Below are 115,343 nucleotides of genomic sequence, written 5' to 3' on the forward strand. Positions count from 1 at the left end.
TTCTACATTCGATATCACTTACCAAAATGATAAAGGGGAAAAAGTAGATTTGAAACACTGGTATGCCACTCCCGGCTTCTTCAAAGTATATGGACTGAATATCCTGGAAGGAGCTTTGCCGATGCTCAAGGACAGCGAAAGAAGGGAAAGCATAATTGCAGTAAACCGTGCTGCATTAAAAGCTCTGCACTATAGCAGCCTTGAAGGGGCAGTGGTGATAGAAGATAGTGAGCAAAGGGGAGATGCCAATGCCCAAAAGACACCTATCGTTGCAGTAATAGAAGACTATTACAGCGGGCACCTTACTGCCGGACAACAACCTACAATATTCCGCATAGGCAATAGCTGGGGCGGTGACCATTTTCAGATAGCCTACACTCCGGGACGTTTGAACGATTTGCTTGAGTATCTTCGTAAATTAGAACTTCAATTGTACGGTACCGAAAGTTTTGAATATTCTCTACTGGAAGATGATGTAAAAGCGATTTATAAAGAAGACAGACAAGTAGCAACTGTATATTCTATTTTCTCCGGCATTGCCATCGTCATTTCCTGTCTCGGATTGTTTGGCATTTCTTTGTTTGATATCCGCCAGCGTTACCGGGAGATTGCTATCCGCAAAGTAAACGGAGCACAATTACGAAATCTATATCCATTGCTTTTCCGTAAATATATGATAGTGTTGAGTATCGCATTTCTATTGGCTATCCCGCTTGCATGTTATATAATTTACGAATACACAAAAGATTTTGTAGTTAAAGCTCCCATTTCTGTCGGGATATTTGTCAGCGGATTGATAGTCGTTATCCTTATCTCAATCGGTACATTATTGTGGCAAGTATATAGGGCAGCCAATATCAATCCGGCTGAAATAATAAAAAGCGAATAATCGTATTAAATAAAAATAACCCATGAAAACACTGAAATATGCCTGGCGTTTCCTGATACGCTCCAAATCATATACCATTATCAACCTGCTGGGATTGGCATTCAGCCTGGCTTGCTGCATCATCCTGCTCCGATATATCCATCGGGAACTGACGGTAGATACGCATTGCATTGACCGGGAACAGGTATATGGTGTGAAGTTAGAATTAGATGGTAACAGTTATTTGGGAGCTGTTATAAACAATAGTGATACTGCGGTTATAGACCAACGCTATATCAGCCGGTACAGCCGCATCATTCCATTGGAGAAGGATTACGTCTCCATTGAGTCAAATCGCTATCAGGCACGTATTCTTGTGACGGATAATGTGTTCTTTCAGCTATTCCGGTATCCGTTGGTGCAAGGTAACATCGCACTACGCTCTCCGCAATCGGCTCTGATTATGGAAACATTCGCCCGTAAACTGTTTGGCAAGGAGAATCCGGTAGGCAAGGTAATCCGCTGCTCCAATGGCAAAGATGTTACCATAGAAGGCGTATTGGGCGATCCGGAGAACAAGACTTTCATGCAATTCGACATTGTTCTGTCCGCTGCTTTATCCGATAATTGGGAACGCATGGGCATGGAATTATACTCGTTTATGCCAGGTACTGATATAGAAAGGTTGAATAAGGCAGCCAGTGTCTCCCGTTATGTTAGGCCACAGGAAACGGGAGATACCCGTATGTATCGTTTTTCATTTGTTCCGGTGAAGCAATTCTATTGGGAGAACTCTATTGCCAATGAAAATAAGCAAATGTTCTTTACCGGCACATATTCCCATTTAGCAATTATGGCAGGACTTTGTCTGCTGATATTGCTTACGGGCATTCTCAATTTTGTTAATATCTACCTGGTTGCCATGCTCAGGAGGGGAAAGGAGTATGGGGTGAAGAAGGTATTCGGTGCAAGGGGGAAAGAATTGTTTATTCAGATATGGACCGAGAGTACACTGCTGATATCGGCAGCATTGCTGGTGGCTTGGCTAATTATAGAAGTAAGTACCGTTCCGGTGGAACATCTGCTCAATTATAATTTCAACTACACAGCATTCGATTGGAAAGTGTCGCTGGCTGTTTTCTTGCTGTTGCCATTGCTTACATCTATTTATCCCTTCGTGAAGTATAATTACGCTTCTCCTATCCTTTCTATCCGTTCCATCAATACGGGGAATAAATCTGTCCGTTCACGTCTCTTGTTTTTAGGAGTACAATATCTGCTAACCTTTCTGTTAGTGGTGCTTTCGTTCTATTTCAATGAGCAACTGAGGCTTTTACTTAATACCGACCCCGGATTCCGCACCAAGGACATCATTATTACCAATTTGGTCTATGAATCCCAAGATCTTAATTACTCCGAGGAAAGAGCAAGGCAACGCCAGGAGCGCGTCGAGGCACTGGATAATGAACTGGCTACCTGCCCCTATATAGAAGATTGGGAAGCCAGCTATGCTGATATACTGAAAGGCGATTATAGCAGTAGCTTCCTGAATGACCGGGGTAAGAAAGCGACCCTGAACGTTCGTTTTGCAACTCCTCATTTCTTCAACATCTATAACATCAAGATGGTGGAAGGAAGCTTGCCCGACTTAAAAGATGCCGGCTTCTTAGGAGTCGTTGTTGCCAATCGCGCTGCACTTAAAGCATTGAATTACACTTCCTGCCAGGGAGCCGGTATAACAGAAGAAAATTCATATATTATAAGAGACCGTAAAAATCCACTCCAACCCATTGTAGCAGTAGTAGACGATTATTACGGCGGACATTTATCGCAAGGCCAAAAGCCGACCATCTTCTTTGTGAGCAGCCAGATGAGTGGGGATGTATATCAGATAGCTTGTGTACCCGGCAAAAAGAAAGAAGTGGTTGATTTCTTGCGGAAAGCGGAACTGAAAATATATGGCAGCGAAGACTTCGAATACAGTTTCTTGGAAGATAGTGTGAAAGAGATTTATGCAAAGGATCGCCAGATAGCAACTATCTATTCTGTCTTTGCCTGCATTGCTATTATCATTGCCTGCCTCGGACTGTTTGGCATTTCGCTATTCGACATCCGCCAACGTTACCGTGAGATAGCTATCCGTAAAGTAAACGGTGCACTGCTGAAAGACCTTTATCCGCTGCTTTTCCGTAAATATATCGCAGTACTGAGTATCGCATTTTTATTGGCTATCCCGCTTGCTTACTATATTATCCATGAATATACGAAAGACTTTATAGTAAAAACCCCTGTTTCTGCCGGTATATTTATCATCGGATTGGTAGTCGTTGTACTTATTTCATTGGGTACACTCTGCTGGCAGGTGTATAGAGCGGCAAAGGTCAATCCGGCGGAAATAATGAAAACCGAATAAAAACAATACTAATAATGAAGCTCATACAATTATCCATACGGACATTATGCCGATTCAAGGTGTACACTGCAATCAATATCATCGGATTGGCACTAAGTCTGGCATGCGTCATTGTTATCTCCCGTTATGTGAAGCAAGAAATCGGTGTGGATTGTTACAGTCCGGCTAAAGACCGGATTGGAGTATTAGTGCAGGAAACTAAGGATGACGTTGGCAGAGCAGCCGTCATCGGAGGTCATTTTGAGGATGTAGATATAGAAGCTATGTCTACCTTTATGTGGATAAACAAAGATTATATCGTTGCAGAAAAAGAGCAGATTGATGTGGAAACCATCGTAGCGGACAGCTTATTTCTAAGAGCAACCGACCTGCCGATGAAATACGGTAAAGCGGAATCATGGGCTTCTCATCCACAAACCACTTTTATCACGGAAGAATTAAGTGAAAGGCTGTTCGGTACTGTCAACCCCATAGGAAAAACAATCCGGTATTCTACCGGAGACCCGCTTATCATAACCGGAGTTATCAGTAAAGAAGGAGGGAAACGCTCTTTTCATTTCGACATACTTGTACCCGAAACCTTGCAAGAAAATTGGGATTTCCACTTTCCTATGAACATTGCAATGATCCGTCCGGGGGCTACATTTACAGCAATAAACAAACGCCACGCTGCATTTCAACAATCTCCCCAAAGCCCCATTGAAGTCAGATATCAATTACTACCTATGCGTGAAGTCTATTTTCATCCGGCTATTGACACCTGGCAGGATATGCTACGAAAAGGAAATCAAACTCATTTGAATTTACTGATACTGGTTGCTGCATTAATTCTAATCGTAGGCATCTTTAATTTCATGAGCCTCTATACCGTTGTTTTATTGAGACGTGGAAAAGAGTTCGGGCTCAAGAAGATTTTTGGCAATAACTCCAAACAGTTATTTACTCAATTGTATACCGAAAATTTCAGCCTGACACTCTTTTCGCTGTTCATAGCCTGGTTCTTAGTTGAGATATCAGCCAAACCACTCAATCATTATCTCGAACTGACCCAACAATCAGGCATCAGATTTGATGTTGGGATCACAGTAGTTATCTTATGCCTATTGCCATTACTCGCTTCCATCTACCCGTACCTGAAATACAGATATAGTATCCCCATACATTCTTTGCAGAAAATACATACGGGAGGAAAATCTATAATTATCAGGAACTTATATTTAAGTATTCAGTACATTGTGACTTTCATTTTGATAGTTGTTTCTCTATTTTTCGCAAAGCAACTGTACGAAATGACGCATACTAAGCTGGGGTATAATACAGATTCTATCATCAAAGTAAATTTTGAGCGTTACGAACGTAAGCAGCCTACTACCGAAGAAGAATATCTGAAACAGAGAGATTTGCGTCAATCTTCCGAAGACCGTATTCGTACTTCTATGGATGCATCGCCCTTATTCACTGCGTGGAATTTCTCCCTGTCTCCCTATGAATATTTCACAGAGAGGTCGGTGGAGTTCCGCATCCCCGGTGCTTCGAACTTCCAGTCATTATGCTGTATTCCAATTACTGACAAAGAAATCAGATTCCACGGCTTTCTTTTAATTGAAGGGCGGTTATGGAATGCGGACATTGATCATGAAGGAGATGCCAAACTCATTCTCAACAGAAAGGCGATGCAACTATATGGATTCAAAAACATAGCCGATGCTCAGTTGGAGCCTCAAACTCCTTTATGGCCGCGGAAGGATTTATCTGCGTATCAGATTATCGGCGTTGTCGAAGACTTCTATTGCGGACATTTATCCAAACCAATACTTCCGATGGCCTTTACGTATGGAAATACATATCTTCCACAGGTTCCTTTGCAAGCAAAGGTTGCTCCGGGACATCAAGCAGAAGCTATTGCTTTCTTAGAGAAACTGCATCGTGAAACTGCCGAAGGGGCTTTCAATTACACCTTTGCTAAGGATGAAGTCAAAAACCTCTATAAAGCAGACAGGCAAACGGCCATCGTATATTCTTTCTTTGCGCTAATGGCCATTTTAATTTCTTCCATCGGTTTATTCGGACTATCACTGTTTGATATCCAACAACGTTACCGGGAAATAGCTTTGCGGAAAGTGAACGGAGCTACCATAAAAGAAATATTGCCTTTATTACTAAAGAAATATGCTATCATTTTGACCATGTCGTTTACGGTAGCGATTCCTCTCTCTTATTGGGGAATAACAGTTTATCTGGAAAATTATGCATATAAGGCGAATATCAGTGGATGGCTGTTTGCAATAGCAGCAATCATTGTATCACTGATATCCGGTCTTACTCTATACTTTCAAGTAAAGAAGGCGGCTCAAATCAATCCAGCAATAATAATGAAAACCGAATAACCCAAAACAAGTACAAAATGATACAGCATTATTTGAAAATAGCATTTAGAAATCTGCTGAAATACAAGATGCAGACGCTTATAAGTATTGTCGGCTTGGCTATAGGCTTTACCTGTTTCGCCCTTGCTACACTATGGATACATTATGAAATGACGTATGATAACTATCATGAAGGAGCAGAACAACTATATCTGCTGTATAAAAAGAGTACAGTCAATTACAACGGATACGACACAAAAGCTCCCAATACACTGCAAGCATTGAGGACAGATTTTCCAGAAGTCGAAGCAGTATGTAACATTGATTTGTGGGAAAATCAAGAAATGGAAGTAAAGGGAAATACTCCGTTGGTAGCCAGAGCATTATTGGCTGACTCTACTTTCATGGAGATGTTTGACATTAAAATATTAGCAGGAACAAAAGACTTTTTATACTCGGAAGACAAGATTGCCGTTACTGAAGAAACAGCCAAACGCTTGTTCGGCACAACGGACGATGTAGTAGGAAAGGAGTTAAAAGCATTCAGCAACGTAACAATATGTGCCGTAATCAAAGGATTGCCTCATAGCAACTTGACATTTGACTTTTGGAGAGGGGAGGATAACTCTCAACGAAATACCATCATATTCCGGCTACGCAAAGGAACTGACCTGCAAAATTTCCGTCAGAAACTGGACAACTACAATCAATTATTAGATGGAAAGGAAAATTATATATTCAAAGAATTGCAAATAATGCCGTTATCCAAGTATCATTATTCTGATGTGAACAAAAACAAGTCGATAAAATTCACCTATCTGATTTTATTCTCCATCATTGGATTGCTGGTGATACTTGCCTCTCTATTCAACTATATATCATTGTTTGTGGTACGGATGCGCATGCGTTATCGGGAAATAGAACTGCGACAGGTATGTGGTTCAACCAAAGGAAACCTATTCTTGATGTTTGCGATAGAATATGTATGGATGATATTGCTTGCTGGTCTGTTAGGAATGACTCTGACAGAATTGCTGCTTCCTGTTTTCAGAAAAATATCTGGGGTTACCGGTGATGTTTATATGGAGATGTTTCTTTATCTTCTTGGAATACTTATCGTCTCCTTATTTTTACTATTACCTTTTGTCATGCAACACGTAAAACAGCACACCACCCAAAACTTGCAATTTCGCAAGTTCAGTGTCTTGTTTCAGGTTGGAATCAGCATTCTCTTTATTTTTATTACGAGTGTAATGATGAAACAAATATACTTCCTGACTCATACTGAACTGGGATGGGAAAGAAAAAATATAGCCGTATTACGTATTATCAAAATGGAAAACAGTGAAGAAGATTTTTCCTGCTATACAGCAGTTGCCGATAAACTGTCACAGATGCCATGTGTCAATGATGTTCTGGATAACCATGCAGGACTATTGTTCGGACAGTATCGAGGACGCAAAATAGACAATTGGGACGGAAAGCGATTGGATGACGCAGATATATCTATTGAATTGTTTTACGAAAGTGGAATCTTTACGCGGTTTTATAATCTTAAATTAGTAGCAGGTAAAATGATGACTCCGAAAGATGCTAATTATGCTGTCATAAACGAAACTGCAGCCAAAATGATGAATATGCATTCTCCGTTAGGAAAACATATAAACATAGGAAAAAAGCAACTCGAAATTATCGGAGTTTTGAAAGACTTCCATGTGACTGCCCCTACAGTACCTATATCTCCCATCTTATTGATAGGAGAAAATGGATTCGGCTTTAAAGCTTTAGGAGAAAAGAGCGGAATGATCATGCATTCCGGTTTGTTTCTAATAAAATACAAAGAAGGTCATTGGGAAGACTTGAAGTCTCAAATAGAATCGATGGCGAAAGAAGTGTCTATTCTGAGATATCAACTGGATAAAACAGAAGATGTTTATAAAGAATATTTGCATTCAGAAAGTCTTTTACTAAAACTTCTGAGTATGGTTTCCGGTGTTTGCATTCTGATCTCCGCACTCGGTATATTCTCGTTCGTCACACTTAGTTGCGAGCAACGACGTAAAGAAATTGCTGTACGAAAAGTGAACGGAGCAACGATAAAAGATATTCTTGTTATGTTTGTGAAAGAATATCTGCTACTGCTAATTATTGCAGCCGCAATAGCTTTCCCCATAGGCTATGTCTTGATGAAGCAGTGGTTGCAGAATTACGTTGAACAAACAAGTATGGATGCTTGGATTTATCTGGCTATCTCCGTAGGCATTGCTTTCGTCATTGCCATCTGTATAGGGTGGCGTGTATGGCAGGCGGCACGACAGAATCCGGCAGAAGTGATAAAAAGCGAATAGAGTAAAGTGTATTTTCGCACGATACTCGTGCGGAATAGCACAGTTTTATGAATATAGCCAAGAAGGCTTTTAATTGATTATAAGATCATTAGCACTTTGGTATGATATTTGATTTCATTCTCTACAAAAAGATAAGATATGATATGCCACTATTTTAAAATAGCATTTAGAAACTTGCTCAAATACAAGACACAGAGCATTATCTCTATCATTGGCTTGGCAATAGGCTTTACTTGCTTTGCCTTTGCTACACTATGGATACATTATGAGATGACATACGACAAAAGCTATAAAGACGCCGAAAGATTGTATCTTCTTTATACCCCTTCGGTTTATATGTCAAGTGGTTTCAGTACTCAACTTAGCTATACCATTTCTGAAATACTGAAACAAGATTATCCAGAAGTAGAAGAGAGTTGCGCTTTCTTTTATTGGCACGGTTATGAGCTAAAGTCCGAAGAGAAAACGAAGAACGTAACCTTGATGGAAATGGACTCTTCTTTTATCAGTATGTTTCAAGCCAATCTTTTGAATGGCAATATGGATTTTATGCATGATAATAAGCAGATAGCGTTAACAGAGAAGACTGCTTTAAACTTATTCGGCACAACTGGCGTGTTAGGAAAAGAAGTAAAATTGGATGACCAACCAAAAACTGTTTGCGCCGTTTTAAAAGGACTTGACCACAGTAGCCTGAACTTTGACGTATGTGGTTTTGGTGCTGATTTTCAAAACTATAAAAAGATAGATGGATATCTATTATTCCATACAGTCATCAAATTACAGAAAGGAGTGATGCCGGAAGCTTTCCAACAGAAATTGACTAATGCTACCGGACCTCAATCGGCTCGCCTACGCGATCTTCGCTTGATGCCGCTTTCTGAATATCACCGTTCGGAAATCAACGTGGACAGAGATATTAAATTCTACTATCTGATACTCTTCTCCATAGCAGGTGGGTTGGTTATCCTCTGTTCATTGTTCAATTATCTTTCACTTTTCATCACCCGTTTGCGCTTACGCAGTCGCGAATTGGGAATTAGGAAGACATGCGGTGCATCAGCAATAGGATTATGGGGAATGTTAGCATCCGAATATCTGCTGATGATCGTTTCTTCCGGTTTAGTAGGATTCAGTATGATTGAACTACTGTTACCCGCATTCCGCAGAATATCGGGTATAGAAGGAAACATTTATAGCGAATCATTCCTCTATCTACTTGGACTTGCATTACTATCACTGTTATTACTGATACCTTTCATTGGACGATATTCCGGCAAAAACAACAACTGTTATCAACAAAAGCCATTTTTGATACGCAAGTGCGGCATTCTGCTTCAATTATTCATCGGCATACTTTTCATCTTCTGTGTGAGTATACTGATGAAGCAAATCTATTATCTGACCGATACAGACTTAGGCTGGGAGCGGAAAAACAGGGCTTCTTTTCGCTTGTTTTATCCGAGAGATAACCGAAGTGCGGTGGCGGACAAGATTGCCAGAATGCCTTATGTAGAGAAAGTCTTGAAAGAACGAATTGGTCTGATGCCCGCCACGGTTGTTATGAGCTATGGTATTGTTGACTGGCCTGATAAGCCCGACTCTATAAGATCTTTGGACTTTATGGTGTATGAAGGAGACAAGGAATTGGCAAACTTCTATCAATTAAAACTTTTGGAAGGAGATATGTTGGAACCGGGTGACACAGCGCAAGTATTGCTAAACGAAACCGCTGCTAAAATACTCGGCTTGCGTCATCCCGTTGGACAACAGATTGCAAATGCAGACGACAAAGGACGTCACATATTAACAATCAAAGGGGTCTTGAAGGACTATAAGCTCGCTCCTCCCACGATGCCAACAAAACCATCTTTGTTTATCCAGCGGCAAAAAGACAGACAGAGCCTTTGGATGCCGCTAATTAAGTACCAAAATGGAAAATGGAACGAACTGAAACAAAGCGTTGATACTCTATTTGCACGTGAGTTTCCCGATGTAAAGTATGAACTCGTAAAGGTACAAGAAGTTTACGATGAATATTTGCAGTCGGAGTATCTGTTACTCAAATTACTGAGCTTTGTATCTATAGTTTGCATTCTAATCTCTGCTTTTGGTGTCTTTTCACTCGTCACTCTTAGTTGCGAGCAACGACGCAAGGAAATTGCAATACGCAAAGTAAACGGAGCACAGATAGGAGATATCTTATCAATGTTTGCCAGGGAATATATATACATACTGATTATTGCATCCGTTATAGCTTTTCCCATAGGCTATGTTCTGATGAAGCAATGGTTACAGAGCTATGTCGAACAAACAAGTATCGATGCCTGGATTTATCTTACTATCTTCGCAGGCATTGCTTTCATCATTGCCATCTGTATAGGATGGCGTGTATGGCAGGCGGCACGACAGAATCCGGCAGAAGTAATAAAGAACGAATAAAACATTAAAACCATGATAGCACATTATATAAAGGTAGCAACAAGGAACTTGTTAAAGTATAAAGTTCAGTCAATAATCAGTATTTTGGGATTGGCGGTAGGCTTTGTATGTTTTGCACTGTCACTCTACTGGATACATTACGAAACGACTTATGACAATTTCCGTCAGGATGTAGACCGTATCTATATGATACGTACAAATGATGAATATGCGGAAGGGCAAATTTCACCCCGAGTTCCTTATTCACTTGCCACCTACCTGACGGAGCATTTTCCCGAGATAGAAATTGCTGCGCCTTTTCATATTAGTTCCTCTGAACGCATTAGTGTAAACGGCATATACCAGGATGTCGCATTTTCATCAGCAGACAGTGCATGGATGCAATTGATGAATATTCGGATTATAAAAGGTAGCCGCAACTTTATGCTACCCAAAGATAATTCAGAGGTTGCTATTACCGAGAAAGCAGCCAAAGAATGGTTTGGTACAGAAGACCCGCTGGGAAAAGAAGTGGAGACGTGGAGCCGCAAAAAGAAAATCGGAGCCATTGTTCGAGCCGAAGATACACATACCAACTTCCCATTTAAGTTAATCGGTAATCCCGAATTGGGAAGAACCTGGTGGTATATCACTTGGAACATGCTGATAAAAGTAAAGCCTGGCACTAATCCCAAAGAACTTGAAGCAAAAATAACGGCCAATATGCCACATGAACTGCAACAAGTAACCGATACACGAAAAACCGGAATAAAACGGATCTACCTTACACCACTCTCTGAGTTACATTACGCCCAAGACTTTCGGAAGGATAAAGAAGCAGCTATTACCTTCAATTATATAGTTTACTTCTCTGTTGCAGCTATTTTGATTATTGTGTGCGCACTCATCAATTACCTTACTTTGTTTATCAATCGCATGAGAGTTCGCCAACGCGAAATGGCTTTACGGATGATTCACGGAGCTAACGTTCGTTCTCTCATATCATTATTGACTATTGAGTTTTTGCTCCTATTGGTATGTGCCATCTTTACGGGATTCTTCATTATAGAACTTTGCCTACCTCAGTTCATCGAACTGACAGGAATAGATGCTCCGAAGTCGGCATTATATGGCGAAACATTTCTGTTTGTCCTACTGATTTCTATCATTATATTAGCTGCTATCATCGGATTGCTATATTTTCTATATCACCGCTCTTTACACCGTTCGTTACGCCACGATGCAGGACGGCGTACCGGTTCGCTACTGCGCAAGGGAAGCATCGTATTACAACTTTTTGTCTGCTTCGGTTTTATCGGCTGCACCATTTTAATGAACCAGCAACTGGATTACTTACGCCATCGCGATTTAGGAATGGAATTTCAGAATAAAGGAAGTTTCTCTGTAAGAGGTGATTTCAATATGTATCCACTGGTGGAAAAGGTGAAGAACTTACCTATGGTAACTGAAGTTTTGCCTAATGATTATTCTTCACTGATAGTACAAATCCAAGCTATTGGGCAATGGGATAATTGGGACGGACTGGATACACCACTCAATGCACCTATACCTGTAAATCTGTTTTTGGGCAGAGAAGATTTCTTTCGCTACTATGGTATTACATTGCTGACAGGCGAATGGCTCAACGACTTCTCTACATATGATGAAATCATCATTAACGAATCATTGGCACGTCGCATGGGATGGACTCCCCAGGAAGCCATTGGCAAACATGTCATTACACCTTACATAACCTATACGATTATCGGTGTGGTGAAAGACTGCCACTACACAGCACCCACTTTACCAGTTCCCAACACAGCTTTTATAGTTGGAGAGGATATGGGATATATGCAAAAGAGTGCCGGAATCTTATTCAAATACAAAGAAGGTACTTGGAATGAATGTCGCCAAGCTCTCGAAGCTATTTGTCGCGAAGAGTGTCCGCCCGACAAGATTCTGCAAATAAACAGCGAAGAAGAAATTTATAATAACTATCTCCGTTCCGAGGATATGCTGACGCGTTTGCTTAGCTTTGCCTCTTTAGTATGTATATTTACTGCTATGTTCGGCATCTATTCGCTGGTTACGCTTACTTGCGAACAGCGCCGTAAGGAAATAGCGATACGCAAAGTAAACGGTGCCAGCGTATGGAGTATTCTACTCATGTTTTTCCACGAGTATATAAGTATGCTTTGTGTTGCCGCACTCGTAGCTTTTCCCATAACCTATGTTATCATTAAGCACTGGATAGAAAACTACACCCGCCAAGTCAGCATCAGCTTCCTGCCTTTTGTGCTTATTTTTATAGGATTAGCATTGGTAGTCATTGCCGGCATCAGCTGGCGTGTATGGCGGGCAGCAAATGAAAATCCGGCAGAAGTGATTAAGAACGAATAAAATATTAAAACGATGATAACACATTATTTTAGATTTTTCTCGGTTTGACTTAACCGATTGAGAAATAAACTTTTAGCGAATTATTTGAGAAATAGAAGTAACGATTTAGCAACTGTGCGAATTTCAGCGTTTTGCGTTGCTATGCTGTCAAATAACTCTTTCATTTGCAAATATAACATCTTTTTCCGAAAGTACGAACTTTCGGTGGCAATTTTATAAAATCAACTTGCGAAAAAAGAAAATCATTCATCCCATTCATGGGTTGTGTCATCGGTGGCGTTGTACTGTTTCCAACGTCCCGATTTCTCGCCGTCGGTGTATTGCCCCTCGATGGTTATATAGGGTTTTCCGTCCCGTGTCGATTCCACACGATAAAAGCCGTCAAGTTTTCCGTTACGGTAGTGTCGTGTAGTCCTGCTGCGAAGCGTGCGCCCATCCTCGAATATTTCCCATTCCTCACCCTCTTTTTTGCCGTCTATATAATGAGATTCAAAAATCTGCTCACCCGTCTTGCTGTCAAAGCGGCGTTCCCGTCCGCTCTCCACACTCTGCCTATACTCCTTTTCGATTTCTATTTTGCCGTTACGAAAATAGGTCTTTACAGTTCCGTCTATCTTGCCTTGCTGCATGGGTGTTTCTTTTCGGGGAGTAACGCCATCTTGGTAATACTCCGTGAATATGCCGTTGCGCTTTCCTTTGGCATATATGCCCGATTCACGCAGTACCCCATCACGATAGCGGAGATAATCACCGTTTATTATGCCGTCGGAAAGTTTAACACGCTCCTCGTCAAGCCCTCGTATAATGCGATATTCTCCCTGCAACGGCTGTTTACTGCCTTTTTCATAATAGACCGTGCGCCGTGCGTTATCCGTTATAGTCTGTAAATCGTCCCATTTTACTATTTGTTGTGCGGAAGCCGTGCCACACAATAGCAAAAAGAGGTATAGTGTTAATATTCTATTCATTGTATTTTTGCTTTTCGAGGTTGATAACGGTTCTCAGCTATACGCAGGCAGGGATTTTAACCACTGAACTTCCTACGAAGAACTGAACTTTAAATTTACCACTTAACTGTCCTACGAAGCACGAAACCCCTGCTTGCGTATAGGTGATGTTATGCGGTCGGTTTTCATTTTCTCTTCTTTCTCGTTAATTTCTGCTGCAAAGTTACTAAATTTGCAGTCAAGTATTCACCTGTAAGAAGTTACTAATGACAAAAAAGAAATTGCCCGTTCGTTTTACGGGTCAGCACTTTACTATTGATAAAGTGCTAATAAAAGATGCAATAAGACAAGCAAATATAAGTAATCAGGATACGGTTTTAGATATTGGGGCAGGCAAGGGGTTTCTTACTGTTCATTTATTAAAAATCGCCAACAATGTTGTTGCTATTGAAAACGACACAGCTTTGGTTGAACATTTACGAAAATTATTTTCTGATGCCCGAAATGTTCAAGTTGTCGGTTGTGATTTTAGGAATTTTGCAGTTCCGAAATTTCCTTTCAAAGTGGTGTCAAATATTCCTTATGGCATTACTTCCGATATTTTCAAAATCCTGATGTTTGAGAGTCTTGGAAATTTTCTGGGAGGTTCCATTGTCCTTCAGTTAGAACCTACACAAAAGTTATTTTCGAGGAAGCTTTACAATCCATATACCGTTTTCTATCATACTTTTTTTGATTTGAAACTTGTCTATGAGGTAGGTCCTGAAAGTTTCTTTCCACCGCCAACTGTCAAATCAGCCCTGTTAAACATTAAAAGAAAACAGTTATTTTTTGATTTTAAGTTTAAAGCCAAATACTTAGCATTTATTTCCTGTCTGTTAGAGAAACCTGATTTATCTGTAAAAACAGCTTTAAAGTCGATTTTCAGGAAAAGTCAGGTCAGGTCAATTTCGGAAAAATTCGGTTTAAACCTTAATGCTCAAATTGTTTGTTTGTCTCCAAGTCAATGGGTAAACTGTTTTTTGGAAATGCTGGAAGTTGTCCCTGAAAAATTTCATCCTTCGTAGTTCAAAGTCGGGTGGTTGTCAAGATGATTTTTCTGGTTTGGTGTCGTCTTTTAAGCTGCCGCATAATGTTTAGAGGATAGCCGACCGTTTAGGGCGGTTCATCCTCATGTTCGAGACAATTTTTATTTCCTTTATTACATACTATATAGAACTTCAATTTTTGACTGCTGTTTCCGGCAGAAAGAGGTGTGAAGTTCATGCCCGCACCCCGTTCGTTTCATTACTGCTCTTATCCGTATTTCATTCATTTTTCAGTTCTCCTTTCTTTCTTTTCATGGGATTTCACTGTTCTTGTTCACGGCAGGACATAGCTATCCCATGTTGCTGTCATGCCGCTTTTTTCCGGTGTATGTCGCAATGCTCCAGTATTACCGTGTATGTCATGCCGCCACCCGTTACCGTAGTGTGGCTGTAAACTCTCGTCCGTCCGCAACGCTCGCAGAAATACGGGTTTTCATATCCGCTTTCTGCCTGTTGCAACTCGGCTTCCTCTATCTCGCTTTCATCCTGCCCGAAGTATTCTTCCGGCAGGCTGCCTTTATTGGAATAGAAGCCGTAGTACCTCACGATGCGGAAATAGCGCAGTGGAACGTGTTGCAGCAGCCGGGGGAAGAACTCCCGGTAATGCAGCGTCAGTTCCTTTTCAACCGGGTTCCTCCTGTCGGGTGAGTTTTTGTAATCACGGTAACGGAATGAAATGTTTTCGCCGTCCATTGCCGTAATCTTGTATTCACTCAGGCACGCCCGTTTGGAATATCTGCCCACATATTGTATCACCTGTTCCGGCATCTGTATGGGTGGTTCCAAATGCACTATCCAGTCCTTTTTGTTTGCCACTTTTTTGATGAAGCCCATAAACTCCATGCGGTCACGGAAGTCATGCTCCAGCCTGCCCGCATCGAACAACTCTATCAGGGCGTGTTCAAACTTGTAGCGGAATACCTTACAGATAGAGGGGATATGCACGTAGTCATGTTCGGGGATGACTATCTTACCGTCGTTATCTATGCCGCCCCATGACATAATCATGTGCGTATGTACATGGAGCTGTTTCGTTTCCCCGTAGGTATGTAGTACGGCAATTACCCCGGTTTTCAAGCCGAACTTGTGCATCATCCAGTCTTTCAGCGTTTCAGCCGAAGTACGCATCAGTATATTCAGCATTTCTTTCCTGTTGCGCTTCACCAAGTCCAGCAGGATATGCGGCAAGGTCATCACCACATGGCGGTGTGGCACCCGCAGCATCTTTTCTTTCATGCGTGCCGCCCATTTCAGCGTGTCACGCCAGCCGCATGACGGGCAAAAACGGTGTTTGCAACTATGGCTGATTTCCCGTACTTCCCCACAATCGGGACAAACGTATGTATCTATCCCCAAAGTGGTTGTGCGACATACACGGATAGCGTTCACCGCCTTGTACTGTTCGGGGGTGATGTACTCCGCCGGGTGCTGTGCGTATTCGTCCCACCACCGATTGAAGAAATCGGACAAGCGGTACTTCTTTTCTTTGCAACCGTCTGTATATATGTCGTTTAGCACTTCTTTCATAGCTCGCACACAAATCCTTTTTTACTCCATTTTAATATCTAATCATTTGATTATTAGTTGTTTATTGTCTTGAACATTGTGCTAACAGCGAAATCGGCTGTTATTTTCTTCAAGTATATCACCTTGCGAACAAATATAAAAAAAGTGCAGTACACCACGAACAGCGTACCGCACTTTTTTCGGCAAATCGGGCAGGATTTAACATTTATAGCTTGAATCCCTTGCCTTTCCTTTGCGGTTGTATAGGTCGGCGTATGTTCTGCCTTAACTTCTCGAACTGTTCCTTGAACCACTCGGCAATGGGCTTTCGGTCGATGGCAAGAACCAATTTAGTCCCGTCCGTGGGGTCTTTCAGCACTTGGAAACCTGCCCTTTCGGTCGTGAATTTCCGTCCGTGTTCCTCCGAGTAGAGTTCCCCTGCATACTCCAACGGCTTTCCCTTGACGAGCGTTGCGGTCTGCCTTTCATCGAACCCGACAAGGCGGCAGAGGTTTTCGATACGGAGCATTTCACGGAAATAGGGAAACCATGCTGCCGCCCTTGCGATTACCGTTTTCAGAAACGATATTTCCTGCTTGTGCCTTGTGTCCTTGTCGGCTATCTCCCTGCCGTGCTTTTGCTGCATTTCCCGTATCTCCCTGCTGTGGTCTGCCTGCATGGTCTGTATCCTATCTTGCAGGGCTTCGATGGTTTCCTCGTGGTCGGCTACCTCCTTATGCAGGGCGGTGTTCTCCCTTTCCAGCGTCTTGACCTTGTTACTGCCGAAAAGAGAACCGACGCTCTCGGCGATGTTGGCGGCTGCGGTGGTTGCCGCCCCTTTCAGCTTCTCGGTCTGTATTTCTTTTTTCGCCCGTCTTAGTTCCTCCTGTGCCGTTTCTTTCTGCTGCTGCAAATCCACCACTTCCGCTTTGAGGTCGTCGGAGAGTTTCTGTATATCCCGATAATACTGCTGCGTGGACTTGTGGCGAGCTTTCGAGCCGTCTATGCCCCTTTGCAGCCCGTATTTCGCCATCGCCACGGCATAGGTATCTTGGTAGGACTTCAATTTCAGCCGTGTCATAATATCGTCTGCGCACAGCCTCACGGTGTCGGTCGGCTTCTTGCGGTATCGCTTCTTCGTCTGTTCCTCCCTTTTCCTGCGCTTGCGCTCTCCCTTGACGATGGGGACGAGTGTAACGTGTATGTGCGGCGTTTCCTCGTCCCTGTGCAGGTGAGCCGCCACGATGTTCTCCTTTCCGAACGTGTCGGCGAAGTATTTCAGATTGTCGGCGCACCACTCGTCCAAACGCCCCTCTTCCTCTATCCGCTTCATGTCCTCGTGCGTTCCCGATACGTTGATGCGGATTGCCCGTACTTGGTTGCTTCCGATTTTGCGTGTCAGCCCCGCTTCTTCTAATCTCTGCTGTATAGCCGCCGAACGGTCTTTTATCCCGTCGGGGTATTCGATAAGCCTGCGGTTTAGGTGCGTGCGTGTGGGGTCGGCGTTCTTCGGTATGATGAAACGCTCGATATGTGCGGTCGTTCCGCTGTCGCTGCCGTGCGCCTTTTCCATGTGTAAAACTACGAAACCCATATATTTTTCCTTTCTTCCTTGACTTGTGAAACAATGATTTTTCGTATCTTCGGGGCGGCAAATGCCGTCCCCGATGGGGTGTGCAGAGGGGCTTACCCCTTGCCTTATTGGGGAATTTTCAGCGATACGTAGTATTGCGGCTCGGAAAATTCCCTAATAAGCTACGGTATTTTCTCCGTAAATACCCTGCGGCGTGCCGTCTGCCTGCCCGTCTGCCTTTCGGCTATGGCTGTCCCTGCCGCCTGCTTGCCCGTAACCCCACCTTATTTTTTTCCTTTCGGTCGGTGGGTGGCGGGGCGGTCGTTTCCGTTTTCAAAGGCTCTTTTGCACGGGGCGGTCGGATACAAGGTTTTCCCGATAAATACGCTCGCAGCGAAGCGAGAGGAAGATTTATTGGGAAACGGCGCAGCCGCCTGACCTTTTAGCCGACGTAAAGCCCCGTGCTTGCTTTGCCTTTGTAAACGAAAACGATTGCTCCGCTTTCCTCTGAAAAGAGAAATAGACCCTGCAATATATATCACCATAGTGATAGGTTTGCATGTTTGCATGCTGGTATGCTGGTACGTTTGCATGTTGGTATGTTGGTATATCATCATGCTTTCCAACGGCTGTTGGGCTTGCCGTCCGAAACAACCGACACGAATACCGTCGTTTTCTCTTTTCGCCCGTGTATAATCCTCTCTAATAATGCCCTGCGGACTTTCGCCGCCCCGAACGATTCGACACGGAAAGCGAGGGCGGCTATCGTTTCGAGGTTGTAAACCTCCGCGCTGTATTTGTCCGATAGGCGGATAATGTGCTTTATGTCATATATAGATAAAACTCCGCTTTTGCAGAGTGCCTTTATCCCTGCCCTAACCGTCGGGGCGATAACCCCGAACAGTTCGCAGATTTCCCGCTCGGTCATGGCGGTTGCGCCTATATCGCTCGGCAGGGAGATATTGCCCTGCCCGTCCATCGTGATAATGTTCCTTTCTTCTTTCATCGGTATTCTGTTCTTAATTAGATGGCTCGGCAGATATTCTTCTCCATATCTTCCAACTTGTGCGACAAGGTTTCCATGTCTTGGCTTATCTTCTGGGCGGTGATTTTGGCGTAAATTTGGGTGGTCTTTATGTTCGTGTGCCCCAAAAGGCGGCTCACCGTTTCGATGGGTACGCCGTGCGACAGAAGTACGGTCGTGGCGTTCGTGTGGCGTGCGACATGGTAGGTCAAGCGTACCTTGAAGCCGCATTGTCTGCCTATATCTTTGAGTATCTTGTTACAACTGCCGTTGTTCGGAACGGGGAAAACATGACCGTCCCTTGCCAGCCCCTTGTACTTCTCGATGATACGCTTGGGAACGTCCAAAAGGCGGATGTTCGATTCGGTGTTGGTCTTCTTTCTTCGGGTGATTATCCACAGGTTGCCGTCGAAGAATGTTTGCAGGCGGTCGGCGGTGAGGTTCTTCACGTCCGAATACGCCAAACCCGTGAAAACAGAAAAGACGAACAAGTCCCGTACAAGCTCGTGGGTGGCGTTCTTCATCGGTGCGTTCATGAGCGTCTGTATCTCCGTTTGGGTGAGGTAGCCCCTGTCCACGCTTTCGGGAGAGTTGATATATCCCGCAAAGGGATTAAAGGGCAAACGCCCGTCGTTCCTCGCTATGGAAACGATGTGTTTCAACACAATCATGTAGCCCCACACGGTATTGGTGCGGCATTTCTTCTCCGTGCGCAGAAAATACTCGAAGTCGTTGATGAACGTGAGGTTGAGTTCCTTTAATGGAATATCCTCACGCTTGTAGGTATGGGGCAGGAACTCCCGAATATGGTTGCAGACCGTCCGATAACGGGTAAATGTACCCTGCGCCCTGCTGTGCCCGACTTTCTTCTCGAACTCGGCGTTGTGCTGCTCGAACAGCTTCAGCAAAGTTTCCTGCTTGACGCCGATACCGAGATAGGCGTCTTTGAGTTTGGCGGCGGTAACATAACCGTCCGTCTGCATTAACTCTTGATAGCGGCGGTTTACTTCCACACGGATTTTATCTACCGCAAGGTTGATTCTCTGCGCTTCGACGCTCTTGCCCGAAGCACGGTTGTTCTTCACGTCCCACAGCCGTGGGGGAACGTCCATCTTGCAACTGAACTGTTTAATCTCGCCGTCCACCGTGATACGGCACATTAAAGGCAGGTTGCCGTTCGGCTTCTCGCTGCCTTTCTTCACGTAAAATAATACCTTGAATGTACTACGCATAACTCACTCCTTTTTTTGGTTACAAAATTAGTTATTAGTGAGTTACCGACTGCTATGCAAAATTACGCAAATCGCAGAAACAGAACCATTTAGCAAGAAATTCACACCCGTTACGGGGGTAATGAGGTGGTAACTGAACTTCTGCGCTGTTTGGCTTCGAGGTGGTATTTCGTTGGCTCTGTCCCATAGAAAAACAAAGCGTAACGAACGCTGTATCAGCTAATTCGCTACGTTTTACCCAAATTTACTTTTTCGCTATGTGTTTATTTTAAAATAGCATTCAGGAGCTTATGGAAGTACAAGACACAGAATATCATTTCCATCATTGGCTTGGCAGTAGGCCTGCTTTGCTTCAGCATCTGCATGTATTGCAGTCGTTTCGTGGAAGATACAGACCGATGTTTCAGCAACTATAAACGTATTGCTGAATTGAGTTTATATAACAACAATCAAAGGTACTTCTCCGGTTCTCCCGCACCTTTGGCAGAAGAACTTCGCACATGGGCTACGGGAGAAATAGAAGCTGTTACGTGTGTAACGTATCCACGTACTTATCCTTACAATGTAACGCTATCTCAGGACAAGATATTACCTTATGAATTGTCCACATTCGAAACAGATACTTTCTATAATGAAGTGTTTACTCCGCAAATAGTGGCCGGTAGCTGGGAAACGGCAAGCCGGACCCCCAATGCTGTCATCATGAGCCAATCGACTGCTACGAGAATATTCGGCAAGGCAGAAGAGGCCATCGGCAAACAATTGACTTTAACAAGACGCCTCGGTACTTCTCCGGAAAGTACCCCGAGAACAGGAGGAATCGCCTATACCATCCAAGCTGTAATGGAAGATATTCCTCTGAATAACAGTTTCGCATTTATGGAGCGGTTGGATATGCTGACTCTGAATGACAGTGAAGGGCTTTTGCAAAGTCCTAAACGGTATGAAATAACTGGAGCCAACAATTATGTCCTGCTTTCTCCACATATCACAATGAAGGGTTTGGAAAAACAATTCAGTAAACGAAATTATACTTATACACTCTATAGCGAGAAATATACAGTTACAGTTCATCGTACGGATAATACCCCCCAGATGAAGAGCATTATTATACTGGAATGGATTACCGGTATTGTCGGACTGTTGATATTACTGGTCGGACTGATGAACTTTTTCCATTTCCTCATCGGTTCCTTCTTCAATCGAACCAAAGAATACAGTATCATGAAGATGACCGGATGTAATTGGAGACAACTGTTCTCATTACTCTTTGTGCAAAGTTTGCTTGTAATCAGTTGCTCTTCTTTCCTGGTATTATGGGGTATAGAGTTGATAGGAAGTCATCTGAATTTTTCCATAGCAGAGATCACCATGAACTTTGATACCCGGTTACTCCTGATCCATGCACTACAGTACATCGGACTACTGATACTGCTTTGTGCCATCATCTGCCTGTTTGTAGCCATACGTATTCATAAGATTTCGGTACAGATGGGTATTAACGGAGGCAATAAGCGTCGCGGCAAACAATGGGGGCGCAACCTTATGCTGGGCATCCAGTTCTTCATCTGCTGGATATTTGTGGCACTGTCTGTAAGCTTATACTTGCAATCCAGAAAAACAATGAATACATTATTTAGCACTCTGAGTGTTCAAGAGAAATCAGAAATCTTCAGTGTCCCGTTGGATTATACCTTTATGAAGAATGCAGAGAAGTTGGCAATGGTGGAACGCTTCAGGCAACATGCCGGAGTGAAAGATATTCTGCTGTCTGATGTCTCTTACATGGATGGATTCTCCGGCAACCAACTGATGACAGAGAAAGGAAACGACAATTCCTGGATTGAAATCATGCTGATGGCTGTACCTTCCAATTTCTTTTCTTTCATGAATATTCCCATCGAGCAAGGAAGAGAAATACATACTAAACAAGACATTGTAGTGGATAGGACCTATCAAGAGACGCAGAAAAAAAACGTCATCGGTATGAATCTCTACGATCAGCAAAATGACTATACTGTTTGTGGTATTTGCGCACCCTTTGAGACGAATGTTTACAACCATAGCAATGGTTATGCATTTATTCCTTACGAAACTTCGGGATATATCGGTCATTGTTACATTAAGTGCTATCCCGGGCAAATAGGGGAGGTAAAGAAATGGGTGGAGAAGATTCGCCGCGAAATGCTTCCCGAAAGTGTATCCTGTGAAGTAAGAACTCTGATGAATGACATTTACGAAATGCAGGCATTGGAATATAATCTAAAAGATATTATACTCTTTTTTGCCATTGTCAGCATCATCATCACCTTGCTTGGTGTCTATTCCAGCATTACACTCGATACCGAACGCCGGCAGAAAGAAGTTGCCATCCGGAAAGTGAACGGAGCCGGCATTCCTCAAATCATATTGCTGTTTTCACGCCTCTACATTGTATTGCTGGCAGGCAGTGCCGTCATCGCTTTCCCGCTGATATATGCTACGTTGATGCTGTGGAAGCAGATGTACACCGTATTTTTTAACTGCGGTTTCTTATTCTGGTGCTGCATATTCCTGGTGGTTACGTTTATTACGGCCGTCACGATATTTTTCCGTATTCTTCGGATTGCAAGAAGTAATCCGGCAGAAGTTATAAAGAACGAATAATAACATACTGAAAAGACATAAGCAATGACCATACTCGCAACCCTGAAAATAATCGTCCGTAGTTGGTGGAGAAATAAGATTTTCTTCCTGATTTTCTATTGCCTCTGGTGATAGTTTGGGGAATATCCGTTATCACCGTCTGCCTGCAAGGCTACCTGCTGAATAAACAAATCCGATGGATTGCATTAAAACAGAATAAAAAATTGATATATTTGAAATCTAAAATAGAAATGATAAAACATTATTTGAAAGTTGCATTACGCAACTTATTGAATCATAAACTACATAGCTTTATATCGGCCATCTGTCTGGCAGTAGGTATCACTTGCTTCAGCCTGATGAATGATTTCATTGATACCGTGTCTGACAGAGAAGATTTGCCGAATTACGAACATCGTATCGGATTTACATTTTCTTCATCCATTCAAACAATAGCAGACACCTATTGTTTGAAAGATGACATCAACTATCTGGAAGAACAATCACTCTCAGGGATAGACACATTGATAGCCTCTTCCTATTCTTCCATAAAGGCGGAAATTACAGTCATTGACAAGAATCAGCAAGAGTTTCCGTTCCTTATACAATACAAATGTGTATCGCCTTTGTTCTTCTCTTATTACAATAAAAAGCTGAAGAATGGAAACACTAAGATCATAGCTCCTGACGAGGTTATCATCTCCCGAGAGTTTGCCCGAAAAGTATTTGGAGAAGAAGATCCTACGGGCATGACTATCCATCTGGAAACGGAGAACCATTACTTGCCCAATCAGATAAAGGACTATAAAATTATAGACGTAATTACTTCTGAAGATAAGTCATCTAAGGCACGGACTACAGACTGTTATTTCCCATTATCCATGAATCCTCATTTACCGCTCAGTGTAAGTACTTACCTTACCGGGCAGGCAACCTTAGAAAGTCTGAACAGACAACTGGAAAAAATAACATGGAAACGAGGAGAGATGGATATACATGCATGTGCTTATTCGCAGGCAAAACGCAAAAGTGATGTACAAAGAAATATCAGTATACTGCTGGCCCAGTTCATTGCTTCCCTTATTTTGTTATCCGGACTGATTAACTTCATGAAATTCATCATCCAGATGTTCTACAACCGCCAACGTGAACTGGCACTTCGCAAATGCATGGGTTCAGATATCAAGGGACTGTTCATGTTGCTTTTTGCCGAAATATTCTGGATGATGTCTGCTGCCTTCTTTCTCTCATTGGCTGTGACGGAAGTCTTCCTCTCTCTCATATATACTTACATGCCGAAAGAGGATATGATTCGTTTCTCCCTGGCAAACGTATATAGCTCGCAATTTTCCCTATATATTATTCTGTTATTAATATGTTTATTCATAATCATATACCCCATCTATCAGTTACGTCAATTAAGTATTATCCATCATATTGTACAAAAGCAGAAACGGCATGTGTTTCGCAACATTATGATAGGCCTTCAGTTGGCTGTTTCCATTTTCTTTGTAGGAGGTGTATATGGAATAACCATTTCTTTTAATGAAATTTTTAGAAAGATGTATAGCCCGTTGAATGCGGAGGAAGAAAAACAAGTAATATCTCTTTCAGTCAACAGTATACGTATGCAGCAGAATATAGATGCCATCCTATCGGATATAAGTTCACTGTCCGAGATAATAGATCAGACCACTATTTCCCAAGGATTTAATTTCAATTCATTTACCTATATGAACTATAGCAAGGATGAACATTCAATAGGACAAGTCATTATGGTACAAGGCAACCCTCATTATTTTAACTTTTTCCATATCCCGATGGAAGGGAAAAAGGTGGATTACAATGTTAAAGGTACAGTATATGTAAGCCGAGAATTTAGGAAACAACTACAAAAAGACAGTATAGAAGGAGCCGTCAGATTAGACGGGGCGGATTATCAGATTGCAGGGACTTATGAAGCTCTGTATAAAGAGGAAGTTGAACGTAAAAAAGTCATCGGCTCCATATTCATGGTGAGCCCCGAAGCATCCACTTACTTTTTTAAAGTATCTGATTCCGGCAAAACCTCCGAAGCTGTTAAGCAGATAACGGAAATATGCCGACGGTATATTCCCAACACCCTGCCATTAGACATTCGCAACATCAGCAACACCAGACAGACTACCATAGGTGCAATGGAAATGATGCAGAAAGCCTCCACATTGTTGGCTATAATCAGTGTGCTCCTTGTGATGCTAAGCGTCTATTCTGCCATTTCTATGGATACAATAAGCCGTCAGAAAGAGGTTGTCATCCGAAAAATTAATGGTGCCAGTCCTAAAACTATCGCCTTATTATTCGGCAAGATTTACCTGATTATCTATCTTACTGCTTTCTGCATCATCTATCCATTGTTGCGGTTGATGTTGATAAAAATGCTGGAAAGGTCAGGCCTTGAAAATATATACCGTTGGGACTGGGGAATACTATTGTTCCTTACCATGGCATTTTTGATATTCCTTATTACAGCATACAAAATCTACAAAGTGATGCATCTCAATCCGGCAAGTATTCTGAAAAAGGAATAACCAAATGAAGAAATTGATATATTTATAAACTATAAAAATGAGACATTATGATTAGAACCGTAAATTTACAGAAGATTTTCAAAACTGAAGAAGTACAGACTTTAGCTTTGAACAACGTGAACATTGAAGTGAAAGATGGAGAATTCGTTGCCATTATGGGACCGTCCGGTTGCGGAAAATCCACTTTGTTGAATATTCTCGGCCTGCTGGACAATCCGACAGAAGGGGAGTACTACCTGAACGAAAAAGAAGTTTCCAAATATACGGAAGCACAGCGCACCAGCCTGCGCAAGGGAGTCATCGGCTTTGTATTCCAAAGTTTCAACCTGATTGACGAACTGAACGTATACGAGAACATCGAACTGCCCCTGCTCTACATGGGCATCCCCGCCGCCGAGCGCAAACGCCGTGTAGAAGCAGCCATGGAACGTATGGCCATTATGCACCGCAGCAAGCATTTTCCGCAACAGCTCTCCGGTGGTCAGCAACAACGCGTAGCCATAGCCCGTGCAGTAGTATCAAACCCAAAACTAATCCTTGCCGATGAGCCTACCGGTAACCTCGATTCCAAAAACGGAAAAGAAGTTATGGAACTGCTAAGCGAACTGAATAAAGAAGGAACCACCATCGTAATGGTAACACACTCCCAGCACGATGCCGGTTTTGCCGGACGCACCATTAATCTGTTCGACGGACAAGTGGTGACGGAAACGAGTCTGTAACAGACTTATTTCATCCGTGCCGCAATGGCCAACAATACACCCAGCACTACACCTAAAATGGCTGCAAAAAGCACCCGCATTTCTCCCGGCAGGAGAAATGTGATGGTGTGGGCCGGATACCAGAAGAAAGGAATGCTTTTCTTAAAAACGAAGTTCCATTGTGCATCCCAGTTCAGATGTGTGATGATGCGAGTCATTGGGATGGGGGTGAGGAGGCTACGCAGGGAACCTCCACAATCTATGATATGTGTGTCGGTAATCTTATGAAATGTCATAAATACCGGTGCAAAGATGGTATTCATGGCAACAGATATGGCAAATGCAATCCAAAACTTATCCATACAGAACTCTCCATTTATAATAGTGGTGGCATTTGCCATTCCCATGTATTCCATGAATTGTGGCACCCCTTTTGAGAAGATTATCATGGCGGCATTGATTCCCATTCCTAAAAGTCCCCATACCACCGCACGAGGAAGCACACCAAAACCCTTCCTATTGTAAACTCCTGCGCTGATGCGAAGCCCCAGTACCTCACCCATTGTAGCAAGAATTCCAAACTTAAGAAAACTCATCACCATGCCATGTGCAGCATTGAAGGACTTATACCATTCGTAAACAGTATCACTCACAAAGAACGGTAAGAAAATTATCACTAAGACAAAAATAAAGATGAAATCTTGCTTTTTCATACAAAAGTTATGCTTTTCATAAATAATGCAGCAAACATACTAAAAATATTTTAATTTGAAAGTAAATCGTTATTCTTATTTATAGATAATGAGCAAAGTAAAGATTATTATTTCAATTAATCAAAATCCCCAATATCATTTGTCTAACTGAACTAAAAATCAGGGCACACATCTTGCGGAAACGGGGCTCTGGCAGGACTACACCCTTTCCTGCGGATGGTGTAGCCATCACCTCCAAAGGGTGTAGCCATCCGGGAGAAAGGGTGTAGCCTTGTAAAAGGTGGGATTCAGGTAATTCCTGATCCCACCTTATCTTTATAATAGCAAACTTGCTTTATTGTTTGTTTTTCGTATACTCATCCGCATGCTCCTTGGCACGAGCTACACGCTTTGCCGTGTCCGGATGGGAAGAGAACATTTTCTGGAATTTAGAATCCTGAGGCGCACCTTCCGAAAGCTCCAACAGCTTGTTCAACGCATTGTACATGGCATACGGATCCAGATTGTGCTTGATGCTGAACTCAAATCCGTAATCATCCGCTTCCGTCTCCTGCTTTTGAGAATATTGTGCACCGGCCAGAGCTTCTGCCATGGCACCCAGTTCAGAGTCTGTCAGTTTAGAAACCGTGGAACTTGCAGCACCGGCGGCATTCTTCACAGCCGAACGCATGTAGGCATTCTTCATGGCATCCTTAGAATCGGTGTGGATTACGTGACCGATTTCGTGTCCGACAACCGCCATCACTTCATCGTCCGTCATGATATCCATCAATCCGGCACAGATACGCACACTGCCGTCTCCACATGCAAAAGCATTCACGTCCACTACTTCGTAAACACCGAAGTTCACCTTCAGTCCGTCCACTTCCTTGATGTGGCCGGTCAGTTTTTCCAGACGCTTGCCGTATTCACTGTCGGGCTTCGTCAACGGGTTGTGTTCATCCATCCACACCATATACTCCTTGCTCATGGCGGCAATGTCTGCATCCGATAAGGTAACGGCTTTCACGGCATCAGTACCTGCCTGAACCACTTTGTTTACATTGATTTTCTTTCCACCGATCTTAAATTGTGCATAAGCGGTGGTAGTACAACTCATTCCGCACAGCATAGCGGCAATGATAATAAGGTTCTTTTTCATCTACTTTTAAGTTTAATGGGTTTTAATTCAGTTTGGCTATGTTTCATTATAAATAAAAAACCGTCTAATCTTGTTACTGACTAAACGGTTTCTTTGAATATTTTTTCTTTAAATCAGCTTACTTGATGATATCCAGTGCCTTGAAGCACTTGGTCAGCTTCTCTACGGCATAATCCACTTGTTCCACAGTGTGGGTAGCCATCAACGCTACACGCACCAGTGTGTCCTGCGGACCACATGCGGGCGGAATAACCGGATTGATAAAGATACCTTCATCGAAAGCCAGTTTCGTCACCGTAAAGGTCTTCTCGGTATCGCGTACATAAAGCGGAATGATAGGTGATTCGGTCTCACCGATTTCAAAACCTGCATCACGGAATTTCTTCAAAGCGTAATTGGTGATGTCCCACAAACGCTGAATGCGTTCGGGTTCGGACTTGATGATGTGGAGTGCTTCGCGGGCGGCAGCTGTTGCAGCCGGCGTGCTACTTGCCTGGAATATATAAGAACGGGCATTGTGACGCAGCCAGTTGATGACTTCCTTATCTCCGGCAACGAAACCGCCGATAGAAGCCAGCGACTTGCTGAATGTACCCATTATCAGATCTACTTCATCAGAAAGGCCGAAATGGTCGCAAACGCCACGTCCTTGTCTGCCGAATACACCCAAGCCATGAGCTTCATCTACATATATACTGGCATTATATTTCTTTTTCAGACGGACGATTTCGGGTAAGTTGGCCAAGTCGCCTTCCATGGAGAATACACCGTCTACAATAATCAGCTTCACTGCATCCGGTTCGCATTTCTGAAGTTCCTTTTCCAGATCCTCCATGTCGTTGTGCTTATACTTCAACTGTGTAGCAAAAGAAAGACGGCGTCCGTCTACAATAGAAGCATGATCACGATCGTCGCAAATGATATAGTCTCCACGACCTACCACTGCAGGAATAATACCTTCGTTCACCGTAAAACCGGTAGAAAAACAAAGAGCTTCGTCTTTTCCAACGAATTCTGCCAGTTCCTTTTCTAATTCTACATGTATGTCGAGAGTACCGTTCAAGAAACGAGACCCTGCACAACCTGTACCGTATTTTTTTGTGGCAGCTATTGAGGCATCAATAATTCTTTGGTCATAAGTCAGCCCCATATATGCATTTGAGCCGAACATCAGGACCTTTTTGCCATCCATCATCACCTCAGTATCCTGATGGCTGTTAATAGTGCGAAAATAAGGATATACCCCCTTTGCCATAAACTGCTGGGGCAAATCGTATTTCGCAAATTTGTCTTGTAGTAAACCCATGAAATATCTTTTATATAATGAATATTTAATTCTATTAAATACAAGTCCTAAAAAACAGGGGGCAAAGATAGCAAAATATGTCGGTATATGTTCCATTTACTCTAAAAAAACTGTTTATCTCCATTTTAAAAAGACCAATATCGCTAATTTTTCAGATATTTGTATTACTTTTGCCAGTTAGAAAATCTGCAAAGCAACAACCCTTGCATGGACGAAAATAAGAAAAAAATAGTATTTATTATAAATCCCATATCCGGCACTCAAAGCAAAGAGCAGATATTGAAAGCGCTTGATGAAAGACTGGATAAGGAAAGGTATGCACAGGAGGTGATTTATACCGAACGGGCAGGACATGCCGTAGAAATAGCTGCGCAAAAAGCTGAAGAAGGTGTATTCGCAGTTGTTGCCATCGGCGGAGATGGTACAATCAATGAAATAGCCCGTTCGCTGGTGCATACGGGAACGGCATTGGGTATCATTCCCTGCGGCTCGGGCAACGGATTGGCGCGCCACCTGCAAATTCCGATGGAGTCGAAGAAAGCCATCGACATCATCAACGACGGGATGATAGATATCATCGATTACGGTAAGATCAATGATGTACCGTTCTTCTGCACTTGTGGTGTGGGATTTGATGCATTCGTAAGCCTGAAATTCTCCAAAGCGGGCAGGAGAGGCCCCCTCACTTACCTGGAACAGACACTGCGCGAAAGCCTGAAATATCGTCCGGAGACCTACGAACTGGAAATGGACGGCAGCACTTCGCGCTACAAGGCATTCCTCATAGCCTGCGGAAACGCTTCACAGTATGGAAACAACGCATATATAGCTCCACAAGCCACACTGAACGACGGGCTGCTGGATGTTACGATATTGGAACCGTTCACTGTGCTCGATGTGCCGTCATTATCTTTTCAGCTATTCAACAAAACAATCGACCAAAACAGCCGTATCAAGACTTTCCGCTGCCAGACATTGAGGATACACCGCTCCAAGCCGGGCGTAGCCCATTTCGATGGTGATCCGCTGATGATGGGAGAGAATGTGGATGTGAAAATAGTAAAGAAAGGACTGCAAGTCATCGTTCCCCGGGATGCGGAGAAAGATTCCTCGAACGTCCTGCAACGGGCACAAGACTACATCAACGGACTGAAGCAAATCAACGAAACGCTGGTGGAAGACATAGCCCACAAAAATAGAATGATAATAGATAAAGGAAAAGAACAGATAAAGAAACTGACTAAAATCTGAATCATAAAAATAAACTACCCTTCTTTGGTGCGTCATATTATATGTTTTATGTATTTTTGCACGATATTTATACAATGTATCTTGTTACGCAGTAAAGAACCATAAATTGTAATTTATAAAACAGTATATATAATATGTATAGATCACACACCTGCGGAGAACTTCGTATCTCCGATGTTAATAAGCAAGTGACGCTGGCAGGCTGGGTACAGCGCAGCCGTAAGATGGGAGGCATGACTTTTATCGACCTTCGCGACCGTTACGGAATTACCCAATTAGTATTCAACGAAGAAGTGAATGCCGACCTTTGCGAGCGTGCCAACCGCTTGGGACGTGAATTCGTAATTCAGGTAAAAGGCACAGTGAACGAACGTTTCAGCAAAAACAGCAATATACCGACCGGTGACATCGAGATTATCGTATCGGAACTGAGTGTCCTGAATGCTGCACTGACTCCTCCTTTCACCATCGAGGAGAATACGGACGGCGGCGACGACATCCGCATGAAGTACCGCTACCTGGACCTGCGTCGTGCCAATGTACGCAGTAACCTGGAGCTTCGCCACAAAATGACAATCGAAGTGCGTAAGTATCTGGACAGCCAAGGTTTCATTGAAGTGGAAACTCCGATCCTGGTAGGTTCTACTCCTGAAGGCGCCCGCGACTTCGTAGTTCCTTCGCGCATGAATCCGGGACAGTTCTATGCTTTGCCACAAAGCCCGCAGACGTTGAAGCAGCTGCTGATGGTATCCGGTTTCGACCGTTACTTCCAGATTGCCAAATGTTTCCGTGACGAAGACTTGCGTGCCGACCGTCAGCCGGAATTCACGCAGATAGACTGTGAGATGTCTTTCGTTGAACAGGATGATATCATTAACCTCTTCGAGGGCATGGCCAAATACTTATTCAAGGAAATCCGCGGTGTGGAACTGACGGAACCGTTCTTGCGCATGCCATGGGCAGATGCCATGAAATACTATGGCAGTGACAAGCCCGACCTTCGTTTCGGCATGAAGTTCGTAGAACTGATGGATATAATGAAGGGACACGGTTTCTCCGTATTCGATAATGCCGCTTATGTAGGTGGTATCTGTGCAGAAGGCGCTGCGAGCTATACCCGCAAGCAGCTGGATGCATTGACTGAATTTGTGAAGAGACCGCAAATCGGCGCCAAAGGTATGGTATATGCCCGCGTAGAGGCTGACGGAAATGTCAAGTCGAGCGTAGACAAGTTCTACACACAAGAGGTATTGCAGGAGATGAAGGCTGCATTCGGAGCAAAACCGGGTGACTTGATCCTGATCCTGAGTGGTGACGATGTAATGAAGACCCGCAAGCAACTGAATGAGCTTCGCCTCGAAATGGGTAACCAATTGGGCTTGCGCGACAAAAATAAATTTGCCCTTCTGTGGGTGGTTGACTTCCCGATGTTCGAGTGGAGCGAGGAAGAAGGCCGTCTGATGGCAATGCATCATCCCTTTACGCATCCGAAAGATGAGGATATTCCTTTGCTGGATACAGATCCGGCAGCGGTTCGTGCCGATGCTTACGACATGGTGTGCAACGGTATTGAAGTAGGTGGCGGTTCTATCCGTATTCATGATGCACAGTTACAGGCGAAGATGTTCGAAATACTCGGATTTACTCCGGAGAAAGCTCAGGAACAGTTTGGCTTCCTGATGAATGCCTTTAAGTATGGTGCACCTCCTCACGGTGGTCTGGCATACGGTTTGGACCGTTGGGTCAGTATCTTTGCCGGTCTCGACAGTATTCGCGACTGCATTGCATTCCCCAAGAACAACAGCGGACGCGATGTGATGCTTGATGCACCTTCGTGCATTGATCAGAAGCAATTGGACGAATTGAATCTGATTGTAGAAGTAAAAGAATAAGAAAGATACAGAGTAGGAGAGAGTGAAAGAGTCCACGCGTATTTTCCGGTTTGCAGTAATCGGTACGTTGAATGCCTTGATTATAGCCGTCACCGTTTGGGTGATGATGGATGAATTGGACATTAATTATCTACTCTCCAATGTAACTGCTTATACGCTTGCACAGATTCATAACTTTGTCTGGTGCAAGTATTGGATATTCCCCTTAGAAAAGAAGAGCAACACTTGGCGACAAGTGCTGCTCTTTTCTATCGCTTTCGGAATGGCTTATGGAGCTCAATTCCTTTTCCTAATCGGACTGGTGGAGGGCCTGAACTGCGATGAATATCTTGCCCAATTCCTGGGATTGTTTATCTACGGAGGAGTTAACTTCGTGATGAACAAGAGGGTAACGTTCAAGTAAGTCCCTTTTTTAGTCGAGATATCGTTTAGTCAACCCTTCGTAGGCATCAATTCGGCGGTCGCGCAAGAACGGCCACCAACGGCGTACATTCTCCGAACGTTCCAAATCTACCTCTACTATTATATTTTCCGAGCGGTCGTTTCCGGCTTGTGCCAGAAATTCACCCTGCGGTCCGGCTACAAAACTGTTTCCCCAGAATAAGATACCGTTCGTCTGCATGGAAGGATCGGGTTCGTGACCGACACGGTTCACCGAAATAACCGGCAATCCGTTGGCTACAGCATGTCCGCGTTGCGAAATAATCCAGGCATTGAGTTGGCGGGCTTTTTCGTCTTCCGTATCGCTGCTTTCCCAACCAATGGCAGTGGGATAGATCAGAATTTCAGCACCTTTCAATGCCATGAGGCGGGCGGCTTCCGGATACCATTGATCCCAGCATACCAATACGCCCAATTTGCCTAAAGAAGTTTGAATAGGTTCAAAGCCCAGATCGCCGGGAGTGAAATAGAATTTCTCATAATAGGCAGGATCATCAGGAATATGCATCTTACGATATTTTCCGGCAATACTTCCGTCACGTTCAAAGACAACGGCAGTGTTATGGTACAAACCGGCAGCACGCTTCTCGAACAAAGAAGTAACCAGTACTATATCATTCGCAGCCGCCAGTTCGGAATAGAAACCGGTAGAAGGACCGGGAATCGGTTCTGCCAAATCGAATACTTGCGTGTTCTCCGTCTGACAGAAATATAAAGAGTTATGCAGTTCCTGTAATACCACCAATTGGGCACCATGCGCAGCACATGCTTCAATACTTTTAGCCAGATTCATCAGGTTTGTCCGAAGATCTACCGTATTGGCTTGCTGGATTATACCGACTTTGATTTTTCTCATATTCGTTTATTTATCTTTTAATATTCTATTTAATAGATTATCCAATATCATTTCAGCACTCCTACCAGATATTGCATCGTAACGCAATGCAAAGAGCCATGCTGCTTAATCAAGGCACGGCAATCTATACCAATGATTTCATAATCGGGGAAAGCAGTTTGCAATACATCTTTGGCACGGGCATCATTTACCGGTTGACAATACGTAGGATAAAGCACTGCATCATTCATTATCAGAAAGTTGGCATAAGTAGCAGGAAGTCGTTCTCCTTCTTCCTCTATCTTATCGACCATGGGCAAAGCTAATAGACGATAAGGCTCTCCGCTCAATGTACGGAAGGTTTTCAGTTGCTCTTCCATCTTATGAAGTTCCTCGTAATGCTCGTCTTTAGTATCAGTACACTGCACATAAGCAATGGTGTCCGACGAACAGAAACGTGCCAGCGTATCGATATGACTATCCGTATCATCACCCGCCAGATAACCATGATCCAACCAAAGTACACGTTGAAGATGGAATACGGAACGAAGGTATTCTTCTATTTCCACCCGGTTCATCTGCCCGTTACGATTGGGAGAGAGCAGACATTCGGAAGTAGTGAGCAGCGTACCCATACCGTCGCTTTCGATGGAACCGCCTTCGAGCACAAAACCCAACCGGTTTGCATATTTTCCTTTCAACACTCCGGCTTCTACTGCACGACGCGTAATCAGATTATCTTTATCGGATGCAAACTTCAATCCCCAGCCGTTGAACTTAAAGTCGAGTAGGGAAGGTCCTTCGGCATCCATCAGCGTGATGGCTCCGTGATCGCGTGCCCAAGTATCATTTGTTTCGCACTCCAGGAAACGGACATTCTCCATATTGACTGTAGCAGCGATCTGCTTCTTTACCTCTTCCGGTTCGGGAGTGACTATCAAGAGCTTTTCGCGCCTCGCTATTTCACGGGCAATAGGCACGAAACATTCCTGCACTTCCCCAAGCATATATGCCCAATCCGTTTCTGCATGTGGCCAAGTCAGCTGCACGCCGCTTTGAGATGCCCACTCGGCAGGCAAAGAAGGAGCACAGGTTTCTACAGTCACATTCTTACCAAAATGTACCTGATAATCTTTTTCTGAAGCTCCACCGGTTGGTAGTCCGACAACGATTCCCATTATTTTTTCTCCTCTTTCGGTTTACGGTCGAAGAACGGATTCTTGGACGATGCACTGACCGGAATAGCAAAGACAGATGTACAGCCTTTCAGCCAATCCAAACGTTGGGCAGCAAGTCCGGCAGAAAACATCACACGTGTATCTACCCTCAAATCGGCGGCCATAGCACATGCCGAACCGATAGCGATACCTACATCTACCGAGTTTATGGCACACGGCACACCTTCCGAACGTCCGGCACAAGTAGCGAAGCCGCAATGTCCGCAATTCAATCCTTGAGCCAGTTCGTGCGTACCTATTATAATTACACATTCGGCCTGCAAGATATTTTCCGCATCACGCAAAAAGAACTTCATACCATGCTCTTCGACCATGGCAACCATCTTTTCGGACAGTTTTTTAAGGTCTTCGCCCGTAACCAATGCAGCTTCTATCACATCAATACCTTTTCCTTTGGGTGCTGTACGCGCTGCGGTCATCATTTGCCTTGCCACGTCGAGTACATGCTCATGGCGGCAATCCCGTTCATTCTGTATCATAATTTTCCTTTTCTGAATTAATTAGTGTAGCAAAGATAGCACAAATATTTTTTTCTCTATCTTTGCGATACAGAAAGATTAAAGGAATAGCATGTTACGAATAGAAAATGCCAGTATTGCATACGGCAACGATATACTTTTTTCAGGCTTCAACCTGCAACTGAAACAAGGGGAAATAGCCAGCATCTCCGGTCCGTCGGGATGTGGAAAGACTTCCTTGCTGAATGCCATACTCGGATTTACGCCGCTAAAAGAGGGACGTATTCTTCTGAATGATCTTCTATTGGAGAAAGGAAGTATCGATGCAATCCGTAAGCAAATAGCGTGGATTCCACAAGAACTGGCATTGCCGTTGGAATGGGTGAAAGATATGGTGCAACTGCCTTTCAGCCTGAAGGCTAACCGGGGAACTCCTTTTTCTGAAGCCCGCTTGTTTGCATGTTTTGAGGACTTAGGTCTGGAACAGGAGCTGTATTACAAACGGGTGAACGAAATATCAGGCGGTCAGCGCCAACGGATGATGATAGCCGTAGCTTCCCTGATAAGCAAGCCTCTGATTATCGTTGACGAACCGACTTCCGCACTCGATTCCGGTTCAACGGGAAAGGTACTCTCTTTCTTCCACCGGCAGGCAGAAAAGGGGAGTGCTATACTGACAGTATCACACGATAAAGGATTTGCCAACGGATGTGACCAACATATAATCATGGTGTGAAATCTCTAAAACTTAGAAACTATGAGCTTTGCAGGATTTGTATTCGATATGATAAGGCGCGACAAGGAAAACCGCGATTTACGTAATCTCCGGCGCGAACGTCTGGGCAACCGCCTTGACAAAATGCACGGAGGACACAGTATGCCCCAAAACACTACAGTTGAAGACATGGAAGAAATTGCAAAGCAGACTACCAAGAAAGAACAGTCAGAACTTAATTACAGTGTGAAAATGACGCTGCTCGTTCTCGCTGTCTGTATTGTAATAGCCTCTATATTAGTAATATTGTTCATCAAATAAGACAGAATAAGATTGGGAACTATCGACATATCATATCTCAGCCTAGGCGTCGGGTTATTACTGTTATTAATACCGTTGTTCTACATCTGGAAGTTCAAAACCGGACTGCTGCGTGCTACCATAATAGGTACAGCCCGCATGATTGTACAGCTTTTCTTCATCGGTGTCTATCTGAAATATCTCTTTCTATGGAATAATCCGTGGATTAACTTCATGTGGGTGCTTGTCATGATATTCGTAGCCTCACAAACAGCACTGGCGCGTACCCAATTAAAACGGAAAGTACTGCTAATACCCATTTCTGTAGGTTTTCTATGCAGCGTAGTATGTGTAGGCATGTATTTCATCGGTATTGTACTGCGCCTGGAAAACGTGTTCAGTGCCCAATACTTTATTCCTATCTTTGGCATACTGATGGGTAATATGCTATCCAGCAACGTCATTGCCCTCAACACATATTACAGCGGACTGAAACGGGAACAGCAGCTTTATCGCTATCTTCTGGGTAATGGAGCTACCCGCGCGGAAGCACAAGCACCCTTTATTCGCCAAGCTATTATCAAAGCATTCAGCCCGTTGATAGCCAACATTTCCGTAATGGGACTGGTGGCGTTTCCGGGCACTATGATCGGACAAATATTAGGAGGAAGCAGCCCCAATGTAGCCATTAAATATCAAATGATGATAATGGTGATTACATTCACGGCATCCATGCTTTCACTGATGATTACCATTTCTTTGGCTTCCCGTAAATCATTCGATGCATACGGCAAGCTGTTGCCCATTACGGTAGAAAAGAAAGAGCATAAATAATGCTCTTTCAGATATCACCTGCGATGTTTTTCCATATTATCCGGTACATAGCGGAGTTGTACATACTGCACTCCCGGCTTAACAAAACCGCTATCCAACATTACCTTTTTCACCCGAAACACTTCCAGCCTGTACTGCAAATAGCTTTTAACCCTCGTGCTTTGTGGCTTGACGTATGACAATAATTCTATCTTACCCAAGGAATCAATATCTACCTTAGCTTTGACAGTACGTAGTGAAAGGGGTTTACCCTCCTTCTGAGCCATATTATCCTTTGCTTTATCTATCCAAAAAATAGTAGTAGCTTGAGGAATAGTGTCCACGGATTCTTCCATATCATCCGAATCGGCAGTCTGGGCTCTGTTCGTCTTCTGGCAAGACAGAAACAAGAATAAAGAGAAGAATAAGATAAGCAGTGTCTTCATGATAATAAAGGTATTTATGGGGGTTAGAAAACAAACTAAATCAATATTGTAACAACAAATATAGTGTAAAAAAACATCAAAACAATTCCTTATTCATTGTTTTTTTCTATCTTTGCAACCAAATTTTCTGCTAATAATGAAAATTAAGGAGATAGTAAGCGCCCTTGAACGGTTCGCGCCTCTGCCATTGCAAGACGGATTTGATAATGCCGGCCTGCAAATCGGATTGACAGATGCGGAAGCAACAGGGGCTTTGTTGTGTCTTGACGTTACTGAAGCCGTACTGGATGAAGCGATTGCGTTAGGGTACAACCTGATCATCGCGCATCATCCTCTTATCTTTAAAGGATACAAGTCCATTACGGGACGGGATTACGTGGAGCGCTGCATCTTGAAAGCCATCAAGAACGACGTCGTCATCTACGCTGCCCATACCAATCTGGATAATGCACCGGGAGGGGTAAACTTCAAGATTGCCGAGAAGATAGGTTTGAAAAACGTACGCATTCTGGAACCGAAAGAAAATGCACTGGTAAAGTTGGTAACGTTTGTCCCGACCGACCGGGCAAAAGAAGTACGGAAAGCCTTGTTCAATGCTGGATGCGGTTGCATTGGCAACTACGATTCATGCAGTTATAACCTGGAAGGAGAGGGAACATTCCGTGCACAAGAAGGTACGAATCCGTACTGCGGAAGCATAGGAGAGATGCATCAGGAAAAAGAAGTGCGTATAGAAACCGTACTGCCCGTCTATAAAAAGGCAGAGGCTATCAAAGCATTGCTAGCAGCGCATCCGTATGAAGAACCCGCTTTCGACATTTATCCCATACAAAACTCCTGGTTACAAGCCGGAGCAGGTATCATCGGCGAACTGGAAGCACCGGAGACAGAACTGGAATTCCTGAAACGCATCAAGAAGACCTTTGAAGTGGGATGCCTGAGACATAACAAACTTATCGGCAGGGAGATACAGACAGTAGCCTTGTGCGGTGGTGCCGGGGCTTTCCTGATGCCACTTGCCATACGCAACCGTGCAGATGTCTTTATCACCGGCGAAATAAAGTATCACGACTACTTCGGACATGATACCGACATACTGCTGGCAGAGATAGGGCATTATGAAAGCGAACAATATACGAAAGAAATATTTTATACAATAATCCGGGATTTGTTTCCTGACTTTGAAGTCCAAATGACCAAAGTAAACACAAATCCCATAAAATACATGTAAGTAAAATGGCTAAAGAAGCAAAAAAAGATCCCCAGGAATTGACAGTAGAGCAAAAGCTGAAAGCATTGTTCCAATTGCAGACTATGCTCTCTAAAATTGATGAAATCAAGACGTTGAGAGGTGAACTTCCGCTGGAAGTGCAGGACTTAGAAGACGAAATAGCCGGTCTGAGCACCCGTATTGATAGAATTAAGGCAGAAGTTGCCGAGTTGAAGTCTTCTATCGCCGGAAAGCGAGTTGAAATTGAAACAGCAAAAGCTTCAGTAGCAAAATATAAAGACCAACAAGACAACGTACGCAACAACCGCGAGTACGACTTCTTGAGCAAAGAAATCGAGTTCCAGACATTGGAAATAGAACTTTGCGAAAAGCGTATCAAGGAATTTGCCATAGAGGAAGAAGAAAGATCCCGGGAAGTGGCAGAAAGCACTGCTGCTTTGGAAGAAAGACAAAAAGACCTCGATGTAAAGAAGAGCGAGTTGGATGAAATCGTATCCGAAACCAAGCAGGAAGAAGAGAAGCTGAGAGACAAAGCCAAAGAGCTCGAAACAAAAATCGAACCGCGTCTGCTTCAGTCTTTCAAGCGTATCCGTAAGAACTCACGCAACGGATTGGGTATTGTATATGTACAGCGTGATGCTTGTGGCGGTTGCTTCAACAAAATCCCGCCCCAGAGACAATTGGATATCCGTTCCCGTAAGAAAATCATTGTTTGCGAATATTGCGGCCGTATCATGATCGACCCGGAACTGGCAGGTATAGCTCCCGAACAGAAAGTAGAAGTTGTGAAAGAGAAACCAACAAGAAGCAGAAAGAAAGCTGCAAGTGCAGAGTAAAATTCTTCTGTAGAAACGAAATAAAGGCGGTGACGGATAAACATCTGTCACCGTTTTTTGTTAAATAAACTCACAGAAACCTGCCATTTAAGAAAAAAGAAGTAGTTTTGCCAGCTAATAATTAATAGAACTAAATAAAAAGAAGCATGAGACTGAACAAATTATTCATCCTTTATTCGCTTTTCGGAATATTGGTAACATCGTGCATAAAGGATGAAGCTCCCAATGCGGAAGCAGATATAACGGGGATATCCTTTCAGGATGATATCCTGGCAAACTCATACATAGATTTAAACCCGTCTTACGACGAAGTTTTAAATGCCTATCCGGTACGCATCAATGTAAAGGAGGGTACGGATCTCACAGCACTGAGTCCCATATTCGAACTGACTCCCGGTGCTACCATTGATCCTGCCAGCGGGAGTAGTCAGGACTTTACAAACCCGGTACGCTATACCGTCACCTCGGAAGACAAGAGTTGGAAGCGTGTTTATGCCGTCAGCGTCAGGGAACAGAAAGCAAGTAATATCCCGACAACGTTCCACTTTGAGAAGGTCAGACTTATTAAAGGCAAATACCAGCAATTCTACGAAGAACTGAACGATGATGAATTGACATGGGCAAGCGGCAACGAAGGATTCAACTTTGCCATGGGCAGCGCTGCAACCGATGAGTATCCCACCGTACAGTATGCCGACGGGAAAGTAGGAAAATGCGTAAAGTTGGAAACAAAGCTCACCGGCTCTTTAGGAGAGATGGTTAAGATGCCTATTGCTGCCGGAAACTTATTCATCGGCAGCTTCAACATGCTGAACGCCATTAGCAATCCGCTTGGAGCCACCCGCTTCGGAACGCCCTTCTACAACAAACCCCAGCGGCTGACCGGTTATTACAAATACAAAGCCGGAGAACAGTTTTACGAAAACGGGGGATATACCTCCCGGAAAGATATGTTCAATATCTACGCCATCTTCTACGAAGTGACAAAAGACGTTGATATGCTGGACGGTACCTTGCCGAACAACAATTACGGACATCCCAACATGGTGGCCCTCGCTTTAGTATCAGACCCGCACGAGACGGACAAATGGGAATACTTTGACATTCCTTTTGACTACGAACGCTACGGAAAGAAGATTGATGAAGACAAGCTGGCAAGTGGCGGATACAAGATAAGTATCATATTTGCTTCGAGCAAGGACGGCGCCACCTTCGAAGGTGCACCGGGAAGCACATTGCTGATAGATGAAGTGGAACTGATTTACGAATAAACAACTCTATAGACTAAGACATCATGATAAAAAGAATAATAGCATTCATCGCACTGGCAGGTAGCATGCACATCGCTCTGTGCGCCCAGGAGAGCCAGAACCAGACGTTAATAAACGCGGCTCTGCATGGATGGGAATATGAAATAAGGGCCGGCATCAGTATTGGCGGAACGGCACCGCTGCCACTACCCGTAGAAATACGAAGCATCGACTCCTACAACCCCACATTGGCTTTTATAATAGAAGGAAATGCCATCAAATGGCTGGGAGAAAAGAAGCAATGGGGGGTAATAACCGGTGTAAGGCTGGAAACTAAAAATATGATTACCAAAGCAACGGTAAAGAACTACGGCATGGAAATCATCGGGAGCGACGGCAATCGTCTGAAAGGAAACTGGACGGGCGGTGTGCAGACTAAGGTACGTAACTCATATCTTACAGTACCTGTGCTGGCAGCCTATAAAATTAGTTCACGATGGAGAGCCAGACTGGGTGCCTACGTATCCTACCTGATGGATGGAGAGTTCTCGGGCTATGTGTACGAAGGTTACTTGCGTGAGGGAGACCCTACCGGAAAGAAAGTGAACTTTACAGACGGTGCCATTGCCACTTACAACTTCACCGGTGATATGCGTAAGTTTGCCTGGGGACTGCAAGCCGGTGCAGACTGGCGTGCCTTCAAGCACCTGAATGTCTTTGCCGACCTCACGTGGGGCATGAATGACATCTTCAAGAAAGACTTCAACACCATTACTTTTGCCATGTATCCCATCTACCTGAATGTAGGTTTCGGATACGCTTTCTAAACTTCTTTTGCACATAAAGAGAGTAGATTCTTCTCTTTATGACAGGCGATAAACAAATAAAGGTTTAGGTTGTTATCAATCCCAAGATAACAACCTAAACCTTTTTATTTTATATGAAGATAAAATCCTGGAGCACTGCGCTGCTCACTCTATGTCTGTGCTCTGCGGCAATGGCACAGAAAAGCGACCGCTATCTGGAAAAGCCGCTTCCACAAGGCTGGGGGACTGATGTCTCTCATGCCATTCCCGGAGATGACACTCTCTTCAGCGAGCAGATACAGCCCGTAGACGACCAATGGTGGAAAGCATTCGGCGACCCGATGCTGGACTCTCTCATCACCGCGGCATCCACTCAGAACTATTCCGTACTCTCTGCCCTGGACCGCATGGCAATGGCAAAAGCCAATCTGCGGATAGAGCGCAGTAACTTTTTCCCCTCCGTCTCCCTGGACGGCGGATGGGCGCGCCAGCAAACCAGCGGCAACGTCAGCCAGCTGCCGCAATCCATCACCGGAGCATACAGCGCCTCGCTCAATGCCAGTTGGGAGATCGATGTATTCGGAAGCATACGCCAACGGGTGAAGGCGCAACGCGAAAACTTCGCTGCGAGCAGGGAGGAATATACTTCCGTCATGATATCCCTTTGCGCCCAAGTGGCATCCGCCTACGTCAACCTGCGCGAACTGCAACAAGAGTTGAGCGTTGTGACGCACAACTGCAATACCCAAGCAGCAGTACTCAACATCACCGAAGTGCGTTACCGGACGGGACTGGTATCGAAACTGGACGTCTCCCAAGCCAAATCGGTATACTACAGCACCAAAGCTTCCATCCCCCAACTGGAAGCGGGCATCAACCAATACATCACGACCCTTGCAATCTTACTCGGTACTTATCCCCAACATATCCGCCCTATATTAGAGACATCCGGCAAGCTGCCCGACTACATGGAACCCGTCGGCATGGGTATTCCTGCCGACTTGTTGCTTCGCCGCCCCGATATCCGCCAAGCCGAACGCCAAGTCAACGCGCAAGCAGCCCTGCTCGGTGCATCGAAAAGCGACTGGCTGCCGCAAGTATTTCTGAAAGGTTCCGTAGGTTACTCCTCGCACGACCTGAAAGACCTGACCAAGCGCAGCAGCATGACTTTTGAGATAGCTCCGAGCCTGAGCTGGACGCTCTTCAGCGGTGGTAAGCTACTGAATGCCACCCGGCTGGCGCGTGCACAACTGGATGAATCCATTCATCAGTTCAATCAGACGGTGCTGACTGCCGTGCAGGAGACGGACAATGCCATGAACGCCTACCGCAACTCCATACAGCAGATTGTAGCCATGCGTGAAGTTTGCCACCAAGGGGAGGAGACGCTGAACCTGTCTCTCGACCTGTACAAACAAGGGTTGACGCCTTTCCAGAATGTGCTCGATGCCCTGCGCTCGTTGCTGACATACGAAAACCAATTGGTGCAGGCACAAGGCAACTCGCTGATACAGCTGATATCGCTCTACCAAGCGCTGGGAGGGGGGTGGTCGGGCAGATAATGCGAATCGGCAAGGATTGCTTTTTAAGATGCGGCGCCGTTCGGTTGCCTCCCCCGGGAAAAATTGAGGCAAAAGTAACGTTCGGTTGCATCCCCCGGGAAAAATCGGGGCAAATGTAACGTTCGGTTGTATCCCCTGGGAAAAATTGGGGCAAATGTAACGTTCGGTTGCCTCCCCCGGGAAAAATCGGGGCAAATGTAACGTTCGGTTGCCTGGATTTTCATTTATAGAAGCGCCATGAGCTACAGATTCCCCCTAAATAACTAAGAGTATAAATAAACTAAAGAAGCTGATATGAAGAATCTAATGTACACCTCCCTGCTTCTCCTGCCGCTATTGGCCGGATGCGGGGACAAGAAAGAAGCGGCACGCACGATGCCGACTCCCGAGATAAGCGTAGCCCGTCCCACCGTGCAAGACATTACGCTGACCAAAGAATATCCCGGCTACCTGACATCCGAAAAGACCGTAGACCTCGTGGGCAGAGTCAGCGGAACACTGCAAACCGTGGCCTACGCACCCGGCAGCCGCGTGAGGCAGGGGCAAGTACTCTTTGTCATCGAGCCGACGGTCTACCAAGACAATGTAAGCCAGGCAGAAGCCGAGCTCAACACCGCCCGAGCCAACCTGGAGTATGCCCAAAGCAACTACGCACGCATGCAAGAAGCTGTAAAGAGCGATGCCGTCAGCCGGATACAAGTATTGCAAGCGCAATCGAACGTAGCCACCTCGCAAGCTGCGGTAAGCAATGCGGAAGCTGCCCTGAATACGGCACGCACCAACCTTAGCTACTGCACCGTTCGCGCCCCCTTCGACGGAACGGTGAGCCGCAACCTGGCAGATGCCGGAAGTTACGTCAGCGGTAGCGTGCAACCCGTGGTACTGGCCACCATCTACAAGGACGATCATCTGTATTCTTACTTCAACGTAGCCGACAACCAATGGCTCTCCATGCTGATGCAGCAGGGAGACAGCATTCCCCGCCACGTCACCGTCAGCCTGGGTGAGGACGGGCTTCTGAATTATCCTGCCGCGCTGGATTACCTTTCGCCCAATGTGGACCTCAACACCGGAACCCTGAACATCCGCGCCCGACTGGACAACCCGAAAGGACTGCTGAAAAGCGGACTCTACGTCAGCATCACCTTGCCTTACGGAGAACAGAAGAATGCCGTGCTGATACCCGATGCCTCCATCGGCACCGACCAACTGGGCAAGTTCGTCTACGTAGTCAACGACTCCAACATCGTGCGCTACCGCCACATCGAAACCGGGCAGCTGATAGGCGACAGCCTCCGCCAAGTGAAGCAGGGACTCGCCCCGCAGGAACGCTACGTCACCAAAGCACTGATGAAGGTAAGGGACGGAATGCACATTCTACCCGACACCCTATCATCCCATCACCCTATCACTTTATCACCCTATAACCCTTAACGATTATGTTCTCAAAGTTCTTTATAGACCGTCCGATATTTGCCACTGTGCTGGCGCTGCTCATTGTCGTGGCAGGACTGGTCACACTGGGCATACTGCCTATCGCACAATATCCCGACATCACGCCGCCCACCGTGACGGTCAGCGCCGTGTACCCCGGAGCCAATGCGCAGACGGTGGCACAAACGGTGGGCATCCCCATCGAGCAGCAAGTCAACGGAGTGGACGGCATGCTCTACATGTCTTCCAACTCTTCATCCTCGGGCGCCTACTCGCTGACCATCACCTTTGCCGTGGGCACGGACATCGACATGGCCACCGTGCAGGTGCAGAACCGCGTCAGTGTGGCACAATCGTCGCTTCCGGCGCCGGTAGTGGTGCAGGGCGTCACAGTGCAAAAGCAATCGAGCAACATTGTGATGTTCCTCACCATGAAGTCCGACACCCCCGAGTACGACGGACTCTACCTCAGCAACTACGCCAAACTGAACCTCACAGACCAGCTGACGCGCGTGCCCGGCGTAGGTGCCGTCAATGTGATGGGAGCGGGGGACTACTCCATGCGTATCTGGCTCGACCCCGCCTTGCTGCGCATCCGCAACCTTTCGCCGCAGGACGTTTACCAAGCCATACAGACGCAAAACGTTGAAGTCAGTGCCGGAAACGTGGGCCAGCCCATCGGTACCGACAACAAAAATGCCTACCAATACAGCCTGACCGTGAAAGGCCGGCTGACTTCGCCCGAAGAATTCGGTAACATCATTCTGCGCACCGAGGCAGGAGGACGGGTGCTCCGCCTGCGCGACGTGGCCCATATCGACCAAGGCTCGGCATCTTACAGTGTAGTGTCGCAACTCGACGGCCGCCCCACCGCCGCCATTGCCATCTACCAGCAACCGGGCAGTAACTCGCTGGATGTATCGAAAGGCGTTCGGGCCCGGATGAAAGAGCTTGCACAAAACTTTCCGGCAGGTATCCAGTACAACGTGACGCTCGATACCACGGACGTTATCCACGCCTCCATCGACGAAGTGATGGTGACCTTCCTTGAGACGACGCTGCTCGTGGTACTCGTCATCTTCCTTTTCTTGCAAAACTGGCGGGCGGTCATCATTCCCTGCATCACCATCCCGGTGTCGCTCATCGGTACGCTGGCGGTGATGTCACTCTTCGGATTCTCCATCAATACGCTGACGCTCTTCGGACTGATACTCGCTGTTGCCATTGTGGTAGATGACGCCATAGTGGTGGTAGAGAACTCCACGCGCCTGCTGGACACAGGCCGATACAGCGCGCGGCAGGCGGTGACGGAGGCGATGGGGGAGATTACCGGCCCTATCGTAGGCGTGGTGCTGGTACTGCTCGCCGTGTTTGTGCCCACGATGCTCATCAGCGGCATTTCGGGACAGCTTTACAAGCAGTTTGCCCTCACTATTGCCGCCAGCACGGTGCTGAGCGGTTTCAACTCGCTGACTCTGACGCCGGCGCTCTGTGCGTTGATGTTGCAACCTACCGCTCCCTCCAAATTCCCGCTTTACAAAGGCTTCAACCGGCTATACGACAAGGCACAAGGCGCCTATGACAAAGTAGTAGGGTATCTGCTGCCACGTCCGGCCTTGGCAGTAATTTCGTATGCAGTACTCACACTGATTGCCATCTTGTTGTTCGTCAAGTGGCCATCTACCTTCGTACCCGAAGAAGATGACGGGTATTTCCTTGCCGTGATACAGCTTCCTCCGGCGTCAAGTCTGGAACGTACGCAAGCCGTGGGGCAGCAGATCAATGCCATCCTCAATACCTATCCGGAAGTAAAAGACTACATCGGCGTGTTCGGCTTCTCCGTGATGGGAGGCGGGGAGCAGAGCAATGCTGCCACTTACTTCGTGGTACTGAAAAACTGGAAGGAGCGGAAAGGGAAAGAGCATACCGCAGCAGCTGTGGTAAACCGCTTCAATATGGAGGTTTACGGCATTCAGGAAGCCGAAATCTTCGCCATGGTTCCGCCAGCCATCCCGGGGCTGGGAGCTACCGGAGGCTTGCAGCTCCAACTTGAAGATCGCAACAACCTCGGTTCCGGTGAAATGCAGCGTGCCGTAGAGGCATTGATGGAGAATTATCACAGTTATCCCGCTCTGGCCAGCGTCAGCAGCCAATATCAGGCCGACGTGCCACAATATTTGCTGAACATCGACCGCGACAAGGTACAGATGATGGGCATTCCGCTGAGCAGTGTTTTTACCGCACTGGGGTATTACATGGGTGAAGCATACGTAAACGACTACGTGCAATTCGGCCACATCTATCAGGTGAAACTTGGTGCGGGCGACCGCGCACAACGCGTCATCGACGATGTGCTGAAGTTGAGCGTGCCAAATGTTTCCGGTGCGATGGTGCCTTTCTCGTCTTTCACACGGGTGGAAGAACAGCTGGGTATGGACCAGATAAACCGCTACAACATGTATTCCACGGCTGCCGTGACCTGCAATGTGGCTCCGGGCAGCAGTTCGGGCGATGCCATCAAGGAAGTGGAAAGCCTGATTAAGGAACAGTTGGGCGACGAGTTCGGTTACGAGTGGACATCGGTAGCCTACCAGGAAACGCAGGCATCATCGACCACCAGCACTGTGTTCCTGATGGCGCTACTGGTGGCATTCCTGGTGCTGGCTGCGCAATACGAGAGTTGGACCAGCCCCGTAGCGGCAGTGATGGGACTGCCTGTGGCGCTGCTCGGTGCCATGCTGGGCTGTTACGTCATGGGCACACCGGTGAGCATTTATACGCAAATCGGTATCATCCTCCTCGTCGCACTCTCTGCCAAGAACGGCATTTTGATTGTGGAGTTTGCCCGCGACTTCCGTGCGCAGGGCAACTCGATCCGCGAAGCAGCCTTCCAGGCGGGACATATCCGTCTGCGACCTATCCTGATGACATCACTTGCCTTCGTCTTCGGTGTGATGCCGCTGCTTTTCGCTACGGGAGCAGGAGCGGGGAGCCGCGTGGCACTGGGGGCTGCGGTAGTCTTCGGCATGGCGATGAACACGCTGCTCGCCACGGTGTATATTCCGAATTTCTATGAACTGATGCAGAAGTTACAGGAGAGATTTAGCAAGCGACGGTAACGCATCATCCGTTTGCCCGAAACACATCATCTGTTCACCCCAAACGCATCATCTGTAAGCCTTCAACGCATCATGCGTTTGGGGCCAACAGATGATGCGTTTTTTAATAGATATTACTATCTTTGTCCACAAAACAAATTCTCCAACAATTCTTTTGAATATGAAACTCAGAATCTCCCTTGTTTTTCTGCTTTCCGCTTTCCTGTCCATCGGCCTGCATGCGCAGACCGAAACTTTGGAAAAACAAATTGCCGAATACGCCAAAGGCAAGAAAGCCACCATCGGCGTCGCTGTCTTGACCGACCGTGGTGAAACGATTCAGTACAACAACGAACTCCACTTTCCTCTGCTCAGCGTCTTCAAATTCCACATCGCCCTGGCGGTACTCGATAAGATGGACAAAGCGGGCATCTCCCTGGAAGACACTCTTTTCATAAAAGCTTCGCAGATGCTTCCAAATACATACAGTCCTCTGCGGCAGAAGTTTCCCGACCAAGACTTTACGATCTCACTCGGAGAACTTCTAAAATACAGCATTGCCCAAAGCGATAACAATGCCTGCGATATCCTCATCGACTATGCCGGTGGTATGAAGCACATCCAACGTTACATCCAACGTCTGGGCATCCTCAACTGCCAGCTCATAGATACCGAAGCCGAAATGCACGCCACCAATAATCCCCGGCGCAACTGGAGCCAGCCCTCCGAAGTAACCCGCCTGCTGCAAATAGCCGTAGAAAAGTCCCTCTTTGCTCCCCAATACAAGAATTTCCTCCTGCAAACGATGATAGAAACCCAAACCGGTGCCGATAAACTGAAAGCCTCGCTGCCTACAAATGTGACAATCGGACACAAGACCGGCTCTTCCGACCGCGACGCCACCGGCATGAAGGTTGCCGACAACGATGCCGGCTTCATCACGTTGCCTGATGGTCGCAGATACTACATCGCCGTCTTTGTGACAGACTCGTACGAGACCGACAAAGACAACGCAGCCATCATCGCCACAATTTCTAAAATGGTATACGAAGCGATTTCGTTATAAATCCCCGTACATAGGGATATCTTGCAGGAAAGTATAGCTATTCTTCTCGTAATTGATGCGGCAGCAATAGTGCTGCAGTCCGTTGCTCACTATCAGGTAATCGACCTTCAGTACCATATTGTAGCGGGTTATCTGGTCGAAAACTTTCTGCGTGATTTCTACGTCGGGCGCCTTGTACTCCACAATCATGCGTGCCGTCAAGTCCCGTCGGTACAGCACGGTGTCACAGCGTTTCTTTGTTCCGTTGAGCAGTACCTGCACCTCGTTTGCCATCAATGCTTGCGGATAGCCTTTATGCTCCAGCAGGAAGTGAACGAAATGCTGGCGCACCCATTCTTCGGGTGTCAAGGCCACGTAACGGCGACGGATGGCATCGAAGATAACGGTCCGTCCGTCTCTCTCGGCTACTTTGACATCAAATGCAGGCAAATTCAATGATAACATAGGCTTATATAATTTAAATGTTCGCTGTACTTCTTCTCCTCATGAACGCACCTCCTGCTTTAAGGGGTGGACGAAGACGAAACGGCAGCCTTGGGTGTATTCGGAATCTATCCATATATCCCCGTTCAGGCGTTTGATGATCAGTTGGCAGATGGACAAGCCTAGACCGGTTCCCTGTGCCTTCTCATTCAACTTCTCGAAACGTTCGAAGATGCGGGCCTGCTTTTCCAGGGGGATGCCGCAGCCGGTATCTGTCACCGAGAATCTCGCCATACCGTTGTCAGTCTTTTCCAGTTTCAGCGTAATGCTGCCTTGTTTCGTAAATTTGGTGGCGTTGACCTGAAGGTTGATCAGCAACTGCTGCAAACGCTCTACATCCGTATCCAGTTCCAAGACGTCCAAGTCTGTCTCGAATATCATTTCAGCATCAGTCTGCTTGATGGCACTCAAGGTCTTTACCACGTTCCGGCAAAGAGCTACGGCATCGCAGGGCTTGATATTGAATTTCATATTGGCAACGTCCAGACAGGAGATATCTATCACATCGTTTATCAGCTTTAATAACAACTCCGAATTCAACTGGATAATATCATTACATTGCTCACGCGTTGCTTCATCAATCTCGGGCATGGTCAGCACTTCTGCAAAGCCGGAGAGGGCATTCAGTGGCGTCTTTATCTCATGGCTCATATTGGACAGAAACAGACTTTTATTGCGGATAGACTCTTCGGCCAGAGCCTTTGCACGGTTCAACTCTTCACGAGAGTGCGCCAGCCATCTGTTCTGCCGCCTGATGTAGAAGAAACATCCCACAAATACCACCAAAAGAATGATACCGGCAATCCATATCAGACGCAACAAGCGGTTCTGCTGAAGGTTTCTCTGCAACTGTACCTCATCTATTGAAAATTTGTTGCGCAAGTCTTCTACCTTGCGCGAATTGATGTCCTGGTATGTGGCTATCGCATAGTTGCTCAAATCCAGATACAGGCTACATGCCTTCTCATAGTGTCCCTCTTGAAACTCCCGGGCGGCAACTGCCCAACGCAAGCTATCACTATCCTGCTTCTGAACATACTCTTGTGCCCGAGAAATACTGCTTGACAAACACAATAATAACAGTAATATGCAATGTTTCATCCTGTTTTACTTTTATGGTCCTTGTTCTTCGAAGGACAAAATTAATCAAATATTATAAAGCTACATTCAAATAGGATAGGTAATAACAATCGTGTGGCCTTCTTTTTCCAAAATATAGCTCCCTTTGAACGTCTCCAGGAACAACCGGTTAATGTCGTGCTGTATCCCGGGCGATTGTTCTTCCTCCTCCGTCAGCCTGAATAGCGGACTTCCGTGTACCACAATCTTCAGCATCTCTGCTTCACGGCTCAGTGTATAGTCCACCCATGCCATTTCCCGATGCCTGCCCGAAACGGAAAGCACTGACGAAAGCAGTTTCATGAAGCGCCCGCTGTCTACCTTAATTGGCAACACATCCAAATCTGTGTAGAACTCCAGGTGGATCGCATTGCCATCCTGCATCTCTACCATCATCTTGGCATCACGACACAACTGCACTGCATCACATTCCGTCACCGTGAACTTCATCATCCCCGACTCCAAACGGGAGAGGTCGAGCACATCGAAGATCAATTGAGAAAGCTGATTGGCATTCTTCTTCACCAGTCCCGCATATTCCTCCATCTGTTCCGGTGAAAGATCCTGCTCTGTAGAAAGCACCTCTGAAAAGCCTACCACTAAATTGAGCGGCACCCGTATCTGAGAAGTGATGTTGCGCAAAAAGACTTCTTTCATCTTGTCGGCTGCTTCTGCCGTCTCCAAAGCCTCACGCGTCTCCTGCTCCGAGCTACGCAAAATACGGCGCACGTAGAGGGCGCGCCACAGCAATATCGAGAAGGCAATAATCACTACTGCAATCAATGCCACGCACAACAGATAATACCGTTTCTCGGCCGTTGCCCGATCCAGCAGCGCCTGACGTATGATATAGTTTGCCTGGTGGGCTTCCTTATGCAAGCGCAGCACGTCGCGATTCAGAGAATCCATCTCTTGCACACCGCGAAGATAGTTCTCGGCAGCTTCCTTATATCTTCCGGCATATTTCAAGGCATGCCCTTTAATCATGCGTACTGTCATCTTGAACAATGGCTGCGTGTTGTCAAACGATGCCAGAGCGGCATCATACTCACGGAAACTTTTGTCCCACTTTTCAGTCAGGCAATAGTAACCACCCCACATAATGTGATACTTGATGCGATAGGAAAACAAACTGTTCGGCGAATAGTATTTCTCAGCCTGTTTCAAGTGCTTCAGCAGGTTATCGAGGTCGGAAGTATCCAGATAAACCGCACTGTAGGACAATTCCATGTCCAGCAACTTATCTCTGTAGCTATCTGCTTTTTCCGGTGCTTCTGCCAGGGCTTGCTCCATCATGCTGCGTTGCATGTTCAGTTCGGAGATGGCCATGATGTATTCTCCTTTCAGGTGGTAGATGGTGTAAATCTCGTTATAGACCGTTGCTTTGTCTACCTTGTCCAGATGGGGCAGTTCCAGAGTCTCCCTATATTTTTCGATGGCTTCATCTTCGTGCTTGGAAGCGCGCAGAGCCCTGGCTGTGGTCAACATGGAGTAATAGATACCGGTCCGGTTGTTTAACTTTTGCGCTTCTTCTTCCATACGTCGGGCTTCCAGCAGTACATATTCCGTATCTCCACGCACCGTGCTGAACTGAAGGATATCCCCCCATGCCGCAAAATAAAGGTCGTACATCTTGTACTTCCGGCTGACGGCTCTCAATGTTCCGAAAGCCTTGTTCATCTGCAATGTATCTGCCTGATATTTATAGTGGCGGTAGTAGTCATAGCGAATACCGACTTCTTCTTCTTTGTAGCGGTTACCGGCAGTTAATGTCAAGGCAGAATCGAGCAATTCCACCGCCCATTTCTTTCCGATATTCTTCTGCAACATATTGCGCATGAACTCGATACGACTGACTGTATCTGTCATGGAATGGTATCTGTCAAAAATGCTGTCACGCAACTGCTCGTCTTGAGCGCGCAAGACATTACTTGAAAAAAAGAGTAATAATAGTAGCAATAAATGTCGTTTCATTCTATTTCTATTTCCTGTTTCTACTTCCTTCTTCTACTTTTGAAGCTTTTGGGACTGAATGATCACTCCTAAAATCCTTAGGGAACAAATTTAATCAAAAATCATGAGAATCAAGAAGAAATTACAACTAATTGAATATAAAGCCAAACAAACTCACATAACAATATGCTTAATGAGCTCCAATAGGGTAAATAATAATAATTTTCCGTTCCTCTTTATTCAGGATATAATTGCCTCCAAACGTCTTCAGATAAAGGCGGTTGATATCATGTTGTATACGGTGCTGTTCTTTGTCGTCTACCACTTCCAGCAACGGACTGCCCTGCACGGTTATTACCAGTTTGTCGGCTTCGCTCGCAAGCGAGAAGCTTATAGAGGCTTGATCTTCATAATCAATCGGAGCGGAGAGGACGGAGACCAGCAACTTCATGAAGCGGGTGCTGTCTGCTTGTATCGGCAGATTCTCCAGTTCTGTATGAAACTCTATGTGCACGGTATTGTTCTCCTGCATCTCTACCATCATCTTGGCATCACGGCAGAATTGTACGACATCATACTCCTGGACATTAAACTTCATCATACCCGACTCCAAACGGGAGAGGTCGAGTACATCGAATATCAGCTGAGACAAATGATCGGCATTTTTCTTTACCAATACTGCATACTCCTGCATCTGCCCGGCTGAAAGACCGCTATCTTCGGAAAGCAACTCGGAGAATCCTACAACAGCATTCAGCGGCACTCTGATTTCATAAGTAATATTTCGCAGAAAAACTTCTTTCATCTTATTGGCGGCTTCTACTGTCTCCAGCGCTTCGCGTGTCTCGCGTTCCGAACGACGCAGTGTTCGCTGTACATACAATCCACGCACCAGCCATATCGCCAATGCAACTACCAGTATAACGACCAACGCTACCCATATCTGATTGTAATGTCTTTCCGCCATTGTCTTATCCAGCAAAGCCTGGCGGATGGCATAATTGGCACGATGCACTTCTCCATGACGTTGCAGGATATCCCGGTTCAAAGAGTCCATTTCAAGCGCGGCACGGCTATATGTTTCGGCAGCTTCCTTATGCCGTCCGGCATCCTGAAAAGCTTGTGCCTTCATAAGCCGTATAGACATTTCATGCAAGGGCTGTGTTCCCTTGAAATGATCCAAAGCTAAATCATACTCGCGAAAGCAAGCATCCCACTCATGCACCAAACTGTAATAGCCGGCCCAAACCGTATGGTATCTTATGTAAAAAGAAAACAAACAGTCCGGAGTATAATACTTCTGCACCTCTTTCAGGTGCTTCTGCAAGTTCTCAGCATCGGGAACAGACAAGTAGATTTCACAGAAAGACAATTCCAGGTTCAGCATTATGCCCCTATGAGATTCTTCCTGCTGCAATTTCCGAGTCCCATTACGCAATGCCACCTCGCGTCCTTTTTCCAGTTCGGCGATTGCCTTTTCGCTATCATTGTGCCACATGTATATGCCCGCAATCTCACTATAAATCATCGGTCGGTCAATATCCGGGAAATCGGGCATTTCCAATATTTCCCTGAATTTGGCAATAGCCTCTTCTTCTTGCTTAGCTCCTCTGAGAGCTCTGGCTACAGCCAGACGAGAGTATAAAATACCTTTGGTATTGTTCAGTTTATGGGCAGTTTCTTCCATGCGTTTCGCTTCCAGAATAGCATATTCTGTATCTCCGCGAACAATATTAAATTGAAGCATGTCTCCCCAAGTAATAAAATAAAGATCATAATCCTTGTATTTCTTACTAAAGAATTCCAACTGCTTAAATGATTTACTCATCTGTGCCGTATCCACCAGATGCTTGTAATGACGATAATAGTCGAAATAGACTCCCAACTCTCCTCGGGTATATTCACTACGAGCAGACCAGACAAGAGCGGAGTCTAGAATTTCTTTCGCCCACTCTTTGCCTATATTTTGCTGGAATATTTTTCGCATGAACTTCACGCGCAAGGTATCTTGGGTCATAGAGGCAGATACTCGGAATACACTGTCGCGCAACTGGCTGTCCGAAGTAGAAGAAGGTTGTTCAGCCTTTATAGTAGTAACCGCCAAAAGATGGCAGATGATGATAAATATTATCTTTTTCATAACCGCATCTCCTGCTTCAAGGGGTGAACAAATACAAACCTGGATCCTTGCGTATAGTTGGAATCAATCCATATATCTCCTCCTAAACGCTTGATAATAAGCTGGCAGATGGACAAGCCTAATCCGGTGCCTTGAGCTTTTTCGTCCAACTTCTCGAAACGTTCGAAAATGCGCGCCTGCTTTTCCAACGGAATGCCGCAACCGGTATCAGTCACCGAAAATTGCGCCTTTCCATCTTCTGTCTTTTCCAGTTTCAAGGTTATGGTACCTTCCTTGGTAAACTTGGTTGCATTGACCAACAGATTAATCAGCAGTTGTTGCAGACGCTCTATGTCGGTATCCAGTTCCAACGAAGTCAATTCGGTTTCGAAAAGAATTTCAGCATCTGTCTGCTTGATGGAACTCAGTGTCTTCACCACATTCCGGCAAAGCGAAACTGCCTCGCAGGGTTTTATGTTGAACTTCATATTGGCAATGTCCAGGCACGATATGTCTATCACATCGTTTATCAGTTTCAATAGCAGTTCGGAATTCAACTGGATGATTTCATTACATTGATTCCGCGTACCTTCATCAATTCCCGGCATGGTAAGCACTTCTGCAAAACCGGAGAGGGCATTCAGCGGTGTCTTTATCTCATGACTCATATTGGAAAGAAATAGACTTTTGTTTCTGATAGAGTCCTCAGCCAGCAATTTTGCCTTATTCAACTCTTCACGGGAACAGGCCAGCAACTTGTTTTGCCTTCTTATATAGAAAAAGCAAATAACAAACATTCCTACAAGGACAATACCGGCAACCCATGTCAGCTTCAGCAGACGGCTTTGATGAAGATTCTTCTGCAACAGCACTTCATCTATAGAATATTCATTCCGCAAATCTTTTACCTCACGCGAATTTATTTCTTGGAAAGTAGATATTGTAAGATTACTCAAGTCAACGTAGAGACTGCAGGCTCTGTCATAATGCCCTGCTTGCATTTCCTTTGCAGCATCCGCCCAACTAACGCTATCACTATCTTTTCCCTGCGCCCACAAAACACTACTTAACAAACAGAATAGCAATAGTAATAAATGTTGTTTCATTCGATTTTAATTTCCAGTTTCTACTTTTTTTTGTACTTTTGTGAGTTAAATAATCGCTCCTAAAAGTCTTTTCGGAGCAAATTTAATAAAATCTGATGAAAACGAAAGAAGAAATCGTAGCTAATTGGCTGCCCCGCTATACAAAACGTAGTCTGGAGGATTTTAGAGAGTACATTCTGTTGACCAACTTCAACAAGTACGTGGAAATATTCGCGGAGAAGTTCAATGTTCCCATTCTTGGCAAAGATGCCAATATGATCTCTGCCAGTGCAGAAGGAATGACTATCATCAACTTCGGTATGGGAAGTCCTAATGCCGCTATCATTATGGACTTACTGAGTGCTATCCAGCCTAAGGCCTGCCTGTTCTTGGGCAAATGCGGAGGTATAGACAAGAAAAACAAGATAGGGGATCTCATTCTTCCTATTGCCGCCATCCGTGGTGAAGGTACCTCTAATGACTATTTTCCCCCCGAAGTTCCGTCACTTCCGGCATTTATGCTGCAACGTGCCGTTTCTTCCGCTATCCGCGATTATGCCCGTGACTATTGGACCGGCACTGTTTATACCACCAACCGCCGTATTTGGGAACATGATGAGAATTTTAAAGAATATCTCAAGAAAACCCGTGCAATGGCTGTCGACATGGAAACTGCAACCCTGTTCAGTTGTGGTTTTGCCAATCATATCCCTACCGGCGCTCTTTTGCTGGTTTCCGACCAACCCATGATTCCGGAAGGAGTAAAGACCGATAAAAGCGATAATATAGTCACCCAGAATTATGTGGCAGAACATGTTGAAATCGGTATTGCATCCTTGCGCATGATCATTGATGAAAAGAAAACAGTGAAACACTTGAAGTTCGACTGGTAATATGGCAAAACAAGAAACGACATGCGATGATATTCTGAAAGAGCTAAGGGCCAAGCAATACCGTCCCGTCTACTACCTTATGGGCGAGGAATCGTATTATATCGACCTTATCTCTGATTACATCATAGACAATGTTCTCACCGATACTGAAAAAGAATTCAATCTGACCGTTGTCTATGGCGCAGACGTTGATATCGCTACCGTTATCAATGCTGCTAAACGATATCCGATGATGTCCGAACGTCAAGTTGTTGTCGTCAAGGAAGCACAAGCCATCCGCAATATGGATGAGCTTTCGTTTTACCTGCAAAAGCCATTGAACTCTACTATCCTCGTCATCTGCCATAAACACGGCGTGCTGGATAGAAGAAAAAAGTTAGCTGCTGAAATAGAAAAAGTAGGGGTATTATTTGAATCCAAGAAGGTAAAGGATGCCCAACTCCCGGCATTCATCACCTCTTATATGAAACGCAAAGGCGTAGATGTTGAGCCCAAAGCTACTTCCATGCTAGCTGATTTCGTCGGCACTGACCTCAGCCGCCTTACGGGAGAACTGGAAAAGCTGATTATTACTCTTCCAAAAGGTCAGACACGCGTCACCCCCGAACAGATAGAGCGTAACATAGGAATCAGCAAGGATTATAATAACTTTGAACTCCGTAGCGCCATTGTAGAAAAGGACATACTAAAAGCTAATAAGATAATAAAATATTTTGAAGAAAATCCCAAAACAAATCCCATTCAAATGACTTTATCTTTACTTTTTGGGTTCTTCTCCAATCTAATGTTAGCTTATTATGCTCCGGATAAGTCGGAGCAAGGCATTGCCACATTCTTAGGTTTAAGAAGCCCGTGGCAGTCTCGTGAATATATGGGCGCCATGAGACGCTACAATGGCGTAAAGACAATGCAAATAATCGGAGAGATCCGATATGCCGATGCCAAGTCTAAGGGAGTGGCTAATTCTTCCTTAAGCGACGGAGATATTCTTCGGGAACTGGTCTTTAAAATCCTGCATTGATTCTTCAATAAACTCTCTTTTTCCTATAAAAAGGAAAATCGTAAAATAGATCTATTTCGTACCATTTTGTCACATTAAGGGAGATTATTCTCCCTTTTTTCTAGAATGAACATCTGCACTGACAAGAAAATTGGGCGTAATATCCTTTCTTTCAGATATATAAATCAAAAATAAGCCTCTCAGAATCGTTTTTTCTCAATTAATCGGTCATTCGTACGGAAATAGAGCAAGGATTCACTAGTTAAAGAGCAAACAAGAAAATAACCCTCACTATTTTTCTTTAGTGTCACCTATTTTCCTCCAAACAGATGACTTACCGAAATCCATTTCACCATTCAAACAGATAAAATAGTTGTTCTTACAACAGCCAGTATTTACTCCTGTAAAAACATACATTTCACATTTGTACTTAAATACATTTTTAATATTACAATAATAACACAACAACGTAAAACACAATTGTAAACAGCCAAATTCAAACTAGTGAAGATACAGATTACAAATATATAGAGTAGGGGGTTAACCTCATCTTATTTATGCTATAATATGTTATATATCAAAATTATATACTATTATAATGAAGTATCAAGCAAAATAATGCAAAGAAACACATAAAAACAATTGTAATACACTTGCATCAATGAAATATGATATATATATACAGTTGTATACCAATGAATTACACAATATAATTAAAGCTTAAATAAGAGCTTTTATTTACTCTATTACTACGGATTACATTTGTACGCATTACTATTGAAATACACAGTATACATTTGTAAACTTTGAGTATTTACAGATTTAATTTGCATTTGTGATTTCTATTTTTTACTTTTGTAATCGATTAAAATCAAAATACAATTGTAATCACACCTATATCATGAGCATAAAAGACAGATTTAAAATGATCATGGACCGGGAGAAATTAACAGCTGGTGCATTCGCCGAAAGTATCGGTGTAGCCCAAGCTACAATTTCACATATCTTAGGTCCCCGTAACAAGTATCCAAGTACAGAAGTGATTCTTCGATTACACCAACGGTATACCGACATTAATCTTGAGTGGTTACTTACCGGAGAAGGCAGCATGAGTAACAATTCTAATTCTGCAGGAAGCAGTGAATTCGACTATCCTCTATTTGCTGAGAATCCGGAAAATCTGACCGATGAGCCGAGCGAAATGGAAAATCGCAAGGAAATTGCATTAGAAACAGTACAACCCCCCCCTAAAGAGATTGTAAAACAAGAGATTATCTACAAAGAAAGACCTCCAAGAAAAATCACCGAAATAAGAATTTTCTTTGATGATAACACCTATGAAACATTCAAGCCCGAAAATTAAGGAGTAAGAATAACAGTTTACACAATTTCCCGTATCTTTGTACCCGAAAGACAATATTCCTCTTTATAGATAATATGAAAAAATATATTTTAGATCTGACAGTGACTGAAAACGTCCGATTGCATGCCAACTATGTGTTGCTGAAATTGACTTCTTCGTCCCCGCTTCCGGAAATGCTTCCGGGACAATTTGCAGAGATCCGTGTGGATGGCTCACCAGCTACTTTTTTACGCCGTCCCATTTCCATCAATTATGTAGATAGACAAAGAAATGAAGTATGGTTTCTTATTCAACTTGTAGGTGACGGAACTAAGCGTTTAGGAGAAGCCCAAAACGGTGATACAATTAATGTAGTGCTTCCCTTGGGAAATTGCTTCACAATGCCCCAAAAGCCCTCCGACAAGCTTTTATTAGTAGGTGGAGGTGTAGGTACGGCACCTATGCTTTATTTAGGTGAACAATTGGCTAAAAACGGCAACAAACCCACCTTCTTGCTGGGTGCCAGGAGTGACAAGGATTTGCTTCAATTGGAACAGTTTGCCGCTTATGGAGACGTTTATACTACCACAGAAGATGGCAGCCATGGTGAGAAAGGTTACGTAACCCAGCACTCTATATTAAATAAGGTGAACTTTGAGCAAATATACACCTGCGGTCCGAAGCCGATGATGGTAGCCGTGGCAAAATATGCCAAAAGTAAAGGTATCAACTGCGAGGTATCTCTGGAGAATATGATGGCGTGTGGTATAGGCGCTTGCCTATGCTGTGTGGAAAATACCACAGAAGGCCATTTGTGTGTATGTAAAGAAGGTCCGGTTTTTAATATAAACAAACTATTATGGCAGATTTAAGTGTAAACATTGGTGAACTACAAATGAAGAACCCGGTTATGACGGCATCCGGGACATTCGGGTATGGTGAAGAATTTGCCGATTTCATCGATATATCGCGAATAGGTGGTATAATTGTAAAGGGCACTACCCTTCACAAACGTGAAGGCAACCCATATCCACGCATGGCGGAGACTCCTTCGGGCATGTTAAACGCTGTAGGACTGCAGAATAAGGGTGTACATTACTTTGTTGAACACATCTATCCACGCATCAAAGACATACAGACGAACATGATTGTGAATGTTTCGGGTTCTGCCATTGAAGATTATGTAGAAACGGCTTCGATCATTAATGAACTTGACAAAATTCCTGCCATAGAGTTGAACATCTCTTGCCCTAATGTGAAGCAAGGTGGAATGGCATTTGGCGTCACAACAAAAGGAGCCGAAGAAGTGGTAAAAGCCGTGCGCTCAGTTTACAAAAAGACACTTATCGTAAAGCTCTCACCAAACGTTACAGACATCACGGAAATAGCCCGTGCAGCCGAAAATGGTGGCGCAGACAGCGTGTCGCTCATTAATACGCTACTGGGAATGGCCATAGATGCAGAGCGCAGGCGTCCCGTGCTTTCTACCGTCACAGGAGGTATGTCCGGTGCAGCCGTAAAGCCCATCGCATTGCGCATGGTATGGCAGGTTGCCAAGGCGGTAAAAATCCCCATCATAGGTCTGGGAGGTATCATGAACTGGAAAGACGCAGTGGAATTCATGCTTGCAGGCGCCTCTGCCATCCAAATTGGTACGGCAAACTTCATAGATCCGGCCATAACGGTGAAGGTGGCAGAAGGTATCAATGACTATCTTGAGAGACACGGATTTAAGTCTGTACAAGAAATAATCGGTGCGCTTGAGGTATAACTAAAAACAGAAGATTGCCATTCGCAACTATATTTCATAAAAAAGGACATTCCCACAAGAATGTCCTTTTTCTTTTTATTTACATCAGTAAATTACTCTCCTAATAAATCTGGGCGCAGTTTTCGGGTTCTTTCCAATGACTGCTGAAGCTCCCATTCCTTAATTTTTGCCTCATGGCCGGAGAGTAAAACATCCGGAACTTTCCAACCCTTGTATTCTGCAGGACGCGTATATACAGGAGCTGCCAATAAATTATCCTGGAAGGAATCGGAAAGAGCGGACTGCTCATCGGAAATGACCCCGGGAATAATACGCACGATGGCATCTGCCATTACGGCAGCGGCCAGCTCACCTCCAGTCAGCACATAATCGCCGATGCTCACCTCTTTGGTTATGAAATGTTCGCGAATACGGTAGTCTATTCCCTTGAAATGACCACAAAGGATAATCAGGTTTTGGGCTAACGACAAGGTGTTCGCCATCGGCTGGTCGAATTGCTCGCCATCCGGAGTGGTAAAAATCACCTCATCATACTCCCGTTCAGCCTTCAGGGCATTGATGCAGCGCTCAATAGGCTCTATCTTCATGACCATTCCGGCAAAGCCTCCAAAAGGATAATCATCTACACGACGATATTTATCTTCCGTATAATCGCGGAGATTATGAATATGAATTTCTGCAAGCCCTTTATTCTGAGCACGTTTCATAATGGAGCAATTGAAGAAGCCTTCAATCATCTCCGGCAAAACAGTGATGATGTCGATACGCATAAACTTTAATTTTTTGCAAAAATACAAATATTCGGGTAGAAACCCGTATTTTTGCGTTCAAACAATCCGAAATCGCTATGACTGTAAAGGAAAAGATAGACCAACTGCGTGCCGAGCTGCATCGGCACAACTACAATTATTATGTTCTGAATGCTCCCGAGATATCTGATAAGGAATTTGATGACATGATGCGTGAGCTACAAGATCTGGAAAAGGAACATCCTGAATATCAGGATGACAATTCGCCTACCATGCGCGTAGGAAGCGATATAAACAAGAATTTCACGCAAGTAGCACATAAATATCCGATGCTTTCATTAGGAAACACCTATTCCGAAAGTGAGGTGACAGACTTTTACGACCGCGTAAAGAAAGCACTGAATGAAGACTTTGAAATCTGCTGCGAACTGAAGTATGACGGTACTTCTATTTCGCTGACTTACGAGGACGGTAAGCTGGTGCGCGCCGTCACCCGTGGTGACGGTGAAAAAGGCGATGACGTGACAGATAACGTAAAAACAATACGTACCATCCCACTGGTTCTGCATGGAGACTATCCTAAGCTATTTGAAATCAGAGGGGAAATCCTGATGCCCTGGGTTGTATTTGAAGAGCTGAACCGTGAAAAAGAAGCACGGGAAGAACCGCTCTTTGCTAATCCCCGCAATGCGGCTTCGGGAACATTGAAACTGCAAAACTCTGCTATCGTAGCTTCGCGCAAACTCGATGCTTATTTATACTATTTGCTGGGAGAAGAATTACCTTGTGACGGACATTACGAGAACTTGCAAAAAGCAGCCAGCTGGGGATTTAAAATCTCAGAGCACATGAGAAAAGCACACAGCCTGGAAGAGATATTCGAATACATCCGGTATTGGGACACCGAACGCAAGAATATGCCAGTAGCAACAGATGGTATTGTGCTAAAGGTCAATAGTTTGAAGCAGCAGAAAAACCTCGGTTTCACCGCTAAATCCCCCCGTTGGGCCATTGCCTATAAGTTTCAGGCAGAACGGGCATTGACACGCCTGAATAAGGTAACCTACCAGGTAGGACGTACGGGTGCCGTAACTCCGGTGGCCAATCTGGATCCCGTACAGCTATCCGGCACCATCGTGAAAAGAGCCTCCCTCCATAATGCAGATATCATAGAAGGACTGGATTTGCACATAGGCGACATGGTTTATGTGGAAAAAGGCGGAGAAATCATTCCGAAAATAACCGGAGTGGATAAAGACGCCCGCAGCATACTTATCGGTGAAAAGATAAGATTCATCACGCACTGCCCCGAATGTGGCAGTAAATTAATACGTTACGAAGGAGAAGCGGCCCATTATTGCCCCAATGAAACAGCTTGCCCGCCCCAGATAAAAGGCAAAATAGAGCATTTCATCAGCCGTAAGGCCATGAACATAGACGGACTGGGACCGGAAACCGTGGACATGTTCTATCGGCTGGGGCTGATAAAAGATACAGCAGACCTATATCAACTAAAAGCAGACGACATCAAGAACCTGGAACGAATGGGGGAAAAGTCTGCCGACAACATCATTAAAGGCATTGCCGCCAGCAAGGAAGTTCCCTTCGAAAGAGTGCTTTTTGCATTGGGCATCCGCTTTGTAGGAGAAACCGTTGCCAAGAAGATTGCCAAGTCGTTCAGAGACATTGAGGAATTGGAAGATGCCGATCTTGAAAAGCTGAAAAACATCGATGAAATCGGTGAAAAAATAGCGCAAAGCATCATTCTTTATTTTGCTAATCCATCCAATCGGGAGTTGGTAAACCGCTTAAAAACAGCCGGATTGCAATTCTTCCAGAAAGAAGAAGACCTAAGCGGATATACCGATAAGCTTGCAGGTCAGTCCATCGTCATCAGCGGCGTATTTGCCCACCATTCAAGAGACGAATACAAAGATCTGATCGAGAAGAACGGAGGGAAAAACGTAGGTAGCATCTCTGCCAAAACCAGCTTTATCCTGGCGGGAGAAAATATGGGGCCTGCCAAACTGGAAAAAGCCCAGAAATTAGGGGTGAAGATAATGAGCGAAGATGAGTTTTTAGCCCTGATATCCTAACAAATTTCTACGAAAAGCTTTTTTATGGCTTATATTTGTAGGGGAAATCGAAAAAATTCGTACTTTTGCGAGTCATTTAATTAGAGATTACTTTATAATACTCATGATACAGACAAGATTGAAAGGAATGGGGGTAGCGCTTATCACTCCATTTAAAGAGGATGAAAGCGTTGACTATGATGCGTTGATGCGTTTAGTAGACTATCAACTTCAAAACAATACCGATTTTCTGTGCGTGCTTGGCACCACGGCAGAAACTCCGACACTGACGGAGGATGAAAAGAAGAAAATCAAGAAAATGGTCATCGAACGTGTGAACGGAAGAATACCTATTCTGCTTGGTGTAGGTGGAAATAATACCCGTGCCATAGTAGAAACACTGAAAAACGATGATTTCACCGGAGTCGACGCGATTCTTTCCGTTGTTCCGTATTACAATAAGCCTTCGCAAGAAGGTATATACCAACATTACAAAGCAATTGCCGCAGCAACCGACTTGCCTATTGTGCTTTACAACGTTCCCGGCCGTACCGGTGTGAACATGAAAGCCGAAACTACCTTGCGCATTGCACGTGACTTCAAAAATGTGATAGCTATCAAGGAAGCCTCGGGGGACATTACACAAATGGATGATATCATCAAGAATAAACCTGCCAATTTCGATGTTATTTCGGGCGATGATGGCATTACCTTCCCCTTGATTACCTTAGGAGCAGTCGGCATTATCTCTGTGATTGGAAATGCTTTTCCGCGTGAATTCAGCCGCATGGTGCGTTTGGCATTACGTGGAGATTACGCAAATGCATTGACCATTCACCATAAATTTGCAGAATTATTCAAGCTTTTGTTTGTGGATGGCAATCCTGCAGGCGTAAAAGCCATGTTGAATGTAATGGGAATGATTGAAAACAAGCTCCGACTGCCATTGGTACCCACGCGAATCACCACTTTTGAGGCCATGCGCAAGATTCTGGACGAGCTGAACATCAAGTGCTAAAAACAGAAGAACAGAAAATTAAGCTATAAAGACGCCATCAGTTTGCAGTATTGACGCAAGCTGGTGGCGTTGTTGTATACAACAAGTTGCAGAGCTGCTGCGAACAGGTAGAAGAAGAATGGTGTTCACACAAAAAACCTCCACAAGAAAACTTGCAGAGGATTTTGTGATCGCGACAGGATTCAAACCTGTAACCGGCTGATCCGTAGTCAGCTACTCTATTCAGTTGAGCTACGCGACCCTTTTATATTATGAAAACTTGTGACCGCGACAGGATTCAAACCTGTAACCGGCTGATCCGTAGTCAGCTACTCTATTCAGTTGAGCTACGCGGCCTTTTCGTTTAACGGGTGCAAAGATACGTACTTTTTCCGAATTAGCAAACTATGCGCAAACTTTTTTTGAAGAAATTTTATTCCACGAAGCGGTAGTTAAACAATTGCCAACCGATGCTCAATCCCACATTCCACTCCCTTCTCGGTGAGCTATAATGATTTACATAAGCTGATATGGCACCAAAAGGCAGTTGGCAGATTACTGAAACTTCTCCCATATATTCAAAGTGAGAAAAGGCTTTTCCATAATAAGCCTTATTCTGGCTGTTCCTTTCTATTGGAAAAATCGGCATAAAACCATAAAACTCGGTACGGAACTGGAACATGTCATTCAATACATAGATCGGTTTAATACCGGCCGCCATGAACTGATTGGCACGGAAAGCCTGGTTATACACCAATTTGCTATGCGGGGTTGGTGAGAATTCTCCCGCTTGCATCATTGTTGCCGTATAGTTTTCAGAGAAATTCTTCGATGAATACAATGCTTCTGCCATCCATCCCAACGTGAATTTAGGCCCCATCGTATGATAAGCTTCTTTCATATAAGAAATTTGCAGCCACGACTGTCGGTCTTTTACAGAACTTCTTTCCTTTGGATTTCCCGGATCAAATTTCTCTTTTCCTGTGAAAATCTGGGCAACCAGCTTTTCTAAATATCCCTTGGTGGCATATTGCCGTGTATTAAGAGTACTTCCATAAAAACCTATAGATCCCCCAAACAATCGATAAGTACTTCTATCGGAACGGTCTTTATCAAAATCTATAATGCTGGATTGAAAGTAATTATCTTCCAATTTGCCATACCCCAAACTAAACTCAGCACGCTTATTAGCCAGGAAAGGCAAGGCAACCATAAACTTTACGAAACGCTCGTCTTTCGAGTTGAATGACGGTTTGTCATTCTTGGAGAATAATTTATCCTTCTTATAGTAATCGAACGTACTGATAGAGGCTATAAAACGATAAGACGTCGGAATATGGGTGGGAAAATCAATCCTCGCCATAAACTGGGCATTATTATAAACCTTGCCTATCTGTCCATCGAAAGTGAATTCTTTCGAATTATAATTCAGGTTCTGATATCCCAGTCCCAAGTACACCTGATTGGAGCTGGTAGTGGAAACACTTCCGCCCACCCGTACGGAGAGGTTATCTTCCATCTTGACTTTCAAATGCAACTCATACAAGTCCGATTCAGAATCATAAACGGCATGAGGAACTATTTCCGATATCATATTGTCGGCCAGCAAGCGGAAATAACCGCGTTTCAAGTCCTCATAAGTAAAGACCTCATAATCTTCATCATGGAATTCTTTCTTGATATAAGCTTGCTGCTGGGCATTAGCTCCGTCTATATAGATATCCCGAAAGCGGAATTGAGGCAGATTACTCCGAAAGACCAGACGCCTCAGACGCACATTATCGGGGTTCACCCTTCGATGAATGCGGCTTTTTATAGAATCCATCATGCTGATAGTCCGGTTATAGCCAATGTCATGCAATTCCTGCAAACGGTCAAAATCCAGCAAATTGACGTCATCATATTTAAAATTCATCACTATCCCCAATGAGTCCGGAATGGAGTAATCTGTCTTTTGCATAATCATATTCTCCAACTGACTCATCAAGTCATTCTCTTTAGGCTTACTGGGATTGGCAGCTACCACACTGCCGATAATAACTTCCGGATGAAAATCCTCCCGCATCACATCTGTAGGGAAATTGTTGTAAATACCTCCGTCATAAGCCAGTACACTATCTATCTCAATCGGTTTAAAGACAAACGGAAAGCTCATGGAAGCACGCACAGCGTCCCCTAAATCACCGTTCTTCAAGATAAGCGGCTTTTTATTGTATACATCGGAAGCAACACAACGGAAAGGGACAAAGAGATTATTGAAGTCACCGTCACATGCAGCCGTAGCACGCGCAAACAGTTCTACAAATACCAGGTTCATCTGTATCGGATTGACCATACTGGTAGGAAGTATCTGCGGCTTTACATGCATCGAATCCTTAAAGGCAAAACGAATATTGAAGAACTCCGGCGAAGGGCGGTTTTTCTTAAAATAATATTCATATTCCGGCTCTACCTTACCGGAGTACCAGCGTTTGAAGTCGGGCGAACGCAGCAATGCTTCCATATCATCCGGAGAATATCCCATAGCATAGAGAGAACCGATTATGGCTCCCATAGACGTCCCGGTAACGTAATCAATGGGAATGTTGTTTTCTTCCAGCGCCCGGATAATGCCAATGTGCGTCATACCTTTTGCACCACCGCCACTCAACACAAGCCCCACCTTCTGAGCTTGCAGAAGCGGCAAGAGACATAGAAGAAATGACAAAAACAGAAGAAACCTTTTCATGTCTATGATATTCCGAGTAAAATATATGTTAAACGTTCAATGCTCAAATATAGGCAATAGTTTCCAAAAACTTCGTATTCAACGGAAAAAAACGTAATGACAGCAGCAAAAAGAAATAAAAAAGGGTATTGCAACTCTTACGAATCACAATACCCTTGCATCTATTATATATGCAAATTTAAAGGGGCTTACTTTATCAGGTCGATACTTCTCTTGACGAAGTTGTTCAGAGCTTCACCTTTCAGCATTCCATTTTGCAGTAGTGCCAAATCTATCAACTGGCGAACCACCTTGTTATTAGCTGCATAACCTGCAAATATGCCTTCTTTCCGGGCTTTCAGTTCATCCCACTTCTTATCCAGTTCGTTCACCTCATCTTTTTCGGCTGTAGGAATATCCTCGTCCTTCTTGCCTTCTTGTTTCTTCTTCAGCTCATTGCGACGTTTGTCCACATCCTCCATTTCCTTCTGAACCGGAGCAACAGCAGCTGCACATTCCTTGTCTTCATCTGCCAGTACCTCTTTCACCAGTTTATGGTCTGAGTTCAATACCAGATTGAACATGTCAGGCATTTCGCCATAGAAACTCATTCCGGCCTGGATATTAGCCATTTCCTTCATACGGCGCATGTACTCGCTCTGAGTGATCATAACCGGAGAAGCAGTTTCTCCCAAGGCTTGTGCCATGATGTTAAACTCTGTCTTATCCATCTTCGGCAGTTGGCTCTTGAAGATGGCAGACAAGGCTTCTTGCTTGCCGGCTTCCAAAGTTTCGCCTTTCTTTTCTTCCTTAACAATCAGATTGTCAATCACATCACTATCTACACGAGTGAAGCGGACTTTCTCGAACTTCTGCTCCAGCATGCTCACCAATGCAATATCCAGTTGGCCGTCCATCAGCAACACGTTGTAGCCTTTGTTTTTAGCTGCTTCGATGTAGCTGAATTGTTCATCCTTATTGTTGGCATACAGATAAATCAGGCTTCCGTCCTTATCTGTCTGATTGTCTTTGATCAACGTTTTATACTCTTCAAAAGTATAATGCTTGCTGTCGGTATCGGTGAAAAGGGCAAAATCTTTGGCTCTGTCATAGAAATCCTCTTGAGTAAGCATTCCGTAATTGATGAAGATCTTCAAATCATTCCACTTTTCTTCGAACTGCTTGCGGTCGTTCTTGAAGATAGACTGCAGACGATCAGATACTTTCTTTGTGATATATGTAGAAATCTTCTTCACGTTGGCATCGCTCTGCAAGTAAGAACGGGATACGTTCAACGGAATATCCGGTGAATCGAGCACACCATGCAGTAGAGTCAGGAAGTCGGGAACGATACCTTCCACTGAATCCGTCACATACACCTGGTTACAATAAAGTTGTATTTTGTTTTTATTCAGTTCGATATTGCTCTTTACTTTCGGGAAGTACAGAATACCTGTAAGATGGAACGGATAATCCACATTCAGATGAATCCAGAACAATGGCTCGTCGGACATCAGATAAAGGTCGCGATAGAACTTCTTATAATCCTCATCTTTCAACTCACTGGGTTTCAGTGTCCACAAAGGATTTGCATCGTTGATTATATTATCTTCGGCTGTTTCAACCTGCTTGCCGTCTTTCCATTCTTTCTTCTTGCCGAAGGCCACAGGAATAGGGAGGAAGCTACAATATTTCTTCAACAGGGAAGAAATACGTGCTTCTTCAAGGAATTCCTTGCAATCATCGTCAATATAAAGAACGATATCCGTACCGCGGTCTTCCTTTTTTGCATCTTCAATCGTAAACTCAGGACTACCATCGCAAGTCCACTTCACAGCCTGGGCACCTTCCTGATAGGATTTAGTGATGATTTCAACCTTCTTGGCCACCATAAAGGCAGAATAGAAACCAAGTCCGAAGTGACCGATGATGGCATTTGCATCGTTCTTGTACTTTTCCAGGAAGTCATTGGCTCCGGAGAACGCTATCTGATTGATGTATTTGTCGATTTCTTCTGCAGTCAGGCCAATACCATGATCGGATACGGTAATCGTATCTTTTCCCAAAGAAACATGTACGGTTAAATCGCCTACTTCACCTTTGAATTCACCGATAGAAGACAGTGTCTTCAACTTCTGAGTGGCATCAACGGCATTAGACACTAACTCGCGAAGAAAAATCTCATGATCGCTGTACAAAAACTTTTTGATGACGGGGAAAATGTTCTCGGTAGTTACCCCAATATTTCCTTTTTGCATACTACATTTATATTATTTGGTTTATATTTTTAGTGTTACGGCAAAAAGAAAACAAAAAAAATGCCAACCCGCAAGGACTGACATTTTGACTGTTTCATAAGAGGAAGAGAGCTATGCCTTTTGGATACTCAACTCTTCTTTTTCCTTATCTACAGAGATATTTACGGCATCACCCGGTTGCAATCCGGAAGAGATAATCAACTCGGAAAGACCGTCTTCAACATAAGTCTGGATAGCGCGCTTCAGCGGACGTGCACCAAACTGCACATCATATCCTTTCGTTGCCAGGAATCTCTTAGCGTCATCATCTACAATCAGCTTATAGCCAAGCGATTCAACCCGGTCGTACAACCCCTTCAACTCGATGTCTACAATCTTTGTAATAGCCTCCAAAGAAAGCTGATCAAAGGTTATAATCTCGTCGAGACGGTTCAAGAATTCCGGAGCAAACGTCTTATTCAGAGCCTTTTGAATCACATTGCGAGAGTGTTCGTTGTCATCTGTACGATTCTGTGCCGCAAAGCCCACACCGCGTCCGAACTCTTTCAACTGCCGGGTACCAATGTTTGAAGTCATGATGATAACCGTATTCTTGAAATCAATGGTTCTGCCATAATTGTCAGTCAAACGGCCTTCATCCAGCACTTGCAACAAGATATTGAATACATCCGGATGGGCTTTTTCTATTTCGTCCAGCAAAACAATGGAGTACGGCTTGCGACGCACCTTTTCAGTCAACTGTCCGCCTTCCTCATAACCTACATATCCCGGAGCTGCACCGATCATACGAGATACGGTGTATTTCTCCATATACTCGCTCATATCAATGCGTATCAACGCATCGGCAGAACCAAACATATACTTTGCCAACTGCTTCGCCAAGTGTGTTTTGCCGACACCGGTAGGACCAAGGAACATAAATGTTCCGATAGGGCGGTTAGGGTCTTTCAAACCGACGCGACTACGCAGAATGGCTTTTGTAAGCTTCTCGATAGCAGCATCCTGGGCAATAACCTTCGACTGCAAATCTTCTTTCATACTTGCCAATTTAAGGCCCTCTGCTTGTGCCATACGCTGTACGGGCACACCGGACATCATTGAAATAACATTCGCTATTTCTTCTTCACCTACCGTTTGGCGATCGTCTTTCAACCGGGCTTCCCATTCGGCTTTCATCTCATCCAAACGTGCGGAATATTCTTTTTCACGGTCGCGATAGCTTGCAGCCAGTTCAAAATTCTGCGATTTCACCGCTTCAGCCTTCATGCTACGGGCTTCTTCTATCAGCTTTTCTTGTTCTTCAATCTCCTTCGGAACATTGATATTCGTCAGATGTACACGCGAACCGGCTTCATCCAAAGCATCAATTGCTTTATCCGGGAAGTTACGGTCGGTTATATAGCGCTCTGACAACTTGACACATGCTTCCAAAGCTTCGTCCGTATAGCTCACATTGTGGTGGTCTTCGTACTTTTCTTTGATATTCTTCAATATCTGCAGCGTTTCTTCAGCAGTGGTAGGTTCAACTATCACTTTCTGGAAACGACGTTCCAAAGCACCATCTTTCTCAATGTTCTTTCTATATTCATCCAAGGTTGTGGCACCGATGCACTGTATTTCCCCACGTGCCAAAGCCGGTTTCAACATATTGGCCGCATCCATAGAGCCTGCTGCAGCCCCAGCACCCACAATGGTATGAATTTCATCGATGAAAAGGATGACATTCGGATTCTTCTGTAACTCATTGATAATGGAACGGATGCGTTCTTCAAACTGTCCACGATACTTTGTTCCGGCCACAACAGAGGCCATATCAAGCATCACGACACGCTTTTCAAAGAGAATACGCGATACTTTCTTTTGCACAATGCGCAGTGCCAACCCTTCTACAATAGCAGATTTTCCCACACCGGGTTCGCCGATCAATACGGGATTATTCTTCTTGCGACGGCTCAGGATCTGTGCTAAACGTTCTATTTCACGCTCACGTCCTACAACCGGGTCCAATTTACCTTCTTCGGCAGCGCGCGTCATGTCCATGCCAAAGTTATCCAGCACAGGGGTATCGTTAGAAGGCTTCTTGGATGCAGTCTGTGCAGATGATGAAGGTCCGTTACTGCTACGTGACGAACGGGACATGTTCATTTCCTCTTCATCTTCTTCATCATCCTCCGTAAATCCCATTCCAGCGTTCGGATTGGTCGATTTCATCGAAAGTTGTTCAAATACAGACTGATAGTCTACCTGATTTTCTTCCAAAACGGTAGCTGCCAAATTATCTCCATCTTTCAGGATAGCCAATAATACATGCTCAGTGTCGGCCGTTGCATTCTTTAATAGACGTGCTTCCAGCATACACATTTTCAATATTTTAGCTGCCATAGGAGACAGGGGAACTTCTGCATCAGGCAAGAGAGTGTCGTCCTCAGCATCCTTCAGGAAGCTTTCCAGACGGCTCTTCACCCGCTTTAAATCTATATCCAGTTTCATTAATATCTCAATAGCTTTTCCTCCGCCGTCTCGCAACATGCCAAGCAGAAGATGCTCCGGACCGATATATCTGTTTCTCAGCCGATTAGCTTCTTCTTTGCTATAAGTAATGATATCAGAAACTCTTTGCGAAAATTGATTATTCATACTCTTTTATTCTCCTCAATTAAAAGGTTATTCACGACAAAGATACGCATTTATTAATTCATCGTATCATATTTAACTGTTTTAATAATATACAAATCCCGTGCCATAAATCATCAAGCGCCTATATACCTATTCTATATATAGCTTTCGGCAAATACGTAAAATGGTATTTTGAATGATTTCAGAAATCATTGCTCCAATGATCTCTGAAATTGTTGCTGCAATGATTTCTGAAATCATTGCAGTTATCAGTTTTAGCTTTTAGGCGCGAAAACGTCCTTCGCGACACAAATTGCTGGCTACGACTAATTTGCTGCACTTACAACAAAGTTTATGAAGGAAAACTTTTGTATATCGTAAAAAAGCAGTACTTTAGCGTGGTTTTTCATAAACCCGCAAATGTATAATTAATAATCTTTTTAAATGCTTGAACAAGACAGAATTATAAAGATTAACATCGAGGAGGAAATGAAGTCATCGTACATTGACTACTCTATGTCGGTCATTGTTTCACGTGCCCTTCCGGATGTTAGAGATGGTTTTAAACCCGTTCACCGAAGAATTCTTTTCGGAATGATGGGACTGGGAAATACATCAGACAAACCTTATAAGAAATCGGCCAGAGTTGTAGGTGAAGTTTTAGGTAAATATCATCCTCACGGCGACTCTTCAGTTTATGGTGCCCTTGTCCGTATGGCGCAGCCATGGGCCATGCGCTATATGATAGTGGATGGACAAGGTAACTACGGTTCCGTGGACGGTGATAGTGCAGCCGCCATGCGATATACCGAGTGTCGCTTGCAGAAGATCGGTGAAGACATGATGATAGACCTCGATAAAGAGACCGTCGACATGCAAAATAACTTCGATGATTCTTTGCAGGAACCTACCGTTATGCCAACCCGTATTCCAAACCTTCTGGTGAATGGCGCATCCGGTATTGCCGTAGGTATGGCAACCAATATGCCGACTCACAATTTATCGGAAGTTATCGATGCCTGCGTCGCTTACATCGACAATAGCGACATTGATGTAGAAGAGCTAATGACCTACGTCAAGGCTCCCGACTTCCCGACAGGAGGCTATATATATGGTATGAGCGGTGTACGCGAAGCCTATCTTACAGGCCGCGGACGCGTAATCATGCGTGCCAAAGCCGAAATTGAAACCGGATCGACACACGATAAGATTGTCGTTACGGAAATTCCCTATGGTGTCAATAAGGCAGAATTGATCAAGAATATTGCCGACCTGGCTAATGAAAAGAAAATTGAAGGTATCTCCAATGCCAATGATGAGTCCGACCGCGAAGGTATGCGTATCGTTATCGACGTAAAACGTGATGCCAATGCCAGTGTCGTACTGAACAAGCTCTATAAGATGACTATGTTGCAGACGTCTTTTGGTGTCAACAACGTAGCATTGGTTCATGGTCGCCCCCGTTTGCTGAACTTAAGAGATTTGATCAAATATTTCGTTGAACATCGTCACGATGTAGTAATTCGCCGTACACAATATGATTTGCGCAAAGCCAAAGAACGCGCACACATCTTGGAAGGCTTGATTATTGCGTCCGACAATATCGATGAAGTAATCAAAATTATCCGTGCTGCCAAAACGCCGAATGATGCTATCTTTGGATTGATAGAACGGTTCCAATTAAGCGAAATCCAATCACGCGCCATCGTAGAAATGCGTTTACGCCAACTTACCGGACTGATGCAGGACCAGCTTCATGCTGAATATGAGGAAATCCAGAAACAAATCGCTTATTTGGAAGAAATTCTCGTCAACGATGAACTCTGCCGCAAAGTTATTAAAGATGAATTAATCGAAGTAAAAAACAAATATGGAGACGAACGTCGTTCGGAAATTGTTTATTCATCGGAAGAATTCAATCCTGAAGATTTCTATGCTGACGACGAAATGATTATTACCATTTCGCACATGGGATATATCAAACGTACTCCGTTGAGCGAATTCCGTGCACAAAACCGCGGTGGAGTAGGTTCCAAGGGTACTGAAACACGCGACGAAGACTTTGTAGAGCATATCTATCCTGCAACCATGCACAACACCATGATGTTCTTTACTCAAAAAGGTAAGTGCTACTGGCTGAAAGTGTATGAAATTCCTGAAGGAACGAAGAATTCCAAGGGACGCGCTATCCAGAACTTGCTGAACATCGACTCCGACGATGCAGTCAATGCATATCTCCGTGTAAAGAGTTTGACTGATCAGGACTTCATTAATAACCACTATGTGCTATTCTGTACTAAGAACGGTGTCATCAAGAAAACGTTGCTTGAACAGTATTCCCGTCCTCGCCAAAATGGTGTCAATGCCATTACCATCCGTGAAGACGACCGCGTTATCGAAGTGCGCATGACAGATGGAGACAACGAAATTATCATTGCCAACCGCAACGGACGTGCAATCCGTTTCCACGAAAGTGCCGTAAGAGTTATGGGACGTACTGCTACCGGTGTACGTGGTATGACATTAGATGAAGACGGCCAAGACGAAGTAGTTGGCATGATTTGCATTAAAGACCTTGAAACAGAAACAATAATGGTTGTATCCGAGCAAGGATATGGTAAACGTTCCGACATTGAGGATTATCGTAAGACCAACCGTGGTGGTAAAGGTGTAAAGACCATGAATATCACCGACAAAACGGGTAAATTGGTAACAATCAAGTCTGTCACAGACGAAAATGACCTGATGATCATCAATAAATCCGGCATCACTATTCGCCTGAAAGTAGCTGATGTTCGTATTATGGGTCGTGCCACGCAAGGTGTCCGTCTGATTAATCTTGAAAAACGAAACGATGAAATCGGTTCTGTATGTAAAGTCACCTCAGAAAACGAAGAAGAACTTCCGGCAGAAGGGGATGAAAATACTACGGAAAATTCTCAAAATGAAGCAAATAATGAAAATGAAGAATAGACATAATATTAATTTAAAATTTTCTACAATCATGAAAAGAGTACTATTTTCAGTGGTTTTATTGCTCGCCGCCGGCTTTACTTTTGCCCAAGAGAAGAATATAAAAGAGGCCAAAAGTATTGCCAATGAGACTAAACCAGACTTTGCCAAAGCAGAGCAACTGATCAATGAAGCCTTGACTAATCCCGAAACAAAGGACAAACCGGAGGCATGGGATGTAGCAGGTCTTATTCAAAGAAAAAGAAGTGAGAAAGAAATGGAAAATGCCTACTTGAGAAAGCCTTATGACACTCTTCAAGTATATAATAGTGCATTGAACATGTGCAAGTACTACTTCAAATGTGATGAATTGGCACAGATTCCTGATGAAAAGGGCAAAATCAAAAACAAATATAGAAAGTCAAATTCTGCTGCAATCTTGGCAGAACGCGGTAATCTGATTAATGGTGGTATCCAATTCTTCAATAATGCTTCACAAAAAGACGGTGATGCTGCAAAAGAAGACAATAAAAAGGCGCTCGATTTCTTTGCAACATATATTGATATCGCAGTAAATCCAATGTTTGAGAAAGAAAACTTGTTGCAAACAGATACTGTATTGCCACAGATTGCTTACTATGCAAGTTTAGCTGCCGCTAAATTGGAAGATTATCCCAGCGTATTGAAATATGCTCCCTATGCAAAAGATGATAAGGAAGTAGGAAAATATGCCATGGAATTTGTTTCTACAGCATTAAAAGCTGAAGGTGACACTGTAAAATGGATTGCTTCTTTGAAAGAAGGTATCCAAAAGTATCCTGAACATCCATTCTTCTTCGGTCACTTGATTGATTATTATAGCAATAACAATAAGTACGATGAAGCTATGCAATTTGCTGACGATATGTTGGCTAAAGATCCCAATAACACATTCTATTTGTATGTGAAAGGATATCTTTATCACAACATGAAAGATTACGATAAAGCCATTGAATTCTATAAGAAAACAACAGAAGTAGATCCTAATTATGCTGAAGCTTATTCTAATCTTGGATTGATTTACTGCCTTCAGGCACAAGATTTCTCAGAGAAAGCTACAACAGATGTAAATGATCCCAAATACAAAGAAGATCAAGCTACTTTGAAAGCTTTCTACGAAAAAGCAAAACCTAATTACGAAAAAGCAAGAGAACTGAAGCCTGATCAGAAAGACTTATGGCTGAATGGCTTGTATAGAGTATATTACAACTTGGATATGGGTCCGGAATTTGAAGAAATAGAGAAGATGATGCAATAAGGAATTTTTGCTCATCTCTAAAAACTAAAAAACCTAATCAAACTTTTGATTAGGTTTTTTAGTTTTATCCAGTTCTATATGAGAATTGTTATTTTATCATTGGAAATAGGGGGAATTTTGAATAATCGCATTATATATTAAACATAACGTTGATTACATCGCGACAACTCAGGAAATTCCAATTAGCTTGGACGCCCGTAAATCACCAATAACGGTGTATCAGAATGGAAAATCATTTTCCTGGCAATGCCTGGATTAAACAAACGGGAAAATATATTTCTCTTATATGAAGTTAATGTAATAATATCAATATGATTGCTCTTAATATAATTATCCAGACTATTCAAAAAGTCATCATTCTTCACGACATCATAATGTATTTCTAATTGCGGATATTGTTTCTGAAAATATTCCTTGATACCAGCTAATTTAATTTCATTCCAAGTATCTTGTACATCAGCAAGATGAATAAAAGATACAGAGAATTTAAATGGCTTCAAATTACTAATTAGTGAGTCAAAAGCAATCAAATCGCGTTGATCAAAGTTGGTGATAAATGCAATGCGCCTGGCTTCAGCAAACTGCTTAAACGGAGTATTTTCCGGGATAGCTAACACTGGTACGCGACTACGTTCAATAACTTCAGCAGTAACACTGCCGATTAAATCTATGTCCTTCTGATTTTTACCACGTGTCCCCATTATGATTATGCGCGGACGATACTCTTTGGCATAGCGCAAAACTTCTTCTTCAGGAATGCCTTCACGAAGCACACAGGTATATTTCACATCCGGAAATTCTCCTGAAGCCACTTTTTCTTTTACTTTATCAGATAAAGCATTTAAGTCAGAGTGTACTTTCTGTAAGATATTCCTAACATTCTCTTCATCACTTAATTGATAGTTGAAAACATCTCCATACGGCAAAGAAGTTGCATATATAGGAGTAAAATAAACATGCAGTAATACAACTTCTGCTCCTATATTCTGAGCAAAATTGAAACCAAATTCGCATGCTCTCAGAGAATAATTAGAGAAATCTACCGGAATCAGGACTTTATTGCTTACTTCCTTTATTTTGGGTGGCTTCCCTCCTACTACTTCTTCAGATAACCATGCAGAACTTTCAGTAATTTTCAAAGCATGGGGCAAATCACTTTCTTTTATACGCACACGCACACCGGAAGACACAACCGGCTGTATCTGATTTACATTGTGGATATAGGTATCAATACCTTCATTTTCAAGTACATTCTTCAGTATCTGCGCTTTCGCGTACGTCAGAATCGCTAATGTTACTAATTTATCTTCCATACGTCATTGATTTTAAGATTTAAACAAATAAGAAATCCCAATTGTTTGTCAGCAATTGGGATTCTATTTTACTTTCTTTTCTTAAGCCCGAACGGATTCTACAGTTTCGCCTGCCATTTCATCTAAAATTTTTAAAGCTCGGTCTAAAACAGTAGTATCATCAATCATAACCAAACCGCCATCAGGCCCTGGCTCTAAATGAATCCCCACACATTTTCCTTCTTTAAAATTATGTCCACCAAAGAAATTTCGTACTGTGTCAACATTTAGTCCAAGTTCATCAGCTATTCTATGCATACTACCGCTGGGCAATGAGTCTTTAATCTTACGAAGTTCATTAAATGTTATTGTTCTCATATTCATAAATTTAATGGTTAATACTCTGTGTTTTTTATTATCACGCTATAAACTTAAGGAAAAAAAAAGATAAAACAAATTATTTCTTTATCTTTTTTCAAAAAGAATATTACCACTAAGAAAAATAGACAATTGAATAACCTTTTTTCAAATTCTATCCAAACAAAGAACTGTAAGGAACCTAAAAAAACAGGTATAAAAATAGCTCGTATAAGACAAAATAAATTCGCTTAATACGAGCTATTATAGAAGACCTTACAATTTAAATCACTTCTATCGTGGAAGCAGGTACCCACCCTACTTTACCATCTTCTAAACGGATTTCTTTCCACTCGCGCATGGAATTATCCTTTATCTCAACTTTGCGTCCTTCATGCAGAATAAATAAGCTTGTGCCGCTTTCACTCGGAGTACTACGTACTGTAACACTGGGAGACAATACTATAGCTTCATTACGATCCACCAATTCCTTCTTTTGTTGTGCTGCAAAAACATTGCTCAGAACCACAAAGATCAGAAATACAATCCCTGCAATGAAGCCGGCTTTCTTTCCTACAATCTGTTTAGAAAAGAAAAACAAATAGAGAGAAACGAGCAGTAATATAAAGAATACCACTCCTAACTTTGCCCAAGCATCCACACTGAGGCTATTAATTAACGATTTAGTCCATGACACAAAGAATATTTCAGGAACCGGAACAACCTTATCAATAGTTTTAGAACGTGCTACTTCCAAATTAGCACGGATATCGGCGTTACCAGGCTGCAATAATAAAGCACGTTCATAGTTCAAAATTGCTTTTGCAATGTCGTCCGCTTTATAATAGCTATTCCCAAGGTTATAATACACTTCTGCGGCCTCACCTTTTTTTAATAGGTTCTCATAAATTTGAATTGCAGAAGCATAATCATTCCGCATATAAGCACTATCACCTTCAGCCTTTGTCACATTACGTTCTTGCCTGGCAGCCGAAAATTCAGCAGACGAACCAACGGACGTAGAATCGTTAGCTGCTTGCAATGTATCCGCGACTGTAGAGTCCTGTCCATAAGCAGTTGTTATTGTTAACACCAGACTAAGGGTAAGAAATAATATTTTTTTCATCATTATGCCCTCCTAATTAATGTTTTATCGAGTTTTCCATTTTACTGATAACCTCTAATGCAGCAGAATAAACCTTATCCATAGCCTGGTTATCATCTCCCGGAGCAAAACGGGCAAACTCACAATTGTTCAATGCATCAAGGAATTCCTTTATCAGTGCATCCCCAACACCATAATTACGAAGTTCCTCTTCGATATTATCTTTAGACAGACGAGAAACCGGAATATTAAGTTTATCACTGATATACCCCCAGAGAGCCTTCAATACTTCGTCATAGAATGCATCTTTTTTATTATCTGCCAACAACTTACCTGCTTGCTTCATACGTTTCACGGCAACCTTATTAGCCTTTTTCGTACGCATCTTCGCAACATTTGCATTGGCAGCTATCTGCTTACGATATACGATAAAGAATATAATGAACGCAATGCCAGGGATTAAGTAAAGCAACCAATATATTAATGATCCAAAGAAGAAATCCCCTTTCTGAGAAAGTGTCACATCATTTTGCTTGATATACCGGATATCTTCATTCAAAACTTTCAAATCTTCCTTATTCGTGAAGTTTGCAATGGTTTGAGCAGCATTACCTGCCCCCTTTTCTACATGCAATTCATACTCTTCCGTAGTCAGCGTCTTGTACGATTGAGAATTAATATCAAAATAGCTGAACTTCACAGCAGGGATTTTATAGGTTCCTGCATTTCGCGGAATAGCCAAATATTCAATGACTTTACTGCCCGAAAGTCCTGCATTTGTCAGACGGAACTTATTATCCACCTTCGGATCATAAACTTCAAAGTCTTCCGGAAACTTTATTTCAGGATTAGAAATCAATTTCAAATTACCGGTACCGGAGATTACGAGTTTCAATGTCACGGCGTCGTTCGTCTTTACATTCGTGCTATTGATAGAAGATGTGATGTTGAACTCTCCCACTCCACCTGAAAAATCAGTAGGTTTACCAGCAGGTAATGGTTTCACATCAATAGTCAATTGAGGAGTCAATATCGTCTTTTTAACTTCTACATAATTACTACCACCATTAAAGAATGCTTCAAATGGATCAGAAACCTGAGTAGCTTTTGCTATAGAAGCATCAAAACGGGCAGCATCAATCGTCAACTTACCGGACTGTTGGGGAAATAATACAAACTGGCGATAAATAGTAGATTGATAATTTCGACCTTTATAGTGTTCCAGACCCCATCTTCTGTCATTGGGAAGTTCTACCTCCTGTGAATGAAAGCCTTTGAAATCGGGTAACTTCACATTATCAAACGAGCGCAAATCAACCAAAGTATATATCTTATATGTGAGCAGAAAAGCCTCTTGCTCATACACAGTAGTTTTACTGGCAGTGGCAGTAATAAACAAATCGGTATTCGAAACAGATGTCCCGGAAGATGCCTGACTAGTAGTTCCACCACTTTGCTTACCTCCATTCCCGGAAGAAGCTCCATTCGCAGCCTGATCGGCCGGTAGCACCTTGACCTGCACAGAGTTAGAAACCATTTGATTACCATCGGCTGTAATAGTAGCACCCGGAATGGTAAAGCTACCTTCTGTAGTAGCCATCAAAATGTAGGTAAATGTAATACTGCTGGTCGAAGTAGTCTGCCCATTAATTATCTGTACACTGCTTTGTTGCGAACGACTGGGTCCCATCAACACATCAAATCCTTTGATAGAAGGGGCTCTAAAGTCTCTCACCTTCTGTGTAGTCACTGTATACGACAGTCTGAACTGATCGCCTACCGCCACAGCATCAGGAGCAGACGCAGTAAATGAGACCTTGCCATCGGCAAAAGCATTTATGCTGACTGCTATCAGCGCTATCCATAAGAAAACTATTTTTCTCATATACTATTCCTATTATGTTTGTTACCAATCCTTTTCCAGACGACGTCCTTGGAGTACTTGTTGCTTCTTCACTTTATCCTGTACATCCTTTTCATCCTGCATCACCGAGTTCAAAAGTTGCTCTGCATTCTCTTTGGACATCTCATTGTCTTTCTTTTCAGGCTGAGAAGGTTGCTGTTGCTGGTCTTGATTCTGCTGCTGATCCTTATTCTGATCTTGCTTGTCCTGGTCTTTTTGTTGATCTTGCTTGTTCTGATCTTGATTTTGGTCTTGATTCTGTTGTTGTTGGTCTTTCAACATCTTCTGAGCCAATGCAAGATTATAACGTGTTTCATCATCTTTCGGATTATTACGCAACGACTCTTTATAGGCTTCCACCGCCTTTGCATAGTCTTTCTGCGAGTGAAAAATGACTCCCATATTATGATATATCTGTGCCAGATTTGATTTATCTTTCTCTACCTTCGTAGCTCCCACGTATTGCTCCATAGCCTCTTTCGCTTTATTCTGCTGCATCAGCGTATTTCCCAGATTAAACATGGAAATTGTAGACTTCGGATTTGCCTCCAGAGCCTTCCGGTAGTTTACTTCTGCATTTACATATACACTATCCTTGAAAAAGCGGTTTCCCTTACGGATAAAATCGCGTTCTGCTTTCTGGGCAGAAGCTGAAACTGCTACGAGTAACAGCAAAACCATTCCAATATACTTTTTCTGTAACATACGCATCATTTCTTATTAGAGAACAAATGAATGTTGCGGAACAGAGGATTTTTACGTTCCAATATCAACATTTCCGCCAACAGTAACAGCAAAATAATCCATGCTATTGCCTGGAACTGCTCATTGAATTCCGTATAAACCTGCGTCTCCACATCTGCTTTCGCCATCTTATTGATTTCCTGGCTGATTGCCTTTTGAGCATTGTTAGTGTTATCAACGCGCACATAGATACCATTTCCTGCTTTAGCTATTTCCTGGCACATTTCCTCATTGAGACGGGTAACAATGACATTACCATCACGGTCACGGCGGTAATCATTGGTACCTTCTACCGGAATAGGCGCTCCATCAGGCATACCAACTCCTAATACATTAACTTGAATGCCCTTCTCTGCAGCTGCTTTAGCAGCTTCTACAGCACCACCTTCATGGTTTTCACCATCAGTGATGACAATAACAGCACGCCCTACTCCCTCTTGTGGCGTAAAACTACGGGCGGCCAAGTTTATGGCAGCACCAATGGCCGTACCTTGCTTTGATATTAATGAGGGATCAATGGATTCCAAAAACATCTTGGCAGAAATATAATCGTTCGTAATCGGCAACTGCGTAAACGCATCACCTGCAAAAACAATCATACCAACTTTATCGTTCTGCATTTTGTCAACCAATTGTGCAACCAATCGTTTAGCTTTTGCCAGGCGGCTGGGCTGCACATCTTGTGCCAACATAGAATTAGAAATATCCAATGCTATCATAACTTCCACTCCTTGACGCTTTACCGTCTCAAGTTTAGAGCCAAATTGCGGGCGCGCCAGCAATACAGCGAATAATCCGATAGCTGCAAATACCAGCCAGAACTTTACATCCGGGCGATATTTGGAAACATCCGGCATCAACTGTGCCATCAGTACCGGGTCACCAAATTTACGGATGGCTTTCCGTCTCCGATAATTGGAGTACAAGTAGAAGGCTGCCAAGAAAGGCAACAGCAACAACAAGTACAAATATGCAGGTTCTTCAAATCGAAACATCTTCTATTTACAATTTTACGATTTACAATTTACATTACTTCCGGTTACGGTATCTTCTTCAATATAGAATTACGCAACAAAACTTCCAGCAACACGCACAAGAAAGCCGCCAATGCAAACCAACGATATTCTTCTTGGCGTTTACTGTATTCCTTCACGTTCAGTTTTGTTTTCTCCAGTTTGTCGATCTCTTCGTACACCTCTTTCAATTTGGAATTGCTGGTAGCACGGAAGTAGTTACCATCCGTTGTTCCGGCAATCTGCGTCAAGGTCTTTTCATCAATCTCAACCGGCATATTGACGTATTGCACAGTTCCGCCTACCGGATAAGGATAAGGCGCCATACCATTGGTTCCTACACCGATAGTATAAACACGAATGCCGAAACTTTTGGCTATTTCAGCCGCTGTCAAAGGAGAAATATCGCCTTTATTGTTGACACCATCCGTCAGCAGAATAATGACTTTAGACTTTGCCTTGCTATCCTTTAAACGGGTAACCGCATTGGCAATTCCCATACCTATCGCTGTTCCGTCTTCCACCAGTCCACACTTCATATCCTTCAGCAAGTTCAGTAGTACAGCATGGTCCACTGTAAGCGGACATTGGGTAAAACTCTCTCCGGCAAACAAAGTTATGCCGATATTATCATTCGGACGTCCATTGATAAATTCAGCAGCTACATCTTTGGCAGCTTCCAGACGATTGGGTTTCAAGTCTTCGGCGAGCATACTCGTAGAAACGTCCATTGCGAGCATAATGTCGATACCTTCAATCTCACTGTTCTGCCAGCTATTGGTAGTTTGCGGACGCGCCAAAACAAGGATAAGCAATATCAGAGCAATTATCCGCAACACAAACGGCGCATGCAGCAAGTAGTTCTTATAACTTTTCGGAGTATGGGCATACACACGAGCGTCCGAAATCTGAAGCGTTGCCTCACTATTCTTCCGTTTCATGATATACCATACTATATAAGGTATAAGCAACAGCAGCAAAAATAAATATTCAATATTGGCAAAAACCATGATATTTACAATTTTACAATTTACGATTTACGATCAGAGTCTCTCTTCAATGCAATGCCATCAGGCAAAGTAATTGTACAACTCCAAGCCTATATATATCAGCGAACCGATAAGAGCGGCAGCCAGCAATACAATCCCAGCACCAAGCAATATTTTTGTACGCAAGGAACGTTTCTCTATAATGGTTATTTCAGTTGGTTGCGGCTTGGCATTCTCATCTTCTTTCTCTTTTGTTTCGTTGATGAAGTCAATAGCATTAATCAAATTGGCATCATTTTCATTCATCATCGGATTATGCTTGGCAAACTTCACTAAATCAGCGGTCTGGAACAAGCCACGCAAGTCTGATATAGCTTCTTTATCTTTCATTTCCAGCAGCTTATCAATTATTTCAGAAGAAGTCATTTCTAAAGCATTGAAGCCAAAACGATCTTTAATATAAGTACGAATAGCATCCGTTAATTCTGTATAATACTCCTTCGGTTGTCCCTTCTGCCAAACCTTCTCGTTTTTAATACGCTCAATTTCCTGCATTGCCAATTGATGCGGCGGTAGCTTCGGTTCTACTTTCACCTTGCGGATAATCGGCTTGTTATCGCGAATGCGCTTCACAAGATAAATCAACAACAAGAGGAAAGGCACAAACAACAATATGCATGCAATAGCAACATACCAATCCTCCCACGCAAAAGGTGCCTGCATCACTGTTTTCGGACCAAAGAACTGGTCAGGATGCAAGGTATCTACCGGCATAGAATACACTTTTAAGGCCAATGCCTTGGAACGATAAGGCTTGTTGTCCACAAGCACCTCCATCGGTGGCAGATAATAGAGCGCTGAATCAAAAGAGGTAATGGTGTACTCTTGCGTTATCAGTGAACGTCTGCCATCATTCAGCATTTGTGTATCCGGTTTGGCTATATCTATAATCTCCACCCCACGTACCAACGTATCAGTATAGGCTGGAAATATTGCACGCTTATCGGCATCCAGCGCTACCTGAAGCTTGATTTTCGCTTGCTCTCCAATCAGGATTTGCAAAGAGTCGATAGTTGCATCTACCGTCACCGACTGGGCAACTGCCCTACCCGTCAATGCTACTAACAGTGTTATCAGAAATAAATATCTTTTCATTTTCCGATTAATTTCGTTTCGCAAACAAATTCATCAATGCCTTCACATAGTCTTGGTCTGTACGTACCGACACATTATCGACATTGCTCTTGGTAAACGTTTCGTTCAGTTCCACCTGCTTGTTTATCCACCAGTCATGGTGGGCACAGCGTACGGCACGTGAAGAAGTATCAATCCACTGCTCATGCCCCGTTTCCGCATCTTTTATCTTCATCAAACCTACAGCAGGCAAATCTTCCACACGACGATCATACACTTGAATCGCAACCACATCATGCTTGCGGTTGGCAATGGTCATCGCATTCTTGAAGCTCTCCTGATCGATAAAGTCCGACAAGACAAAAGCAGTACAACGACGCTTCATTACGTTCGTCAGATACTCCAATCCAAGGCGGATATTGGTTCTGCGGCTTTCCGCATGAAAGTCTATCAACTCACGGATGATGTAGAGTATATGCTTGCGCCCTTTCTTAGGCGGGATAAACTTCTCAATCCGGTCTGAAAAGAAGATGACGCCGATTTTATCATTGTTCTGAATAGCAGAAAAAGCCAACGTTGCAGCTATCTCCGTTACCATATCTTTCTTCATCTGCTTTATCGTACCGAATTCCAAACTACCGGAAACATCGACCAGCAACATCACGGTCAGTTCGCGCTCTTCTTCAAACACTTTAACGTAAGGTTTGTTGAAGCGTGCAGTCACATTCCAGTCAATGTCACGTATATCATCGCCAAACTGATATTCGCGCACTTCGGAAAATGCCATACCTCTACCTTTGAAGGCCGAGTGATACTGCCCTGCAAAGATATTATTGGATAATCCGCGCGTCTTTATTTCAATCTGACGGACTTTCTTTAATAAATCAGTTGTTTCCATTGATATATATGAATAATCCTATTCTCTCTTTATATTAAGGTACTTCTACCTTATTCAATATCTTGCTGATGATTTCATCCGAAGTCATATTGCTGGCTTCAGCTTCATAAGTCAAGCCGATGCGGTGGCGCAATACATCGTGTGCCACAGCGCGTACATCTTCGGGAATAACGTAACCACGACGCTTGATGAAAGCATAACTGCGCGCAGCCAATGCAAGATTGATAGAAGCACGGGGCGAACCACCAAAACCGATCATATCTTTCAGCTCCTTCAGGTCATATTTATCCGGATAACGCGTAGCAAATACGATATCAACAATATATTTTTCAATCTTTTCATCCAGATAAACCTGACGAACTACCTTACGCGCTTCGAGGATTTCATCTGCTTTCAAAATAGGCTTCACATTGAATTTATCACCATTAATGTTCTGGCGAATAATCAGTTTCTCTTCTTCCTGTTTCGGATAATCAATAACTACCTTCAGCATGAAACGGTCAACTTGAGCTTCAGGCAGCGGATAAGTACCTTCCTGTTCGATCGGATTCTGTGTAGCAAGCACCAAGAAGGGTTCGGGTAACTTGAAAGTCTCCTTGCCGATGGTCACTTGGCGTTCCTGCATGGCTTCCAGCAAAGCACTTTGTACTTTGGCCGGAGCACGGTTAATTTCATCTGCCAAAACAAAATTAGCAAAAACCGGACCTTTCTTAACTTGGAACGTTTCGTCTTTCTGACTGTAAACCATTGTACCGATAACGTCGGCAGGCAACAAGTCGGGTGTAAACTGGATACGACTGTACTGCGCATCAATCAATGAAGCCAGCGTCTTGATAGCTAAGGTCTTTGCCAAACCGGGCACACCTTCCAGCAACACGTGTCCATCGGACAACAAACCAATTAACAACGACTCTACCAGGTGTTTTTGTCCTACTATGACCTGGTCCATACCTGTGGAAAGATTGGTAACGAAAGCACTTTGTCTTTCAATCCGCTCGTTCAGCTCGCGGATGTCAATTGTTTCAGCCATAAATCAATCTATTTTTTAATGTTTAATTTCCTCATTTATCCGGTTTTGCACCGGTAATTATTTTTTTCGCTCCCAAAAGTACGGGAATAAATTAACCATACCAACTAATTTTTATTAAAAAACAATGTGAAACCTTTAGATTAAACTACTTTCATAGAGTTTAGTATTTAACAAAAAAAGAAGCAGTAATTTTTTACTGCTTCTTTGCTAATTTTGGTATCTTGATGGTAGTGCCATAAGGTACATTATCGGGATTCTTGATTACATCCGGATTATGCTTTACAAGATAAGGCCACAAAGCCTTTGTACCATAAAAACGAAGCGCTACTTTGGTCAACGTCTCCCCTTCCTTTATAGTATAGGTCGTTTCTGTTCCGACAATTGTATAATCTACAGAATCCGGTTCAAACGGCGCTGCAGCAGGTTTCTTTTGTTCTTCTTTATACGCAGGTTTCGGCACAACTTCTTTCGGAGTTTCTTGAGGAGGAGCAACCGCGGCAAGGGTTTCAGCTACCGTATCCACCTTAACCGGCTCTATAACATCTTCAGCAATAACACTATCCATCAAAGCAGTCTCATTCTTTTCAATCGGTTCATTTGTACCAGAATCAGCAACTTCCTCCGCAGGCTGCTTTGTCGTCAGTTTATCAAGTAAATCAGGATAATACATAAAGGCCACAGCTCCACCACATAACAGCACAACAAAAACAACGATACCGATAAAATACTTCATAGCAGAAGAATCCACAGGTTCTTTCACCTCCGATGCTTGTTGCTCGAGCTTCAGAGCAACCCTATCTACAGCACTCACAGGCTCATTCTTGCTCTCTTTTTCGATAACAGTTTCAGGAGTTGATGTTACAGGCACATCAACTACCGCTTCTTCCGATTCCGGCATTTCCTCTTTCGTATTATTCTCTTGCTCTGAAGGCATTGCTTCCTCAGGTGCAGCTATTACCTCCTCGCTGACAGTTTCTACAACCAACTCTTGTCCTTTCGTTTCCGAAACTTTTGAATCAGCTTCCTCATCTTCCTCATTATCATTCTCCAATGGAGTATCTTCGAGTACGGTATCATCATTTAGAACAACCGTCTCAAAATGCGAAAAAGGTTTGTTGATAATATCCTTCAAGGTTGGCTCCGGTGTAAAAGAGACCTTTGTATGACCTTGTATCTGAAATCTTTCTCCCGTATTTACGTTGACACTTTCACGGCTCTCCACATCAATCAGTTTGAAAGTACCCAGTCCTTTTATCTTCACATACTTGTCCTTTTCCAACGCCTCTTCAATCAGCTGGAAAAATTCCTTCGTAAAGCTTTCTGCATTCTTTTTGCTCATACCATGCTTCTCAGCAAGCATGTCGATCAAATCTTGTATATTCATTTTTTCATTCATAATATGGGAGCATTTAATCGAGGAATTACTTAAACTTATCTTTCAACGATGTGCTGGGTTTATAAGTTAGCACCAATTTAGGAGGTACCAGCATACGCTGCTTTGTTGTCGGACTCACAGAAATACGTTCTGCCTTCTTCTTCACTTCGAATGTACCAAAGTTCTGTACGGAAATAGCGTTTCCATCCTCCAACTGCCGTGTCATCTCCGACAACAAAGAGGCAATCAGTTCAGAGGTATCCTTTAAAGTATACCCTAACCTCCGTGACAACTCAGAAGTAAACTCTTTGTTATTCAAAATACAAGCTTTTAAAATGGAACTACGGTGCTATATTAGCAAATCTTCTCCACATATACAAGAAGTTCGGGAAAAATCTTTAAATAATCCGTCCAAAAAGGTCGAAATCATCGGAATTTACTATCTCTACCTGGTAAAAGTTACCTATATGCAGTGTTTCATCCCCGCACGCTATCAACACTTCCGGATCTACTTCGGGCGAATCGAATTCAGTACGCCCCACATAGTAATCTCCTTCTATACGGTCAATGATTACTTTCATACGCTTCCCCACTTTCATGGCACTCAGTTCTGCCGAAATACCTTGCTGAATAGACATCAGCTCATCCAGGCGTGCCTGCTTCACTTCCTGTGGAATAATATCCTCATATTGTGCCGCCGCATACGTACCTTCCTCTTCGGAATAAGCAAAAGCGCCCATTCTATCGAAACGCACCTTGCGAACAAACTCCTTCAACTCCTCAAAATCAGCTTCAGTTTCTCCGGGATGCCCCACCATAAGCGTAGTGCGAAGATGAATGCCGGGCACTTCCTTGCGGAACTGCTCTATTAGTTGATAAGTCTCAGCTTTTGATACATGACGTCGCATCTGTTGCAGCATATTGTCACTGATATGCTGCAAAGCAATATCCATATACTTACAAACATTGGGTCGCTCACGCATCACGCGGAACAGATCTACCGGAAAATGTGCCGGATATGCATAATGAAGTCGTATCCATTCCACGCCGGGAATATCAGAAATACATTCAATAAGCTCAGGCAACATTTGCTTCTTATATAAATCCACTCCATAATAGGTCAATTCCTGTGCTATGACTTGAAACTCCTTAACGCCACGGGCTACCAAGTACTTCACTTCATCTACGATTTCTTCCATCGGACGCGACACATGCCGCCCCGTTATGATGGGAATAGCACAATAAGAGCATTTCCGGTCGCAACCTTCCGAGATTTTCAGATAAGCATAATGCTTAGGAGTAGTCAGTGTACGTTCTATATGAAGCTCATCATGATAAGCTTTACCCAAATCCTGCAGCAATTCTTTCCAATTGAATTTACCATAGAATTTATCCACTTGTGGTATTTCAATGGCCAATTCCTTCAGATAGCGTTCCGAAAGACAGCCCATCACATACAGTTTTTCTAAATCACCTTCCTCCTTTGCCTGTGCAAATTCCAGAATCATATTGATAGATTCCTCTTTAGCATCACCGATGAAACCGCAGGTATTGATAACTGCAATCTGCCCTTTCGGATGTTCAGCATCATGCGTCACATGAAAACCGACTTCCTCCAACTGGCGCATCAAATGCTCCGAATCCACTAAATTCTTAGAACAGCCTAAAGTTATAATGTCGATAGTCTTCCGTCTCATGCATTCTCCCCAAACAGTGAATCAACAAACTCCTTTTTGCGGAATACCTGCAAATCTTCCATACCCTCACCCAAACCGATATACTTAACCGGGATCTTAAACTGATCGGAAATGCCGATGACTACGCCACCTTTCGCTGTTCCATCCAACTTGGTAACGGCCATTGCCGTAACTTCCGTTGCCAGCGTAAACTGTTTAGCCTGCTCAAATGCATTTTGTCCGGTAGAGCCGTCCAGTACAAGCAAGACCTCATTCGGCGCATCCGGCACAACCTTCTTCATTACATTCTTAATTTTGGTCAGCTCATTCATCAAGCCCACCTTATTATGAAGACGTCCTGCCGTATCGATAATCACTACATCTGCTTGATTGGCAACAGCAGAACTCAAAGCGTCAAAAGCAACAGATGCAGGATCAGCCCCCATCTTCTGCTTCACAACGGGCACTCCTACCCGTTCGCCCCAAATCACCAACTGCTCTACAGCAGCTGCACGGAATGTATCGGCAGCACCCAGATAAACAGATTTACCCGCCTTTTTGAACTGATAAGCCAGCTTACCAATCGTAGTTGTCTTTCCCACGCCATTCACGCCAACCACCATAATCACGTATGGTTTTTTCGTTATAGGAGCTTCAAAATCATCTACATCGTCCGAATTGTTTTCCGTGAGTAAAGCAGCGATTTCATCGCGCAAAATCTTGTTCAGTTCCTGCGCATTCATATATTTTTCGGCAGCAGCACGTTTTTCTATACGTTCAATTATTTTCAACGTAGTTTCCACGCCTACATCCGAAGTAATCAAGACTTCTTCCAGATTATCCAGAACTTCGTCATCGACTTTCGACTTTCCAGCTACGGCACGAGCTATCTTTCCGAACACACTTTCCTTGGTCTTAGATAATCCTTTATCTAATGTTTCCTTCTTTTCCTTGGAGAAAAAACTAAAAAATCCCATACTCTAATTGTTAGTACAATACATTATGCCACAAAGATAATGCAAAACTAATGAATAATAAAAACTTTGTCCTCTTTTATAAAAAGAAATCCCCTTGCCGGATATACCGATAAGGGGATCTTTATGAGTTTTCAGCGCCTTACAGGCTACTGCATTCATCTTATTTCTTGAAAAAGTCTTGTACTTTTTCGTTAGGAACCATTTGTTCATCAAACATGTAAGCACCCGTCTTCGGAGACTTAACCATCTTGATAACCTTCGTATAAGCACGACCTTCCTTAGAACCTTCGTGCAAACTTGCTACTGTTTTCTTTGCCATGGGTTATACTCTTATTATTTAATTTCCTTATGTACTGTTACTCTCTTCAGAATCGGGTTGTATTTCTTCAACTCCAATCTCTCGGTAGTGTTCTTTCTGTTCTTCGTCGTAATATAACGAGAAGTTCCCGGCATACCGCTATCCTTGTGTTCTGTGCATTCCAGAATCACCTGTACTCTGTTACCTTTTGCTTTCTTTGCCATAATCAGTATTCTCCTCTACTTTTTAGCCAATAACTTTAATGCTTTTCCAATCACAATAACCTTTAGCTACTGCATCTTTTAAAGCAGCGTCCAGTCCTTTCTTATTAATAATGCGCAGACCATTAGCGCAAATGCTAAGGCTGATCCAGCAATCCTGCTCTACATAGTAGAACTTCTTGTTAAACAAGTTCAAATCAAAAGTTCTTTTTGTTCTATGATTTGAGTGTGAAACATTGTTGCCAATCATGGCCTTCTTTCCGGTAATTTGACAAATCTTTGACATTTCTATCTTTATTTTATAGTTTTCTTCTATACTTATTTCAAACAGAGCGCAAAGTAAGCACTTTTATCGTTACCAAACAAGTTTTTCTTAAAATAATTCACTGTATAATAGCAATTTTTCCTCATTTCAACCTGTCATAAAGCATCGAAAGAGCGTTCTGAATCGCTTTCTCCACATTTCCGGCTCTTCCACAGTCTCCTTCCTGCTTCATTGTAACAATTTCATTTTTATAGGCAGCGGCTATCCAAACAGTACCCACCGGCTTTTCCGGAGTACCCCCTCCGGGACCTGCAATACCCGAGGTAGCAACCGCGCAATCTGTTTTCAGCGTTTTCATCGCACCTTTCACCATTTCCGTCACCGTTTCGCGGCTCACAGCCCCATGCTTCTCCAGCGTTTCGGCAGAAACATGCAGTAAAGACATCTTCACTTCATTAGAGTAAGCCACAATACCGCCGTTAAAATATTCCGAACTACCGGGAATGGAAGTTATCAGAGCAGCAATCCCTCCACCCGTACAACTTTCTGCGGTGGAAAGGGACAAATTCTTCGCTTTCAGCAGTTCGCCTATCTCCTCTTCCAATTTCATACCTTATTATATATAATGTATATCTATATTTTACAAAGTAACGCGCGAATAGGCCGGCGCATCTATCGGACAGAAATCCTTATCCAGATACTTGAAGTAGCCCGTAATGGCAATCATGGCAGCATTATCCGTTGTATAGCTGAATTTCGGAATAAAAATATTCCAGCCGTACTTCTCTGCATGTTCACGGAACGCATTGCGCAAACCATTATTGGCAGAAACACCTCCGGCCACTGCCACCTCCTTAATCTTATATTCTTTCGCAGCCTTACGAAGTTTATCCATCAGAATGTCCACAACAGTAGCTTCCAATGAAGCTGCCAAGTCTACCTTATGATGTTCGATGAAATCGGGATCTTCTTTCATCCAGTCGCGCAGAGAATAAAGAAACGAAGTCTTCAGTCCGCTGAAACTATAATCCAATCCGGGAATATGCGGCTTACTGAATGTAAACGCCTTCGGATTACCTTGCCGGGCCAGTTTATCTATAATCGGGCCACCGGGATACCCCAATCCCATCACCTTGGAACATTTATCAATAGCTTCACCGGCAGCATCATCAATAGTCTGCCCCAGAATCTGCATATCATTGTATGCTTTCACCAGGATAATCTGCGAGTTTCCACCAGAAACCAATAAGCAAAGGAACGGGAAATTCGGCTGTACATTCTCCTCACCTTCTGCTTTAATGAAATGAGCTAATACATGTCCTGTCAAGTGGTTAACATCCACCATAGGAATACCCAACGATCGTGCGAATCCTTTAGCGAAAGACACCCCTACCAACAAAGATCCCATCAAACCGGGACCACGCGTAAAGGCTACGGCACTCAACTCTTCTTTAGTCACTCCGGCACGTTTCAGTGCTTCGTGCACCACCGGGACTATGTTTTGCTGATGTGCACGGGAAGCCAGTTCGGGTACTACACCACCGTACGCTTCGTGCACAGCCTGGCTGGACACTACATTCGAAAGCAGATAACCATCCTTGATGACAGCAGCAGCAGTGTCATCACAAGAGGATTCTATTCCCAAGATTATTGTACTCATAATGTTTATTTACGTTTAAACGCTGCAAAAGTAGTGATAAAAGTACGATTCATAACGTATTATTTCATATTTTTGTTGGCTAATTATAAAAATTAACCGCCTATCAGAAAGCTGAAAAAAACAGTACGCTGGGTACTCGGTATCATATTGGGATTGTATATCGGTACTATCCTGTTGCTGAACATTCCCTATGTTCAGCGCCAAATGTCTGTACTTGTTGCCAATGAACTGGCTTCCATACTGGGTAGTAAACTCACCATCGGGCGGATAGACATGGGGTTGCTGAACCGCATCATCATTGATGACTTGCTTCTGAACGACCAGTCCGGGAAGGAGATGCTGAAAGTAACCCGCCTCTCTGCCAAATTCGATATTCTTCCCCTATTCAGCGGCAAAATATCTATCAGCAACGTACAATTATTCGGCTTCAACATCAACCTGGAGAAGCAAACTCCCAAGGATAAACCCAACTTCCAGTTTGTACTCGACGCTTTTGCCTCTAAAGATACCATTCAGAAGAAAAGCAATCTGGACCTGCGCATCAACTCTCTGCTGATACGCCGTGGAAAATTCTCTTACGATGTTCTTTCGGAGAAGAGTACTCCCGGCAAATTCAATCCACAGCACATCCGCTTGCGCAACATCATAGCCAATATCTCTTTGAAAGCCCTGCAAAGCGACTCAATCAACGCTGCCATCAAGCGTATGAGTGTCGAAGAAGAACATTCCGGGTTTGAACTGAATAAGTTAAGCCTCAAAGTGGTAGGCAACAATCAGCAAATGAGGATTGAGAACTTCGCCATCGACCTGCCGCAAACCTCCCTGGCAATGGACACCATCCGCATGGAATACGACAGTCTGGGAGCCTTCAACAACTTCGCCCGCGATGTGCATTTCTCATTTCACATGCTACCCTCCCAGATAGCACTGCAGGATTTATCTGCCTTCGTCCCGGCCTTCAGCCCGTTCAAAGAAAAGTTGTGGGTAGAAGTACAGACCAACGGAACCATCAACCAATTGAACTGTCCCCACCTCTCTATCTCCGGTGGCGACCACTTTTATCTGAGGGGAGACGTATCCCTGCAAGACCTTTCGCATCCGGAAGACGCTTATATATTCGGTAATCTGTCCAACTTGTATGCCGATCCGGAAGGAATCGCTTTCTTTGTCCGCAATTTAAGCAAGAACTATAATGGCGTTCCTCCCGTGCTGCAACATTTGGGAACCGTTTCATTTCGCGGAGAAGTCTCCGGTTATTTCACTGATCTCGTCACTTACGGCCGGGTGCGTACAGATATCGGCACCATACAGACCGACCTCAAATTAAGTTCGGACAAAGAGAAAGGCTATTTTGCTTATTCGGGCGCAGTGAAAACAGAGGAATTCGAACTTGGCAAGATGCTGGGGAATGATAAGTTCGGTAAAGTCACATTCAATCTGGATGTCAACAGCAGCCACTATGAAAAGCAATATCCGACCGTCACCCTGAAGGGACTGGTTGCCTCCATAAACTACAGCGACTATACCTACGAGAATATCACCTTAGACGGAGAATACAAACAAGGCGGTTTCACCGGGAAAGTATCCTTGGATGACACCAACGGCTCGGTTATGCTGAACGGCACCATCAATACAGCCAAACAAGTACCAACCTTCAACTTCCTGGCAAACATCAGCAAAGTCCGCCTGCACGACCTCCACCTGACGCCCAAATATGAAGATACAGAGATGTCAGTCAAGATAAAGGCCGATTTCACCGGAGGTTCCATAGACGAAATGAACGGTGAAATCAACATTGACAGCCTGCAATACATCGCCCCGGACAAGCAATACTTCATGGATAACCTGAAGATAGCCGCACGAAAAGACGAATCTCAGAAACGGCTGACCATCACCTCCAACTTTCTGCAAGGCAACATTGAAGGAGATTATTCCTACCGCACCCTGCCTGCCAGCGTACTGAATATTATGAGGCGCTATATTCCGGCCCTAATCCTGCCGGATAAAAAGCCTGTGGAGACAGAAAACAACTTTCATTTCGACCTGAACATTTATGATACGGAGTTACTCTCCACCGTTTTCCAGATACCGATAAAGGTATATGCCCACTCCACCGTGAAAGGCTACTTCAATGACAAAGCCCAGCGCCTGCGCGTTGAAGGCTATTTTCCCCGCCTGCGCTACGAAGATAAATTCATAGAGTCCGGCATGATACTTTGCGAGAATCCCGGCGACCAGTTCCATGCACGCCTGCGCTTCAGCAACCGGAAGTCAAGTGGCGCCGTCAACGTAGCCCTGGAAGCACAAGCGCAGAACAATACGATTCAAGCAGCACTGAACTGGGGAAACAGCAATACCGTGACCTACAGCGGCAAGCTGGCCGCCATCACGCACTTCATCCGCGAACAGAAAGCACCGTTGAAAACCATTGTCGACGTACAGCCCACAGATGTCATCCTCAACGACACATTGTGGAATATACATCCTTCCCAAGTAGTGCTCGACTCCGGCAAGGTATATGTCGACAACTTCCTGTTCAGCCATAAAGACCGGCACCTGCGCGTCAACGGTACTGTTTCCAAAGAGCCCCACGACACAGTACGCCTGGATCTGAAAGAAATCAATATCGGATACGTATTCGATATTGCCGACCTGGGCGTAAACTTCAAAGGAGAAGCCACCGGTCCTGCCTTTGCCAGCGGAGTGCTGGAAAAGCCGGTCATGAGCACCGACTTGTTTATCCGTAACCTCGGACTGAACGAAGGGTTGCTGGGTGATGCCAACATACACGGAGAGTGGCATCACGAAGTAAAAGGCATCTTCCTCGATGCCCATATCCGCGAAAAAGACATTGCCAAAAGCCATGTGCGTGGCTATGTATATCCGTTGAAACCAACCAGTGCGCTCGACCTTCAGATCGAAGCAGACGGTACCAACCTGAAGTTTATCCATCACTATATGAGCAGCATTACGCCCGAATTCAACGGACGTGCCACCGGCAATGTACACTTCTACGGCAAATTCAAAGCATTGACGATGGAAGGGCGTGTATTGGGCGATGCCTCCATGAAAGTGGAAGTACTCAACACCACCTTCTCTATAAAAGACAGCATCTACATCGAACCCGGCGGACTGACTTTCAACAACAACCGCATTCTTGATACACAAGGCCATCAAGGCAGAGTGAGCGGCTATCTCCACTACGAGCATTTCAAGAATCTGGAATACCGTTTCAACTTCAATGTTGATAACATGCTGGTCATGAATACCAAAGAATCTCCCGACTTCCCTTTCTACGGAACAGTTTATGGTACGGGAAATGCAACGATTGCCGGCAATGCCCAGGACGGAGTGAACATCGACGTGGCCATGACGACAAACCGCAATACAAATTTCACCTATATAAAGGATAATGTGACTACGGCAGCCAGCAATCAGTTCATCAGGTTCGTGGACAAGACACCGCGCCGCGCCGTCCAAGACTCTGTCCGCCTCTCCGACTACGAAATAGCGCAGAAAGAAATCGAGGAAGAAGAAAAGGAAAGTGACACGGATATCCGTCTGAATCTGCTGGTAGACGCCACCCCTGACGCAACCATGAAAATCATCATGGACCCCATTGCAGGCGATTACATCAGCGGAAGAGGAACCGGAAATATCCGTACCGAGTTCTTCAACAAAGGAGATGTGAAGATGTTCGGCAATTACCGAATCAGTCAGGGCGTCTACAAATTCAGTTTGCAAGAAGTAATCCGCAAGGACTTTATCATAAAAGACGGAAGTACCATTACCTTCAACGGTTCACCGCTCGATGCCACGCTGGACATAAAAGCCGCCTATACCGTCAACTCTGCCTCCCTGAACGACTTGATGCCCAGCGGTTCCGCCGATTCCGAATATATCACTCAAACCAATGTTAAAGTAAACTGTATGATGGACCTGACCGGACAATTGACTTCACCCGATATCAAATTCGGCATCGAACTGCCCAATGAACGCGACGAAGTGCAGTCTCTGGTCCGTACTTACATTCCTACGGACGAACAGATGAATATGCAGATACTCTACCTCCTGGCTATCGGGAAGTTCTATACACCGGAGAATACAGGAGCTACACAGAATTCAAACATGATGTCCAGTATGGTATCTTCCACACTCTCCGGGCAGCTGAACAATGCTTTATCGAACATCCTCGACGTCAACAACTGGAATTTCGGAACCAACTTCAGTACCGGAGAAAGAGGATGGACGGATGTAGAGTTTGAAACAATGCTATCCGGCCAGCTACTGAACAACCGTCTGCTTATCAACGGTAACTTCGGTTATCGCGATAATCCGATGGCAAACACCAACTTTGTTGGAGACTTTGAGGCGGAATGGCTTGTCAACCGTTCAGGAGATATCCGTCTGAAGGCGTATAACGAAACAAACGACCGCTATTATACCCGAACGAACCTGACTACACAAGGCATAGGCATTATTTTCAAGAAAGACTTCAATAAATGGAGCGAACTCCTCTTCTGGAATAGATTGAAACTCAGAAGGCTGAGAAAGGAGCAAGAAGAAGAAGCCAAAAGGGATACGTTATCGACCAATCCAGGGCAAGTACCGCAAAATGCAGTTCCGGAAGCCCAATCTAAACGGGAAAGAAGATAGAAACAGATAGTATATAATGCTGCTTTGCCTTATGTATAACTTCGTTTTCCCATTGAGGGCCGAACGGTTTACATACGTGGGCTGAAGGGCACACGCCTGTCCCCCGAAGAGCCCACAACCGGAGGACGAAGTTATACATAAGGCAAAGCAGCATTATCAATAAGCCAAATGCACAAAAGGAACAAGCCAAATGCACATTTTAGAACGGCAATGGTCCATCCGAACCTACCCCGCCGAACGGATTATCCGTCTGCACCGGAAAGTCGGCAGCCGAAGGAGGAGGAGGTGTGGCATCACTGCCAATAGGCGCATTCATACGCGAACCGAACGTAGCTCCCCCGCCACCCTCTGCCGGAGGTGGAATGACCATATCGTCCTCCGGATTTGCAAAGCGGGTAAACTGACCGATAAAACGTAAACGTACATCGCCTACGGCACCGTTACGGTGCTTGGCTATGATAATCTCTGCCATACCACGGAGGTCGCTACCGTCGGCAGAAGTGTATATCTTGTAATATTCGGGACGGTGAATGAAGCACACCATATCGGCATCCTGCTCAATGGCACCGGACTCACGAAGGTCGCTCAACTGAGGACGCTTACCCTCCTCGCCTTCACGGTTCTCCACACCACGATTCAACTGAGACAAGGCAATGATAGGAATATTCAGTTCCTTTGCCAAACCTTTCAATGAACGCGAAATGGTACTTACCTCTTCCTGGCGGCTGCCGAATGACATACCACTCGCGTTCATCAGCTGAAGGTAGTCAATGATGATAATCTTCACACCATGTTCACGCACCAGTCGGCGGGCTTTCGTACGGAGTTCGAATACCGACAGAGAAGGCGTATCGTCCACATAGAGCGGAGCATCCAGCAGGTCGCGCAGTTTGTAGTCCAGCTGCTGCCACTCATAGTCCGCCAGCTGACCGCTCTTGATCTTCTCACTCGGAATTTCGCACACATTGGAAATCAAACGATTCACCAACTGTACGTTGCTCATTTCAAGAGAGAACAGGGCTACGGGGTTGCGGAAGTTCACGGCAATATTCTTTGCCATCGAAAGCACGAACGCCGTCTTACCCATGGCAGGACGGGCAGCGATGATAATAAGGTCGGACTTCTGCCAACCGGAAGTCATCTTATCCAGCTTGGTATAACCGCTTTCCAAGCCACTCAAACCGTCGGTACGGGCGGCAGCTTTCTGAATCAGGTCGTAAGCTTCGGCAATGATAGGATTGATTTGCGTATAATCCTTCTTCATGTTCTGCTGAGAAATCTCAAACAGCTTGCCTTCGGCTTCTTGCATCAGGTCGTCCACGTCCAGCGTTTCGTCAAAAGCCTTGCTCTGGATATTGCTGGTGAAAGTAATCAATTCGCGTGCCAATGACTTCTGCGCTATGATACGCGCATGGTACTCGATATGCGCAGAAGAGGCAACCTTACTACTTAATTGGGTAATATAGAACGGTCCGCCTACTTCCTCCAGATCGCCCCGTTTGGCAAGCTGCTCTTTCACGGTGAGGATATCCACCGGCTTCTGATTTACTGCCAAGTCGGTGATTGCGGAATATATCAACTGGTGCCGGTGCTCATAAAAAGACTCCGGACGAAGAATCTCGCTTACCAATGAATAAGCGTCTTTCTCAATCATCAAAGCACCCAATACGGCTTCTTCCAATTCCGGCGCTTGCGGCTGGATGCGCCCATAGTCGGTAACGGGCTGCGGAGTTTTGCCTTTCGGAGTACGGGATGTTCTTCTTTGTTCTGCCACTTTTGTAGTTATAAGTTATTAGTTATAAGTTATTTGCTAATACCTGACTATAAGTCTTGCTTAAAAGGGAGAGCAAAGATAGTTCTTTTCTTCCATCGTTCAATTGCTATTAACATATAAGTTTTAAATTAATTGTTAACTTTGCATCCACCAATAAATAACTTATAACTCACAACTTATAACTGAAAAGATGCTTGCTTTTCCAAACGCCAAAATAAACTTGGGACTGAATATCACAGAGAAACGTCCCGACGGATATCACAATCTGGAAACCATATTCTATCCCATTCCTGTAGAAGATGCACTGGAAATAAACATGCTGAACGAAGACGGCAAGAAATACCGCCTGCATCAGGCCGGATTGGAAATAGCAGGAGAAGCGGAAGACAACCTGGTTGTAAAAGCTTATAAACTGCTGGATGAAAGATTCGGGCTTCCTCCGGTAGATATTCACCTCTTCAAGCGTATTCCGTCGGGTGCAGGACTGGGTGGCGGCTCGGCAGATGCAGCCTTTATGTTGAAGCTGCTGAATGAGAAATTCAATCTCGGACTGGCAGACGAAATGCTGGAAACATTTGCTGCCAGGCTGGGTGCCGATTGTGCATTCTTCATCAAGAATCGGCCCACTTATGCAGAAGGCATCGGAAACATCTTCTCTCCGGTCTCACTCTCGCTGAAAGGTTACCAGATATGGTTGGTAAAGCCGGATATCTTTGTCTCGACGCGCGATGCTTTTGCACAGATCAAGCCCCATCATCCCCAAAGATCCCTGAGGGAGATTGTGCAACTGCCCGTCGAAGCATGGAAAGAGTACATGGTCAATGATTTTGAAGAAAGCGTATTCCCGCAATTCCCTGCCATCGGAGAGATAAAGGAAGAGATGTACAGACAAGGTGCTGTATATGCTTCCATGAGCGGGTCGGGTTCATCGGTTTACGGACTGTTCAAAGCAGATGCGGTATTGCCGGAAGTGGATTTCGGAGAAAAGGCTTTCGTGTACAAAGGCAAGTTGGCGGATAAAGTTCTCTGATTCGTTGAAACAAAAGGCCGGCAAGGTTGTTTCTTACAATAAAATAAAACCAACCTTGATTATGAAGAATCTCAGATTATCCGGCTTACTGACGAGCCTGTTATTGCTGATTTCTATTTCTGCTTTTGCAGAAGGCCACCTTCCTGCAAAGATAGATACAGCCTTTCAAAAGATGTATCCCAAAGCAACAAATGTAGAGTGGAGCCAAATGGCCGGTTGCTACGTTGCAGAGTTTATAACGGACAATCAGGAACTTGATGTCTGGTTCAGTAATGATGCAGAGTGGGTTATGACCGAAACAGATGTAGAATCGTTGGAAAAAGTACCGGCTCCCGTGGCAGAAGCTTTTATGAACAGTACGATGGCGGGCATGCGGCTGAGGGATGTCCGCATCATCACCTTTCCCAAACATCCTACGGTGATTGTTCTTGAAGTGGAGCAATACAATTCGGAAGAAGAGTTTCAGCTATTCTATGCTCCGGATGGACAATTACTGCAAAGCCTTGATGTAACGGAACTTGGAGGAGAGATTTATCCGGGATTATTCTTTTAGTGATTAGAGTATAACAAAAATCTGATAAATATATCATTCTGTCATTCAGAGCGAAGCGAAGAATCTCTTCTCTGTGTATTCAAGGGAGTAGATTCTTCGCTTCGCTCTGAATGACAGAATGATGTTATATTTCGTACAATCTTATTAATTACTTAATAGACTTCTACTTTCGCAGCAATACTCTTTGCCTTATCACGCAAAGCATCCAGATCGCTGCCAAGTGGTGCGTAGCACAGCACAACGCCCATGCGACGGTTTACCCGAGTGGTCGGCTTACCGAAAATACGCAGATAGGTATCTTCTTCTTTCGTAACCTCTTCCATACCCCGGTAATTGGGACGTTCCTGGCTGGCTATCGGGGAAAGTACTACAGCACTTGCTCCGATGCGCTCCTGCTTGATGCCCGGAATAGGCAAACCAAGCACGGCACGCAGATGAAGCTCGAACTCATTGAGATTCTGCGTTCCTGCCAAAGTCACCATGCCCGTATCGTGCGGACGCGGAGAAAGTTCGGAGAAGTAAACTCCGTTCTCGTGGCTGAGGAAGAATTCCACGCCCCAAAGACCGGCACCGGTCAAGGCACGGGTCACCTTCTCTGCCATGTCCTGCGCTTCCTTCAGATGGGCAGGGTCAATATGTGCAGGCTGGAAACTTTCGCGATAGTCCCCACCCTTCTGCACATGTCCGATGGGCGGACAGAACAAAGTCGGACCATTCTTCTGGGTTACAGTCAGCAGGGTTATTTCGCTGTCGAACTTGATGAACTCTTCAATAATAAGCTCCTTTATGTCACCGCGACTGCCGTTACAGCCATATTCCCACGCATGTTCCAGTTCATCGGCACTCTTCACCAGAGACTGGCCTTTGCCGGAAGAAGACATCAACGGTTTTACCACACAAGGGAAGCCAATCTTTTCGGAAGCAGCTTTCAGCTCTTCCAAAGATTTGGCATAAAAGTATTTGGCGGTCTTCAGTCCGAGTTCCTGCGCAGCAAGGTCACGTATCGCTTTGCGGTTCATGGTGAAGTTTACGGCACGTGCACTGGGCACTACCTGAATGCCTTCCTTCTCGAAGTCATACAAGCGTTCCGTGCGGATAGCTTCAATTTCCGGAACAATGATATCCGGTTGATGTTTGCGTACTACGCGTTCCAAAGCGTCACCGTCCAGCATGCTGAACACTTCACATTCATCTGCCACTTGCATGGCAGGTGCTCCGGCGTACGAGTCACAAGCAATGATGTATTGCCCTTTGCGTTGGGCGGAAATCACAAACTCTTTACCCAGTTCACCGGAACCTAATAATAAAATCTTCTTCATTTATATTTTCAAAATAGTTATAATCACACGGATAAATGGGAATTTAGGGGCGCAGCGCCCCCAACAAAATTTCCTTTCGGTATGATTGCGCATCCTAAGGCTGAAAGCCTTTCATCTATTAGCCCAGGGCAACGCCCTGGGTAATAATGCGCTCCGATCTCTGCGCCCTGAAAGGGCAAAAGCCCGTTATACAATCTTATGCCCTTTCAGGGCGTAAAGTGAAGGGGCGTTCTTAAACCCAGGGCGTTGCCCTGGGCTAATAGATGAAAGCCTTTCAGGCATTGCTGCGCAAGTAATCCGAATGGAAATCTTGCTCCAGCGCTACGCTGGTAAATTATCCCTTATTGATGCTGTTCCCTCAGCAAATCATTCACCGTCTTCACCGGATTGAATGTAGTCAAAGAAACCTCTACAAATATCGTATTCCAATCGCTCATGGCACCGTTCCACAATCCCGGAAGTTCAAGCGCCTTCAGCTCCTTGCCATTCTTCGATTTATAGGAAATGAAGCCCGTAGCCTTATCTACATACTTCACAAGGTCGAATTTATGTCCCTTGTAATCGCGAACCGCACAAACCAGATCTACCGGATTGAAGTGCGTACCCTTCTCGAACATCTCCTTCTTCTCCGGATCATTCATATCGATCTGCGAACTTTCAAGGATTTGCAGGGAGATAGTACCGTCACTGTTGTATGCCAGGAACGGACCGCCACCCGGTTCGCCTACATTCTTCACCATACCGCAAACACGCATCGGACGGTTCAGCTTCTCTTTCAGATACATCACCAGTTCGGAATCTTCCAAGTCCTTGACGTCCGGGTTCTTGCAATAAAGCTGTTTCTGCAGGAACTGAAGAATTTCAAGAATCTGCTCGTGCGTATACTTACCGCCATCCAGCAACTGAAGATAAGCAAATGCTTTCTGCTGAAGGGCAACCAGTACACCGGCAATCAGTTTCTTATATAATACGGTGTCACCTTTCAGTTTGTCGGGCACCACATTATCTATATTCTTTATAAAGATAATATCCGCATCGAGGTCGTTCAAGTTCTCGATCAATGCACCGTGTCCGCCCGGACGGAACAACAGTTTACCGTTATCACGGAACGGCTGGTTGTCCATATCGGCAGCAATCGTATCGGTGCTCGGCTTCTGTTCCGAGAACGTAATGTTATAATCCACTCCATACCTCTTGGCATAAGCCGTAGCCTTTTCATCGACCAGTGCCTGGAACAAAGCGCGGTGTTCGGGCGAAACCGTAAAGTGCACATTCACCTTACCGTTCTTATTGGCAGCATAGAGAGCACCTTCTACCAGATGTTCCTCCAGCGGTGTGCGGCTGCCGTCTTCATACTTATGGAATTTCAGCAAGCCTTTGGGCAAAGCGCCATAATTCAGGCCGGCTGCCTCAAGCAGACCTGCCACCACCGTCTTATAATCTCCGGCAGCTATCAGACCGGGAATATCCTCACTGGTAGATTCCTTACATACAGCATTCAGATCATTATAGAAAGCGAACTTCTCGAGTTTATCGAAGAAAGTCTTCTCAAAGTCTGTTTGCGGCGTCTCGTAATCTGCTCCAAGAAATTCAAATAAATTCTTGAACATACGACTGGCAGCACCCGATGCAGGCACAAACTTAACCACTGTTTTATCTGTCTGTGTATAAGCCTCCCACGCGTCCAGATATTTCTTCTGTTCGTCGCTATCCGGTGCCAGAATACCCTTCTCTACAGAAGCGGCAGCAAATAACTTCAGGTACGGGAAACCCTTTTCGAAACAAGCCAACTGTTCGGCTATTTGTTCTTCCGAGATGCCTTTCTTTGCGAGCAACTCTTTGTCTTGCGGTGTCATCATAATATCTTGTTTTATTAATTCATGCCCAAAAATACAAAAAAAGCGGAACAGCTGTCAAGAAAAAGAAGAAAAAACTTACCTTTGAAGCATAAAATACGGACGATTATGGAAACAGATGAATTTTTCACTACCGAGGAGAAGGATTTACTCTTCTCCCTCTACCGAAAATTATTGCAGCTCTCGGGAGAAACACTTCTGAAAGGCGACTGCAGGAAACTGAAAACACATCTTGTCAACACTATACAAAACCACCACATACAACGGGATATTTTCGGTCTGAACCCTGTCATCAAGGATATGCAGACTGCCGTCATCGTGGCGGAAGAGATCGGCATGAAGCGGGCGTCCATCCTGGGATTGATGCTGCACGACTCAGTGCGTTGCGGCACTTGTACCTCCGAGGAAGTGGAACATAGTTATGGTGAAGACGTGGCAGGCATCATCCGGGGACTGATACGCGTCAACGAACTCTACTCCAAGAGCCCCACTATCGAGTCCGAGAACTTCCGCAACCTGCTACTGTCCTTTGCCGAAGATATGCGGGTTATCCTTATCATGATTGCCGACCGTGTGAACGTGATGCGGCAAATCAAGGATTGCGAGAACGACGAAGCCCGCCGGCAAGTAGCCAACGAGGCTGCCTATCTCTATGCCCCCCTCGCCCACAAGTTGGGGTTGTACAAGCTGAAATCGGAATTGGAAGACCTCTCGCTGAAATATACGGAGAGAGATATCTACTACCATATCAAAGAGAAACTGAATGAAACAAAGGCATCGCGCGACAAGTACATCGCCGCCTTCATCGCTCCGGTACAGAAGAAGCTGGAAGAAGCCGGACTGAAGTTCCACATCAAGGGACGTACCAAGTCCATCCACTCCATCTACCAGAAGATGAAGAAGCAGAAATGCCCCTTCGAAGGCGTTTACGACTTGTTTGCCATCCGTGTGATATTAGATTCTGCCTACGAAAAGGAGAAGCTGGAATGCTGGCAGGCATACTCCATCGTGACGGATATGTACCAGCCCAATCCCAAGCGCTTGCGCGACTGGTTGTCCGTGCCCAAAAGCAACGGCTACGAGTCTCTGCACATCACCGTGATGGGTCCGGAAGGCAAATGGGTGGAAGTACAGATACGCACCGAACGCATGGACGAGATTGCCGAACGCGGCCTTGCCGCCCACTGGCGCTACAAAGGTGTGAAAGGCGAAACGGGACTCGACGAATGGCTGACCTCCGTACGCGAAGCCTTGGAAAACTCGGACAGCAGCGGACTGGAAACCATGGACCGGTTCAAACTGGACTTATACGAGGACGAGGTTTTCGTCTTTACTCCGAAAGGAGACCTGTTCAAGCTGGCCAAAGGCTCCACTGTGCTCGATTTCGCTTTCCACATCCACAGCAAGCTGGGCTGCAAATGCATTGGTGCCAAAGTGAACGGCAAGAACGTACAGTTGAAGCAGGTGCTGCAAAGCGGTGACCAGGTGGAAATCATGACGTCCAACACGCAAACGCCCAAGCAGGACTGGCTGAACATCGTGACCACTTCCAAAGCCCGCACCAAAATACGCCAGGCACTGAAAGAAATGGCAGCCCGCCAGCATGCCTTTGCCAAAGAGACACTGGAACGGAAGTTCAAGAACCGGAAAGTGGAGTATGATGAGGGTACAATGATGCGCCTTATCAAGCGCCTCGGCTTCAAAGTGGTGACAGACTTTTTCCAGGCCATTGCCGACGAGGAGCTTGATGTAAACGACATCATGGACAAGTACGTCGAACAGCAGAAACGGGAAAACGATACGCGTGACGACATAACCTACCGCAGTGCCGAAGGCTACAACCTGCAGCAGACCATGCCGGAAGAAATCAGCACCAAAGAAGATGTGCTCGTCATTGACCAGAACCTGAAAGGGCTGGACTTCAAGCTGGCACGTTGCTGCAATCCTATTTATGGCGATGATGTCTTCGGATTTGTCAGCGTGACGGGAGGCATCAAGATACACCGCAGTGACTGCCCCAATGCCAGCGACTTGCATTCACGCTTCGGCTACCGCATTGTAAAGGCGCGTTGGGCAGGGAAGTCACAAGGCACGCAATATCCCATTACGCTCCGCGTTGTTGGGCACGATGACATCGGGATTGTGACGAACATCACTTCCATCATTTCCAAAGAAACGGGAATTACGTTGAGAAGCATAGGGATTGATTCGCACGACGGATTGTTCTCCGGCACACTGACGATCATGGTGGGTGATACGGGACGCCTGGAAGCGCTCATCAAAAAGCTGAGGACGGTGAAGGGAGTGAAACAAGTTTCAAGAAACTAAATGATAATTTAGGGGCGTGTGATAACAAGTGTATCTCAAACTCCTCCGCCTGAAAGGGGAGGTGCCCGCTTGCGGGCGGAGGGGTCTTACATAAATAGAAAGTAACTTTGTGCAAGTCCCTTCGGATGTGAACCCCCTCCGCCCTACGGGCACCTCCCCTTTCAGGCGGAGGAATTTAAGATACTCCGCTAAATTATCATTTATAGAACAACGAATTATAGTATGAAGTACGACCTAAAAAAACAACTCCGCAGCTTCGGCTATGCCTGGCAAGGCATCAAAGGCTGCATAGGGAAAGAACAAAACCTGAGTTTTCATCTGATTGCTACAGCCGTAGTCATCATTGCCGGTTTTGCGTTCGGCATCACCCGGACGGAATGGATGATCATCATCCTCTGCATCGGAGTAGTGATAGCTGCCGAACTATTCAATACCGCCATCGAGAAACTGGTCGACCTGGTTTCCCCCAACCGCCACCCCATCGCCGGACAAGTAAAAGACATTGCCGCCGGAGCAGTGCTGGTGTGCGCTGTTGCGGCGGCAATTATCGGATTGTTGATTTTCGTTCCTTACTTTTAAGACATAAGAACAAAAGAACATATTTTTAGAATAATTTCTTCTTTTGTACTTATGTTCTTTTGTCTCAGAACCTACCTCACCCGTTTTCTTTTATAATAAGGATAAGTCAGCAACACAAAGCAGAACAGTGAAAGCAGGGCGGCAACAGAACCGGCATGATAGATCTGCGCCTTATCCATCAGATGACAAGCCACTGCAATGCCCACCAGCATACCCACCTCCATAGACAAATGGCATGTTGTGTTCGCCGTTCCCCGCTGGCAATGGTGCGACAGCTTTACGAACATCCTCGTAAACGGCACCGTAACGAATGCCAGTACCGCCAGCGCCAGCAGCGACCAGTAATCGCCCACAGCCATCAATGGCAGCAACACTCCCGGAACAAAAGCTATCAGCAACATGTTGACGGCAGGAAGCCACGCGCGGGGCAGCAGAAAGCGGTCGGCATTGCACCACGCCATCCCGATGGGAGCGCGGAATGCAACGTACACCCTCGACACAAAGAACATGCTGAGCAGTCCGGCAGCCACAGATAAATAAATAACAGTACGGAAATCATAAGCCTTGTACAGCCATGCACCCAGCACCGCACCTACCAGCATGCCCAAACGTGCCGACCAGGCATAAACCATGTTTCCGGCACTGCGTCGTGCAGAAGTAGTGATGTCGATAGCTACGGTGATACCGGCCGTCGTGGCCAGTCCGAAGCATGCTCCCTGCACTGCGGCAAGCAACAAAAGATGCATATAGCTATCTACAAAAGCATACCCCAAGGTAGCTGCCAACATCACGAACGTAGCGTACAGCAGCACACGTTTCCGTTTGTATTCGTCGACCAGATGAGCATGAAACGGGCCTACAACGAACATCGCCGCTGCAAACACCAGGAACATGACACCCGTCTTACCGACAGAGACATCCAACTGCTGCCCCATAACGAAAGGCAGCAACGGGAAAAGCAGATAGGCGGATGCATACAAAAGCAAGTTTGCAATGCACATCCGCCAGAAGTTCAGTGTCATAAGTTTGTTAGTACTGTTCTTTCTCATTCGGGAAATCTAAGTTCTTCACATCAGATACATATCGGCTGATAGCATCCGTCATCACTGTATGGAGGTCGGCATAGCGACGCAGGAAGCGTGGACGGAAACCATTGTTCATACCCAACATATCCTGAATCACCAGCACCTGGCCATCTACACCTCCACCGGCACCAATGCCGATAACGGGAATGGTCAGCTCGCTTGCCACACGTTCGGCAAGGGCGGCGGGAATCTTCTCCAATACCAGTCCGAAGCATCCGGCCTCTTCGAGCAAGTGGGCGTCACGCACCAGCTTCTCGGCTTCGGCATCATCCTTGGCGCGAACGGTGTAAGTACCATATTTATTGATGGATTGCGGCATCAGCCCAAGGTGCCCCATGATGGGAATGCCGGCACTGAGAATACGCTTCACGGTACCGATGATCTCTTCTCCGCCTTCCAGCTTCAAGGCATCGGCATGGCTCTCCTTCATGATGCGGATGGCCGAAGCAAGTCCTTCGAGTTCGTTGCCCTGGTAAGAACCGAAAGGCATATCGACGATGACCATAGCGCGCTTTACCCCGCGGACTACCGACTTAGCATGATAAATCATCTGGTCGAGCGTCATGGGAAGAGTCGTCACGTTACCTGCCATTACGTTGGAGGCCGAGTCGCCCACGAGAATCACGTCCATACCTGCACCATCTACAATCTGCGCCATGGTGTAATCATAAGCTGTGAGCATTGATATCTTTTCGCCTCTTTGCTTCATTTCCACGAGACGATGCGTGGTGACTTTACGAGTGTCGTCTGAAATATATCCAGCCATAATTGTTTGTTATTTTATGTGTTAATATGCTAATGTGCCAATGTGATAATACCACATCAATCTTTTTTCCGCGCAAAGGTACTGCTTTTTCCCTTTACTTGTGCACCTGGAGCATTTTATCGTAGCTGAAACCACAGAAATCATCTAAAATATGGTGGCAGAGCGGAGCGATATCTTCGCGGCTGTTGGTGGTGGCAAGGCCGATGACGGTGGCATCGGAGGCCATACCGGCTTTCAGTCCGTTGAAGGAATCCTCGAAGACATACGTCGTTTCGGGAGTAGTGCCGAATACCTCCATACCCAGCAGAAAGCAATCGGGTGCAGGTTTGGAGCGGGTGAACATTTCGGCAGTAAGAATGCGGTCGAAGAGGGTCTTCACCTCGGGATGGGCACGGTAGACGGCAGCCATCTTCTGATCGTTGGAACTGGTGACGACGGCCAGGCGTACGTCGTGGCTGCGCAAGTCGGCAATGAAGTCGATCACACCGGGGAGGTAATCGTACGACATTTCCTGCTCAAAGCGGTTGAGGGCGGCAGTGATTTCCTGCTGTTCCTGAACAAGTCCGGGGAAGAAGGTATCGTAAATGTAGACCAAGGTCTGGCCTTTCACACGGTTTTCGAGATCGTCCTGTCCCAGATAGTCCACTCCTACCTTATGCCAGAAGATGCTATACTGTGTCTCAGTGTCTACCACGACACCGTCAAAATCGAAGAGGACGGCAATGTTTTTTGTTGTATCCATAACGTTCTTTTACCTTTATCTATTAATACCATTGATTTATCGGCAGCAAAGGTGAGAATAATCTGCGAAGCAAACAAATTTTTTGTACCTTTGCACCACTTAATTGACTCTTGACAGATGAACAACCCGCACATTTTAGGCACCGAACGCATTGGCAAACTGCTTCTGCAGTACTCCATCCCCGCCATCATTGCGATGACAATCACTTCTTTGTATAACATTATCGACAGCATCTTCATCGGTCACGGTGTAGGTGCCATGGGTATTGCCGGACTTGCCATCACCTTCCCGCTGATGAACCTGGTAGTGGCTTTCTGTACGATCGTATCGGCAGGCGGATCTACTATTTCGTCCATCCGGCTGGGGCAGAAAGATATGGACGGTGCCAACGAGGTGTTGGGAAATACGCTGATGTTCTGCCTCATCAATGCCGTAGTATTCGGTACTGTTTCATTTCTGTTTCTGGATGACATCCTGCGCTTCTTCGGTGCCAGCAAAGACACGCTGCCCTATGCACGCGACTTTATGCAGGTGATTCTGCTGGGCACACCCGTTACCTATACCATGATCGGACTGAACAACATCATGCGTGCCACGGGCTATCCCAAGAAAGCGATGCTGACGTCGATGGTAACGGTAGTCTGCAACATCATCCTGGCTCCTATCTTTATCTTCCAGTTCGACTGGGGCATCCGTGGTGCAGCTACGGCTACGGTCATTTCGCAGTTCATCGGCATGGTGTGGGTGATAAGTCACTTCCTCCAAAAGACGAGCATCGTACGCTTGCAGCATGGGTTCTGGAGAATGAAGAAGCGCATCATCGGCAATATCCTCTCCATCGGTATGTCTCCCTTCCTGATGAACGTATGTGCCTGCGCCATTGTGATTATCATAAACAACAGTTTGCAGGAGCATGGCGGCGACATGGCCATCGGCGCCTACGGAATCATCAACCGCCTGCTTACGCTATACGTAATGATTGTGCTGGGATTGACGATGGGCATGCAGCCTATCGTAGGCTATAACTTCGGTGCGCAGAAGCACGATCGTGTGAAGGCTACCTTACGGCTGGGCATCATTACCGGTGTCTGCATCACCAGTACCGGGTTCATCATCTGCGAACTGTTTCCACATGCCGTGTCTGCCATATTCACCGGCGATGACCAGCTGATCAATCTTGCTGCCCGGGGTGTACGCATCTGCGTAGCCATCTTCCCGCTGGTGGGTGCTCAGATTGTGATAAGCAATTTCTTCCAGAGCATAGGAAAAGCCAAAATCAGTATCTTCCTTTCACTGACCCGCCAGTTGCTCTATCTGCTGCCGGGACTGCTGATTTTCCCCCATTACTGGGGGTTGGATGGGATCTGGATGTGCATGCCGGTATCGGACATCTTTGCATTTATTACGGCAGTGGTGGCACTGTGGATATATGTAAAGAAGCTGAAGAGGTTAACACCGCTTACACAGATATAAAGTATTTTCAAAATAAGTGATTTAAGATTTACAGCACTCCCTCATTAAAATCGGTTGCATAATATATTTCCACAAATGCAATTAAAGCGCTATACAACAAAAAGTTAGCAAACAGAATTTGCCAATATAGGGGTCAGGTTAGGGTCAGGTTCACTTTGACCCTTCTTTTTAGCCCACTTTTAAAAACGATGTAAATATAAGAGATAAAATTACAAATTATATTTTAAGACATAAGAACAAAAGAACATATTTAAGATGTTTCTTTCTTTTGTTCTTATGTTCTTTTGTCTAAAATAAATTCTTCTGTCAGCCTTTTAATTCCCCGTCTGTTGATAAAACCAAATATACTTACATTCATATTTTTACTTTTTAAAATCTAAGAGAACAGACTTTGAAGTTTTTCGAGTCAACAAGAAGAAGACCATTCTACATAGTCCATTAAATATCAAAACATTACAAATTTCACACCTCACTTAAAGAGTCCCAGAGAGGGGTCATAGTGAACCTGAACCTATGTTGACCCCTCTTTCACATTATTTTCAATAATAATACTATACAATCAACATCACATCCTCAGTAGAACATTACTTGTCCCCCATCAGCACATTATTTGTTTTGCATCAGCACATTATTTGTTCCAAGGCAGCACATTACTTGTCCCTGCGCGATACAAAGGCTTTATTCATTCTTGATACTCTTCACCGGATTCTCATTGGCAATGCGCCACGCTTTCATCACCACGCAAGCCAGGATAAACAACAACAGGAAGACACCCATCGCCACATAGCCCATCACCGGCATAGGCCTGGCATCAGAAAACTGGCTGACCCAGCTCTCTCCGCCCCGTGTCGCTCCGAAAGTACCCAGCGCCACCGCCGGAACCGCCAGCCACAGCACGTCTCGTGACAACAGACGCAACACACTGCCCACCTCTGCCCCGTTCACCTTGCGGATGGCAATCTCCTTGGAGCGCAGGCGGACTTCATCGTTCACATACCCTACCAGCCCCATCAGGATAATGAAAAGTATCGTGATGGATGCCAGCAGTGTGACGTCGCGAAACACGCGTACCGACTCTGCAAAGCTGCGCATCTCCGCCTCCAATGAGATGAATATGAGATTCTCTTCCTGCGGATACAACTTCTTCATCTCCTCGTTCAGGCGCGCCAGGTTATCGTCCATCGGCTCTTTGAGGCGAACGTGCAAGTTGCTGGCCGTTCCGCCCTCCCACTCTATCATCACCGGCTCCCTATCGTCCGGTCCTGTGGCAAAGGCGAAAGTGCTGAGCACACCTACCACTGTGCCATGATCTTTCACTTGTTCGCCCACACCGCTACCCGTCCATTTCATCTGTTCCACAAAGGGACGGTTGACGAGCAGCTGACCTTCGCCCGTCAGGTTGTTCCCTGCTTCCAGCTTCAAGCCGATGAAGGAAAGGAAATCTTTGTCGAACGTACTGTTGCGGGGACTGAAGAGTTTGTTGCCCTGGTTGTCCGTCAGTATGTACTGTGCCCTGAAGCCGGTCATTGTTCCTCCGGCAGATGCCACTGCCTCAACATAAGGCAGATTGCCCACTACGCTGCGCAGCTGGTCGGGGTTTTCCATACGCTGGAAAAGGGATGCCACACGCTCCGGACGGAAACCACGGTCGCGCTTCGTGACATATTGGTATTGCGCACAGACCACCAACATCATGCCCAGGATAAACGCCGCACCAATGAACTGCACAAACAGCAGCACCCGCTTCCATCCCCTGCGCCCCGACGTGTAGCGGCGAAACACCTGCGTGACGGGAATACGCGAAAACAGCATGCCCGGCAGGCAGCCTCCCAACAGGAACAATACAGCAACCACAGCCAGCGGTGCCCACAGATTCTGCCAGTCGAAGAGTGTGGCAAGCGGAATGGCTGCCAATTCTTCCATCTTATCATGAAAGACATATACCATGAATCCTATTACCAGCAGCGCCAGCACTATCACTGCCGCCGTCTCTACCATAAACATGGAGAAGATGCTGCGTCCCGACGCACCGCTGCACTTGTGCACGCCGATGGCCTTGGCACGCTGCGTCAGCGAGGAAACGGAAACAAGCACATAGTTCAGTGCCGTGGTAAAGAGCAGCACGATGCCCAGGAAGAACATGATCCCAATCATCTTCTTCACCTGTGGACTCCTTAAGTGTATATCTTTGACGGGAAAGATCCTCACGGCCAGTTCCAGCTTGCTGTCACCGGGGATGTGACGGGCAACGGCAGCCGTCATCCGTTCGTTCAGCGCTTCGGCATCCTGCCGGGAACGCAGTCGGAGATAGCCTTGGAAGTTACCGCCACTGTTCCATCCCAGCCGAGCCCAGTTGTGGCGCTCTATGCTGGAGAAAGAGACGATGGCATCGGGATGAGGATTCAGCACCGTATTCAGCGGCACATCGGCATAAATCCCCTTGACGAGCATCGGTATCTCCTCACCCCCGTAGTTCAGCGTCTGTCCTATCGGGTTCTCGCTACCGAAGATTCTCCGTGCCACGCTCTTCGAAAGAAATATCACATCGGGATTGGCAAGCTCCTGCGGATCGCCTTCGAGCACCGGCAGTCCCAAGGTAGCGAAGTAAAGAGTGTCTGCCATGACCATGGGCACTTCGAACTTGCGGTTGCCCAGCTTCAGCCTTTTCCCACCGAAGGTAAAGCAGGTAGTAGCGCTCTGCACTTCGTCCGGAAACTCTTCGGCAACAGCTCCGGGGATGGAGTGGACGGTGTAGTCTCCATATCCTCCCCTCAGCACGCCGTCCTCCATCCATCCGGTCATCACCAGGTAGAGCTTGTCCGACTCGTGATAGAAGTTATCGAAATTCAGTTCGAAAGCGATGCGGGCAAAGAGGAAGACGGACATCAGCAGACCAAATGCCAATGACAGAATCTTGATGATATTGGAACCATGTCCGCGTAGCAGTGTTTGAAAGGCATAGTAAATGTGTCTCATAGCATCCTGTTTTTTTATTAGAAATCTTTTTCTTATTCGCTCTTGATACTCTTCACCGGATTTTCGTTGGCTATCCTCCAAGTCCTGAACACCACGCAAACGGCAATGACCAGCAGCACCAGCAGCGCCACACCTGCAAAGAGCAGCATCCCCGGACGGGCCTGGTCGGCAAAACTCTCCAACCAACGTAATCCGAAGAAATAGGCGAATCCGCAGCCCAGGAGCACGGCAGGAATTGCCGTCCAGGCTATGTCGCGAGAGAGCAGGCGGATGATGTCTCGTGCCGTGGCCCCGTTCACCTTGCGGATGGCTATCTCCTTGCTGCGACGGCGTATCTCGTCGTTCACGTAGCCCAGCAGCCCCATCAGAGTAACAAGGAAAATGGAGATGGTGGCCAGTATCGCGATGTTGCGGAAACGACGGACTTCGACGTACTGGTCCTTCAGTTCCCGTTCAAGGGAGGAGAAGACGATGTCTTTGGCCGGAAACATCTCCAACGTCCGTTCGTTAAGCAACTTCAGGTTTTCGGCAAAGGGCGGTTTCAGGCGGACGTAATGCGTCATGGCCATATTCATCCTCTGCACCAGCACCACGGGGGGCTGTGGGTCGTAAGCGCTGCGGACGGCAAAGTCGGCCATCACACCGATGATGGTCATCTTGTAGTCGTGCCAGCTGATGATGCTGCCTACGACGTCGCCCGTCAGTCCTGCTTGGCGGACAAATTCTTCGTTCACCAGCGCCTCGTTGTGGTCGGTGTAGCGGCTGCCGTTGATGCCCGTACCGGAGAAGTTATGCCCCTGCAAGATGCGGATGCCCATCATCGGCACGAAGCCGGGGGCTACCCAATCCAGGCGTACATTGACCTTGCGACCGCTCTCTGCCTCGAACGTATCGCCGCTATATCCTTCGCAGATGGTCTGCGCAGCAGCGCTGTAATCC

87 protein-coding genes and 2 tRNA genes (2 of these 89 running past the window's edge) are annotated in these 115,343 nt (G+C 44.8%); 39 read left to right on the forward strand and 50 right to left on the reverse strand.

Features of this window, described 5'->3' with window-relative positions; genetic code table 11:
• The 6 genes from AAE250_RS04470 to AAE250_RS04495 all read left to right on the forward strand — a co-directional run.
• Positions 1-889, forward strand: the 3' end of a protein-coding gene (locus tag AAE250_RS04470; protein WP_294597174.1) for an ABC transporter permease. It extends 1,496 nt beyond the left edge of the window; the window shows 889 of its 2,385 coding nt (coding positions 1,497-2,385); its start codon lies beyond the left edge, outside the window; the stop codon is at positions 887-889.
• A gap of 22 nt (positions 890-911) precedes the next feature.
• A complete protein-coding gene (locus AAE250_RS04475) occupies positions 912-3,281 on the forward strand; it encodes an ABC transporter permease (protein WP_294597177.1) in 2,370 nt (789 codons plus the stop codon).
• A 14-nt stretch (positions 3,282-3,295) separates the two neighbouring features.
• Positions 3,296-5,668: an ABC transporter permease gene (locus AAE250_RS04480; protein WP_294597180.1), complete on the forward strand. Its 2,373-nt coding sequence runs from the start codon at positions 3,296-3,298 to the stop codon at positions 5,666-5,668.
• 17 nt (positions 5,669-5,685) lie between these two features.
• Positions 5,686-7,995, forward strand: a complete 2,310-nt coding sequence (locus AAE250_RS04485) for an ABC transporter permease (RefSeq protein ID WP_294597382.1) — start codon at positions 5,686-5,688, stop codon at positions 7,993-7,995.
• 138 nt (positions 7,996-8,133) lie between these two features.
• Positions 8,134-10,437, forward strand: a complete 2,304-nt coding sequence (locus AAE250_RS04490) for an ABC transporter permease (RefSeq protein WP_294597183.1) — start codon at positions 8,134-8,136, stop codon at positions 10,435-10,437.
• A 12-nt stretch (positions 10,438-10,449) separates the two neighbouring features.
• Positions 10,450-12,816 carry an ABC transporter permease gene (locus AAE250_RS04495; protein ID WP_294597186.1) on the forward strand — a complete coding sequence of 789 codons (2,367 nt, stop codon included), beginning with the start codon at positions 10,450-10,452 and terminating at the stop codon, positions 12,814-12,816.
• A gap of 242 nt (positions 12,817-13,058) precedes the next feature.
• Here the strand turns inward: AAE250_RS04495 and AAE250_RS04500 are convergent, their stop codons facing one another.
• Positions 13,059-13,784 (reverse strand): toxin-antitoxin system YwqK family antitoxin, encoded by a 726-nt coding sequence (locus tag AAE250_RS04500; RefSeq protein WP_004293712.1) that lies wholly within the window; start codon positions 13,782-13,784, stop codon positions 13,059-13,061.
• Positions 13,785-14,029: 245 nt separating this feature from the next.
• On the opposite strand from AAE250_RS04500, the gene erm(F) reads away from it, so the two are divergent.
• A complete protein-coding gene (gene erm(F) / locus AAE250_RS04505; RefSeq protein ID WP_004295323.1) occupies positions 14,030-14,830 on the forward strand; it encodes a 23S rRNA (adenine(2058)-N(6))-methyltransferase Erm(F) in 801 nt (266 codons plus the stop codon).
• Positions 14,831-15,157: 327 nt separating this feature from the next.
• On the opposite strand, the gene AAE250_RS04510 is transcribed toward erm(F), so the two are convergent.
• From AAE250_RS04510 to AAE250_RS04525, 4 genes are all read right to left on the reverse strand, one after another.
• Entirely contained in the window at positions 15,158-16,378 is a 1,221-nt protein-coding gene (locus AAE250_RS04510) for an IS91 family transposase (RefSeq protein WP_008620106.1), read from the reverse strand.
• Between the two features lie 205 nt (positions 16,379-16,583).
• A complete protein-coding gene (mobV, locus tag AAE250_RS04515; protein WP_008999098.1) occupies positions 16,584-17,951 on the reverse strand; it encodes a MobV family relaxase in 1,368 nt (455 codons plus the stop codon).
• Positions 17,952-18,543: 592 nt separating this feature from the next.
• The gene (locus AAE250_RS04520) at positions 18,544-18,936 is read right to left on the reverse strand and encodes a hypothetical protein (protein ID WP_004293707.1); all 393 of its coding nucleotides are present in this window, start codon (positions 18,934-18,936) and stop codon (positions 18,544-18,546) included.
• A 17-nt stretch (positions 18,937-18,953) separates the two neighbouring features.
• Positions 18,954-20,186 (reverse strand): site-specific integrase, encoded by a 1,233-nt coding sequence (locus AAE250_RS04525; RefSeq protein ID WP_004293706.1) that lies wholly within the window; start codon positions 20,184-20,186, stop codon positions 18,954-18,956.
• Positions 20,187-20,516: 330 nt separating this feature from the next.
• Here AAE250_RS04525 and AAE250_RS04530 point away from each other — a divergent pair, with 330 nt between their 5' ends.
• The 3 genes from AAE250_RS04530 to AAE250_RS04540 all read left to right on the forward strand — a co-directional run bounded on the left by AAE250_RS04530 (position 20,517) and on the right by AAE250_RS04540 (position 26,103).
• Entirely contained in the window at positions 20,517-22,832 is a 2,316-nt protein-coding gene (locus AAE250_RS04530; RefSeq protein WP_446715724.1) for an ABC transporter permease, read from the forward strand.
• Positions 22,833-23,062: 230 nt separating this feature from the next.
• Positions 23,063-25,381 carry an ABC transporter permease gene (locus AAE250_RS04535; protein ID WP_294597192.1) on the forward strand — a complete coding sequence of 773 codons (2,319 nt, stop codon included), beginning with the start codon at positions 23,063-23,065 and terminating at the stop codon, positions 25,379-25,381.
• A 47-nt stretch (positions 25,382-25,428) separates the two neighbouring features.
• Positions 25,429-26,103: an ABC transporter ATP-binding protein gene (locus AAE250_RS04540; protein ID WP_294597193.1), complete on the forward strand. Its 675-nt coding sequence runs from the start codon at positions 25,429-25,431 to the stop codon at positions 26,101-26,103.
• A gap of 5 nt (positions 26,104-26,108) precedes the next feature.
• Here AAE250_RS04540 and AAE250_RS04545 read toward each other — a convergent pair whose 3' ends face one another.
• The 3 genes from AAE250_RS04545 to spt all read right to left on the reverse strand — a co-directional run bounded on the left by AAE250_RS04545 (position 26,109) and on the right by spt (position 29,242).
• Positions 26,109-26,795 (reverse strand): hypothetical protein, encoded by a 687-nt coding sequence (locus AAE250_RS04545; RefSeq protein ID WP_294597196.1) that lies wholly within the window; start codon positions 26,793-26,795, stop codon positions 26,109-26,111.
• A 334-nt stretch (positions 26,796-27,129) separates the two neighbouring features.
• Positions 27,130-27,936 carry a M48 family metallopeptidase gene (locus AAE250_RS04550; protein WP_294597197.1) on the reverse strand — a complete coding sequence of 269 codons (807 nt, stop codon included), beginning with the start codon at positions 27,934-27,936 and terminating at the stop codon, positions 27,130-27,132.
• Positions 27,937-28,054: 118 nt separating this feature from the next.
• Entirely contained in the window at positions 28,055-29,242 is a 1,188-nt protein-coding gene (gene spt, locus AAE250_RS04555) for a serine palmitoyltransferase (RefSeq protein ID WP_294597201.1), read from the reverse strand.
• A 207-nt stretch (positions 29,243-29,449) separates the two neighbouring features.
• Here spt and AAE250_RS04560 point away from each other — a divergent pair, with 207 nt between their 5' ends.
• The 3 genes from AAE250_RS04560 to AAE250_RS04570 all read left to right on the forward strand — a co-directional run bounded on the left by AAE250_RS04560 (position 29,450) and on the right by AAE250_RS04570 (position 32,788).
• Positions 29,450-30,493 carry a diacylglycerol/lipid kinase family protein gene (locus AAE250_RS04560; protein ID WP_294597203.1) on the forward strand — a complete coding sequence of 348 codons (1,044 nt, stop codon included), beginning with the start codon at positions 29,450-29,452 and terminating at the stop codon, positions 30,491-30,493.
• Positions 30,494-30,627: 134 nt separating this feature from the next.
• Positions 30,628-32,385, forward strand: a complete 1,758-nt coding sequence (aspS, locus tag AAE250_RS04565; protein ID WP_294597206.1) for an aspartate--tRNA ligase — start codon at positions 30,628-30,630, stop codon at positions 32,383-32,385.
• Positions 32,386-32,407: 22 nt separating this feature from the next.
• Positions 32,408-32,788: a GtrA family protein gene (locus tag AAE250_RS04570; RefSeq protein WP_294597209.1), complete on the forward strand. Its 381-nt coding sequence runs from the start codon at positions 32,408-32,410 to the stop codon at positions 32,786-32,788.
• 9 nt (positions 32,789-32,797) lie between these two features.
• Here the strand turns inward: AAE250_RS04570 and AAE250_RS04575 are convergent, their stop codons facing one another.
• Genes AAE250_RS04575 through AAE250_RS04585 form a run of 3 tightly spaced genes read right to left on the reverse strand, consistent with a single transcriptional unit; the run spans position 32,798 to position 35,378 of the window.
• A complete protein-coding gene (locus tag AAE250_RS04575; RefSeq protein ID WP_294597211.1) occupies positions 32,798-33,682 on the reverse strand; it encodes a carbon-nitrogen hydrolase in 885 nt (294 codons plus the stop codon).
• A gap of 47 nt (positions 33,683-33,729) precedes the next feature.
• A complete protein-coding gene (locus AAE250_RS04580) occupies positions 33,730-34,839 on the reverse strand; it encodes an agmatine deiminase family protein (RefSeq protein WP_294597214.1) in 1,110 nt (369 codons plus the stop codon).
• Positions 34,839-35,378: a ferredoxin domain-containing protein gene (locus AAE250_RS04585; protein ID WP_294597217.1), complete on the reverse strand. Its 540-nt coding sequence runs from the start codon at positions 35,376-35,378 to the stop codon at positions 34,839-34,841. Before AAE250_RS04585 ends, AAE250_RS04580 begins: the two co-directional genes overlap by 1 nt.
• Positions 35,379-35,469: 91 nt before the next feature.
• Between AAE250_RS04585 and AAE250_RS04590 the strand changes: the two genes are divergently transcribed.
• The 3 genes from AAE250_RS04590 to AAE250_RS04600 are packed head-to-tail and all read left to right on the forward strand — an operon-like array spanning position 35,470 to position 37,206.
• A complete protein-coding gene (locus AAE250_RS04590) occupies positions 35,470-36,093 on the forward strand; it encodes an ABC transporter ATP-binding protein (RefSeq protein WP_294597220.1) in 624 nt (207 codons plus the stop codon).
• 21 nt (positions 36,094-36,114) lie between these two features.
• Positions 36,115-36,393 carry a hypothetical protein gene (locus tag AAE250_RS04595; RefSeq protein ID WP_294597226.1) on the forward strand — a complete coding sequence of 93 codons (279 nt, stop codon included), beginning with the start codon at positions 36,115-36,117 and terminating at the stop codon, positions 36,391-36,393.
• Between the two features lie 12 nt (positions 36,394-36,405).
• Complete coding sequence (locus AAE250_RS04600; RefSeq protein ID WP_294597229.1) at positions 36,406-37,206, forward strand: ABC transporter permease; 801 nt, start codon at positions 36,406-36,408, stop codon at positions 37,204-37,206.
• A gap of 14 nt (positions 37,207-37,220) precedes the next feature.
• Here the strand turns inward: AAE250_RS04600 and AAE250_RS04605 are convergent, their stop codons facing one another.
• Positions 37,221-37,631 carry a DUF4891 domain-containing protein gene (locus tag AAE250_RS04605; protein WP_294597232.1) on the reverse strand — a complete coding sequence of 137 codons (411 nt, stop codon included), beginning with the start codon at positions 37,629-37,631 and terminating at the stop codon, positions 37,221-37,223.
• A gap of 136 nt (positions 37,632-37,767) precedes the next feature.
• Here AAE250_RS04605 and AAE250_RS04610 point away from each other — a divergent pair, with 136 nt between their 5' ends.
• From AAE250_RS04610 to bla, 8 genes are all read left to right on the forward strand, one after another.
• On the forward strand, positions 37,768-38,862 hold the full coding sequence (locus tag AAE250_RS04610; protein WP_294597234.1) for a Nif3-like dinuclear metal center hexameric protein: 1,095 nt from the start codon (positions 37,768-37,770) through the stop codon (positions 38,860-38,862).
• 5 nt (positions 38,863-38,867) lie between these two features.
• Positions 38,868-39,698 carry a zinc ribbon domain-containing protein gene (locus tag AAE250_RS04615; RefSeq protein ID WP_294597236.1) on the forward strand — a complete coding sequence of 277 codons (831 nt, stop codon included), beginning with the start codon at positions 38,868-38,870 and terminating at the stop codon, positions 39,696-39,698.
• A 146-nt stretch (positions 39,699-39,844) separates the two neighbouring features.
• Positions 39,845-40,969 (forward strand): PCMD domain-containing protein, encoded by a 1,125-nt coding sequence (locus tag AAE250_RS04620; protein WP_294597239.1) that lies wholly within the window; start codon positions 39,845-39,847, stop codon positions 40,967-40,969.
• A 23-nt stretch (positions 40,970-40,992) separates the two neighbouring features.
• Entirely contained in the window at positions 40,993-41,775 is a 783-nt protein-coding gene (locus tag AAE250_RS04625) for a porin family protein (RefSeq protein ID WP_294597242.1), read from the forward strand.
• Positions 41,776-41,888: 113 nt separating this feature from the next.
• Entirely contained in the window at positions 41,889-43,316 is a 1,428-nt protein-coding gene (locus AAE250_RS04630) for an efflux transporter outer membrane subunit (protein ID WP_294597245.1), read from the forward strand.
• Positions 43,317-43,610: 294 nt separating this feature from the next.
• Complete coding sequence (locus tag AAE250_RS04635) at positions 43,611-44,750, forward strand: efflux RND transporter periplasmic adaptor subunit (protein ID WP_294597248.1); 1,140 nt, start codon at positions 43,611-43,613, stop codon at positions 44,748-44,750.
• A gap of 5 nt (positions 44,751-44,755) precedes the next feature.
• Complete coding sequence (locus AAE250_RS04640) at positions 44,756-47,869, forward strand: efflux RND transporter permease subunit (protein ID WP_294597251.1); 3,114 nt, start codon at positions 44,756-44,758, stop codon at positions 47,867-47,869.
• Between the two features lie 160 nt (positions 47,870-48,029).
• A complete protein-coding gene (bla, locus tag AAE250_RS04645; RefSeq protein WP_294597254.1) occupies positions 48,030-48,914 on the forward strand; it encodes a class A beta-lactamase, subclass A2 in 885 nt (294 codons plus the stop codon).
• Here the strand turns inward: bla and AAE250_RS04650 are convergent.
• The 5 genes from AAE250_RS04650 to AAE250_RS04670 all read right to left on the reverse strand — a co-directional run bounded on the left by AAE250_RS04650 (position 48,909) and on the right by AAE250_RS04670 (position 55,694).
• On the reverse strand, positions 48,909-49,358 hold the full coding sequence (locus tag AAE250_RS04650) for a type I restriction enzyme HsdR N-terminal domain-containing protein (protein ID WP_294597257.1): 450 nt from the start codon (positions 49,356-49,358) through the stop codon (positions 48,909-48,911). The genes bla and AAE250_RS04650 overlap by 6 nt on opposite strands.
• 39 nt (positions 49,359-49,397) lie before the next feature.
• The gene (locus AAE250_RS04655) at positions 49,398-50,498 is read right to left on the reverse strand and encodes a sensor histidine kinase (protein WP_294597260.1); all 1,101 of its coding nucleotides are present in this window, start codon (positions 50,496-50,498) and stop codon (positions 49,398-49,400) included.
• A 66-nt stretch (positions 50,499-50,564) separates the two neighbouring features.
• The gene (locus AAE250_RS04660) at positions 50,565-52,490 is read right to left on the reverse strand and encodes an ATP-binding protein (RefSeq protein WP_294597263.1); all 1,926 of its coding nucleotides are present in this window, start codon (positions 52,488-52,490) and stop codon (positions 50,565-50,567) included.
• Positions 52,491-52,659: 169 nt separating this feature from the next.
• Positions 52,660-54,609 (reverse strand): tetratricopeptide repeat-containing sensor histidine kinase, encoded by a 1,950-nt coding sequence (locus AAE250_RS04665; protein ID WP_294597266.1) that lies wholly within the window; start codon positions 54,607-54,609, stop codon positions 52,660-52,662.
• On the reverse strand, positions 54,606-55,694 hold the full coding sequence (locus AAE250_RS04670) for a sensor histidine kinase (RefSeq protein ID WP_294597268.1): 1,089 nt from the start codon (positions 55,692-55,694) through the stop codon (positions 54,606-54,608). Before AAE250_RS04670 ends, AAE250_RS04665 begins: the two co-directional genes overlap by 4 nt.
• Positions 55,695-55,789: 95 nt before the next feature.
• Here AAE250_RS04670 and AAE250_RS04675 point away from each other — a divergent pair, with 95 nt between their 5' ends.
• The 5 genes from AAE250_RS04675 to AAE250_RS04695 all read left to right on the forward strand — a co-directional run bounded on the left by AAE250_RS04675 (position 55,790) and on the right by AAE250_RS04695 (position 60,679).
• Complete coding sequence (locus AAE250_RS04675; RefSeq protein ID WP_294597273.1) at positions 55,790-56,566, forward strand: AMP nucleosidase; 777 nt, start codon at positions 55,790-55,792, stop codon at positions 56,564-56,566.
• A 1-nt stretch (position 56,567) separates the two neighbouring features.
• A complete protein-coding gene (gene holA / locus AAE250_RS04680) occupies positions 56,568-57,587 on the forward strand; it encodes a DNA polymerase III subunit delta (RefSeq protein WP_294597275.1) in 1,020 nt (339 codons plus the stop codon).
• Positions 57,588-58,467: 880 nt separating this feature from the next.
• Positions 58,468-58,929 carry a helix-turn-helix domain-containing protein gene (locus tag AAE250_RS04685; protein ID WP_294597277.1) on the forward strand — a complete coding sequence of 154 codons (462 nt, stop codon included), beginning with the start codon at positions 58,468-58,470 and terminating at the stop codon, positions 58,927-58,929.
• A gap of 74 nt (positions 58,930-59,003) precedes the next feature.
• Positions 59,004-59,780, forward strand: coding sequence for a dihydroorotate dehydrogenase electron transfer subunit (locus AAE250_RS04690; protein WP_294597280.1), 777 nt, complete (start codon positions 59,004-59,006; stop codon positions 59,778-59,780).
• Positions 59,768-60,679: a dihydroorotate dehydrogenase gene (locus tag AAE250_RS04695; protein ID WP_294597283.1), complete on the forward strand. Its 912-nt coding sequence runs from the start codon at positions 59,768-59,770 to the stop codon at positions 60,677-60,679. Before AAE250_RS04690 ends, AAE250_RS04695 begins: the two co-directional genes overlap by 13 nt.
• 92 nt (positions 60,680-60,771) lie before the next feature.
• Here AAE250_RS04695 and trmD read toward each other — a convergent pair whose 3' ends face one another.
• Positions 60,772-61,449, reverse strand: a complete 678-nt coding sequence (trmD, locus tag AAE250_RS04700) for a tRNA (guanosine(37)-N1)-methyltransferase TrmD (RefSeq protein WP_294597285.1) — start codon at positions 61,447-61,449, stop codon at positions 60,772-60,774.
• Positions 61,450-61,526: 77 nt separating this feature from the next.
• On the opposite strand from trmD, the gene ligA reads away from it, so the two are divergent.
• Complete coding sequence (gene ligA, locus AAE250_RS04705; protein WP_294597288.1) at positions 61,527-63,524, forward strand: NAD-dependent DNA ligase LigA; 1,998 nt, start codon at positions 61,527-61,529, stop codon at positions 63,522-63,524.
• A gap of 103 nt (positions 63,525-63,627) precedes the next feature.
• Positions 63,628-64,521: a 4-hydroxy-tetrahydrodipicolinate synthase gene (dapA, locus tag AAE250_RS04710; RefSeq protein ID WP_294597290.1), complete on the forward strand. Its 894-nt coding sequence runs from the start codon at positions 63,628-63,630 to the stop codon at positions 64,519-64,521.
• A gap of 167 nt (positions 64,522-64,688) precedes the next feature.
• Here the strand turns inward: dapA and AAE250_RS04715 are convergent.
• The 5 genes from AAE250_RS04715 to AAE250_RS04735 form a co-directional block, all read right to left on the reverse strand.
• Positions 64,689-64,762: transfer RNA gene (locus AAE250_RS04715), tRNA-Arg, on the reverse strand.
• Between the two features lie 21 nt (positions 64,763-64,783).
• Positions 64,784-64,857: transfer RNA gene (locus AAE250_RS04720), tRNA-Arg, on the reverse strand.
• Positions 64,858-64,933: 76 nt separating this feature from the next.
• Positions 64,934-67,228 (reverse strand): patatin-like phospholipase family protein, encoded by a 2,295-nt coding sequence (locus AAE250_RS04725; protein WP_294597293.1) that lies wholly within the window; start codon positions 67,226-67,228, stop codon positions 64,934-64,936.
• Positions 67,229-67,416: 188 nt separating this feature from the next.
• Complete coding sequence (htpG, locus tag AAE250_RS04730) at positions 67,417-69,465, reverse strand: molecular chaperone HtpG (RefSeq protein WP_294597296.1); 2,049 nt, start codon at positions 69,463-69,465, stop codon at positions 67,417-67,419.
• A gap of 111 nt (positions 69,466-69,576) precedes the next feature.
• The gene (locus tag AAE250_RS04735) at positions 69,577-72,102 is read right to left on the reverse strand and encodes an ATP-dependent Clp protease ATP-binding subunit (RefSeq protein ID WP_294597298.1); all 2,526 of its coding nucleotides are present in this window, start codon (positions 72,100-72,102) and stop codon (positions 69,577-69,579) included.
• Positions 72,103-72,525: 423 nt separating this feature from the next.
• Between AAE250_RS04735 and gyrA the strand changes: the two genes are divergently transcribed.
• Together gyrA and AAE250_RS04745 are read left to right on the forward strand one after the other, a co-directional pair.
• On the forward strand, positions 72,526-75,054 hold the full coding sequence (gyrA, locus tag AAE250_RS04740; RefSeq protein WP_294597301.1) for a DNA gyrase subunit A: 2,529 nt from the start codon (positions 72,526-72,528) through the stop codon (positions 75,052-75,054).
• Positions 75,038-76,330 (forward strand): tetratricopeptide repeat protein, encoded by a 1,293-nt coding sequence (locus AAE250_RS04745; RefSeq protein ID WP_294597304.1) that lies wholly within the window; start codon positions 75,038-75,040, stop codon positions 76,328-76,330. Before gyrA ends, AAE250_RS04745 begins: the two co-directional genes overlap by 17 nt.
• 182 nt (positions 76,331-76,512) lie before the next feature.
• Here the strand turns inward: AAE250_RS04745 and AAE250_RS04750 are convergent, their stop codons facing one another.
• The 19 genes from AAE250_RS04750 to tsaD all read right to left on the reverse strand — a co-directional run bounded on the left by AAE250_RS04750 (position 76,513) and on the right by tsaD (position 93,267).
• Positions 76,513-77,643, reverse strand: a complete 1,131-nt coding sequence (locus tag AAE250_RS04750; RefSeq protein WP_294597307.1) for a universal stress protein — start codon at positions 77,641-77,643, stop codon at positions 76,513-76,515.
• A gap of 81 nt (positions 77,644-77,724) precedes the next feature.
• Positions 77,725-78,006: a DNA-binding protein gene (locus AAE250_RS04755; protein WP_294597309.1), complete on the reverse strand. Its 282-nt coding sequence runs from the start codon at positions 78,004-78,006 to the stop codon at positions 77,725-77,727.
• Positions 78,007-78,262: 256 nt separating this feature from the next.
• Positions 78,263-79,108, reverse strand: coding sequence for a tetratricopeptide repeat protein (locus AAE250_RS04760; protein WP_294597311.1), 846 nt, complete (start codon positions 79,106-79,108; stop codon positions 78,263-78,265).
• A gap of 13 nt (positions 79,109-79,121) precedes the next feature.
• Entirely contained in the window at positions 79,122-80,969 is a 1,848-nt protein-coding gene (locus tag AAE250_RS04765; protein WP_294597312.1) for a BatD family protein, read from the reverse strand.
• A 21-nt stretch (positions 80,970-80,990) separates the two neighbouring features.
• The gene (locus AAE250_RS04770; protein ID WP_294597314.1) at positions 80,991-81,701 is read right to left on the reverse strand and encodes a tetratricopeptide repeat protein; all 711 of its coding nucleotides are present in this window, start codon (positions 81,699-81,701) and stop codon (positions 80,991-80,993) included.
• Positions 81,698-82,726 carry a VWA domain-containing protein gene (locus AAE250_RS04775; protein WP_294597315.1) on the reverse strand — a complete coding sequence of 343 codons (1,029 nt, stop codon included), beginning with the start codon at positions 82,724-82,726 and terminating at the stop codon, positions 81,698-81,700. The genes AAE250_RS04770 and AAE250_RS04775 overlap by 4 nt, the downstream gene beginning before the upstream one ends.
• 44 nt (positions 82,727-82,770) lie before the next feature.
• Positions 82,771-83,754, reverse strand: a complete 984-nt coding sequence (locus AAE250_RS04780; protein WP_294597318.1) for a vWA domain-containing protein — start codon at positions 83,752-83,754, stop codon at positions 82,771-82,773.
• A 60-nt stretch (positions 83,755-83,814) separates the two neighbouring features.
• Entirely contained in the window at positions 83,815-84,888 is a 1,074-nt protein-coding gene (locus AAE250_RS04785) for a hypothetical protein (protein WP_294597320.1), read from the reverse strand.
• Positions 84,889-84,895: 7 nt separating this feature from the next.
• Positions 84,896-85,765 carry a DUF58 domain-containing protein gene (locus tag AAE250_RS04790; protein WP_294597322.1) on the reverse strand — a complete coding sequence of 290 codons (870 nt, stop codon included), beginning with the start codon at positions 85,763-85,765 and terminating at the stop codon, positions 84,896-84,898.
• A 34-nt stretch (positions 85,766-85,799) separates the two neighbouring features.
• Complete coding sequence (locus tag AAE250_RS04795; protein ID WP_294597323.1) at positions 85,800-86,795, reverse strand: AAA family ATPase; 996 nt, start codon at positions 86,793-86,795, stop codon at positions 85,800-85,802.
• Positions 86,796-86,988: 193 nt separating this feature from the next.
• Positions 86,989-88,191, reverse strand: a complete 1,203-nt coding sequence (locus AAE250_RS04800) for an HU family DNA-binding protein (RefSeq protein ID WP_294597326.1) — start codon at positions 88,189-88,191, stop codon at positions 86,989-86,991.
• Between the two features lie 25 nt (positions 88,192-88,216).
• The gene (locus AAE250_RS04805; RefSeq protein ID WP_294597329.1) at positions 88,217-88,489 is read right to left on the reverse strand and encodes an HU family DNA-binding protein; all 273 of its coding nucleotides are present in this window, start codon (positions 88,487-88,489) and stop codon (positions 88,217-88,219) included.
• 79 nt (positions 88,490-88,568) lie between these two features.
• Positions 88,569-89,867 (reverse strand): 30S ribosomal protein S12 methylthiotransferase RimO, encoded by a 1,299-nt coding sequence (gene rimO, locus AAE250_RS04810; protein ID WP_294597333.1) that lies wholly within the window; start codon positions 89,865-89,867, stop codon positions 88,569-88,571.
• Entirely contained in the window at positions 89,864-90,823 is a 960-nt protein-coding gene (gene ftsY / locus AAE250_RS04815) for a signal recognition particle-docking protein FtsY (RefSeq protein WP_294597335.1), read from the reverse strand. Before ftsY ends, rimO begins: the two co-directional genes overlap by 4 nt.
• Positions 90,824-90,983: 160 nt before the next feature.
• Positions 90,984-91,142 (reverse strand): DUF4295 domain-containing protein, encoded by a 159-nt coding sequence (locus AAE250_RS04820; protein ID WP_294597338.1) that lies wholly within the window; start codon positions 91,140-91,142, stop codon positions 90,984-90,986.
• Between the two features lie 14 nt (positions 91,143-91,156).
• Complete coding sequence (gene rpmG, locus AAE250_RS04825; protein ID WP_002560155.1) at positions 91,157-91,345, reverse strand: 50S ribosomal protein L33; 189 nt, start codon at positions 91,343-91,345, stop codon at positions 91,157-91,159.
• A 22-nt stretch (positions 91,346-91,367) separates the two neighbouring features.
• Positions 91,368-91,628 (reverse strand): 50S ribosomal protein L28, encoded by a 261-nt coding sequence (rpmB, locus tag AAE250_RS04830; RefSeq protein ID WP_294597340.1) that lies wholly within the window; start codon positions 91,626-91,628, stop codon positions 91,368-91,370.
• Positions 91,629-91,749: 121 nt separating this feature from the next.
• Positions 91,750-92,217, reverse strand: a complete 468-nt coding sequence (locus AAE250_RS04835) for a CinA family protein (RefSeq protein WP_294597343.1) — start codon at positions 92,215-92,217, stop codon at positions 91,750-91,752.
• Between the two features lie 30 nt (positions 92,218-92,247).
• On the reverse strand, positions 92,248-93,267 hold the full coding sequence (gene tsaD / locus AAE250_RS04840; RefSeq protein WP_294597346.1) for a tRNA (adenosine(37)-N6)-threonylcarbamoyltransferase complex transferase subunit TsaD: 1,020 nt from the start codon (positions 93,265-93,267) through the stop codon (positions 92,248-92,250).
• Between the two features lie 204 nt (positions 93,268-93,471).
• Here tsaD and AAE250_RS04845 point away from each other — a divergent pair, with 204 nt between their 5' ends.
• Positions 93,472-97,923, forward strand: coding sequence for a translocation/assembly module TamB domain-containing protein (locus AAE250_RS04845; protein WP_294597348.1), 4,452 nt, complete (start codon positions 93,472-93,474; stop codon positions 97,921-97,923).
• A 199-nt stretch (positions 97,924-98,122) separates the two neighbouring features.
• Here AAE250_RS04845 and dnaB read toward each other — a convergent pair whose 3' ends face one another.
• Positions 98,123-99,697, reverse strand: coding sequence for a replicative DNA helicase (dnaB, locus tag AAE250_RS04850; RefSeq protein ID WP_294597351.1), 1,575 nt, complete (start codon positions 99,695-99,697; stop codon positions 98,123-98,125).
• A 190-nt stretch (positions 99,698-99,887) separates the two neighbouring features.
• Here dnaB and ispE point away from each other — a divergent pair, with 190 nt between their 5' ends.
• The gene (gene ispE / locus AAE250_RS04855; RefSeq protein WP_294597353.1) at positions 99,888-100,727 is read left to right on the forward strand and encodes a 4-(cytidine 5'-diphospho)-2-C-methyl-D-erythritol kinase; all 840 of its coding nucleotides are present in this window, start codon (positions 99,888-99,890) and stop codon (positions 100,725-100,727) included.
• A 61-nt stretch (positions 100,728-100,788) separates the two neighbouring features.
• Positions 100,789-101,280 carry a PepSY-like domain-containing protein gene (locus AAE250_RS04860; RefSeq protein WP_294597373.1) on the forward strand — a complete coding sequence of 164 codons (492 nt, stop codon included), beginning with the start codon at positions 100,789-100,791 and terminating at the stop codon, positions 101,278-101,280.
• Between the two features lie 152 nt (positions 101,281-101,432).
• Here the strand turns inward: AAE250_RS04860 and purT are convergent, their stop codons facing one another.
• On the reverse strand, positions 101,433-102,599 hold the full coding sequence (gene purT / locus AAE250_RS04865; protein ID WP_294597375.1) for a formate-dependent phosphoribosylglycinamide formyltransferase: 1,167 nt from the start codon (positions 102,597-102,599) through the stop codon (positions 101,433-101,435).
• 341 nt (positions 102,600-102,940) lie between these two features.
• Positions 102,941-104,458, reverse strand: coding sequence for a DUF4301 family protein (locus AAE250_RS04870; RefSeq protein WP_294597377.1), 1,518 nt, complete (start codon positions 104,456-104,458; stop codon positions 102,941-102,943).
• A 105-nt stretch (positions 104,459-104,563) separates the two neighbouring features.
• Between AAE250_RS04870 and AAE250_RS04875 the strand changes: the two genes are divergently transcribed.
• Positions 104,564-106,783, forward strand: a complete 2,220-nt coding sequence (locus AAE250_RS04875; RefSeq protein WP_294597379.1) for a RelA/SpoT family protein — start codon at positions 104,564-104,566, stop codon at positions 106,781-106,783.
• A gap of 222 nt (positions 106,784-107,005) precedes the next feature.
• Positions 107,006-107,362: a diacylglycerol kinase family protein gene (locus tag AAE250_RS04880; RefSeq protein WP_294599088.1), complete on the forward strand. Its 357-nt coding sequence runs from the start codon at positions 107,006-107,008 to the stop codon at positions 107,360-107,362.
• Between the two features lie 71 nt (positions 107,363-107,433).
• On the opposite strand, the gene AAE250_RS04885 is transcribed toward AAE250_RS04880, so the two are convergent.
• From AAE250_RS04885 to AAE250_RS04895, 3 genes are all read right to left on the reverse strand, one after another.
• Positions 107,434-108,411, reverse strand: coding sequence for an MFS transporter (locus AAE250_RS04885; protein ID WP_294599085.1), 978 nt, complete (start codon positions 108,409-108,411; stop codon positions 107,434-107,436).
• Positions 108,392-109,213 carry a 3-methyl-2-oxobutanoate hydroxymethyltransferase gene (gene panB / locus AAE250_RS04890; RefSeq protein ID WP_294599083.1) on the reverse strand — a complete coding sequence of 274 codons (822 nt, stop codon included), beginning with the start codon at positions 109,211-109,213 and terminating at the stop codon, positions 108,392-108,394. Before panB ends, AAE250_RS04885 begins: the two co-directional genes overlap by 20 nt.
• Positions 109,214-109,307: 94 nt before the next feature.
• Complete coding sequence (locus AAE250_RS04895; RefSeq protein ID WP_294599081.1) at positions 109,308-109,955, reverse strand: HAD family hydrolase; 648 nt, start codon at positions 109,953-109,955, stop codon at positions 109,308-109,310.
• Positions 109,956-110,072: 117 nt separating this feature from the next.
• Here AAE250_RS04895 and AAE250_RS04900 point away from each other — a divergent pair, with 117 nt between their 5' ends.
• Entirely contained in the window at positions 110,073-111,428 is a 1,356-nt protein-coding gene (locus AAE250_RS04900; protein WP_294599078.1) for an MATE family efflux transporter, read from the forward strand.
• A 678-nt stretch (positions 111,429-112,106) separates the two neighbouring features.
• Here the strand turns inward: AAE250_RS04900 and AAE250_RS04905 are convergent.
• Positions 112,107-114,404, reverse strand: a complete 2,298-nt coding sequence (locus tag AAE250_RS04905; RefSeq protein ID WP_294599075.1) for an ABC transporter permease — start codon at positions 114,402-114,404, stop codon at positions 112,107-112,109.
• A 32-nt stretch (positions 114,405-114,436) separates the two neighbouring features.
• Positions 114,437-115,343, reverse strand: partial view of an ABC transporter permease gene (locus tag AAE250_RS04910; RefSeq protein ID WP_294599073.1) — the 3' portion only. The gene runs 1,430 nt beyond the window's last position; the window shows 907 of its 2,337 coding nt (coding positions 1,431-2,337); its start codon lies beyond the right edge, outside the window; it ends in the stop codon at positions 114,437-114,439.

The sequence above is a fragment of the Bacteroides sp. GD17 genome (assembly GCF_038448625.1).
GTDB lineage: Bacteria > Bacteroidota > Bacteroidia > Bacteroidales > Bacteroidaceae > Bacteroides.

What these genes read in the sequence shown, in the direction of transcription:
- AAE250_RS04475 (WP_294597177.1), top strand. Translation starts at nt 912, where the DNA reads ATGAAAACACTGAAATATGCCTGGCGTTTCCTGATACGCTCCAAATCA.
- AAE250_RS04480 (WP_294597180.1), top strand. Translation starts at nt 3,296, where the DNA reads ATGAAGCTCATACAATTATCCATACGGACATTATGCCGATTCAAGGTG.
- AAE250_RS04485 (WP_294597382.1), top strand. Translation starts at nt 5,686, where the DNA reads ATGATACAGCATTATTTGAAAATAGCATTTAGAAATCTGCTGAAATAC.
- AAE250_RS04490 (WP_294597183.1), top strand. Translation starts at nt 8,134, where the DNA reads ATGATATGCCACTATTTTAAAATAGCATTTAGAAACTTGCTCAAATAC.
- AAE250_RS04495 (WP_294597186.1), top strand. Translation starts at nt 10,450, where the DNA reads ATGATAGCACATTATATAAAGGTAGCAACAAGGAACTTGTTAAAGTAT.
- AAE250_RS04500 (WP_004293712.1), bottom strand. Translation starts at nt 13,784, where the DNA reads ATGAATAGAATATTAACACTATACCTCTTTTTGCTATTGTGTGGCACG.
- AAE250_RS04510 (WP_008620106.1), bottom strand. Translation starts at nt 16,378, where the DNA reads ATGAAAGAAGTGCTAAACGACATATATACAGACGGTTGCAAAGAAAAG.
- mobV (WP_008999098.1), bottom strand. Translation starts at nt 17,951, where the DNA reads ATGGGTTTCGTAGTTTTACACATGGAAAAGGCGCACGGCAGCGACAGC.
- AAE250_RS04520 (WP_004293707.1), bottom strand. Translation starts at nt 18,936, where the DNA reads ATGAAAGAAGAAAGGAACATTATCACGATGGACGGGCAGGGCAATATC.
- AAE250_RS04525 (WP_004293706.1), bottom strand. Translation starts at nt 20,186, where the DNA reads ATGCGTAGTACATTCAAGGTATTATTTTACGTGAAGAAAGGCAGCGAG.
- AAE250_RS04535 (WP_294597192.1), top strand. Translation starts at nt 23,063, where the DNA reads ATGATAAAACATTATTTGAAAGTTGCATTACGCAACTTATTGAATCAT.
- AAE250_RS04540 (WP_294597193.1), top strand. Translation starts at nt 25,429, where the DNA reads ATGATTAGAACCGTAAATTTACAGAAGATTTTCAAAACTGAAGAAGTA.
- AAE250_RS04545 (WP_294597196.1), bottom strand. Translation starts at nt 26,795, where the DNA reads ATGAAAAAGCAAGATTTCATCTTTATTTTTGTCTTAGTGATAATTTTC.
- AAE250_RS04550 (WP_294597197.1), bottom strand. Translation starts at nt 27,936, where the DNA reads ATGAAAAAGAACCTTATTATCATTGCCGCTATGCTGTGCGGAATGAGT.
- spt (WP_294597201.1), bottom strand. Translation starts at nt 29,242, where the DNA reads ATGGGTTTACTACAAGACAAATTTGCGAAATACGATTTGCCCCAGCAG.
- AAE250_RS04560 (WP_294597203.1), top strand. Translation starts at nt 29,450, where the DNA reads ATGGACGAAAATAAGAAAAAAATAGTATTTATTATAAATCCCATATCC.
- aspS (WP_294597206.1), top strand. Translation starts at nt 30,628, where the DNA reads ATGTATAGATCACACACCTGCGGAGAACTTCGTATCTCCGATGTTAAT.
- AAE250_RS04575 (WP_294597211.1), bottom strand. Translation starts at nt 33,682, where the DNA reads ATGAGAAAAATCAAAGTCGGTATAATCCAGCAAGCCAATACGGTAGAT.
- AAE250_RS04580 (WP_294597214.1), bottom strand. Translation starts at nt 34,839, where the DNA reads ATGGGAATCGTTGTCGGACTACCAACCGGTGGAGCTTCAGAAAAAGAT.
- AAE250_RS04585 (WP_294597217.1), bottom strand. Translation starts at nt 35,378, where the DNA reads ATGATACAGAATGAACGGGATTGCCGCCATGAGCATGTACTCGACGTG.
- AAE250_RS04590 (WP_294597220.1), top strand. Translation starts at nt 35,470, where the DNA reads ATGTTACGAATAGAAAATGCCAGTATTGCATACGGCAACGATATACTT.
- AAE250_RS04595 (WP_294597226.1), top strand. Translation starts at nt 36,115, where the DNA reads ATGAGCTTTGCAGGATTTGTATTCGATATGATAAGGCGCGACAAGGAA.
- AAE250_RS04605 (WP_294597232.1), bottom strand. Translation starts at nt 37,631, where the DNA reads ATGAAGACACTGCTTATCTTATTCTTCTCTTTATTCTTGTTTCTGTCT.
- AAE250_RS04610 (WP_294597234.1), top strand. Translation starts at nt 37,768, where the DNA reads ATGAAAATTAAGGAGATAGTAAGCGCCCTTGAACGGTTCGCGCCTCTG.
- AAE250_RS04615 (WP_294597236.1), top strand. Translation starts at nt 38,868, where the DNA reads ATGGCTAAAGAAGCAAAAAAAGATCCCCAGGAATTGACAGTAGAGCAA.
- AAE250_RS04620 (WP_294597239.1), top strand. Translation starts at nt 39,845, where the DNA reads ATGAGACTGAACAAATTATTCATCCTTTATTCGCTTTTCGGAATATTG.
- AAE250_RS04625 (WP_294597242.1), top strand. Translation starts at nt 40,993, where the DNA reads ATGATAAAAAGAATAATAGCATTCATCGCACTGGCAGGTAGCATGCAC.
- AAE250_RS04630 (WP_294597245.1), top strand. Translation starts at nt 41,889, where the DNA reads ATGAAGATAAAATCCTGGAGCACTGCGCTGCTCACTCTATGTCTGTGC.
- AAE250_RS04635 (WP_294597248.1), top strand. Translation starts at nt 43,611, where the DNA reads ATGAAGAATCTAATGTACACCTCCCTGCTTCTCCTGCCGCTATTGGCC.
- AAE250_RS04640 (WP_294597251.1), top strand. Translation starts at nt 44,756, where the DNA reads ATGTTCTCAAAGTTCTTTATAGACCGTCCGATATTTGCCACTGTGCTG.
- bla (WP_294597254.1), top strand. Translation starts at nt 48,030, where the DNA reads ATGAAACTCAGAATCTCCCTTGTTTTTCTGCTTTCCGCTTTCCTGTCC.
- AAE250_RS04650 (WP_294597257.1), bottom strand. Translation starts at nt 49,358, where the DNA reads ATGTTATCATTGAATTTGCCTGCATTTGATGTCAAAGTAGCCGAGAGA.
- AAE250_RS04655 (WP_294597260.1), bottom strand. Translation starts at nt 50,498, where the DNA reads ATGAAACATTGCATATTACTGTTATTATTGTGTTTGTCAAGCAGTATT.
- AAE250_RS04660 (WP_294597263.1), bottom strand. Translation starts at nt 52,490, where the DNA reads ATGAAACGACATTTATTGCTACTATTATTACTCTTTTTTTCAAGTAAT.
- AAE250_RS04665 (WP_294597266.1), bottom strand. Translation starts at nt 54,609, where the DNA reads ATGAAAAAGATAATATTTATCATCATCTGCCATCTTTTGGCGGTTACT.
- AAE250_RS04670 (WP_294597268.1), bottom strand. Translation starts at nt 55,694, where the DNA reads ATGAAACAACATTTATTACTATTGCTATTCTGTTTGTTAAGTAGTGTT.
- AAE250_RS04675 (WP_294597273.1), top strand. Translation starts at nt 55,790, where the DNA reads ATGAAAACGAAAGAAGAAATCGTAGCTAATTGGCTGCCCCGCTATACA.
- holA (WP_294597275.1), top strand. Translation starts at nt 56,568, where the DNA reads ATGGCAAAACAAGAAACGACATGCGATGATATTCTGAAAGAGCTAAGG.
- AAE250_RS04685 (WP_294597277.1), top strand. Translation starts at nt 58,468, where the DNA reads ATGAGCATAAAAGACAGATTTAAAATGATCATGGACCGGGAGAAATTA.
- AAE250_RS04690 (WP_294597280.1), top strand. Translation starts at nt 59,004, where the DNA reads ATGAAAAAATATATTTTAGATCTGACAGTGACTGAAAACGTCCGATTG.
- AAE250_RS04695 (WP_294597283.1), top strand. Translation starts at nt 59,768, where the DNA reads ATGGCAGATTTAAGTGTAAACATTGGTGAACTACAAATGAAGAACCCG.
- trmD (WP_294597285.1), bottom strand. Translation starts at nt 61,449, where the DNA reads ATGCGTATCGACATCATCACTGTTTTGCCGGAGATGATTGAAGGCTTC.
- ligA (WP_294597288.1), top strand. Translation starts at nt 61,527, where the DNA reads ATGACTGTAAAGGAAAAGATAGACCAACTGCGTGCCGAGCTGCATCGG.
- dapA (WP_294597290.1), top strand. Translation starts at nt 63,628, where the DNA reads ATGATACAGACAAGATTGAAAGGAATGGGGGTAGCGCTTATCACTCCA.
- AAE250_RS04725 (WP_294597293.1), bottom strand. Translation starts at nt 67,228, where the DNA reads ATGAAAAGGTTTCTTCTGTTTTTGTCATTTCTTCTATGTCTCTTGCCG.
- htpG (WP_294597296.1), bottom strand. Translation starts at nt 69,465, where the DNA reads ATGCAAAAAGGAAATATTGGGGTAACTACCGAGAACATTTTCCCCGTC.
- AAE250_RS04735 (WP_294597298.1), bottom strand. Translation starts at nt 72,102, where the DNA reads ATGAATAATCAATTTTCGCAAAGAGTTTCTGATATCATTACTTATAGC.
- gyrA (WP_294597301.1), top strand. Translation starts at nt 72,526, where the DNA reads ATGCTTGAACAAGACAGAATTATAAAGATTAACATCGAGGAGGAAATG.
- AAE250_RS04745 (WP_294597304.1), top strand. Translation starts at nt 75,038, where the DNA reads ATGAAAATGAAGAATAGACATAATATTAATTTAAAATTTTCTACAATC.
- AAE250_RS04750 (WP_294597307.1), bottom strand. Translation starts at nt 77,643, where the DNA reads ATGGAAGATAAATTAGTAACATTAGCGATTCTGACGTACGCGAAAGCG.
- AAE250_RS04755 (WP_294597309.1), bottom strand. Translation starts at nt 78,006, where the DNA reads ATGAATATGAGAACAATAACATTTAATGAACTTCGTAAGATTAAAGAC.
- AAE250_RS04760 (WP_294597311.1), bottom strand. Translation starts at nt 79,108, where the DNA reads ATGATGAAAAAAATATTATTTCTTACCCTTAGTCTGGTGTTAACAATA.
- AAE250_RS04765 (WP_294597312.1), bottom strand. Translation starts at nt 80,969, where the DNA reads ATGAGAAAAATAGTTTTCTTATGGATAGCGCTGATAGCAGTCAGCATA.
- AAE250_RS04770 (WP_294597314.1), bottom strand. Translation starts at nt 81,701, where the DNA reads ATGATGCGTATGTTACAGAAAAAGTATATTGGAATGGTTTTGCTGTTA.
- AAE250_RS04775 (WP_294597315.1), bottom strand. Translation starts at nt 82,726, where the DNA reads ATGTTTCGATTTGAAGAACCTGCATATTTGTACTTGTTGTTGCTGTTG.
- AAE250_RS04780 (WP_294597318.1), bottom strand. Translation starts at nt 83,754, where the DNA reads ATGGTTTTTGCCAATATTGAATATTTATTTTTGCTGCTGTTGCTTATA.
- AAE250_RS04785 (WP_294597320.1), bottom strand. Translation starts at nt 84,888, where the DNA reads ATGAAAAGATATTTATTTCTGATAACACTGTTAGTAGCATTGACGGGT.
- AAE250_RS04790 (WP_294597322.1), bottom strand. Translation starts at nt 85,765, where the DNA reads ATGGAAACAACTGATTTATTAAAGAAAGTCCGTCAGATTGAAATAAAG.
- AAE250_RS04795 (WP_294597323.1), bottom strand. Translation starts at nt 86,795, where the DNA reads ATGGCTGAAACAATTGACATCCGCGAGCTGAACGAGCGGATTGAAAGA.
- AAE250_RS04800 (WP_294597326.1), bottom strand. Translation starts at nt 88,191, where the DNA reads ATGAATGAAAAAATGAATATACAAGATTTGATCGACATGCTTGCTGAG.
- rimO (WP_294597333.1), bottom strand. Translation starts at nt 89,867, where the DNA reads ATGAGACGGAAGACTATCGACATTATAACTTTAGGCTGTTCTAAGAAT.
- ftsY (WP_294597335.1), bottom strand. Translation starts at nt 90,823, where the DNA reads ATGGGATTTTTTAGTTTTTTCTCCAAGGAAAAGAAGGAAACATTAGAT.
- AAE250_RS04820 (WP_294597338.1), bottom strand. Translation starts at nt 91,142, where the DNA reads ATGGCAAAGAAAACAGTAGCAAGTTTGCACGAAGGTTCTAAGGAAGGT.
- rpmG (WP_002560155.1), bottom strand. Translation starts at nt 91,345, where the DNA reads ATGGCAAAGAAAGCAAAAGGTAACAGAGTACAGGTGATTCTGGAATGC.
- rpmB (WP_294597340.1), bottom strand. Translation starts at nt 91,628, where the DNA reads ATGTCAAAGATTTGTCAAATTACCGGAAAGAAGGCCATGATTGGCAAC.
- AAE250_RS04835 (WP_294597343.1), bottom strand. Translation starts at nt 92,217, where the DNA reads ATGAAATTGGAAGAGGAGATAGGCGAACTGCTGAAAGCGAAGAATTTG.
- tsaD (WP_294597346.1), bottom strand. Translation starts at nt 93,267, where the DNA reads ATGAGTACAATAATCTTGGGAATAGAATCCTCTTGTGATGACACTGCT.
- AAE250_RS04845 (WP_294597348.1), top strand. Translation starts at nt 93,472, where the DNA reads ATGTCTGTACTTGTTGCCAATGAACTGGCTTCCATACTGGGTAGTAAA.
- ispE (WP_294597353.1), top strand. Translation starts at nt 99,888, where the DNA reads ATGCTTGCTTTTCCAAACGCCAAAATAAACTTGGGACTGAATATCACA.
- AAE250_RS04860 (WP_294597373.1), top strand. Translation starts at nt 100,789, where the DNA reads ATGAAGAATCTCAGATTATCCGGCTTACTGACGAGCCTGTTATTGCTG.
- purT (WP_294597375.1), bottom strand. Translation starts at nt 102,599, where the DNA reads ATGAAGAAGATTTTATTATTAGGTTCCGGTGAACTGGGTAAAGAGTTT.
- AAE250_RS04870 (WP_294597377.1), bottom strand. Translation starts at nt 104,458, where the DNA reads ATGATGACACCGCAAGACAAAGAGTTGCTCGCAAAGAAAGGCATCTCG.
- AAE250_RS04875 (WP_294597379.1), top strand. Translation starts at nt 104,564, where the DNA reads ATGGAAACAGATGAATTTTTCACTACCGAGGAGAAGGATTTACTCTTC.
- AAE250_RS04880 (WP_294599088.1), top strand. Translation starts at nt 107,006, where the DNA reads ATGAAGTACGACCTAAAAAAACAACTCCGCAGCTTCGGCTATGCCTGG.
- AAE250_RS04885 (WP_294599085.1), bottom strand. Translation starts at nt 108,411, where the DNA reads ATGAGAAAGAACAGTACTAACAAACTTATGACACTGAACTTCTGGCGG.
- panB (WP_294599083.1), bottom strand. Translation starts at nt 109,213, where the DNA reads ATGGCTGGATATATTTCAGACGACACTCGTAAAGTCACCACGCATCGT.
- AAE250_RS04895 (WP_294599081.1), bottom strand. Translation starts at nt 109,955, where the DNA reads ATGGATACAACAAAAAACATTGCCGTCCTCTTCGATTTTGACGGTGTC.
- AAE250_RS04900 (WP_294599078.1), top strand. Translation starts at nt 110,073, where the DNA reads ATGAACAACCCGCACATTTTAGGCACCGAACGCATTGGCAAACTGCTT.
- AAE250_RS04905 (WP_294599075.1), bottom strand. Translation starts at nt 114,404, where the DNA reads ATGAGACACATTTACTATGCCTTTCAAACACTGCTACGCGGACATGGT.